Origin of the sequence: Legionella bononiensis (assembly GCF_016786215.1) — a bacterium.
GTDB lineage: Bacteria > Pseudomonadota > Gammaproteobacteria > Legionellales > Legionellaceae > Legionella > Legionella bononiensis.
The window spans coordinates 1-115,343 of record NZ_JADOBG010000011.1 but is presented as its reverse complement, the minus strand read 5'-3'; the positions used below and the strand labels follow the sequence as shown (position 1 = coordinate 115,343).

Here is a 115,343-nt window from a genome sequence, read left to right as displayed (position 1 = left end):
CTGGGAAGCTGGTGGGCCTACCGAGAGTTAGGTTGGGGCGGTTGGTGGTTCTGGGATCCTGTTGAGAATGCTTCATTCATGCCCTGGCTAGTCGGTACTGCATTGCTTCATTCTCTTGCCGTGACCGAACAACGTCAACAATTTAAAGCCTGGACCATGCTATTGGCAATTGCTGCGTTCTCTTTAAGCCTCATTGGAACTTTTCTTGTTCGTTCTGGAGTATTAACCTCAGTGCATGCTTTTGCTGTGGACCCACAGCGTGGCTTGTTTATTTTGGGTTTTCTGCTGATTGTAATTGGTGGTTCATTACTCCTGTTTTTGTTTCGCGCACAAACACTGCAGACTGGCAACAGTCCCAGTCCTTTGTCTCGGGAGAGTGCATTACTCCTAAACAACGTTTTTCTGGTTGTCATTATGCTCACCGTACTAATGGGTACAGTATATCCCTTATTGGTTGAAGGTTTGGGACTGGGTAAACTTTCTGTAGGAGCTCCGTATTTTAATGCGGTATTCGTTCCGTTGATGATCCCGATGTTGTTGATCATGGGTATCGGGATTCATTTAAAGTGGAATAGTGATGGTTGGAGGGCAGTATACAGAAGACTAAACTGGACCGCTCTTGTTAGTCTGGTAGTACCTGTTGGTTTATTGTGGGTTACATCCAGCCATTTTGATGGATCAGCCTTAATGGGCTTGATGTTGGCCTTCTGGGTTTTATTGAGTACATTGAATGCCGTAATTCGGCGCATCAAGGAACGAGGTCTTGATGGAGTTGGTCAAGCCTATTGGGGCATGGTAGTGGCACATTGTGGCGTTGCCGCTTCCGTTATTGGTGTTGCGGTTTCCACTGCCTATGGAGTGCAGGACGATGTCCAGATGTCGCCTGGCACTAAAGTTTCTCTTGCTGGATATCAAATAGAATTTATTAATCAATCTGATTTGGTTGGACCCAACTATAAAGGAGCAAGAGCCGAGTTTAAAATCACCCTTAATGACAAAGCCAGTCTGATCTATCCTGAAAAAAGAGTGTACTCTATTGGACAGATGGCTATGACTGAGTCAGCCATAGACGTGACCCCATTTAGAGACATCTACGTCGCTTTGGGTGAGCCACTGACCGATAACTCCTGGTCTGTACGACTTTATTATAAACCTTTTGTACGCTGGATCTGGGGGGGAGGATTTATGATTCTTGCTGGCGGTTTTCTGGCCTTGACTGATAGAAGGTATTATAAAAGCAGAAAAGCAGTTGCTGTTCGCGCTCAGGAGTTAGAGGCATGAAAACTATTGGATGGAGAATAATTCCAGTTGTTCTGTTTTTATTATTGAGTTTCTTTCTTTGGCGTGGCCTATCTTTAGATCCGCATCAATTACCCTCGGTTCAGCTTGGAAAGACAGTCCCCGAATTTACTTTACCGCAACTCCAAAATCCTGAGGCGACATTCAGTTCAAGTCAATTGCGAAATCAGGTCGTCTTGCTTAATGTCTGGGCCAGTTGGTGTGAAGCCTGTGTTGAAGAACAGGTTTTTATGCTGCAATTGGCACGTGAAGGGGTGCCGGTTTACGGGTTAAATTATAAAGATAAATCGGCAGATGCACTGCGGTGGTTAGAGCAATGGGGTAATCCTTATAAACTGGTGGCTCAGGATACCGAAGGCAAGGTTGCAATTGATCTAGGCGTTTATGGAGCACCTGAGACTTTTGTTATTGATAAACAAGGTATTATTCGTTATCGACATGTTGGGATAATGAATCAAGAGGTATGGTCAAAAGATATAATGCCTCTAATGAAGAAATTGGAGCAGGTTTGATGAGAGCAGCTTATTTATTATGCTTCAGTTTAGTTATTTTATTGAACATGCCTGTCGGTTTTGCCAACAGCGCATACCCTCTGGATTCAGCTAGAAAGGAAGCTCAATTTAATCATTTATTAAAAGATTTGCGATGTTTGGTCTGTCAGAACCAGGATTTGGCAGATTCAAATGCCGAATTGGCTAAGGATTTACGTTTACAGGTCTATCACTTGGTTCAAGAAGGCAAAAGCGATAGTGAGATCAATGACTACCTGACTTCCCGGTACGGTGATTTTATTCTTTTTAAACCGCCAGTAAAGGCAGTTACATTATTACTATGGTTTGGCCCATTTGTCTTTTTATTGCTGGGCTTCCTGATTTTTTGGCGAACATGTTTTAAGCGAAGATCCTATGAATGAATGGTGGTTAATCAGTATTTTGGTTTTAATAACCATTGCTGCAAGTATTCTGATAATTTATCCCTTAAAGTGTAATTTATTGACCCGTATCGTGCTGGTGCCGATAATTTTTTTGATGGCTTCTACCAGTTATTATTTTTGGGGTGGTTTTGCAGAGTGGCAGGATTATATTCATCAAAATGAATCCCGGCAACGCGCTCAACAAGTGCTTAAATCAATTAAAAGCCCTCAGGAATTGATCGATAAATTGAGAGCAAAACTGGATGACAGTCCAAAGAGTGCCAAAGGGTGGTATTTATTGGGTAGGTTATATACCAGTCAAAATGAGACAAACAATGCGGCTCAAGCCTTTGCTAAAGCGCATCGTTTAAATCCAGAAGATGAACAGTATGCCGTGAATTATGCGCACAGTCTCTGGTTGATGAACAATCAACAATTTAGTGCTGAGATTATAGATGTATTTAAGAATCTATTGAACAAGAATCCTAATCAACCCGATGCGCTAGCCATGCTTGCCATGAACGCTTACATGAGTCATGATTACAAAGATGCGATAGCTTATTGGCAACGCCTGTTAGTTATGGCGCCAGAACAATCTGAAGAATCTCAATCTATTCGTAAAGCTATTGCAAAAGCACAGGATCAAATTAATTTAGGGAGTAAGTAAAATGACGGATAAAGTATATCGATTAATTGAATTAATTGGTACTTCGCAGGAAAGTATAGAGAAGGCCATTGATAATGCAATAATGGCGGCAAAATCTCATGGAAAACTGGAATGGTTTGAAGTGTTGGAAACCAGAGGCTTTATCGATAATAACAAAGTCAAATATTATCAGGTTCATGTGAAAATTGGTTATTACAGCTAGTGTAACGTTGTACTGGATATCAAGGTTTGGAAATAAACGCATTATCTTTTATATAAAACCTTAATAATTTATCAGTCCAATCTTTAGCATAGTGAACGCCTATTCTGGGTTTTTCCATTATCGTGAAGTTGGTTTGATCATTAGTGTCCGCTAGATAAAAAGTGTCGCCAGTTAAATCATGTCGATTCAAACTTTTATCAATATTCATGGCCCTGGATAATAATCCAGGCCCCTGAGTTCTTCCAATGGTATTTTGCACAGGTTCCAGTGCCCTTATTAATACCGCTGAACCAACACCTTCTTTCTCTGTAACCACGTTAGTGCAATAGTACATTCCATAGATCAGATAAATGTATGCAAATCCAGCAGGCCCATACATCACTTCAGTACGTTTGGTTATCCCTTTCGACGAATGCGACGCTAAATCCTGTTGTCCAACATAAGCCTCCACTTCTACTATTTTACCGATACGGATTACCCCTTCATCATGATGTACCAGAACTTTTCCTAATAGGTCTTTGGCAACCTGTACCGTGTCTCTTTGATAGAATTCTTTAGGAAGTTTCTGCATTGGTTTTCGTTTTTGTCTGGAATAAGTCATTAGTCTAATGGGGTTAGGATTGATAATAAAGAGTGATATCGGGCTACATGATTTTAAATTTAGCCATATAATTACAACAGGAGCATAGTCGTTACTTGGAATGTAGAGGGATAAAATGAACTCAGTTGCTATTTTTTTTAATGCCATAACCCCTTTTAAAAGTGATTTGAGTGTATTAAAGTGTTCTGAAACTCGCAGCATTTTATTCATTAATTCAACGATTTATGCCCAATTAAATGAAGAGCAAAAGATTTTTTTTGAAAAAATTCATGTGATTGATCCCATATCGTTCGAGACTACATTACCCTTAGTTGAACATTATTTAAATGAAATAAGTCGTAACCAATTAAGATTAGTGACCAACGACGAAGCATGCATCCTTGTTGTTGGAAAGCTTATTGATTATTTAGGATTAAACGGAGAAGGAGAACAAGTCTTAATTAAATTTATTGATAAAATTGTCATGAAAAATACATTAGATGCTCAAGGAATTCGTACTCCATATCACCAGGTGTTTAATAGAGAAGAATATATTACCGATAAAGTGCGTTACATCACTGAGCTGGAAAAAAAATTCAACTATCCTTTTGCTGTAAAACCGATTGCATTATACGGTAGCGCCAGTTTTAAGAAAATACATAATAGAAACGACTGGTTCGCTTATGTTGAGCAAATAGCACATTCAGAAATCTCCTTTCAAATTGAAGAGTTTATTGAGGGAACTTTATTTCATTGTGATGCGATTGTGGAAAATAAGGAAATTCGATTTGTTTCCATTTCAGAATACCTATGGCCTATGGCATTGTTTAAAGAGGGCTATCCAACGGGCAGTATCGTGCTTCCTGAACATGATTCGCGTTGGAACCAATTGAACGTAGTGCATCAACAGATCATTGCCTCGTTACAACCACCTGATGGAGTGACTCATTGTGAATTGTTTCTGACACAAAATAATGAAGTCGTTTTTTTGGAGATAGCCGCAAGGCCCTCTGGGGCCTTGGTTGTGACCATGATTGAACGCATGACAGGAGTTAATCTCGAATTGGCTCATTTTATGTTAAGACTGCAAAGACCCTTAACCATTCAAACCCAACCAATAACTGAGTTTGCTTTTTTTTGTTATGTTCCTAAAAAAAATGGAATCGTTTTGAGTCTTGAATTACCCAAACTGAATAGTGAGTTGAGTATTGAATGGAATGTAAAGCCTGGAGAATTAATTCAAATGCAGCCCAGTGGAGAATACGATATTTTAGTTAAACCCTCTAATATTGCGGCGACAATGATATTAAGCAACTCGCGCTTTGATCCTCTCTATCACGATTTTCTCAGCTTAAAAAATGCACCTCTGGTAAAAATACAATCAGAACCTTACAGTTCTTCATAAATCAGTTCATTTTGTTTTGCCAGATGATGCAGAACAGACTCATTAATCTCTATTCCTAAACCAGGCTTTTCGAAGGGTATTCTCATACCCTGAATGTAGGGTAATTGAGTAAAAACAGGATTCTTTAAATCTTTAAATAAAAATAAGTCACTATCTAAATCAGTAAATGCGATATTAGGCATTGATGCTGCAAAATGAATGCCTGCTGCCACACCCAAAGGGCTTTCCATCATACATCCAACCATTACCTTTAATCCTGCTTCATGAGCTCTTTGCGCCATAAGACGTGCTTTCCAAATTCCGCCTGCTTTTTGGATTTTGATATTAATTCCATTGACCGCCTTCAAACGAATAAGCTCTTCCAGATCATCCATGCCCACGATGCTCTCATCAGCATAAATCTGAATGCCACCAAGCTGATTTTTTATCTCCAATAATCCTTGATAATCGTATTTTGCTACAGGTTGTTCAACCGCAATTACCGATTTTAAAATCGATTGCATTTCTTTTAATACTTCAATTGCTTGTTGTGCATCTTTAAAACTTTGATTGGGATCAATCACATAAGATACGTCTTTAGCAAATATACGTTTAATTAATTCCGTTGTTTTGAGATTAATCGTATTAAGATCCATTTTAATCTTTATGAGTTGAACCTGGGGATGATTATTAAGAATAGACAACGCAAAATCTTGGGTTTCTTCTAAATCTAAAATAGGTATAGTTAAACTATTGGGGGTGCGCTTCGTCTCATTGCCAAAAAGCCTGTATACAGGTTTATTGTTTATTTTTCCTACTAAGTCATGAAAAGCACTATCTAAAGCAGCAGAAGCATGAGAACTCTTAACCTGATCCTTGAGAAATTGATAAAAAACGTGAGGTGCGGCATTCGGATCAATAGGGTGATCTTTAACCTTCTGTAGTTGCGAAACAACATCATCGAATGATTCACCTGTCATCAGGACAAAGGGAGCCGCTTCACCAATGCCAATCAAATCATGATAATGAAGTTGGACTATAATGTTTTCTAAGTGAGTCCAGGTATAAGTAGCAATACAAAGAGGTTGTGGTAATTTATAGTTTAGTCTATATATTTTTAATGATGCGACATCCATAGATAAAGTTCCTCATAATTAATAGAGTAGATAAATTGTACTAACTTTTATTTGGAGTTAATTGGAGTCTACCTAGTCAATTATAGGATCTTTAAAGAGAATTCGATGAATGTACTTTTTCTTATAGGCAGCGATTTATATTCTTATAATATGGCAAATGAGATATGCATTAAATGGGCAAAAACTCATTTAAAAGCATCTTTTTTGGTATTTAAGAACGAATTGGCATTTAAGCCCGAAAAAATACAAGAAGATATAAACCAATTAATTTTCTATGAGCGAACCTTATTTAGTGAGGTTCTAATTCCGTTCCTTAAAAATCATCGGAATGAGGGTAAATATGCAGGATTAGATGCCTTGGTTCAAAAATATGCTATCAATTATGCATTTTGTCCCTCTATTGATAATAAAAAAGCGTCCCAATTTATTTTAGAACAAGCAAAGAATTGGAAGATTGATGTGGTTATTTCTATAAGATGTATTGTCAAACTTGATGCACAGCTTATCGATTACTTTACTCGTTCAAACGAACATTATTTATGGAATGTTCATCCTGGTTTGTTGCCACAATACAGAGGAATTATGCCTCTGTTTGCAGCCATGTTGAATCAGGAACAACACTATGGCATCACCTTGCTTCGAGTATCCGAACAATTGGATGAAGGCTCTATTATCGATTCACGAACCTGCTCTATTGATTATACACGATCCATGATGCACAACGTCCTCGCTCTGATTCCCATTGGAGTTGAACTCGTCACGACTAATTTACTTAAACTATCAAGAAATGAATCACTATCGGTTTTGGTTCAAAATGCAACCGATAAAGGATTTTATTCATTTCCTACAGTAGAGGAGTTGGAACTTTTCAAAGCCAGAGGATTGCGTCTTTATTCAAAAGAAGAACTCATTAACGTAATGAAGAGTTGTTATTTGACTGACAATCAAAAAGATACAGTAGAACAATTACTTCATTACAGTCGGTCATAGTTTATTATGAAATCAATGGGATCAATTCTAAATCGATGCTCTTGTCCAATTAATTAAGACAGTCTGCGATAAACACTGAGCCCATGGTTGAATACATCAGCAATATTAGCCGCGCTTGGGATAGTCGAATTCCCTGAAAAAAATGCCAAGCCTGCTTGTATTCCTCTGGTAAAATTTGCCGTTATTGCCAAATTGTTTAATGAATTAGGGGCTATTGCTTCAAATGCATGAACAGCAACATCAGGAAGATATTCAATTGCTGCTGCTTCAGGGTTATTGATGTATTCAAGCATAACAAGACCTGCGATTAATGCATTGTAACCTCGGTATGCAGTACTCCAATTTAAAAGATGGTACCAGCTCACAGATTGTTTGGTTGTCTCTTTCTTATCCATTGTAATAACTCCTTTACGACTTGTTAATTCCAGTGAGTGTTGACAAATTATCAAATACTCCCAACTTCCCCTGAGTTGTTCCTGATTGAACCTCACTGATTATCGAAATCAAACTTACAATATAATTAGTAACGAATCAATGGGGATAGCTCCTCAACGCTCCTTACTTTTTATACGTCATCCCCGCTTTCGCGAGGATGACAAGCTTATAAAATATGCAAATTGGGGTTAATTAGTATGCATTTTAAAAAAAGTGAGAATTTCTGGAGTAGTCCCTGAAGTATTAACATCTATATCGTGTTATTCATCTGCAAGTCATCGGGTGAGTTATTCTCTATTTGAAGTTCAGTTTCATCAGTTTGTACCGAATAAATAGTTGTATAAACAGGGTCTATATCAATTCTATTACTCGGTTCTGGATTCGAATTCGCAGATAAACCCGCCAATAATTTACTAGTGGAGCATAAATTAATCGCATCATTGGATAATGCCTGCGCGTTCGAGGCACTTCTTTTCCCATCTATAATAGCGCCTACACCAAAGCCAATCAGTCCACCTATTGCTGTAGACAGAGCCCGGACAGTTGTTGATGGGAGTGAGGCCAGTTTCTCAGCAAGAAATGGTGGTGCCGCAATAGATGAAACTAGGGCGGAACTTATAATCCCAAGTGCAGTTCCAGCCGATTTTCCTAGATGTTGATTAAGAAAGGATGGAGAGTCATGACTCACCTGTTCGGGTATTGTTTCTGTTTCAGAACTGTTTTCTACCGGGGGTATTGTTACAAGTACTTCATGCTCAACTGTATTAATGGTTTCATTAAAACTGCTTTCGGGTATCCCTGATTGCTGTGAATCAGTTTGTTCTTTTTGTATCTTTTCTCTGAAAAAAAGCAATACGGGTTCAATAGTTTCTTGGGAAAATGATAAATCACTGGAATGCGCCATTTGAATTTCAGCTAAAATATGTTCCAAAATATGCAGCTCATTCAATGATAAATTTCCTCCTGGAAGAAGCTTTAATAGCTCAAAAAATACAGTACAAAATTCCTGGTATGTATATTGAAAAAAACTGTTGTCGTATGTTCCTTCAGAAAAAACATCATTCTTGATTTTATTCACGATAAGTGAAAAAAGCTCCGGACTTAATTTGAACTGACCTATTGGGGAATAAGCAGTAATAATGCATGTTATTCTGGACAGTTGCTCAAAGGATAGTTTTTTTGGAGCCAATGCACGATAATAGTGTAAAAAGGTTCTCTGATTTTCATTTATTGGTATCTCATGAAGAATCTCATTTAATTTATCATAATAGTAAAATCTGTTTTCAGTAATAATATACTGTGATTCAGTAGACGTCCTTTGACTCTCATTTGTGGGTTCTTCAGACATGAAGATCAGGCTGCATTGCCCATAAACCAGATGAAAAATATCTTCCTTATCCAGTTTACTCTCAGCATTAATTCGCGGATACAAGCATACATTCATATCCAGGTTCAGAGTACGAATCAGTTTTATTTGTTTATCAAGGCTGATGCACACGTTTGGAATGACAGGAGTACCATAGTATGGGTCTTTGCTAGTCCTTCCATGTCTGAGTATATTTTTTGAAGCTCCAATCATAGGATTGTATGCATATGCATCCGATTTATTAGTGGGAATCACCGGGATATTATTAAATAGTTGTTCCAATACGCCACGGGTATTTTTTAATTTATCTTGCAGACGGGTGCTTTGCATAATTAGAGCGTAGCTATGTTCTGAAAGAATGGAGTGTTGTTCTGACAATAGATCATCATATAATCTGTCTTCCATTTCCTTTGCAATGGTTTGCCGCTCCTGCTCAATCGCGAGATTAATTCGTTCTCTTAAATGAACTGGGTAATTTGAATCTGCCGGCAGAATTCTGTTTCCATGGATGTACCTTTTGTTAAAAAGATAATAATCTGTCTGATGAAGGAGTTTTTGAAGTTCTTCATCTGAATAATTGCGATCAGGTTGATATTCATGGATGAAATACATGCTCTTAACTTTGATAGCTTCCAAATTATCTTCAAGTACATCTGCGTGTCCATGAGATACTTGTGTTCTGATGTAGCGTGAACAGATAGCCGTCCATCGTTGGATTAATAGTTCATCATCCAATTCCTGTTCAGCAGTAAGGTGAATTTGGTTGTGCCTAGAAGAATATTCAATAATTGGAAGTTTCTTTTTTTCGCCAAACTCAGTGATGAATTCGCGTTCACCTTGTTCTGGTCCATAGGTTAAAATATAGGCTGCTTTGGCTTTGTTATAAGCAGTTTCATATTCATTTCGTAAATAAACTGCCTGTAATAGGCCAAAATATGGCGGAAGGCATGGATTGTTTGGTGTCTGATCCTGAGTGAAGTAAATTGCATCTATTTTTTTGCAGTGATATAAAAGTTCAGAGTGCGTTGTAAACTCCCCATTATGCATCCTCCGATATTGCCCACCCAGCTTTAATGATTGATGCAGGTCAGCATACTGTTGATTGATTACATCAATATCTTGTGTCACGTTATTGTTCCAAATGGATTTTTTTTGATAGCCTGTGTCTGCATCAACGCTGCTGATCAATTGAATGTCAGCAGGATTAGGGTTGATCATTAAAAATCCAACATTAGACCATAATCCCGCACCGTACCCCAGCAGTGAGACAGAGCGGTATGGATTTCCATGTTTAATAAATCGATCAGGTTTAGAGCTGGGTGTAGCGACACCAGGTCTACGCATGGATTTTTCAATTTCGATTTGTGCTTTGTTTCCTTTGATTCCAGAGGTAGAATTAAACGCAACCTCTTCTGATACATAGATGATTGATCTGGCAAGAATCTTTCCGTCTCGGAGTGCGGCCTCAAGGTTTTCCTGGGTTAATTCCTTTTGAGGGTCATAAGGAGTTAATTCAACCAGTGGCATTGTAGAAAGCTGCTCAATAGGGAGTAATTCCTTACTTAATGCTTTCAGAACAGGATAATTGTAGCGTTTTATATCTTGAGCTATTGCTTGAAATCCATTTTCCTGTTCGTAGTTGATTTTGATCGAGGGCTCAATCGTTCCGTAAGAATCCCCATGATAGGTAATTAAGCTTCTTGCTTCACAAATTAATTGCGCCATCTCCTCCAGAGCCAAAGGATTATCCTTAGCTGCAATCTGATAAAAATCAAGATATTTGGCATCAAAAGCAGGTCTGGCTCTGATAATATCGAGACAGTCCACATCATGAATCAATTGATGATAAATGCTTTTTTGGTAATTATCCTTAGTGATGCTTGAATCAAATTGCCAGCTTATCTGGCCATCTTCCCCTTCGTTAATTCTAAAATATCCTGTTTTATGGAGGTCTTTATTAGCAGTTGCCTCGGCAATCAAACAAGCCTTTTCTTTGTTAACGCGTAATACCTGTCTTAAATAATGATAAAGCAATAAGGCGCTCTCATGATCCCATTGATCTTCATTTTCATCTTCTCGAGCAGAATCATGGAATAATGCGGCAATTTGTAATAATTTAATGTCTTCTTCGGTGAGTGTATCTGAGTCCTTAACACGATGTTTGCGATATAGATTAGCAAATACAGGTATATAATGAGCCGCACGCGAAACGTGAGTTAATCCATGTGCATATCTGGAAAATCCAGGAACAACAACCTCCTGTTTTGCAACGGGATAAGGTATTTTATAGATGTTATTAAATAGCCATTTAGCATGCTCATTAATATCACTATCAAAACTTAGATGTTGTGTATTATCTTTATGAAAAAGCTCCAGCGACAGATTTTTATGCTCAAGTATCTTTAACAGGCCTGTATTCCATACGTTGTTTGTACTGGATTTAGCTGAAACGGTTTGAGAACTAACTACCGCCTCATTAATAAAAGATGAATCATTACCCATTTCTATTGTCCAATATAGTTTAATATTGTTTTATTTTATTTCAATGTGGTTAATGATTTATTAAATCCCCGACTTAAATATTCATAATACTTATATAAATAATTGATGATTCAAATTACGGAAATCCGTAACTCCCCACGTATTTTATTGAGCTCACTGAGTATTCCCCTCTCCACCGCGCGCAGCGTGGGGGAGAGGGATCAAGGGTGAGGGAGAATACTCAGTGAGCTCAATTAAGTGTGGGGAGTTAAGGAAATCCTCTGAATTGTATAGTTCCTACGCTCCGTGGGTTTTTTCAGCGCTGTTATAAATTTTTCTACTCATGGTCTTGTGATATTTTTGCAGATTGGTAATAGTGATCTAAACTGCTAAAAGAGAGTTTTCTAGGAAAAGGAGTTTGCTTCATGAAAACACTGAGTTCTTTATCAGGAAAATCAGTAGTTGAGCTGATAAAAAAAAAGGAAGTATCCTGTGTGGAGGTAATGCAAGCACATCTGGATCAAGTTGCAAAGGTAAATCCTTCAATTAACGCGATGATTCAGCATTTATCTCCAGAGGACGCTTTAAAACAAGCACATAACGCAGATAAAGAACTTGCTAAAAATAGAGAAGCAGGTCTCTTGCATGGACTACCTGTTTCAATAAAAGACGCGCGAGAAGTCCGTGGTTTTTTATGTTCTTATGGAAATCAAAGTCCATTTAATTATCGTGCTACAAAAGATTGCACGGTCGCTGCGCGTTTAAGAAAAGCAGGAGCGATAATCACCGGGATTACTAATATTCCTGATTTCTCAATGTCCTATGATACCGATAATAGTTTATATGGTCGAACATGTAATCCCTATGATTTGCAACGCTCACCTGGAGGAAGCAGTGGTGGTGAGGCTGCACTTATTGCTGCCTGCGGTTCTTATCTGGGTATTGGAGCTGATAGCGGTGGAAGCATCAGGCAACCAGCACATAACTGTGGAATCACGGGTTTAAAGCCAACGCTTGGTTTAATACCTGATACCGGTGTTTTTCCCGGAAACGGTTCTTATGGTATTTTTAAAAACATTTTGACTCAAGGACCTATGGCGCGCTATGTAGAAGATTTAATCCATGTTTTACCCATTCTGAGTGGCCCTGATGGAGTAGATCCCAATACAATACCGATTGCCGTAAAAGATCCGAATCAAGTTGATTTAAGTCAATTACGTATAGCTATCTATACAGAGAACAACATTACCGTTCCAAGAGACGATATCGTAAGGGTTGTGAACAAGGCGGGAAATCTGCTTAAGTCTGAGGTTCACAGTATCGAAGAACATGCTCCACCCAATACCAAAGAAACCTCCTCTATGTTCGAGGAGCTGTTTTTCTATGGTGGTGACGGCGGGCAGTGGTTAATTGATCACATGAACATCATGAATGTTTCTAAAGTAGAAAAGCCTTTTCAGGCCATTTTAGACAGAGCGGCCGTTTGCCATTTTTCAGTTACCGAGTTACGTCGTCGGCTGGAATTAGTTGAAGAATTTAAATATTCAATGATGGAGTTCATGCGAGATTACGATGTGATTATTTGTCCAGCTGCCACTACACCTGCCAATTTATATGAGCAAAAGATTGAGGAAAAGGACGGTTTTGATTTGGCTTATGATTTAACGTATAACCTGCCCTACAATATTACTGGTTGGCCTGCAGTTGTGGTGCGTTGTGGCACTTCAGATGAAGGGCTTCCGATTGGGGTGCAAGTCGTTGCAAAAGCCTGGCGGGATGATGTGGCACTCGCAGTGGCCAAACGTTTGGAAGAATTACTGGGAGGTTGGCAAGCTCCAACGGGAGCTTGCTGACAACTCGCTGGTTGATCTAACCGGAATCAATTGAGACTGACGCTCTGATCTTGAATCTATATAATTAATACTTTGGTTCCCGGGTTGGATTTTACCCAATCAGCAACATAATCGATATAGTTATTTTTGCCCACTGCAATGCATCCACGTGTTGAGTAGGGCAGGCTGTTCATCCAGTTAAACCCTTTGGAGGACTGCGTAGGGCCATGAATGCCTACGTCTCTGCCTGAATACCCAGCTGCTCTTTGTTTTGGTGTTGGATAAAGAATTGGAATAAAAACTTTAAATTGATTGGATTTTCTTGGATAAGCTAACCCATATAAACCAATTGGTGTTTTATTATCACCTGCTTTCTTTTTACCAATGCCTTTATATCCAAGAGCTACCTTAAAGGTCTTTACTACTGAGCCGTGTTTACAAATATTTAAGGTTCGCTTTGAAGTATGTACATTGATTCCGGTGGATAAAGGACAGGTTGAAGTACTGGCCAATAAAGCAACAGGAAAAAAAAGAGCGATGATTAATGAAATTGCTTTTATTTTCATACAAATAGACAAAATTTACTGAAGTTGGTTGATAATTATTCCATAATATTTGCTTTATTCATAGAGTTTGCCGACTAATTTTTTCATTAATAGCTATAGAAAAAGAGTGGGAATGAAAATAACTCTTTGATTTAAAAAAGTATTCTCTCTAGGGGGCGCGATCGATCTTTTGAGTAAATAATAATAGGGAGTCGGTGTTGGCCACTGCCATTTAATTAAGCCCTGGTAGCCTGTATTAGCGAAGCGTAATACAGGATCGAAGGGGCATTAAAACTCCAAAGTTTCCCCGTATTTCGCTTCGCTAATACGGGCTACAAAAAATAGTCAATTTCCTTACTGCCATTCCCTGCTCAGGATTCGCTAAATTCTTTTAACGCTTTAAGAAAATGGTGGCCATAGTGAGTTAGTTTGTGTTGGCCTACTCCTGAGACATCAAGTAGCTGCTCGGTATTTTGGGGTTTTAGCTGCGTCATTTCGTGTAAGGTCGCATCACTGAAAATCATAAATGGAGGTTTGTTTTCTTCATCTGCCAGTTTACGTCTTAAACTACGCAGTACTTCAAATAAAGGACTATTTTCAGGCTTAACAGAACTGCGTTCCTTACTTTTCTTTTTAGTGCCTTTGAGGTCATTATTGGGGATGGTCAGGGATATCTTTTCTTCACCCTTTAAAAGGGGTATCGCTTTGGGAGTCAGACGCAACACATTAAAATGACTGATGTCCTGTAAACAATAATCCTTATGAATAAGTTGCCAGGCCAGCTGTTTCCAGTAATTGGCTGATTTCTCTTTACCAATACCGTAGGTGCTGAGTTGGTCATGTCCAAATTGTTTGATTTTGTCCGTTACGGCACCTCTGAGTACTTCTATGGTATGGGTTAATCCGTAATTCTGTTTTAATCGGTAGATACACGATAATAATTTCTGAGCATCTTCTGTTGCGTCAGCCATTTCAGGCGGATTGTCACAAACATCACAATACTTGCATTCGGTATCACTGGGCTCGTCAAAATAACGCAAGAGAATTTGGCGACGGCAATGTGAGGCTTCAGCAAAAGCCAGCATGTGATTTAATTTATTGGTTTCCACCCGTCTTTGCTCGTCAAGTGGCGTATTGATTATCCAGGAACGTAGCCTTGCGCTGTCTGCCGCATCATAAAGCAGAAGGGCTCTTGCCGGTAAGCCATCACGACCCGCGCGACCGGTTTCTTGATAGTACCCCTCGATATTTTTGGGTAAATCATGATGCACTACGAAGCGGACATTGGGTTTATCAATACCCATTCCAAAGGCAATCGTTGCGACAACAATATCAATACGATCATGGCGGAACAAAGTTTGTACCTCGCGACGCTCGTTATGCGGAAGGCCGGCATGATAAGCGCGTGCCTTAAACCCCATATCCTGCAGTTTTTCCGCAAGTCGTTCAACGCTGTTCCGTGTTCCGCAATAGATAATCCCGGATTGTTGCACCTCAGATTGCAAAAATTGATTCAATTGTTTTGCTGGATTAATTTTAGGGACTACTTTGTAATGAATATTAGGTCTGTTAAACGAAGTCACGTATCTTTTGGGATTGTAATTTAATTTTACAACAATATCTTCGCGAGTTTGTTTATCGGCAGTCGCGGTTAACGCGATCATGGGAACATTGGGAAAATGGGTTTTTAATAGTCCGAGCGCAGCATATTCAGGTCTGAAATCATGCCCCCATTGAGAAACACAATGTGCCTCATCAATTGCGAACAGAGCGATATGACATTCTTCAAGACGCTCTAAAAAGGAAGCACTGATAAGTCGTTCCGGTGCAATATATAACAGGTCCAATTCGTCATTATGCAATTGTGCTAATACTCTTCTGGCCTCTTCACTTGATAGGGACGAGTTATAATAGGCTGCGTTAATGCCTTGTAATTTAAGCGATGCTACCTGATCTTCCATTAATGCGATTAAGGGAGATACAACGATACCAACTCCAGATCGAACTATTGAAGGGATTTGATAGCACAGAGATTTTCCGCCGCCAGTCGGCATGAGAACGAGTACGTCTACTCCAGAAATAACATCATTAATTATTTCTTCTTGAGGCGATCTAAAAGAATCAAAGCCGAAATAGTCTTTTAAAACGGTCAGGGCATTTTTATTTGTTAATGTAGGTTGCGCTAATGTTTCCATGTGATTATTCTTGTTGTATTTCACAGGCGCTAAAAATTCGCAATAATAACATCTTTTAACCTGTAAACAGAGCAGTTTAATTGGAACCTGAAAATTTATGTGCTAAGTCCAGGATTTTTTACAAAATTTAGTGCCGTAATCGATTCAGTAGATTAAACTCTTTCAGGTTTATACCTATGTCCGATGGGTATATAGGGTGTTAAAAACAAACTTTCTAAGGATGGTCTATGAATTTTGAATTCACCGCTGAACATCAGGCATTTCGTCAGATGGCATCAGATTTTGCCCAAAATAAATTGGCTCCCATGGCCGATAGTTGGGATGAGCACAGTCACTTTCCAACCGATATTTTACGTGAAGCCGCAGCATTAGGTATGGCTGGTATGGTGGCTCGAGAGGATATTGGCGGAGCGCAACTCACTCGTTTGGATGCGTCCTTGATATTTGAACAACTAGCTACCGGTTGTATTACTACCAGTGCTTATCTTTCAATTCATAATATGGTCACTTCATTGGTTGATCGTTATGCTAATGACGAATTGCGTTCCTTTTGGGGACCTAAATTAACTGCGATGGAAGTCATATCCAGTTATTGTCTTACAGAACCGGAATCGGGATCTGATGCGGCTTCATTAAAAACCAGAGCTGTACGAGACGGTGATTATTATATTCTTAATGGTGCCAAGGCATTTATTTCAGGCGGAAGCGTCAGTGATGTCTATTTATGTATGGTTCGCACTGGAGATGAATCGCATCACGGGATCAGTTGTCTGTTAATCGAGAAGAATACACCTGGTTTTACTTTTGGAAAACTGGAAAAGAAAATGGGGTGGCGTAGTCAACCTACCTGTATGATCTATTTTGAAAATTGTCGAGTCCCAGTATCCAACCGGGTTGGCGAAGAAGGGATGGGGTTCAAAATTGCTCTTAATGCATTAAATGGCGGACGGGTTAATATCGCATCATGTTCACTGGGCGGTGCACTTGCCTGTTTGAGATTAACTCAAGCCTATCTTCATGAGCGTAAGCAGTTCGGTAAATCATTAACTAAAATGCAGGCACTACGCTTTTATTTTGCCGATATGCTAACCGATTATGAAGCAGCACGATTAATGGTCTATAGAGCTGCAACGGCTATGGATAATAATGACGTCAATGCGCCTATGTATTGTGCGATGGCCAAACGACTCGCGACTGACGTGGCATTTCGGATAAGTGATAAGGCCATGCAATTGCATGGTGGATATGGCTATTTACGCGATTATCAAATAGAGCGAATATTCAGAGATTTAAGAGTGCACCAAATTCTTGAAGGCACTAACGAGATCATGAGAGAAATTGTTGCAAAAGCGAGTTTGGATGAAGAATTTTTTATTGATTAGGAATATACCAGGAGTTTATTAATGAATTTAATTGAACATGAGTTGGATGGAAATGGAATTTTAACTTTAACGTTAAATCGACCAGAAAAACTGAATGCACTGAGTACCGAGGTTTTAGATGCTCTGGCTGAATTATTCCGCTCTGCAAAAGCAAATCCAAAAGTTAAGGCATTAATAATAACTGGCAATGGTAAAGCCTTTTGTGCTGGAGCTGATATCAATCGACTCGCTGAATGTACCGCTCAGACCGGATACGAGTTTGCCTGTCATGGTCAGGAAGTGTTCCGTTTGCTGGAAAACATGGGTAAGCCGTCTCTGGCGGCGATTAATGGATTTGCTTTTGGTGGCGGTTGTGAACTGGCAATTTCCGCAACGCTGAGAATTGCTTCAACCAAAGCGATGTTTGGACAACCAGAAGTCAAACTGGGCGTTATACCTGGATATGGCGGTACACAGAGATTAGCCCGCCTTGTCGGTAAAGGACGCGCTATGGATTTGTGCCTGACCGGGCGATTTATTAATGCTGAAACGGCTTTAAATTGGGGTTTGGTCTCAGAGGTCACAGAACCTGAGCTTTTATTAGAGCAGGGCAAAACTATCTTAAAGGGTATTTTAAGTATGGCTCCTCTGGCTATTGCCGGAGTGATGGAAGTTATTGACCATGGTTATGATATATCCCTTCAGGAAGCCTTGCATCTGGAAGCGATTCATTTTGCCAAAGTATGTGCTACTGAGGATAAAAAAGAAGGAGTAGAGGCGTTTCTGGGTAAGCGTACCGCCGTCTTTAAGGGAGAATAATGATGATCGAAGAGATACTTTTTGCTCAGAAAGGTCAAATAGGGTTAATTACTTTAAACAGAGCCAGTGCATTAAATGCGCTCTCATTACCCATGATTCTAGCCATGCAAAAACAATTGGAGCTTTGGAAAGAAGACAATTCCATTAAGGCAATAGTGGTTCGAGCCGTTCCAGGTAATGCCTTTTGTGCTGGGGGGGATGTGCGTTGGCTCTACAATTCAGGAAGAAGTACTGAGTCAGAGCAAATGCAGTTCTTCTGGCATGAATACAGGCTTAATCATTATATTCACCATTATGGTAAGCCTTATATCGCTTTAATGGATGGTATCACTATGGGAGGCGGAGTAGGAATTTCCCTGCATGGTAGCCATCCGGTTGCCAGCGAGCAATTTGTATTTGCCATGCCAGAGACCGGGATAGGTTTTTTCCCGGATATAGGTGCCAGTCATTTATTAAATCGTTGTCCCGGATCTCTGGGGATTTATTTAGGATTAACAGGTAATCGATTAGGTTCTCAGGATGCTTTAAAGGCTGGATTGATTAAATATCGTGTACCTTCCATGAAAATGAACGCTTTAACCGAAGCCTTAATGTCTACTGATCTATCAGAAGACGCTTATGCCCGAGTTGATCAGTGCATTCAAACCTTTACTGAATCAGATTCGGACAATGAGGTCAGTCAGATTAAGCCTTTAATCGATGTATGTTTTTCTCAGCCGACAGTGGAACTGATCAGAGAAGCTCTGCGTGATTGTGACGGAATATGGGCAGAAGGCGTTTATAATGCTCTTGGGCAAAAATCTCCATTAAGTCTTAAAGTGACTCTCGCTCAGTTACATAAGGCAAAAGATCTATCCCTGGCTGAATGTTTGAAAATGGATTTTGATTTGGTCGCGCATTTTATGAGTGACAGCGATTTTTATGAAGGCGTACGTTGCTTGTTAATCATTAAGGATAAAAAACCAAACTGGAAACCAGCCAGCCTGGATTTGGTAACAGACAGTATGGTTGTGAATTATTTTGAGCGGTTTCATTCCGGTTTGGAGTTGATAGTCGTCTAGTACATATTTATGTTGGAGAATGGCTCGTCTTTATAAGGCGAGCCACAGTGATCTAAATAGTTAAACTCCCTGTACCAGGCAGCGATGATTTTCATATGTAGTGCAATTATGAGCAAAATGGTATTTTAGGCCAGAGACAAATATCTTTTCACCATTTTCCATGAGGAAAATTTGTTCCGGTTGCAGTTCCGCGTAGTTAGAGTCTCTTAATACTGCTTTATAAATAGTCCCTGCATATGGAAATAACCATCTTTCGAGGAATGGCAGGATTTTTTCCGGATCATTGGAATAAAAATTCTGTTTAATATCAGTAAACAATTTTTTATTCATTTCATAATTGTTTTTGAAATAGAAGTTGCTGCGATCCTGTCTGTATTCTACAAAAGGAGGATTTTTGGGGTTTTTCTTCATTCCTGCTGAAAAATTAAGCGCAACCACGAGACCTTTGGCTGATTCTATATTTAATTGGGTTCCAAGAAATTCAGAGCCATTATTCGCTGACAGATAGGATTTTAAGTAGCTAACCGCTTCATCATTAATCGGATCGAAATAACTGTTGATCTGGAAGTTAATTGCATAATTAGTGTCCGGATTGAAGGTGCAACTGAAATAAGTCTGATATGAAAATTTATCTGAAGTAATATAATCCACTATTTTTTTTTCAATGGCTTCATTGACTTGATCACAGGTGAGTTGTTGGTTTTCCATTGTTCCCGACATGCGAATAACTTGCGTTGGGTAATCCGCACTGCGGGTAAATGATTGGAGTTGATTCAGGCCCTCTGAAGTATTGGAGTATGTTTTTTGTATGGAGTTTTTCGATAGAGGATTGTGCGTAAATATCATCGAATCGGTCGGAAATTCTGATTGACTGAATGCACACAGTGGAATTAAAACAAGAGGAGCAATAAAGTAGTTACGTCTCATGGCAAACTCCTTATTTTTTTTTAAATTAAATCCTTTAATTTAAGGTACCTATTGAACACGGAACAAATTCGATAAAATTCTCAGGACTAACTAATAACACCCAATCTCTTCGTTAAAAGGAATTTTTAATTCAGTCATTTAGTCTATCTAAACTCCCTCATTAAAAAATCTTTTTTGCCTCGGCCTCGGGGGTATTTGTAAGTCCTAAATTAATCAATTTTGGTCGTATTATTGAAAGGCCCTGTTTCGAGTATACATGATTGAATTTAATTCGCTACAGCTAGTCCAGGTTTGAATTCAAGATGATTTTCATGATTTATGTCACAATTTGGGTATAAATCGACGAAAAAATTGTTAGTTTGATGCATTTCCCTTAGAATTCACCTCATTATTAAATTATTTATTTAGAGAGATTTATGTCTGATTTTTATCAAGACTTTAATAAGAGAAGAACCTTTGCCATTATTTCTCACCCTGACGCGGGTAAAACCACCGTTACTGAAAAACTCCTGTTATTTGGGGGTGCTATACAGATGGCTGGTACAGTAAAAGGACGAAAAGCAGACCGACATGCAACTTCCGACTGGATGGAAATGGAAAAGGAGCGTGGTATTTCCATTACTACTTCTGTGATGCAGTTTGTTCATAATGAACATGTTATGAACTTGCTGGATACTCCTGGACATGAAGACTTTTCGGAAGATACTTATCGTACATTGACCGCTGTAGATTCTGCTTTAATGGTGATAGACGTTGCCAAAGGGGTAGAGGACAGAACGGTTAAACTGATGGAAGTATGTCGTCTTCGTGATACTCCCATTATGACTTTTATTAATAAATTAGACCGTGAAGGACGTGAGCCCATTGATTTGCTTGATGAAGTCGAATCGGTATTAGGGATTCAGTGTGCTCCTATCACCTGGCCTGTAGGTATGGGGAAACGTTTTAAAGGAATTTATCATCGCTATGAAGATACAGTATATCTCTATCAGCACGGTAAAAATGCTCAAAAGCAGGAAGCGGTCCGAATTAAAGGACTGGATAACCCTCAATTGGATGAATTGCTTGGTGACAGTGCACAGGAACTTCGTGATGAGATTGAATTAGTAAAAGGGGCATCACATGAGTTTAATCTGGATGCTTACCTGGCAGGTAAAATGACCCCGGTTTATTTTGGTTCTGCAATTAATAATTTTGGCATTAAGGAATTGTTAGACGATTTTGTTCAATACGCTCCAGGCCCTCAACCCAGAGCAACGACGGAACGAATAGTAAATCCTCAGGAAGAAGCCTTTACCGGGTTTGTATTTAAAATTCAAGCCAATATGGATCCCAAACATCGAGATAGAATCGCTTTTGTACGCATTTGTTCCGGCGCATATAAAAAAGGGATGAAGCTGAGTCATTTACGTATTGGTAAAGAAGTGCAAATCGCCAATGCTTTAACCTTTATGGCAGGCGACAGATCGCATACTGAAATTGCTTTGGCAGGGGATATTATAGGTTTGCATAATCACGGCACCATACGTATAGGTGATACGTTTACTCAGGGCGAACAACTGAAGTTCACTGGGATTCCTAATTTTGCACCCGAATTATTTCGTCTGGTTCGCTTAAAAGATCCTCTGAAAAGCAAAGCCTTACTGAAAGGGTTAATTGAATTATCTGAAGAGGGCGCAACCCAGGTATTCAGACCTTTAAATAGTAATCAACTTATTCTTGGCGCTGTAGGGATTCTCCAGTTCGATGTAGTAGCTCACAGATTAAAGCATGAATATAAGGTGGATTGCATTTATGAATCAGTCAGCGTGACTTGTGCTCGTTGGGTGTACGCTGACGATGACAAAGCCTTGAGTGAGTTCCGTGATAAAGCCTATGATTATTTAGCCCTGGATGGCAGTGATACCTTAATGTATCTCGCACCTACACGAGTGAATTTAACAATGGCGGAAGAGCGTTATCCTAAGATTAAGTTCCGAGCGACAAGAGAGCATTAACTGGGGATAGACAGGCTTATAACCTGTATCCACCTTTGGTAGATGCAGGTCATTTGACTTAATGGGTTTTTTCTTTAAAACTAGGTTGTACAGCTCGCTTTAACGGTATGCTGTCCAAGATTTGTAATTCTAACTTTTGCACCTGATTCGGCACTTATTTTTAATGTATCGCCTTGATGTACAGTAACCTGCATGGAACTTCCCTTGGTTATAGTTACATCATTTACTTTACCTTGCTTGGCTAATGCTTCAGCAAACAGCACATTGCTTTCATCTTTGGTAATAATTTTACATTTAGCTTCAATATCCCAATACAGGTAATTAATAAATACTTGAGGTTCATTTGGTACTAATTCATAGTCAACTGTCATACTCGGTTGAAGGGTATTAGTCACTATTGAATGAACATTCGTACTGAATGCTGTGGCTGCGCATAGTAAGGAAAAGCCGATTTTTCGTAGCATAGATATCTCCAGTGTGAAAAATTAACAGGCTAAGATACAATTATTTTGTTTCCTTGGCAAATTAAAAGGCATTTGCGCAGAGCAAATGGGATACCACCCCAAGTATTTGAATAAATTATAAAATTATTGGGTTATATTTCTCCTAAGGCTTTGGATATAGATTCAGTCATTGTTTTGGCATCTCCAAACAACATATAAGTATTGTCATGAAAAAATAAACTGTTCTCGACCCCCGCATACCCTGGGGACATTCCACGTTTTACAAATAAAACGGTTTTAGCCTTTTCAACTTCTAATACAGGCATGCCGTAAATTGGGGAGCTGGAGTCTGTTTTAGCAGCCGGATTCGTAATATCATTTGCCCCTATAACAAAAGCAACATCGCAGGATGCAAAATCCCTGTTAATTTCGCTTTGCTCAAAAACGCGATCATAGGGAATATTGGCTTCCGCAAGTAAAACGTTCATATGGCCTGGCATACGTCCTGCAACAGGGTGAATAGCAAAACGTACTTTGATAGAGCGAGCTTCCAGGGCATCAACCAATTCTTTAACTGCATGTTGTGCATGCGCAACAGCCATGCCATAACCGGGTACGATAATCACGTCTCTGGCATTACTTAACAGAAAAGCTGCATCTTCCCCATTCGCTTGCCTCACCGATCTGGATTCGTCACCTGCATGAGCTTGCTGGGTATTTCCCGCGGAGTTAATTCCTCCAAAAATCACATTGAAAATGGAACGATTCATTCCAACACACATGATGTAACTTAGGATGGCTCCACTGGCTCCGACTAATGCCCCAGTGATTACCAGCAGATCATTACTCAGGGTGAATCCTATACCTGCTGCAGCCCACCCGGAATAGGAGTTGAGCATGGAAATTACCACGGGCATATCAGCACCGCCTATAGGGATGATCAGCAATACACCAATGAGAAATGCTAACCCAGCTAATATACCAAAGAGCAATAAACTTTGATTTAGTAAAAATACAACAAAAAATCCTAGAATTGATAAAGCGATAACCAGGTTTACTATGCTTTGTCCCATAAATCGTACCGGTACTCCGGACATGATCCCTTGCAGTTTTAGAAAGGCAATTACTGAGCCTGAAAAGGTAATTGCACCAATAATTAACCCTAAACTCATTTCAATCAGACTGGCTTTTTCTATGTCGCCAGTGCTGCCAATATGAAATGATTCAGGAGATAAAAAGGCACAGAACGCTACCAGAACAGCAGCCATACCTACCAATGAGTGGAATGCTGCTACAAGTTGCGGTATGGCAGTCATATTAATTTTTAGTGCGATGAAGGTACCAATGATTCCACCGGCTACGATTAAACCAATCAGAATGTAGTGATGGAAAATGGTGGGCATCATCAACGTAGAGCCGACTGCAAGTGTCATACCTAAAATTCCCAGGAGATTTCCTCTTCTGGACGTGGCTGGACTGGCCAAACCCTTTAAAGCAAGAATAAAACAGACAGCGGCTAATAAATAGAATAGGGGAACAATTGAATTCATTACTGATTCCATCCTTTAAGTCATTATTTTTTATACATGCGAAGCATGCGTTGAGTTACAACAAATCCACCAAATATATTTATAGAAGTAATGAATATTGCCAAGCCCCCTAACCAGGTGATGGCTCCAACCATTTCGCTTCCCGCTGCGATTAACGCGCCTAAAACGATGATGCTTGAAATCGCATTGGTAACAGACATTAAGGGGGTATGAAGTGCCGGTGTGACTTTCCATACGACGTAATAGCCTACAAAACAGGCCAGGACAAAAATGGTCAGAATAGTTATATAAGGATTACCTATAGAGTGAACTTCATGCATTTTGTTGCTCCTTGGCTGCCTGAAAAGGTAAGTATGTTCCGTCACAACAAAGAACTGCTTGCTGAATAATCTCATCTTCAGGGTTAAATTTAATTTCAGGAGGCGCTGCAGCCAATAAATTAATTAAATGCACCAGATTATTAGCGTAGAGATCACTGGCTGTTGCTGGTACGAGACCTGCCATATTACTTATTCCGATTACAGTGATTGTTCCGTGTTTTATAATCTCATCGGGTACACTCACTTCACAGTTTCCACCACGCGAGGTAGCCAGATCTACTATGATAGACCCCGGTTTCATCTGTTCAACGGTTGTTTTATAGAGCAAAACAGGAGCTTTACGTCCTGGTATTAATGCAGTAGAGATGACAATGTCGGAAATTTTAGCGTACTGATCGATCAACTCGGCCTGTAATTTTTTATATTCATCGCTGGTTTCCGAGGCATACCCACCTTTGGTTTCGCCATCCAGTTCCTGGCTTACTTCTATAAACTCAGCCCCTAAACTTTCAACCTGTTCTTTGGCGGCTCTTCTTACGTCGAAAGCATAAACAACCGCACCCAATCGTTTGGCGGTAGCTATAGCTTGTAATCCTGCTACGCCTGCGCCCAGTATCAATATTTTAGAGGGTTGAATCATGCCAGCAGCTGTCATCATCATCGGTATGGCACGGTGGAATTGAGTTACTGCTTCCAGAACCGCTCTATAACCTGCAAGATTTGCTTGGGATGACAGACTGTCCATGCTTTGTGCCCGGCTGATTCGAGGGATCAAGTTCATGGAAAATAGATTAATGTGTTCTTTTTGACACCATTGAATCAGTTTACTTTGTGGATCATTGTCGATGTGACCTATTATCAATGCATTTCTAGCCAATCCATTCAAATCATCGGGATTGGGTTCATTGATGCACAGAAGAATATTCGTCTCTTTGAGCAATGTTTTTTTATTATCAATGAGTTGAACACCAACACGCTGGTATTCTTCATTAGAGAAATCGGAAGACAATCCCGCATTCTTTTCAATGGCGACTTCAAAGCCTAATTTGATAAGTTGTTTTGCTGAATGAGGAGTTATTGCTACGCGGGTTTCCCGACCTGATTCAAGTAAGGTTGCTATTTTCATGGGGTAATCCTTTTACCGTTCTATAAACTATCCTAGTGTAGATTAGAATAATTTGCTACTGAATAAAATGTCAAATGCAAGAATACGTGTTGGCATTACTGTGAATTCTTTATATGATGTAAATTAACCTGAATTTTCAATAGGATAGAATGGATGTATCATATTAAACGGAATTTATCCACTGTAATGCTGTCGTTATTTGTCGTTGTATCAAGCACGGATGTTGTTTCTGGCACAATGGGTACTCATCCAATCGCTCCCTGGAATTATATCGCTACATTGAGTGCGGGCCCTGTATGGCAAGATGGTGGTGAAACTCAGACATTCTTTTTAACACCTGATATAGAAAAAACTTATGCGGCAAATAAATCCAGTCATACTTTAGCTGATGGTGAGTTTTTTCTAGGGATACAAAAAAAATTATATAATTCCTTTAGCGGTCAATTAGGTATTGCATTCGCTACGACTGGCAAGGCCAGACTCAATGGTGGTATCTGGGATGACGCAGATCCAGAATTTAACAATTTTGTATACAGCTATAAAGTGCAACACAGTCACATTGCGCTAAAAGGGAAATTATTATCCGATTTAGGGTTTATTGTTACTCCCTGGATAAGTGCCAGTGTGGGAGCAGGATTTAATCGAGCATCTGATTTTTTCAATCGTCCTGTTATTTTTGAAGCATTGCCTACTCCAGATTTCGATTCTCATAATAAGACAACATTGACTTATACTCTTGGGGCTGGAGTGCAAAAAGCACTAAATCAAAATTGGCAAATGGGTATTGGTTATGAGTTCGCCGATTGGAGGAAAAGTCAATTGGGTAGAGCTTTCGGACAAACGTTGGGTACTGGTTTAAGTTTAAATCACTTTTATACTCATGGTGTTATGCTCAATATCACAGTAGTTGCAGGGTAATGAACGATGCAAGCAAATAATATACTGTTCAGAGTGTTGTTGGGATTTTTATCCTTATTTATGTTGACAGCAGTGCATGCGGGGATCCCGTTATGGACATTTAGCCCTTTGACGGCTACGCAAGTCGCAGTTCCTGAAAACAGTACAGTGACAATTCAATATCGGGTGACCAGTCAAACAAATAGGCCTCATACTCTGGTAATGACTCCCATTCCGGGCGTGACCCAGGTTACTACTGGACCGGATATTTGCGGAAGCGTTTTTGTTTTATCCACGAAAGGCCGTTCTTGCATTCTGTCCTTACGAATCAAGGGCAGTCAATTAACCCAACCCATTAATGATGGGCCAGTTGTCTGCCAGCAGGGCTTAATTAATGAATGTTATAGACCTGGTCAATTTAATATATTGCATATCAGCAAGGCGCCTGCTTTGGTTCCTGTATTAACCGCGATCAATCCTGCCGCTGGAACACAACTGGGTGGAACCTCAGTTACTCTGACGGGTGTTAATTTAATGGATACCACACGAGTTACTTTTGGCGGCATAGAGGCTACTGGGTTAAACGTGGTTAATTCTACAACAGTGATCGCTGTCACACCGGCTCATCCTCAAGGTTCTGTAGATGTCAGTATTACGACTTCAGGTGGCAGTGATACTTTGAATGATGGTTTTACATATGAAGGGATACCTTCTCTCTCTGGAATTTCTCCTGCTTCGGGACCTTTGATAGGGGGAACAGGAGTGACTTTGACTGGAACTAATTTATCTTCAACGCAAAACATTACATTTGGGGGGATAGCAGCTTCGTTTGTTCATGTTGTCAATTCAAACACGGTCACCGCGGTAACGCCACCAAGAGCGGGAGTGGGTCTGGTTGATGTGGTGCTCACCGCGACTCAGGGAAGTACTTCATTGGTTAACGGTTTCACGTATTTGGCTACAGCTGTAGGGCAACCATCAGGTGGCGGAGAGATTGCCTGTTTGAATGTTGGGGCGGTACAGCAACTTATAATGACTACGGTAGATAATAGTTCCGGGATCCAGTGGGGAGGAACAAGTACCGTAATAGGAGCCAGCGCACAGCATAATCTTGATGGAGCGACTAACACTGCAGCGATAGTGCTCGCACTGGGCAGTCCAACTAATTATGCTGCCGGTCTTTGCAAGACGTTTTCAGTGGACTCGCAAGGAAATTCTCCCTGTCAAACGGGGAATGCATGTTATAGTGATTGGTTTTTACCGGCTAAAGACCAGCTTAATTGTATCTATAGTAATAACTTAATTGCATCGGGAATTTATTGGTCGTCTACAGAAGACCCACCTAATGCCTTGCACCCGGTTCAAGCATGGGCTCAGAACTTTACATTAGCAGGAACCAGATTTTCAATCAGTAAAGCCAATACTTATGCTGTACGTTGTGTTCGGGGAATTGTACCTTGATAAAATAAAAAGGGCGTATAATATACGCCCTGTTTTTTTAAAGTGGATATAGACAGCAAGATTGATTACAGTCCTAGTTCACTAGGTGGACTCCTCCGGAATGTTTTTGGCTTCTTAGTCTGGCTAAGCATGCTCACCACATTCTCAATCTGGCTTCCAATGTTGTGATGTTGGCTGAACAATGTGTACCGCCTATGATTCTATAATAGGCTACTATTTTTATTAAATCCACTGACTAAAATGGGTTTATTGCAAAGATTTCGTTAAGTGCCTCGATGCTCATGGTGAACACTGGTTGAACACAATTGTTGAACCAGTGATTCATTAATCTTAAGCTGTTCTTTTGAATAGTGAATTATTGAATAAATGAGTAAAGGGCTTTCTAGCAGCATATTTACTGTTCGTTCCTGTTTTTAGAAAAATTTGAGTAAAGTATATTTTTCCATTTTTATCACGAGCAATTCCGATACCAGTAAGATTATAATTTCCATCTATGTTTTGTTTGTGTCCTGGGCTGCGTAACCAGTTCTTTACTACATCCTGTGCATCTTTATAATTAAACGCTACGTTTTCAGCGCCAGCGTTGGAATCTTTGATTTGACTATGTAAACGGTCGATGCGACTTTTAAAATATTTATGGCCAAATGGCATTTTATGATTTGCCATATCTAAAGAGTGTTGCTTTGCTTCTTTAACAATTCGGTTGTCCATTTTGAGAGGGCTTAATCCATGCTGGTGTCTGTACTCATTAATGTAATACAAAATGGCATTTTGAATGGCTGTATCGTTACTAGCTTTCTCTATAGATTTTCCTGCAAAAGCCAATTGAAATAAGTTTAAAATTATGGAAGTGAGAATTACTGTTATTTTAGTTTTGTTTAAGTACATCATTGTGCCTCTTCAAGATTAGAAAGAATAATGAGCTGAATGGTTACTAATAATCGTGCATTTGTCTAGAGATTTGAGGATCTAAAAAAGAACAATTCAAATTCATTTTGAACTTTTAGATTTAATTGACCTTAATAATTTCAATAATTGTACAATTGGTTTCTTCGAGAGCGTAGTATTGCATCTTGCTAATTGATGAAGATTAAGTCCTTCATGATCGGATTTTCGGTTTTGAAGAGTGATGAGCACACGCTCTTATTGAAGTTCTCTATGTTGTGCCTCAAATCCTCAAAGCAAGCTAAAACAACTTTGTGAGTACAGAAAAAAACAATGGTATTGCGCTCTCATTGGATAACGCTCATCAATGAGTCAATTTTTTTATGGCATCTTTCAATTGTTCTACTTCTCCAGAGTAGTGGTAGTATATTCTGTTATGCGTACAATCGATAATACTCAAAGGTTCTTTCGGAAGATCACCAAACTGCTTAAATATCCAGAATATACCTTCTGTATGATCATTCTGAATTTCAATTAAGAGGTCCAGCATTTTATCTTCTTCAATTTCAGCATGACTACAAACCAGATCTGCAGGGGATTGAGTTATCTTATAGGCATAATGTTTTTCTTTCATGGTACTACTCCATTGAAGTCATCATTGCAAATTGGATACTACACTCGATCTCTATAGTGGTTTTATTACTATCTGATGACTAAATTATAGTCTTATATATTGATTTAAGTGCAATTTATAGAAAATAAAGATAATCAGCAATGAATTCATTTTTCTTTTAATTCAATACAAATCCAGCACTTTGTTTGTTTTGAATTTAGAGGTTTGTTGTTTTGAATTTAGAGGTTTACAGTAAGGCCTAATAATACAGCATGCAAGATGGGTATATTAGAGATACTTGCAGTTTTAGTTGAATTATAAATTCTCAGTTTCGGGTCGTTACCGTATACACCCTGATACAACACATTTAAACTGGCCAAGGCAGTGATTGGATAACCAAAACCAGCTTGGAGTTCACCTGCAAGTTGTGAGATCTCTTTAATCGGCCGATGTTCCACTTGCCAGTATCGGTACGCAACACCACCTTTCAACTGAGCAAAGAAGGAACTGCCAAATAAAGGGTCGCTCTTAGCTGTAATTAATAAATCAAGCATGGGGCCAAGAGTCGTTTTAACAGGAAGCCATTCCAGAACAGCTAATGTTTCATTAGGAATCTTTAGACGCATCTGATGGCCATTTTGCACCCCTAACTCCAGTCCGAGGGCAAAATCTCCAGACAGCATCAGTTCATTTCCTAGAGCCAGGCGTCCAATAACTGATTTTCCATCATTAGAATATATATCTTGAAATCTCCCATTGCCTACACTTGCTATGACTGTCCAGGGCTGATCTTGTGATGTTAATTCGGGGTAGTATCCGTCTGCGAATACGTTGACTGATAATAAAATTCCTAATGTGAATAATTGTAATTTCATTTTCATCTGTCATATCCCTAATTAAATTAGTTCATTCAGAAAGCGAAGCTTATTTTATAGTGTATGGGCGTGAGATTTATTTTGGCGGAGAGAGAGGGATTCGAACCCTCGATACGTTGCCGTATACACACTTTCCAGGCGTGCGCCTTCAACCACTCGGCCACCTCTCCAACCGGCCAAGCTTATACTTGTCAGAAAATAAATGCAAGACTATGCATGAAATGAACTGAAAATTAGGGTAAGTAACTTGGTCATTTATCACTTCAGTATGACAAAACTTCCGAGTTTATAGAACAGTTACATCACTCTTTTTGCCTCGATTTTGGAGTTTTTCATACATCTTCTTAATGCTGATATAAAAAATATATGATTAAAATTTATTGATTATGGTTTAAATATGATGTATTTTGCATTTTTTTTTACTGGAGAAGGAATTAATTATGTCTTTAGAGAATACCATGCAAAAGGGAGTTGCTGATTTTAGTTTAATCATAGGAAAAGGCTTAATGTATGGTGGTGGAGCTGGTTTATTGATTATGGCTGCAATCGGTACGGTTTCAATTGATATCGTCCTTCTTGCCTATGCTGAAAAACATCATAATAGTTTTTTAACCGGTTATATTTTGGGAACCATGTTTTGGGGACCAAAATTTGATCCGCTTCCTTTGCTTATTGCCTCTCCAATTACTTCAATAATTGCGGTAGGTTTATCCGTCGCTTTAGGAGTGCCTGCGGTGGGGGCGGCGATACTGGCAGGTTGGGCTTTAGCCGCCACAGTACTGGCTTTGGGATTTGGTTTGATGGCGCTGGGACAGACAATTAATCCAGGAATCGAAGCTGAGTCTGAAAGAGATGAAGATTATGAAGACAACTGTTGTTTTTGCCCCTGATTTATGGAATGGCATTTAAAATGATCGCGAGTTGAAAGGGAATTCAACTTATTCTTTCTTGCAGTACCTCTCACCTCTTTTCGTGTTAAATAACGAACACGATACAATTTTATCAAGAATTGTATATACTCAACATATTATTATTTGATCTGGTTAATACACAGCCTTATTATGAAAATGCGTCTTTCAATTCTTTTCTGGATGATTTTTTTTAGTGGCCCAATCTGGTCTTTCACGTGTTTCTATACATTAGCTAAAGACAATTGTTGGACTAATTATGATGTAACTGTAGACGTCATTGACGCATCCAATCTAAATAAAGTATTCAGCCTTACTGTTCCAAAAGGAAAATCCTGGGGACGGGCGGAGTTTAGTTGTACCCCGGCTCAAAGTTTACTTTATTATTCTCGATATTCTCCCGTTTTTTGGCAAAGTGAACAAGGCAAAACATATCCTGCCTTAAGGAACTGGACGTTACCGGGTAAAATAAATCCAGGTGATTTAGCCTGGACTATCCCCGTTTGTTTCCCAGCTGATTTTTCACAAGTTCCTTTACCACCTGATGCGAAAGGGAATTGTAAGTGTGATTTTAGTAACATTCCTGAACCAAAACCTAAACAGTAGTGGCATAGCACTGAATTTTCGTGAAATAGATTTCCTCCATCTTGCCTATGCTGGATTACCACAACACAACATTTCTATTAAGAATTGTATATACTTAAATCAATATTAGTACATCTGGTTAAACAAGGGCTTATTATGATGATGCGTCTATTAGTTCTTTCTTTGATGATTTTTTTTACTAGTCCAAGCTGGTCTTTTAGCTGTTACTATACTTTGGCTAAAGATAATTGTTGGACTAATTACGATGTATCTGTAGATGTTTTTGATGCGACCACTCATGATAAATTATTCAGCCTCACTGTACCAAAAGGAAAAACCTGGGGACGGACGGAGTTTACTTGTACCTCTGGCCAACGTTTACTTTATTATGCTCGATATGCGCCTGTTTTTTGGCAAAGTGAAGAAGGTAAAACTTATTCTGCTCTTAAAAGCTGGACTTTGCCTAGAACGAGTGATCCAAAGCATATAGCCTGGACTATTCCCGTTTGTTTTACAGCTGATTTTTCACAGGTTCCGTTACCTCCGGATGCGAAAGGAAATTGTACCTGTGATTTTAGTACCATTCCTGAACCCAAACCCGGACAGTAGTGACATCGCAAGCGTTTTTTGTAGGTTCTGCGATTAACACATAGCCTTACTTCATATCTTTGTGTATTATTTCGTGCATAAGTCAGGATGGGGCGAGCAAATGGTTACTCTTAGAAATAAAATTGGACAAATGTTGATTATGGGGTTTAGTGGTGCTGAACTACACGAACATAGCCCTATAGCTCACTGGTTATCCAATGATGGACTTGGAGGTGTTTTATTATTTGATAAAGACCTGTCTACTGATATGTACGGTAAAAATCTAAAAAACCAGGCTCAAATCAAACATTTGACCCATCAGCTCAATCATTACTCTGCCAAGTTATTCTCTGGCAATGAAGAACTTCCACTATTAATCGCATTAGATTATGAAGGTGGTGCTGTTGATCGATTATCTAAAATCGATGGATGTATGACCACAATGAGACCTTGCGATCTTGCTAAATTGTCAACACTTGATTTTAACGAAGAAGCAAGACAAATGGCATCCACATTAAAATCCTTGGGTTTTAATCTTAATTTTGCTCCAGTGGTGGATTTAAATTTAAATGATCAACAAGGTATCATTGGCAAATTGGGTCGGAGTTTTTCAAATAATCCTGAACTCGTAGCTCAGGTTGCCAGACAATTTGTTGCGATATTCAGCAGTTATGGAATAGGGTGCTGCTATAAGCATTTTCCGGGACATGGAAGTGCTGTTGGTGATACGCATGAAGGATTTGTCGATGTTACAGATACCTTTCAATTTGATGAATTAGTTCCTTATCGTAATTTATTAAGAGATAGTGATAAACCGGTGATGGTGATGACTGCTCATGTTGTTAATAAAAAATTGGACAATGACGGACTTCCAGCCACACTTTCTCATGAAATTTTAACCGGGCTTTTAAGAGAGACCATGGGATATGATGGCGTTATCATCAGTGATGATTTGCAAATGCAGGCAATTGCAAAACATTATTCACTGGATGAGTCACTTGCTCTTACAATTAATGCAGGTGCAGATATGATGATATTTGCGAATCAATTAGACAGTATTTCAGCGACTCAAGTGATTGATTGCGTTGAACAACTAGTGATGAACAATCAGATCGATATTAAACGAATAGATGATGCGTATAGACGCATCATGCGTTTCAAGCAACAAATCAACAGTATTGAACTGGTGGATTATTAGGAATTCATTTGGGGTTGAATCAGTTATGGTAGTGAAGCGTAACTGTCCAATAACCCCAGTTATCGATAAACCTGAGAATTTATCCTTATCCCGAACACAGTGAGGGACCTCCCGAAACCGGCATAGTGCCTGCATTTGGAGGTCCTTCACTTCGTTCAGGATGACGGAACCGGGAAATGTTATCCCGAACACAGTGAGGGACCTCCCGAAACAGGCATAGTGCCTGTATTTGGAGATCCTTCACTTCGTTCAGGATGACGGAACCGGGAACGTCATCCCGAACACAGTGAGGGATCTCCCGAAACCGGCATGATGCCTGCATTTGGAGGTCCTTAGCTGCGTTCAGGATGACGGAACTGGGACTTAGATACGTTTTAGTGACACAATGAATCGGTGTCTTTTTTTTATAACATTGATTATTTTGCATATTATTGTTGAAGAGTATTGACCTAAACCCATAATGTGTTAGAATATATCCGATATGTTCAAATTTTTACCAAGGTAATGGTGTTTATGTCAATTCAACCCCTACATTTTACCCGCCTTTTATCTAACTCTAACACTAAATTATTGTATTGTTGTTGCTGTTAAATCCCTGATATTTCTTGTTTTTTATTATCTAAATTAAGGATTTAAACATGTGTGCAGCACATCACCAAAGCAAAAAAATTATTTTAACTACTCCTGTAATCTATTTTCTCATGATTGGCTTGGGAATTATAAGCGGTATGTCTGATATTGTTTTTTTAAAAGGACTGGGACTGCTTATTTCTGAATTGTTCATAAAAATATTTAAATGCATCAGTTTACCCATTATTTCTCTTTCAATAATTGTTACTCTGGCAAATTATAAAACGGATGGGGTGATGAAACGGATTTGGCAACGAACCATTAAATATACCTTTTTAACCACCCTGGTTGCAGCAACGATCAGCTGCTTGCTTTATATAATCATTAACCCCAATACGGTCCAGGTAAATTTGCAGGCAACAGCTTCAAATTCAATGAATAATCTGGGCTATCTGAGTTATTTAGCTAATATTATTCCAACTAACTTATTATCTCCCTTCCTTGAGCAGCAGGTAATGGGCGTATTATTGTTGAGTATTGTTATTGGATTTGCCATACGTCAAATTCCCGAAGAGGATTCAAGAGAAACTCTTACTCAATTGTTCCGCGGTGCTCATGGAATGTTTTTAGTCATGACCCGTTGGATTATTACCTTAATCCCTTTAGGTTTGTTTGGATTCATCACTTCCACAGTAGTTCAGTTGCGTTCAGGGATGGATATTAAGGGTATAGGTCAGTATTTATTGATTATCGTATTAGCTAATCTGATTCAAGGATTTATTATTTTACCTTTGTGGCTGAGATTGAATGGCATTAAACCATTTGCCACGATGCGTGCAATGATACCAGCATTATCAGTAGCTTTTTTCTCAAAATCCTCTGTAGGCACCTTACCGGTAACGATGAATACAGTAGAAACCAATTTGCAGGTCAAACCGAAGATCAGCCGTTTTGTATTGCCATTATGCACCAGCATTAATATGAATGGATGTGCCGCATTTATATTTGCGACTGTGATTTATTTGATGCAAAGTCATGGTATGCCAATATCTTATTCTGCCATGGGCTTGTGGATTTTGGTATCAACGATTGCGGCCATAGGAAATGCCGGGGTACCAATGGGCTGTTTTTTCCTTAGCATCAGTTTATTATCCAGTATGAATGTTCCAATCACCTTAATGGGCGTTATTTTACCTTTCTATGCCTTGATTGATATGTTGGAAACAGCATTAAATGTCTGGTCGGATGCTTGTGTCACTAAAGTAGTTAATGACAAAGCAGTATCAGAAGAAGGCTTAAAAATAAAGCCCAAAAAACACTCTGCTTTAGAGCTTGAACTGGGATAGTTATTGTCATTCTCAGAGGGTGAGTGTGTTTTTACAGAACCCTTTCCCTGAATTTGCTTAACCCGTATTAGCAGAATCTAATACGGGTTCATCATGACACCCTCATACACAACGCAGCGGTAATTCGTAAGTCCTGACTTTAATTAAGTAATAATTGTTCACAAATCGAGAAATACATAGCCTCCAATAATTGAAGATCCTTTAGTGAAACACATTCATTCACCTGGTGTATTGTCGCATTGCTTGGACCGAGCTCGACTACTTCAACCCCATAAGGAGCAATGAACCGACCATCTGAAGTACCACCGCTGGTCGATAACTCTGGGGTTAATCCTGTAATTTTGGTTACTGCCTGTTTACAACTTTCAAGAAGGTCTCCTTTATCCGTCAGGAACGGCTCTCCATTGAGCCGCCATTCTATAATGGGAACCAAATGATGATGATTGAACGTACTCATTACTTTTTCGATTAGCGTGCTTTCTGTTTGTTCAGTAGAGTATCTGAAATTAAGATGCAGATTCAATTCACCAGGTATGATGTTACTGGCTTGTCCACCCGAGTGAATATGGGTAATTTGCATGGAAGTCGGAGGAAAAAAAGCATTGCCATTATCCCACTGAATGGCGGTTAATTCTGCGAGTACCGGGCTAATTCTATGGATGGGATTATCAGCCAAATGAGGGTAGGCTACATGACCCTGTTTGCCGTGCAGGGTGATTTTGGCACTCAAGGAACCTCTTCTGCCGATTTTTATTACATCACCGGCTTGAGCGGTGCTTGATGGTTCACCTACAACACAATAGTCGATATGGGTATCCTGCTTTTGTAATTGCTCCATAACATAAGGGGTTCCAAAATCAAAATCATCACCTTCTTCACCACTGGTGATCAAAAATCCCAATCTTCCCAAAAATGAAGGATGCGTTTTGATAAAACGTTCAGCCATAACCAGCATACTCGCCAAGCTGCCTTTCATGTCGGCAACTCCGCGCCCGTAAAGCGTATCGCCCTTGGCCTGGAGTACAAAAGGATCGGAATTCCATTTCGTAATCTCGCCAACCGGAACTACATCTGTATGCCCCGCAAAGACTAACAAGGGTCCAATAGAACCGTAAGAGGCAAAAAAGTTAGATACAGGGCCTTGATTCATTATTTGGCAAGAAAATCCCAAGTTCTTCAGGAATTGGATCATAAAGTCCTGACAACCAGCATCCTCGGGAGTTATGGAACGGAAGCTAACGAGTTTAGCCAGGATACTTTCAATATCATTCATTTTAATTAGCTCTTAGTAATTCATTGATGCTTACTTTGGCGCGAGTTTTTTCATCAACTTGCTTTACAATAACGGCACAATATAAACTGTGACTGCCATCTTCACTGGGCAGGTTACCTGCTACGACTACTGATCCTGCAGGGATTCTGCCATAGGTAATGCTTCCCGTCAGGCGATTGTATATTTTTGTACTTTGACCTAGAAACACGCCCATAGATATGACTGAATCTCGTTCTACAATGACACCCTCAACAACTTCCGAACGTGCCCCTATAAAACAATTGTCTTCAATAATAGTCGGATTGGCTTGGAGCGGTTCCAGAACCCCACCTATGCCGGCTCCTCCAGATAAATGAACGTTTTTGCCAATTTGGGCGCAGGAACCGACCGTGGCCCAGGTATCTACCATAACACCTTCATCAATATAAGCTCCTACGTTAACATAGGAAGGCATTAATACCGTATTTTTTGCAATGTAGGCTCCTCGTCGAACCATGGCATGAGGTACAACACGAACTCCTGATTGTTGGAATTGCTCATTGGTATAACCAGTATATTTTAGAGGAACCTTGTCATAGAACTGACAAAATCCTGAGTCAATCACTTGATTAGGAAAGAGCTTAAATGATAAAAGCACTGCCTTTTTTATCCATTGATGAACCGTCCATTCACCATTTATTTGTTCTGCAACACGATACTGTCCATTATCAAGACAGGACAGAACTTCGTCTATAGCGGCAATCAGTTCTGGTGAGGCGGTATTCATGGACAGACTTTGACGTTGTTCAAATGCTTGTTCAATAATCGTTTGTAGTGAGTTCATTTTTTATTCCTGTAATGAGGCTATTAGAGTATCTTTTTCAGCCCATTGTTTGTTTAACCAATCTTTAAATTCATTTTGTGTTGCGTGGTCATTAATGAGACTTAATGAGGTAAATTGGGCTGGTATGGGAATTTGTCGGATATTTATTTTAATCGATTTTACTCGTTTGCATAGAAAATCCCAAAGTGAATGATTCTTTTCTGAATAAACTATGGTTACATCCAACAGGCTGCTGATTTGTGAGCCCATAGAACTGATAATAAAACTGATGCCCCCGGCTTTGGGTTTGAGCAAATGATTGTATGGTGATTGCTGTTGTTCTTTTTTAGATAAGGTAAAGCGGGTCCCTTCAACAAAATTCATGATTGATGCCGGAGTTCTTTTAAATGTTTCTATGGCTTTGAATGTGGAAATCAGGTCTTTACCTTGTTTATGGGGCTTTTTAGCCAGATATTCTTTGCTGTATCTTTTCATAAAAGGACAGCCCATAGCCCACCAGGAAAATCCAAGCAACGGAACCCATTTTAATTGATCTTTTATAAAAAATTTTAATACAGGAATTTTTCTGTTAAATATTCGTTGAAGAATCACAATATCAAGCCAGCTTTGATGATTGGCAACAACAAGATACCAGTTTTTGGGATTTAGGTTATTCAAACCAGTAACTTCCCACTTAATTTTTTGTACGTTATCTATATAGTAATTGTTAATGCCGCACCAGAACGTGGCAATCGCATCCACACATCGAGTACAGAGCGCCTGCCACGATTTATTGGGAAACAATTTAAATAACCCAATAAACAGGATGGGTATAAAGCAAAGGGTAGTCGAAAAGATAAGAAGCAGGGTAGCAATTACGGCATGAATTTGCCCCCGATATTTATTTGGTGTTTGCATGAATTACTACTCCCGATATTAAATGATATTTTTAGCTTAAGGCATATTCCAGATCGGCACGTAAATCATCTATATGTTCAATTCCAACAGATAATCTGATTAAACCGTCATCTATACCTAAGGCTTGTCGTTGTTTGGCTGGCACAGAAGCATGAGTCATAATTGCAGGATGCTCAATCAGACTCTCAACTCCTCCGAGACTTTCTGCCAGCGTAAACAGTTCACAACGGGCTAAAAATCTCTTAGCCTGCTCCAGGTCGCCATCGATTACCATAGAAATCATACCGCCAAAATCATGCATTTGCTCTTTGGCTAATGAATGCTGCGGATGGCTTGTTAATCCAGGATAAATAACTTTTTTAATTTTGGGATGGCTGCTTAACCACGTTGCGAGCTGATTGGCATTTTGGCAGTGTCGTTCCATGCGAATGGATAAGGTTTTCAGACTTCGTAAAACCAGAAAACTGTCAAAGGGACCTGCAATTCCACCACATGAGTTTTGCAGATAAGCCAATCGTTCCGCTAATTCAGAATTATCTCCAACAACGACAACACCACTGACAACATCTGAATGTCCATTAAGGTATTTGGTCGCGGAATGGAGCACTATATCAAATCCCAGTTCTATGGGGCGTTGAATCCAGGGCGTTGCAAAAGTATTGTCTGCAACAGTGATGAGGCCATGTTTTTTAGCAATGACCGCTATTTCACGTAAATTGGCTAATTTTAGCATGGGATTTGAAGGAGTTTCTAACCATAACAATTTTGTTTTTGGAGTAATGGCAGCTTCAAGAGTCGCTGGATTAGACATATCAATGAAGGAAAATGATAAATGAGATGTACGCGTTTTTACTTTGTCGAACAATCTAAAGGTGCCGCCATATAGATCATCCATGGCTATTACGTGATCTCCAGCATCCAGTAGATCGATCACGGTATTGATTGCAGCCATACCTGATGCAAAGGCAAATCCATGTTGACCCGATTCCAGACTGGCGACACAGGCTTCATAAGCTGATCGGGTAGGATTTTTTGTTCGGGAATATTCATAACCAAGATGTTCACCTGGAGCAATTTGTTTGTAGGTAGACGTAGCATATATAGGAGTCATTACAGCACCGGTGCTCGGACAAGGTTCTTGACCTGCGTGAATTGCACGTGTATCAAAGTGAGTTTTTTTCATTTTATTGTAATCCTTTTTCAAAATTCAAACTCAGTATTGTTCCTGAGTCATTAGATCCTCGGTTGTTCATTAACTGTACTTTAAGTGCTTTATTTGCTAAAGTAAATATAGAAAATGCCGCTAATTATCATGAAGGACATTCTAGTGAGGGATGCATGCGTAGGCAAGAAATCAATTACGAAAAAGTTGCCGCTGCCGCTGAAAAAATAAAAAAAAGGGGCAAAGAGCCATCTGTAACAGATATTAGTGACGAATTGGGAATAGTAGGTAATCATCCCGGCTTATCCGATCTGTTGGAGCAGTGGTATCACACTCAACCTGAGTTTCAACGCTCAAGTAAATCACCCTTGACTGAGAATATATCTATTAAAACGGATGAAATTGTTGAAAAAAACCTCGAACTCGAGAAATCCTTGTCCTTACTTAGAGCCACTTTAGAATCCACTGCGGATGGAATCATGATGGTAAATGGTCATGGAGCTGTAGTTGACTGGAACCAAAAGTTTGTTGAAATGTGGCGCATTCCTTCTTATATGTTGGAGTCAGGGAAGGAAAGCATGAGTTTTGAGTACATATTGGAGCAGTTGATTGATCCTCAATCGTTAATTTCCGATGTCCAATACTTATATCAAAATTCTGAGTGGCAAGGGGAATTACCCGAATTGATTTTTAAGGATGGTCGAATCTATGAGCGTTTCACTCAACCACAACGGGTGGGATCACAGATTGTTGGGCGGGTTTACAGTTTTAGAGATGTTACTCAAAAACGTCTTGCCCAGGATGAGTTACGAATACGTGAACGAGCCATTGAAGCAAGTACTCATGGAATAGCGATTATCGATATTTCAAAAAATGAAAATAAAGTGATTTATGTTAATCGGGCATTTGAACGGACGACGGGATATTCCGAGCAACAGGCTCTGGGAAAAAGCTTGATCAGCCTATTAGGTTCAAATTCTGAAGAGGTGAATAACAAAAGGATAGAGCTGGCGATAAGAGAACTACGCGAAGAAACAGTTGAGATGGAAAGCATTAAAAGAAATGGAGAGGTATTCTGGTGTGAGATAAGCGTTGCGCCAGTGAAAGATTCTTTTGGTCATGTGAAACATTATATTTGCATTCTTAATGATATTACGCAGCGCAGGGATATGGAAAATCAATTGGTCATGCAGGCTACCTATGATTCATTGACTCATTTACCCAATCGAGTGTTATTAATGGATAGGGTTGATCAAGCAATTCTTCTGGCCAAAAAGAAAAAATCCATTTTAGCTTTTCTGTTTTTAGATTTGGATCGATTCAAGATGACTAATGATACCTTGGGTCATACTATGGGTGATAAATTATTGCAGGCTATATCGAACAGACTTTTAATTGCAACAGATGATTTTGATACGGTAGCCAGGCTTGGTGGCGATGAGTTTGTAATCTTACTTTCAGAAATTGACTCTTATCAACAGGCTGAGGTTTTGGCACAGGAGATTTTACATTCAATAGAAAAACCAATACAGATAGATCAACACAGTTTAAAAATTACAGCGAGTCTGGGTATTAGTTATTATCCTCGAGATGGAGGTGATTATGAGACCTTGATGAAGAGTGCTGATTTGTCCATGTATCATGCGAAAGATAGCGGGCGGAATACCTATCGAGTTTATGAACCGGAAATGAATAGACGAGTTATTAATTATATGCAATTAGACTCTGCGTTAAGAGATGCTCTAAAAAATAAGGAGTTGTTTTTAGTTTATCAACCCTTAATTGATTTGAAGCAATCGAAGGTGGTTGGTTTTGAAGCCTTAATGCGGTGGCATAGCAGCGTTTTGGGCTTGGTAAGTCCTGTTGATTTTATCCCTATGGCTGAAGAAAATGGTCTAATTCTTGAGATGGGTGAATGGGCCATGAATGAAGCGTGCAGACAAATGAAAACATGGCAGAAACAAGGACTAAAGAACTTAAGCATTGCAGTGAATATATCTGGAAGACAATTCCGTCAAACTAATTTGCCTGAAATGATTTCAAGAGCATTAACATCCAGCGGATTGCAGGCAAAATATCTAGAACTTGAATTAACTGAAAGTTTATTGATTGAAGATATAGATCATGTCGTTGAAACCATGTATGCCTTAAAAGATATGGGAACCAAGCTGGTTATCGATGATTTTGGTACCGGTTATTCAAGTCTTTCCTATCTAAAGCAATTCCCGGTAGATAAGTTGAAGATTGATCGTTCCTTTATTAGTGAAATGGCATCCAATGCTAATGATGCAGCTATTGCAAAAGCGATTATTAACTTAGGTCATAGTCTGAATATTCAGGTATTGGCTGAAGGAATAGAAAATGAGTTTCAACGAGATTTTGTAGTGTCTCATGGATGTGATTTTGCACAAGGATATTTTTACAAAGCACCGGATCTCCCTGATAAAATATATGAGTTTCTAATCAGTCTGCCTCAAACCAAAATCAAGAACTCTTGAGTCTTACTGTTTATCTCCATACAGTACAGCATGTCGATTCACTTAAGCACTATGAGTACAGGTTATAAATATGACAACCTTATGCTCCTAATGCTTTCGCCAGAGTGATGAAGCTATCGACATATAAATCAAACCAAGGTTCAGGAGTAAGGTCAGGTTTGCCGTGTGGGCCAAATTCTAGAGGACGAGTTACAAAAGCAGTACGCATTCCAAAGGACCGCGCAGCGTTCAAATCATATTTATGACAAGCCACCATTAATAGTTCATCGGGTCTATAACCCAGATAATCTACCGCAAGCTGATACACAGCGGGGGAGGGTTTGTAGTCATGTGCCAGTTCAGCGGTTAACAATGCATCGAACGGCAGCCTGGCATGTTTAACGACAGAAACCATTGTCGCCATACCCGCATTGGATAATGTTGAAGTAACGAACTTTTGGCGCAATCGGCCAAGTCCTTCTCTACTGTCTGGCCAAGGTTCCAGATGACTCCAAATCATGTTGAGCTCATCGCGTTCAGAGATGGAGAAATAGGGTGACAGTTTGTTGTTTTCCAACAAGGTATCTAAAGTTTGACGGTAGATGTGATCAACCCTCATCCATATTCGTTGTCCAGAAATTACTTCATCAAGCATGTTGCGGTATAATTCCCGCCACTCAAATGATAAAGTAGCCCAATCGATATTCATGTTCTTTCGATGATTGAATTCCTCTCCAACGCGCATAAGAGGTTGAACAAAATCAACACAGGTTCCCTGTACATCAAAAGTTATTGCTTTAATCGTTTGTAAGACACGCGCTTTATTTTCTTCTTTACCCATCTGTTTTTTATTCATAAGGATTATATTTTTAGAGGAAATGTTAATTTAAATTATAGATTACCCGGTATAACTCCAGGCTTTATTACACAAAATAATAACGCAAACTAAGTTAGTGCATTGGTCAGGTATCTTATCGATGTTTGATGCTAACCCGATCAGAATGTTCAATTTTGCTTTTTTCTAATGGAGAATCTGGTAATTTGGATATTTTTTCCTTGGGTAGATAGGTAGATAAAATATCGTATACCAGTTGACCACGTAGATACATGGCTGCTAGTCCTGCGCCTATGGCCAGTACGACACCGAATAGAATATAGCTATAGGCAAGAATATACAGATAGAAATAAATCATATTCTTAATCTGTGCAATAGGTAGTAAATTTGAGTTTTCTTTTATCATGAACAATAAAAGTCCTAAATCAAAAATGGGTAAAGAGGCTATAACCATGGAAAACCCAATCAGAAATGTTTTAGCTTTGTATGGTGTTGGGCAGTGAATAATTTTCTCTCCCATTAATGCGCCAGTGCATGAAGCGATAACCATTCCCAAAATCACTGCTTCAAAAAGCGGAATGATTTCTTTTATTCCAATAGAAGTAAGAAAAGCATTAATAAGAATAGTGCCTACAACGGATAATAATCCAAAGTAAATAGCTGAGATTAACCGTGGATTAGAACAGGTAACTGCAGGATCCTGGTTATTCATGATGCACCTGATAGATTGGGTTTATATAGATAATTTTAGTACATTATGGGAGGGACTGGTAATTATTTAAACGCCTTCAAAGGTCCATGAGTACCTCTATTTTCACCTTTGTTTAAGCGGGTGCTTTTTATTCTGATCAATTTCTTTAACTCGATGCACGGAACTGCTGCAAATCCGGATATAATACTGTATACTATGTCACTATTTTTATTCCATTTAAATTTATAAGAGCGCTATGACTGACTTAAACCTTTATAGAAACATTGGTATCTTCGCCCACGTAGATGCCGGAAAAACCACCACTACCGAACGAATTCTTAAGCTCACCGGTAGAATCCACAAAATGGGTGAAGTTCACGAAGGTGAATCAACAACCGATTTCATGGAACAGGAAGCGGAACGCGGTATTACCATCCAGTCAGCAGCTGTAAGTTGTTTCTGGAAAGGTACTCGTTTCAACGTTATCGATACCCCAGGACACGTAGACTTCACTGTCGAAGTATATCGTTCACTGAAAGTTCTCGATGGCGGTATCGGGGTATTCTGTGGTTCCGGTGGTGTTGAGCCTCAGTCAGAAACCAACTGGCGTTATGCGAACAATTCGAAAGTATCTCGTTTGATTTTCGTAAACAAACTGGATCGTATCGGCGCAGACTTCTTGAAAGTCACAGAGCAAGTGAAAAAAGTATTGGGCGCACACCCATTAATTATGACCTTGCCAATTGGCATTGAAGATGACTTCGTAGGTGTTGTTGATTTATTAACTCGAAAAGCGTACGTTTGGGATGAAACTGGTCAGCCTGAAAATTACACCGTTACTGACGTTCCTGCCAATATGCATGACGACGTTGAAATGTACCGCGCTCAATTAATTGAAACGGCACTTGAAATGGATGATGATTTGCTGATGGCTTACCTTGATGGTGAAGAGCCTTCAATTGAAGACATCAAGCGTTGTATCCGTAAAGGTACTCTCGAATTAGCCTTCTTCCCGACTTATTGCGGTTCAGCATTTAAAAACAAAGGGATGCAATTATTACTGGATGCGGTCGTTGATTATTTGCCTGCTCCACATGAAGTTAATCCACAGCCGTTGACCAATGCTGAAGGTGAGCCCAATGGCCAATTCGCTATCGTTTCTCCTGATGAGCCATTCCGAGCATTGGCATTTAAAATTATGGATGACCGTTTTGGTGCTTTGACTTTCGTACGTATTTATTCAGGAAAATTGAATAAAGGCGATACTATTCTGAACTCCTTTACTGGTAAAACGGAACGTGTCGGACGTATGGTTGAGATGCAGGCGAATGAGCGTAATGAGTTGCAACATGCAGAAGCAGGCGACATCATCGCTATCGTAGGTATGAAAAACGTTCGAACCGGTCATACTCTTTGTGATCCTAATCATGAGTGTACCCTTGAAGCGATGGTATTCCCAGAACCAGTAATCTCTATTGCGGTCACGCCAAAAGATAAAGGCTCTACCGAAAAAATGGGTATTGCGATTGGTAAGATGGTTGCGGAAGATCCAACATTCAGAGTTGAAACGGATGAAGATTCAGGTGAAACCATTCTTCGTGGTATGGGTGAATTACACCTTGATATTAAAGTGGATATTCTGAAGCGTACTTATGATGTTGAATTAATAGTAGGTCAACCTCAGGTTGCTTATCGCGAAACCATCACAAAAGAGATTCAGGACAGTTATACTCACAAGAAACAATCCGGTGGTTCTGGTCAATACGGTAAAATTGATTACACTATTTCACCAGGGGAACCAAACTCTGGATTCACTTTTGTGACCTCTGTTGTGGGCGGTAACGTTCCTAAAGAATTCTTCCCTGCGATTGAGAAAGGGTTCCGTTCAATGATGGGCTCAGGTACTTTAGCAGGTTTCCCTGTTTTAGATGTGTCTGTTAACCTCACTGACGGTGCTTACCATCCTGTTGACTCTTCCGCAATTGCATTTGAAATTGCTGCAAAAGGCGCTTTCCGTCAATCAATACCAAAAGCAGCTCCACAATTGCTTGAACCCATCATGAAAGTTGATGTTTACAGCACAGAAGATGATGTCGGTAATGTTATTGGTGATTTGAACCGTCGTCGCGGTATGATCTCCGGACAAGAACCTTGCGCATCTGGCGTACGCATTAAAGCCGATGTTCCTCTTTCAGAAATGTTTGGTTACATCAGTACCTTGCGCACACTTACATCGGGTCGTGGTCAATTCTCTATGGAATTCTCTCACTACGCTCCATGTCCAACCAGTGTTGCTGAAGCAGTGATTGCAAAAGAGAAAGAAAAGAAAGCTGCAGCTGCCAAGTAAGGCAGTTACTCAGAGTAGGCTGAGCTTTACAGCTCAGTCTACACTTGCTGCATTCGAGCAGAACTTTTATTATGAAACCCGATAAACCACTAAAAATCATACTAGCCAGCGCGTCACCAAGACGTCTGCGAATCTTGCAAGAACACGGATTGAATGCAGATGCTATTCCCGCCAATATTGCAGAAACTCAGCAAAAAGGGGAGGATGCTAAAGCATATGTAACTCGACTTGCCAAAGAAAAAGCTCAAACTATTTTATCTCAGGTTGCTGTCGACGGTGTTGATTTAATTCTTGCCGCAGATACTACCGTTGCACTTCAGGATCATATTTTAGAAAAACCCAGCGACCACAAGGATGCATATAGAATGTTAAGCATGCTGAGTGGCAAGTCACATGAAGTTTATACCGGCTATGCTCTGATTTTTTTACCAGAGCAACGATGGCAGATTGATTATGTGACAACGAAAATTACTTTTCACACGCTTACAGAAGAGCAAATTCAAGATTATATTGATACAGGTGATCCTTTTGATAAGGCAGGAGCATATGGTATCCAGAACGTATATGATACCTTTGTGAAAGACATAAAAGGCTCCTATTACAATGTTATGGGTTTGCCCATAGAGGAAATTACCAGACAAATTTCTCTTGAGTATTCTGAATAAAGCAATTCAATACTAACCTATTGGTGCACTAGGCATATATGGCGCTAATCCATAGCGTGATGGTAATTTCGCGCAAGCCAGTCTGGATGCTATTGAAGAAGATTTATAAAAGCATTTATTTTGATTAACTATATCAAATCAGTAAATTATAAGTACTCTCGTTTTATTATTTGATTTAACATGATCATCTGTTTAAAACTAATAACTGATTTATATGTCAAAGAAGCCAATTCAAGAACAGGAAATCATCCAGCTCTTGAAGATTTATTATGGAATTAATGCCCAGTCAGCGCAGTTAATCTCAGGTGGTGCTGATTTCAACGCGTTTGCGTATAAATCAGATGCAAAAGACAACTCCAACTCTTATTTCGTAAAATTTAAATATGGCGATCATGATGATATAGGTTTATCGATTATCTCTATCCTTCATGATTCTGGAATAAAAGAACTGATTGTTCCTATCAATACACTTGAAGGAAAATCATCTCAGCTGTCAGATCGTTTTAGAATTATTGTTTATCCTTTTATCCATGCTCCCAATGGGTTCACTCAAAATTTAACAGAAAAACAATGGAAACAGCTCGGAACAGCATTAAGATCAACTCACGAGATAACTGTTCCTGCATTGATTCAAAACCAATTAAGAAAGGAATCGTACTCAACACAATGGAGGGAAATGGTACGATCGTTTTATAGCCGGATTGAACCTGACAGTTCAGATGATAAAATTACTGCGGACTTCAAAGCCTTTTTTAAACAAAATAGTGCTCAAATTCATCGATTAGTTGACTCTACAGAAGAATTATCTAAAAAAATTCATCCAGATCCTGAACACTATGTTCTGTGTCATTCAGACGTACATGCAGGCAATATCTTAGTTGCCAATGATGACTCTATTTATATTATTGATTGGGATGAGCCAATGATGGGCCCTAAAGAACGAGATCTTATGTTTATAGGCGGTGGTGTTGGTCATGTCTGGAATAAACATCAAGAAATTGAATATTTTTATGAGGGTTATGGTACAACTGATATCGACAAAACCATGTTGTCTTACTATCGACATGAACGCATTGTTGAAGATTTAGCTTTATATGGAGCCGATTTGCTTGCACAGGATCAAAGTGATGAGTCCAGAATGGAAATGCTTCAGTATTTTATAGAAATGTTTAATCCCAATGACGTTATTGAAATTGCTTTTGCCACAAAGCCAATTTAAAAACAGTTATCGTGCCACCTGATATGAAACCCTCATCCCCAGCCCTTCTCCCTTAAAAAGGGAGAAGGGAGCTGCTGCTACTACATACTGTGTAGGCTGGTAGCTCGTTCATAAGTAAGTAAGTTGGGTCGCGATCCAACTTACGCTCGATGATCAGCAACCCTCATCCCCGGCCCTTCTCCCTTGAAAAGGGAGAAGGGAGCTGCTGGTTCATACTGTGTGGGTTGGTAATACATTCATAAGAGAAAAATGGTTTAGCTGGATTTGGACTATTTTTTTAGGCTGTCATCCTCGCGAAAGCGGGGATCCATCCTGACAATTCGCACAATGCCACATTGTTGTGTGGATCCCTGCTTTCGCGGGGATGAGGAATAAAATTGAAGCATCTGATAAGTAACTACCTGGCGTATAGTGAATATTGAGCCATTGACACCAAGGTTTGGTGCCAATGCGTTTCAACTTTTAGCTGTTAGCGTTTTGGCAGCGCGACAAATAATGAGCCTGTGTGATTGAGATTATTTGCTTCAATACCAGCCTGGTCACCCTCACCTTTATAGCAGTCAACATGAGCTCCCATAATGGCCCCACCCGTGTCTTGGGCCACGCACCATGAAGTCGCTTTTTGACAGGTGTAGATAAAATTCATACCAACTGGAATGACCTTGTGATCAGTTGCGCAAGAAGCATGTGGCGTCAGAGAAATATTTTCGGAACCATAAGGCCCGCCATCTTCTTTAGCAAAAAATACGAAGCTTTGATCTCGATTTCGCAAATCGGCGGCTTTATCGAAATTTAGAGAGTCCAGATATTGGCGAATTTGCTTTTCAGATGCAGCGCTTTGTCTGATTTCTTTAGAGACGTTACAGCGTAGTTTTGCTTCATCATGACACTTGGGATCTCTTGAGCAACGTTCAATTTCATCCAGATTGCCACCACAGGTTGGGTCTTGTGCGCATTGGACTATTCGGCCAAGCATGGTGCGAGGTCGGCCGTTGAAACCATCATAATTAAGATGGAATAATGTACCATCGAGAATTAATGACCCAGAACCTTCAACCATTAAAAAAGCAGGGTCATTCGGGTCTTTAACATAGCCAATGACGTATTTTTGATCTAATGCTCCATGATCGATTTCGTGTCGATCTGGTGCTACAGAGTAAGTACCATCAGCATTTTTCTGACAAAATCCACGTGGCATTTTGGTCAGTGGATCAACTCCGCAAAGAGGAGCTTTGCAATGAATTTTTTTGCATTCCAACGATGCATTCACAACACCGGGGTTACTGTAGATAGGATATAAAAATTTTCCACCACGTTTGGAGCGAGCCTCAATAGCTGCTGGCGCGTAATAAGCTGTAAATTGAAACTCTCCCTTTTTAAATCCTGCGTGATTTTCAGGCCAGCCATCACTTTTATACCAGTCAAATTGAGCTTTGATGTCGGATAAATATTTTTGAAAATCACCACGGGCAGCTTTTGCTAGAGCAAGCATTTTCATATTGGTTTGATGGCACCATTCCTGGCGCTTGTAATGATGACCAGCAATAGTTATGGTTTGAAATTCGCCACGGCTTTTAGTGCAGTTTTCAATCTGATTATTTAAAGCATTGATTACTTCTTCCATATTGCCCACCGGGTTATTTATCGGCAGCTCGGATGCTGAAATTTTATGGAATTTAAAACGCAGTACACCAGGTTCTTTGGCGGCCATTTTCTGCCTTGTGGTGAAATCAGCGTATCTTCTTACATCCAGACAACGCTGGATTGGATCCACAGGAAGGGTTGCCTGAGCGATGATGCTAAAGGTCATTAATGCAATTAGTAATGCTGATTGAAACATGGGTATCCTTTAGTCTATTTATGGTTGAGCCTTCGCCCAAACACGGTTATGAATTGGTAACAGGAATTATATAGGCTATTGATCATCCATCAAAATCAGGTGATCTCGAATCAACTAACTTATTATACATAATTCGCGTTGAATACCAATTGTTATTCATTTTTCGTATAAGCTAACATTCAATTTGATCCAGTAATTCAATCTGCTCATTGAGATTCATCACCTGGTTTTGCCAATATACAGGCGAATTAAACCATGGAAAACTCTGCGGGAATGCGGGGTCGGTCCAGCGTTTTGCAAGCCATCCTGAATAATGCAGCATGCGTAAAGTACGTAATACTTCGATCAAATGGCGTTCACGTAGATTAAAGTCATGAAATTCACTATACCCTTGTAAAATCTTCGTTAGCTGCACTTCCATTTGTTTCGGTTCACCTGAAAGCAACATCCAAATATCCTGTATCGCAGGACCCATGAGGCAATCGTCCAAGTCTACAATATGGGGACCTGATTCACTCCATAACACATTTCCAGCATGACAATCGCCATGTAAGCGTATTTGATCTATTGAGCCTACGCATTTTAATAGTTCATCAATTTTTTGTAAGACCGTTTCAACAGTTCTGCAAAAATTATCTACTAGATAGTCCGGAATAAAGTTGTTTTTCAGGAGAAATTCGTATGGCTCAATGCCATAAGTTTGGGTATTCAATTGGATGCGATGTTGGAATGACTTGCACGCACTGACCCCATGTAAACGTCCTATGAACCGTCCCATCCATTCAAGTTGTTCATTATTATCTAACTCCAGGGGGCGCCCGCCACGTCTGGGGAACAGGGCGAATCTGAAATCACGATGATGGTGTAGTGTTTCATTGTTTATATTCAGGGGGGCAATGATGGGAATTTCATGGTCTACTAATTCAAGTGCGAACTGATGTTCTTCTAGAATCGCTTTCGAACTCCAGCGATGAGGTCTATAAAATTTCGCAATGATGGGTTCTTCATTTTCTATCCCTATTTGATAAACACGATTTTCGTAACTATTGAGCGCCAGCAGGCTTCCTGTGCAAATAAAACCAGTGCTTTCAATCGCGTCCAGAATGACATTGGGATTGAGTTGCTCATAAGGTGTTTGATTCTCGTGATTCAAGTGTGTTTTCTCAATTGGGATATATGGGGATGTATTATACAGGTTGTTATCTTAATTCTTATGCGATCATCGAGAAATTCTTTAGTTTTATTTTGGATGCATTAATGTCTTGCATGACTACACCGATAATGAGTACCTGTTAGGAGATCTCATCCAATATATAAATCGGTATATTTCTTGCTTCATTAGTGTTGATTGAATTACAAAATAGCACAGTTTGAGCTATAGGCTCATTTTTTTGTTGATTTGAAGTTTTATTGAAGGAGTACGTTGCAATTGTCAACAGGCCTTAATGAAGATGGAATTTAATATGACGAGTTGATTCGGTACATTTTCAGATAATGTGTAGTTTCTTATTTTTCTCAAGAAGTTTGAGAATGTACTGTTTATTAATTTGCACAGGCAGTACGTGGATTAATTTCCATGCTGCCGTTTATTGGAGAATTATGGATAGTGATTCTGTTGATTGTTGAACTACGCACGAATAATGTATTCAGCAAGTGTATACAATACCTCCATCAGGGCTTGGCCCAAACACTGGACGTTGGATGGGGTTATGGGTTTATAGGGAGAAATGATGAAAGAGATTACCATTATTGGCGCTGGGCTGGCAGGAACACTTTGCTCATTATATTTGGCCAGGCGAGGCTATAAAGTTGAGTTGTTTGAGTCGCGTTCTGATATACGTAAGAGCCCAATTGATTACGGTCGTTCTATAAATCTTGCTTTATCATGCCGTGGAATTACAGGCCTGAAGGCAATGGATTTAATGGACGAAGTGAACAAAATCATGGTGCCAATGCGTGCACGAGCGATACATGAAGCAAATGGAGATATTCATTTTCAGCCCTTTGGTCGTCATGAAAATGAATACATTAATGCAATATCTCGCACGGATTTGAATGCATTACTCTTAAATAAAGCAGATCAATCTCCTAATATTCACCTGCACTTTGATATGAAGTTATTGCAATTGGATGTTCAGAATAAAAAACTTAAGTTTGAGACTAAAGAGGGGCGTCCTGTTGAATACAGTTATCAACGATTAATTGGGGCAGACGGAGCTCCTTCGCATGTTAGAGAGTCACTGAAAAATGAAGGAATTGTAACGGCAAGCCGTGAGTTTCTATCACACAGTTACAAGGAGTTGTCCATCAGTAGAACACATACTGTAGGAATGGCTCGGGAACATTTACATCTTTGGCCGCGTGATTCCTTTATGCTTTTAGGTAATCCAAATCCAGACGATTCAATAACCGGATCTTTGTTTTTGGCTAATGAAGGCAAAGACAGTTTTGCTGTTTTGGATAATGAAGAACGTTTATTTGCGTTTTTTCAGAAAGAATTTCCTGACGCCTTTAAAGCCATGCCCAACCTGGCCAGTGAATTTTTTGGAAATCCGACTGGATATATGAGCACCATAAAGTGCACTCCTTGGTATTATCGTGATGAATGTTTATTAATAGGTGATGCCGCTCATGGAATTATTCCTTTTTTTGGTCAAGGAATGAATAGTGCGTTTGAGGATTGCCGCATATTGGATGAGTTGCTCGAACAGCATCATGATGATTGGTCTCGAGTCATGCCTGTTTTTTATGAGCAAAGAAAAGTGAATACTGATGCTGTTGCGCTAATGTCTATGGATAACTACCATGAAATTCATTCCGATATTCGTAACCCTGAGTTTATTTTAAAAAAACAGGTAGAGCGGGAGTTAATGGCTCGATATCCTGAACGTTATGTCTCTAAACATGTCCTGGTTATGTTTACAAATACCCCTTATTCTCGTGCATTAGAGCTTGGGGAGATTCAAACTCGGCTTTTAGACCAAATTTGTTGTTCAATAACTGATGTTAAGGAGTTAAATTGGCATGAAGTGGATAATTTAATGCTTGATTATGACAAAAAATTGGCGAAATTATTTTAGTTAAAAATAGATCATTAATTTTAAAGAGATTTATTGGTCAAAATTTTGTCGTGCAGCCAAGATTCAGGGACATTATTTTGTCGCTACCTGAGGATTAATAGCGGAAATAATAAAATAACTGCATAAAACAGTGTTAATTTTGAGCATTTTGATTAAAAAGTTGGCACGATGGCTGCACTTGTAATTTTGTCGAAATTATTTTTACACGGAGTCAGTCATGAAAACTATTCAAGCATACATCGATTCAAAACAAAATGAATTTGTGAATCATCCCTTCTTTAATATATTAGAAGAGTTAAACAGTTTGGAAGAAATCAGTTATTTTGTACCAGAATTAACCTTTTGGGCAATGACCTTTCAAGATATATTACGTATTAATGAGGAACGAGTAAAAGATCCCTATCTAAAGAAAGTAGCGCGTCACCATCGTCTGGAAGATGCCGGTCACGAAAAATGGTTTTTGAGTGATAAAAAATACATGAGTGAATTTTGTAATGATAAATCCTGCGATCGGGATGATGTAGCCTGGTTATACAGTAAAGATTCACAATTAATCCGAGACGCAGCTTATGCCATCATGTCAGAAATTTATAAACTGGACGATGAACGGTTAAACGTTGCGTTACTCTTGACTTTGGAATCTTCTGGACATGTGTTTTTCGAAAAAGTAGTGAAACAAGTTAAAAAAACAGGACAAGATAGAAATCTGAAATATTTCTCAAGTTCACACCTGGAAGTGGAACTGGCTCATGCCTTGTTCGAAGAAGAAATGGAGAAAAGAATATACGAAGTGCAATTACCTATCAGTACCCGTCGTGAAGCATTAAAAATGATAGATCGCTGCTACGATGCGTTTAACAAGATGTTTGATGGATTGGTTCTTGCATGTAACAAACGATTAGGTCAAGCAAAAGAAAGGAATCAACATGTCATTAAACCAGTGGAATACAGAGAAAATCAAGCAGTATGAATATGAAACAGGACAAGCGTTGCTCAGTGATGAGCAAACGCTTGTTTCATTTAGTCAGGATTTTGGTAAATTAATTCAATCGCCTCCCGCCGCTGTTTTTATTCCTCAGACTACAGATGCATTACAAACAATGATTTTATTTGCAAATCAGCACAAATTACCAATTACTATTCGTGGGAATGGATTGAGTCAATGTGGGCAGTCTTTACCCGTTCCGGGTGGATTAACTCTTTCAATGCAACATTTTATGAATCCTCTGGAAATGACTGATGATTCCATCTGGGTTGAGGCAAATACCAGTTGGGCCAATTTGCTCCAAGTAACATTACAAAACAATAAGGCTCCTTTTGTATTACCCTATAATTGTAACTTATCCATAGCGGGCGTATTGTCGGCAGGTGGAGTAGGCGCTTCTTCTTTTAAATATGGGGCTATAAATGCTCATGTTCGGGCATTGGAGGTAGTTGATGGTTTGGGTGTGAAACACCTTGTTGAGAGTAATTCGCCATTATTTCAGGCCTGTCTCTCAGGGCAGGGACGCTTTGCGGTTATTACTAAAGCCTGTATTCAATTACGTCCAATAAAAGCACTGGTTAAAACTGTTTGTCTGGTTTATACCGATCAGGAGCAATGGTTTATCGATATAGAAAAAGCAAAAGGTACCGTAGATTATATGGAGATGTTTTGTTCTCCTTCTATCCAGGGCGCAAAATTAGCTGGAGATAAACGCGTTCCCCTAGTGGAGTGGCTTTATGGATTGCATCTTTCTGTTGAATATGAAAAAAACAGTCCCGAGCTGAGTGATGTAATTGCCAATCTGGATCCCTGGCGTGTTATCAATACTCAAGAGGAGTATAGCTCAGCATATCTTTTAAGGCATAATTCCCGATTTGAAGTCATGAAAATGTTAGGACAATGGGATTTATATCATCCCTGGTATGAGTGTTTTATCTCTACTGCCGTGTTAAAAGAGCATCTTCCTTCAATACTTCAGGAATTACCTGTACATTACGCCAGTCTCGTCCATGTAGTACCTATGGCTAAAAAGAAAGGGGGGTTTTTGATGCTCCCTGAAGATGATTCTATTTGTTCTTTTATGATTTTGAACCCAGGCGTACCTTCACCTCTTAAAGACAGTTGTTTACAGGCAATTCAAGATTTGGATAAACGTTTTATTCAGTTGGGTGGCAAACGTTATCTGTCGGGTTTTTTGGGGACTAGTTTGCCAGAACACTATTGGGAAAATCATTTTGGTGAGCGGCATACCTCCTGGATTGATTTAAAAAATCAATTTGATCCACAAGGTATTTTTCAATCGATGCTGCATCCTCATTAATTTTGGAACTCTATCAGGGTAAACATGCCCTCAGTCGGAGTGATTAATTTTAAGTTAAAACCAGTTGATTCTACTAATTCGCACCATTGGTTTACGGTTCTTTGTCTGCCTCCTACTAACACCATCATGATGATGTCCATGGTTTTGTTAGTATGAGGTACATGATTATTGGGAATGGCTTGTTCGGCAATAATAAGTGAACCCTTGCTTTTCATGGAATTGCGGATGTCTTTAAGCAGTTTAGCAATGATCTTGTCATTAAAATCATGCAGTATTCCTTTTAAAATATAGGCATCAGCTTTAGGAAGGTTTGAAAAAGAAGAGTCATGTTCTTTTTTAATTAACTCGGGAATAAATGGATTGATGTCTATCTGTACATCGGGGTGGTGTTTTTTAATTGCTTCAGCTAATCCTTTTCTGCCATAACCCAGCTCGATCAGCGTTGAAAATTGTCCAAAATCAAAGTGTTGGGCAATAAGGTCATCATCCCGTTTTGAAAGCTTTGCCATTCCTTTTTCATAGTCTGCTTTTTTTTCAGGATTATTATTCATAAATTCATAAAATTCAGTGCCGTGTTGGTATTTGAATGCAGGAATACCTGTTTTTAAACTGGTTTCCAATTGAGAAAAAGCTTGCCACCAAGATTCATCAAACATACCCAATATATCTTTTATAGAATTGGGGTTGTCCTGTCTTAGCGGGTAAGATAATGATGTAAGGGCATAGGCTTCGCCCTCTTTGATAAATAGTCCATAATCCGTGAGAAAAGTTAATAAACGATCTAAAAGATCAGGAATCGTTCCAGTTAATTGTGCAAGTTCTATAACTGATTTAGGTTGGTCGGACATATGGTCTGCTAATCCAAGGTGAGCAATAGCATGTATGGCTCTTGAAACAACATATTCACGTGACATTACAGCCAACTGTACATGAGGTGGGAGCAGCTCTTTATTCATTCATCATCCTTGAAATAATTCGGTTTTTATTGGCAGGTTTATACCCACTTTAGATAAAGATCCAATAATTTATGCTAGGATGGGTACATACCTAATTATCTTGGGTTTATAGTAATTTTTAGCATAGAATGAATGAGTTCGCATCTTTAAAAAATAACAGGGTTATGGGCATATGAAATTTGATATTCATTATTTACTGTCAGCCAGGTATGCAAAATGGATCATCATTAGTTTAATTTCACTTTTTTCAATATTAATTATTATAGAATTCGCCAGTATTTTAATTCCATACTCTAAAACCAGTGAAGCTTCTGAACAAGAAACTACACCTCCAGGAGGAGCAAAACAGGATTCATTTCGCGATATTTTGAACTCTTCCATGTTTGGTGTTTATGTTCCTAATGATTTAAATGAAGGCAATGTTAAAAAATCCATGTTGAATGTCAGTCTGGTCGGAATACTTCTAGCCGATAAAACAGACGAATCGCAGGTTATTATCCGTTCCTCCAGTGGTGAAGAAAAAACTTATAAAATCGGAGATAAAATTCCTGGTGGAGCAGTTATCAAACGAATTATGGCTGGAGGGGTCCTTGTCGAAAGGGATGGTAATCTGGAGAGTTTAAGTTTGCCTAAAAATGATTTAACCTTTGAGCCTGTAGCAAAGCCTTTAAAAGAGGAATAAAGAGCATGAGATCTATATCCAGGTTATTATTAATATTAATTTTTATTCCGCTGTTGGCTGCCTGTATTTCGAGCGCATATAATTTACATGAAGGGATACAGAGTTTTAAGGCTCAGGATTACAGAAGAGCATTCATTCGATTAAAGCCTGAAGCAGCAAAAGGTCAGCCTGATGCTCAATATGCAATAGGGTATATGTATTATTATGGCCAGGGTGTAGTCGAGGACCGAAAGAAAGCATGGTATTGGATTAATATGGCAGCTGAGGCTGGCCAACCGGATGCCGTGGTAGCAACTAAAATTCTTGAACGCGGTAGTCTGGAGAAGAAAAAGATATTCCAGAGTAAAAAACTTCAGAATTATCCAGTAGAAAAGATATTATTCTAGGGGCTGTTGAGCATTCATATTTTCAGTTAGCTGCAAACGACGACGTACCGAGGACATGCCGCGGTACGTCGAGCTTTATCTTTACCAAGTTTAATTTAAGGCTAATTGAAAGAGCGTAGTTCCATCCTAAAAACAAGCACAACCCCATATTGGGACATGGAACCCCGCTTTCGCGTTGAGGATAACGTACAAATAGAGGATTGATCAGGGACAAGCCGCTCTAGGCAGAGGTTAAAGAACCAAAGCCAAAAGTCCCTGGTATCTATGTGGAATAAAATGAAGATTGAAGGGAGGCCAATGAACGTTCAATCAAGTCAAATCAATTTTAAACGCGGGCTTTAAGAATTAAAGAAACAATGTAGCTACAATAAACCAAAACCAGTATCCCGCCATGCCACGGAGACAGTTTCTTCTTGTAATGATAATTTAAAAATACTAACAGAACAGTAAGAGCTATCAATACAGGCATATCTCGCCATAAAACAATGGTACTGATTTTTGCAGGGTTAATTAGTGCCGGGAAAGCTAATATCAATAAAAGATTGTAGATATTGGATCCTAGAATTGTACCTATAGCGATATCCTCTTCACCTTTTAAGGCTGCCGTGATTGATGTTGCTAATTCAGGAAGGGTTGTTCCAAAAGCAATAATTGTTAATCCTATGGTAACTTCATTTACACCACACCATTGAGCAATAGTGGTAGAGCTCACAATAATGTATTTTGCACTTACAGGCAGAATGATTAAGCCTAGAATTGTACTTAACAGATTGGAGCCAATGGAGCGATTTAAATTGACAGCTGCTTTAAATTCATTGAAGAAGGGATCTCTTTTTGGGGCGTGATTCGCCAGATAGATAAAAAAAGAAATAACTGCAATACACGCAATAAGCAATAAACAGCCATCAGTTTTACCCAGAAATCCATCAAGTATTAAGCTGTATGCGAAAAGCATGGTGATAATCAAGATGGGATAGGCTTTTTTTAGGGCGGTGTAATTCATTGTACTTGGTTTAATCAGTATGGTAATCCCCAAAACCAAACCGATATTAGCAATGTTAGATCCAATGGCGTCTCCTATCGCTAGATCATTTTTATCCTTAAGAGCGGAAAGAATGGAAATGGCAATTTCAGGTGCTGACGTCCCTATGGCAACAATTGTTAATCCAGTGATCAATGGTGACAGGTTATATCGAATTGCTAATCCTGAAACACCGCTTACTAAATGATTAGCTGCCCATAGGAGAGCAATAAAACTAATGATTAATATCAGGATAGTATTCATTGAGGAACTCAAAATTAAGATTTATTTGATGATAATACGAGATTGAGTAATAGGATATAGATCAACTCAAATTAGCCTTACTGAAATTCATGAAGATCGAATAGTTGTGCCAGGATAAGACTGGTCGGTTTGGCTAAACCGAGGGAAGCCAGTTGTTCTTTGGGAAACCACAAACCTGTAGTTTCTGCGATGTGTTGATTCGTAGTTTGAGTTTTAATACTCAGTGCTTTAATTTCCAGATGAAAATGACTAAATCGGTGCTTAAAGGTCATCAGTTGTCTTGGAGTAGCTCCCTTTAATGCATAATGGCGCTGGATGTATTCCAGGGGACAATCATCAATGTTCAGGCTGGGGAAACACCATAAACCACCCCATAATCCCGTAGGAGGTCTTCTTTCCAGGTATATCCGTTTATATTGGTCATGGAGAACAAGAAATTGCTGGTACTGGACCGGTGTTGGTTTTTTAACTTTTTTTTCAGGGTAATGGCTTTGTTCTTCGTTTTTATAAGCAAGACATGTTGAGTTTAGAGGACAGCGAATACAATCTGGTTTTCTGGACGTACAACAGGTTGCCCCCAAGTCCATTATTGCCTGAGTGTAATCAGCACAGCGTTCTGTTGGCATGCATAAATTCGCGTACTCCCACAAAGTTTTCTTTACCTGCGCCTGTTCTGGCCAGCCTTTAATTAAAAAATACCGTGCTAAAACCCGCTTTACATTACCATCTAAAATTGCTGCTGGTTCATTAAATGCTTGCGATATTATCGCCGCTGCTGTTGAAGGGCCAATGCCTGGGAAGGTGATCAACGTGTTCAGATCCCTTGGAAATATCCCTTGATAGCGCTCTTTGATTATTTTTGCAGTGGCATGCAGATTTCTTGCCCGGCTATAGTATCCAAGCCCTGACCATAATGAGAGCACCTCATCTTCTGCAGATTGAGCCAGCTCATCAACAGTAGGGAATCGTTGCATAAAGCGATTAAAATAGGGAATAACTGTTTGCACCTGAGTCTGCTGTAACATTATTTCAGAAATCCATACGCGGTATGGATGCCGTGGAGATTGCCAGGGTAAATCTTTACGGCCGTTTACGTCATACCATGCAAGCAGGGGACGGCTAAATTGTTCCTGAATTACTTGATTGGTCAACGTATAAACTCTTTTAATGTGCCTTCAATTTTCTTCAGGGGTTGTTCCAATGTGGTTTTAATCAACAAATGACTTAGCAGAGGATTGATTATTTTAATATCAGGAAGCACTAATGGATGCTCAATGGTTCCTGATACATTTAAAGGAAAATAACCTCCGAGAGCCTGTTGAACCTTCTGCATGGAACTGTCTGTTGAGTTACTGTTTAAAACAGCTTTTAGTTTGGCATTTAATTCATGGGTTGATAAATTGATATTCCCTTCACCATTGACTTGTAATTTATCGGTTTGCAAGAGCAAGGATTCGCTCGTAATGTGTTCATTGTGTATTAGATACTGGATATTCGCTAATTTAAAGGGAGTATTGCCTGATCCGGATTTTTCCCACCCTGACAATTGTAATGTTTTGGGAAGCTTTGATGGAGCTCCTTTCATCAGGTTATCTAATTGCTCTTTTATATTGCTGATCATTTGATTCAGGTTGATGTTATATAGTTCACCATCTTTGATCGTAATCGTTCCTTTACCGTTAATATTATCAAGTCCTTGTTTATTCAACGGGACCGTTGCATGAATGGAGTAATCAAGATTACCACTGATTGCTTCATGACCTATTAGGGCAGTCATTAATTGTTTGCCATCAAGATTGGTGGCTGTTTGATTCAGTGAACATTCTTGGTTGGCTAGTGTATAATCCATATCACCAATAGATTCCCCACCATAAAGAGAAAGAGTGAGTGGGTTAAATGATATGCCGGTTTTATGTGTTTTAAGGGTAGTATTGAGCTTACTGATTGCAAATTGATTGAGTAAAATATTTTGAATAAAAAGTTGACCTTCAATTGATGAGTTATCAATTCCATTGTGTAATTCATTTAAAAATGAGGGTGCAAGACTTAATCTTCCTTTAAAATTAATGTTCGCTTTAGCTATTGAAACAGGTGCTGCTTCGGTAAGTCTGGCTTTGATTTGAACTGGAAACGGAGATTTTTGAATATTAAACTGTTCAATACCAATTTGAATGTTTTTAAATACAGTGGAGCGTCCGTTATTATTTATAATCAATTGACCATGATTGACTGATAAACTTTGAATTGCAAATTGATGGCTGGACAATTCTTTTTTATTTGGAGTTATTGCAGTAGGGGATTGAGTTGCCTGGGGTATATCCTGGTTGATTTGTAATTTTAACCCATCCACATTAATTTCACTAAAAACAAAATTTCCCTTTAACAATGGGGTAATTTGTAAATTCAACAGCATGGTATCCGCAGATAAAAAATAGTTCTCCCTGCTTTTTTCATCACCAATTTGAATTTTGCTGAATTTTAATCCGGGTCTTGGGAAGACTTGCCAATAAATATCACCATTAATTTGGCTTTTCTTATGTGTAAGGGCTGTGATTTGATTGCTGACTAATTGCTTGATGGTTTCGGGTTTAATATTTTTAGCGAGTATCCAGAGGGTTATAAACGCAAGTAATATTAAGACAATAGCAGCAAGTATAGTTTTTCCCAGTAGTTTCATAGGACAGAACCTGGAGTTAAAAAATGAAGCATATAGATATAGAGATGTCTGTCAAGCTGAACTTAAAAAAATTGGATTATTTTTTCTGGAATCAGTCTATTGTGTCTTCAGGTTAGTATAAACAGATGAAGTAATTGTTTGTAACGCTCTGTTATAATAAAAAACTCTGCTTTGCTCTTGAAAGAATCTTGATGGCAATTTAGACTGAAGAAGAGGGTTCTATTGTTCAGCATTATAAATTGGAATAATAGATTATTTCACTCGTGATTTGATAACAGTATCTAACCAACTCAAAGATAAGATGTAGATTTCTTTTCAGGATGTACTCAGGATGAGTTTACTAAATCAGGGAGATCGTCATGCATCAAAGACAATCGGAGATAGTGGTATTAAAGCCTACCACAGTCTTTTTATCGTTTCTTGCTTCACAATTACCAGAACATGATTTGCCCAGTTTAAAAACATTACACACGGACAGCACCGCTTATGTTATTGCAAAGCAAAATTCTGACGAAGCAACGCTAAATGAAATTGAAAAGCATTTTTCAACCATGTTCCGGCATGAAATTTGTCGTTGGTTAGGAGCAAATGCACGAAATGAAATTGAGGCCAGTTTTTTGGATTTTTTATGTTGTTTCAAGTTTGAGTTGCACTCCCATATTATTTTGATGGAACCAGCAATAACTGATGGTCATCAGTTATTGAATATCAAGCCTCGTACCATGCTTTTAAAATGGATTAAGTCTGCCGTAGAAGATCAAGATGAGTTAGCGACAGTAATGGAGCGGGTTAATCTATCTCAGCTGGTTGAAAACTCAACAGTTATGGTAAAGAATTTTTCAAGCTTAAAAGAAATTAAACCTTTTTTGAAAAAATACTATAAGCCAATATTTGAAACGGCAATGAGCCGGATGTCCAATCAACCAAATGAATGGCCCAAGGTTAATTCATTTCAATCATTCAATCAGTATTTTGCTGTTGAAATACATACTCAATTGATTCATTTGCACCAATAAGGAGTCGACTATGGAACCAGTGACTATAGCCCTCATATGTGCGGCGGCGTTTGGAGCAGTAGTAGCCTTATCTGTATTTGTCAGACAGCTATTGCTCAGTAGAGATAAGAACTTAAATGATGAAGCACAAAGAAAAGCAATATCTCAGGAAGCGGGTGAACTTGAAAAGATGCGCGAGCAAATGCAAAGTAATAAACGCTTCGATTCTCATTATAAGGTTCTGGGCGCCAATAAAGACGCTATTATGTACTTGGATACTAAAATAGAAGATGTTCTTCATAAAAAAACGCAATTGATTGAACGTTATGCTCAGGTTTCATTAAAAGAATCGGGTGCAATTGTGGATGGTGAAATTTCTGAAGAACGTAAAACAGCCTGCGATAGATTAAAAAAAGAAATCGATGAAGAAATTAAATTTTACGATAGTGAGCTGGAGCATTTGCAGAAACGAAGAACGTCCTTATGGGATACTCGCACGGATTTGCAAGAATATTTATTAGGTCAGGAAAAGTCACGTAATGAAAGCCTCGACTATATTTATAAACAACATTCAGGACTTCTTGAAAAGATATATATACGCCATACAGATGATAGTGAACATATTGCAAAACAAACTATTGAAGCCGGTACTTCATCTTTTAAAATGATGATTCTGGCGCCAATTCAATTTCTATTGCAGTATTTTAATATTTCAACAGGCATTTCCTTTGATCAATCTAAAATTGAGAAAGCAGCCAGAGATGATGTTGATAAAACTGAAAGTGATGTTAATGATTCAGAAAATAGCGATGATGATGTTAAAAGCGATGATGAAGTCAACAGTGATGATGATGCCGATCCTACAAATAGTGATGATTCCAATGTAGACTCTGATGAGGATGCTGATTCTGAAAAAGACTCAAGATTAATGTTTGTTTAAAAATTATTCTTTTGAGTTATTTGATGACATTTATGCTGTTGTATATTACAATATGGCACCCATGTAGACTTGTTATCCGCATGGGTTTTATAAGGGTCTGAATTTTAATTTAGCTTAATGCTTAAAATTTGAAGACTTTTATCCCTTGGTTGCTTAAGGAAATACTCGTGGTCTATATAAAGCGTGATAAGGATGGTCAGATTTGTGCCATATATAATCAAGAGAGCGCAGATACTAAAGAAGAAATTGATATTAATGATCCAGAAGTAGTCCAATTTTTAATAAATTGTGACAAGGATTTTCAATTAAAATTTATTCAATCAGATTTGCAATTAATTCGTGTGCTTGAAGACGTAATTGACATTTTAATGGATAAAAATATCATTACTATTACGGATTTTCCGCAACCAGTAATCGATAAGTTATTAGCACGCCAGGCCTTTCGCAAGAGATATGCTGGTGCTGCTGGTATGGAGTATAACGAAGATGAAGAAGATAAGTAATTTTATTTTTATAGCTTGTGTTTTAAGTTTTACCCTTGTAAGTCCCGGATTCAGTTTAAATTTAGATACACTTCTGCCTGATGAACGAAATACCGTAGATATATTTCAAAAATCTGCCCCTAAAGTGGTATATGTTCATCGTCTGACTACAATAGCAAAGAATCATTCCCTGCAGAAAATGCATGTTCCCGATGGGGCTGGTTCAGGTATTATTTGGGATGATAAAGGACATATAGTAACCAATTATCATGTGATTAAAGGCGCAGATGATTTGGCTATAACTCTGGGTAATATGACAGTACCAGCCAAGGTGATTGGCACAGAACCCCGTAAGGATATTGCTGTTCTGGAAATTAAAAATCCTCAAGCATTATCTTATTTGAAAGCGTATAAGCCTTTTGAAATTGTCCATGTAAATGATCTGATCGTCGGTCAGAAAGCAATTGCCATAGGAAATCCATTTGGACTCGACCATAGTTTGTCTAAAGGGGTGATTTCAGCATTAGGCCGTAAAGTCCCTGGAATTGGTGGTGTGACCATCCATAATATGATTCAAACGGATACTCCTATTAATCCAGGTAATTCAGGTGGTCCTCTATTGAATAGTGCGGGTCAGTTAATTGGTCTGAATACCATGATTTATTCGCGTTCAGGAACTTCAGCTGGAATTGGTTTTGCAGTTCCTGCAGATGACATTGATCGAATCGTTACTCAGATAATCAAGCATGGCCGGGTAGTATTGTCCGGTATTGGTATCCAGCGGGTTGAACCTAACGTTGCTCAGAGATTGGGTGTTAAAAAAGGAATATTAATCGCTGATGTTCTGCCGAATACTCCAGCAGCTCATGTCAAATTGCATGGAACCCATAGAGATCCCTGGGGGCATATAGTAATGGGAGATATTATCGTCGCTCTGAATGCTCATCCAGTACCCAACTATGATGTGTTATATAATTTACTGACTGAAATTAAAGTGGGTGAAGAAGTGACGTTATCAATTCAAAGAGGCAACAAGCAGATGGATGTGAAAATGAAAACCATAGACATCGCAGCGCTATAATGTGGTTGATGAGATATAATCTTTAAAGTTCAATGGCCGGAGTTTTACTCCGGCTTTTTTTATACAGAAAATACGTTACTCAATAGCCAGGCGTCAACTCGAAGATTCAGCATTGATGAATATCTAGTCCCCCTTTCATCTAGCATTTACAGATAGCGTTAAACAAAACGAGTGTGTGTATATCCGAGCCGCGCGCGTTAGCAAGCGGATTCTCGTTTAAATTTCCGCTCCCTGACGGTCACGGCTCGGAACAAGTACTTAAAACACAACGGAAATGGCATCAGGTCATTCAAATGCCTAATCAGAATGGCAGTAGATTCATTTGCACTACTTAGGATAAGATGATGATTCATTTCTAATAACCTTTTTATTAATTCTAAGGATAAAAGGATGTTACTTAACAAAAATGACTCTCTCCTGGTTCTGGTCGATGTACAACAAAAATTACTCCCCTCTATTTCAAATAATAAAGCCTTGGTTGCACGCTGTGAATGGCTATTAAAACTGGCAAAGAAATTGGATGTGCCTATTCTGTCCAGTGAGCAATACCCCAAAGGTCTGGGTTCAACCATAGAACCGCTCAATCGCTATATAGTTTCAGAAGATTGTATTGAGAAGGTACATTTCTCTTGCATGCAGCAATCAGATTATGTTCAGCGATTAAGTTCATTTAAGAAAACACAATTAATTCTGATTGGCATTGAAGCTCATGTTTGTGTGTTACAGACTGCTATGGAAATGAAAGACGCAGGCTATGAAGTATACGTAGTAGTTGATGCAGTAAGCAGTCGTAATGAATTTGATATGAAATATGCATTAAAACGGATGAAACAAGAAAGCATCCATTTGATAACTTCCGAAATGGTATTTTTTGAATGGATTAGGGTGGCAGGTAGCCCAGAGTTTAAAGCGTTGAGTAAAGAGTTTTTACAGTAGGCAAATAAGATGGAGCATAATGGTGAATTTTGATAATCAAATTGCATTAGTAACTGGCGGTGCCTCAGGAATGGGTAAAGCATGTGCCGAGTATCTACAAAAACATGGTATGAAGGTGGTCATCTGGGACAAACAGGAAGATAGTGATACTACTGCCAATTTATATGTGAGCTGTGATGTAACCAGCGATGAATCAGTAGAAAAGGCAATGAAAGAAACTATTGCGCAGCTAGGTATTCCCAGAGTTTGCATTAATTGTGCAGGAATTGCTCCCGCCAAACGAATAGTGGGAAAAGAAGGGCCAATGCCCTTGGCTGCATTTAAACAGGTAATCGATGTGAATCTCATTGGTACATTTAATGTAATGAGAGTAGCCGCACATGCCATGACCGGTCTCGATATCGATAATAAATCTCAGGAACGAGGCGTAATCATCAATACCGCTTCCATAGCAGCATTTGAAGGCCAGATTGGTCAGGCAGCATATAGTGCATCAAAAGGTGGGGTAGTAGCAATGACCTTACCCGCAGCACGTGAATTAGCGCAATTTGCCATCAGAGTAAATACAATAGCTCCCGGTTTAATAGCAACCCCAATGTTATTAAATATGCCTCAGGAGGTGCAGGATAATCTGGCCGCCTCAGTTACTTTTCCCAAACGACTGGGTCGACCTGAAGAGTTTGCTTCGTTAGTAGGGCATATTATTGGGAATGGGATGATAAATGGGGAAGTGATTCGGCTCGACGGCGCCCTTCGTATGCGCTGAACGGCTGTCTTTGGCGCATCTTGCACGATCTCTTGAATAAAAAAATGCTCATGTACCTTATGTACATTCCGCTTTTTGTATTCAAGACATCGTACAACCTGCACTCAAATCCAACCGTTCAGTTTATGGCGTGCTTTGGCACATGGAGTCTAACATGTAGCCCGTATTAGGCGAAGCCGTAATACGGGAGTTTCGATGACTCCTTATTCCCGTATTACGGCTACGCCTAATACGGGCTACGGCCTAGGATCACGAACTGCTGGCTTTGGTATTTGTTGGGCAAAAAATGCTCATCTACCTTGTTTGTCTGTCTTTGTTTTTCTTAAGAGATCATGTGGAATTTAAATTAAGATTGTAATGACATGGTAACAATAATGAATGATAATAAAAGATGGATTTAAAATAAAATCAAGCAGTTCGAAAGTTGAAATAGAAATAATGATTGACTGAATAGTACTTGATTCAAGGATGAATTAATACCCGCTCAATTTTAATGAGTCTCCTTTAAATACTTATTCCAAATTGTATGAACTACGAGTAAGAGCTTAAATTACTATAGAACGTCTCTTCAAATATGTAGTTTTAATCTTGAAAGGGATCCGATGTTCATTTAAGGGGACTGGATGAAAATCAAATTAGGAATTCACTTTCCTATTATTTTATTAGCTATATTCGGAATATGTAGCCCAACGGTATTTGCAGGGCAAGGGCTTTCTTTTGATTTAGCTCCTGTAGTTTTAAAAAAAATATGGGGTAAACCCTCTCCAACTCAATTGATCTTTTTGCCAATCGGTTTTCATTTTTTTAATCAAAGTAATACCATGAATAATGAACAATGGCTTATAGCACTTAATTATCAGGGATTTATTGGCGGTACATTTGTTAATTCCGCAAATCGTCGTGTTTATTTTGGTGGAGTAGAACGTCAGATATACAAACACGGACGTCTTTCAATCGATTATCTTTTAGGAATTATGCAAGGTTATAAAGGAGAGGGATTGAGTCATCTGGGACGAGTATTAAGCCATGACCCAGGTCCTCTTGTTTCTTTTACAGCAACCTGGTTATTAACAGAACATTTGGCGATTAACCTGGCAACCTATGGTGTTGGTGGATTAGGTGGAATTAGTTACTATTTTTAAATTCCACGTCCATCCACACCGCGAGGTTTTTAATATTATGCTTTTTGATGATGATTTGTAGTGCTAGATGAGGTCAAATCACCGTTAGAAGTATAAACACTCATGGCATCTACTTTATTCCCTGACAAGGCATTGACAATTTGTTGACGCGTATGAATATTATTAGCGATTACCTGGCCATTGATCGTATTTAGATCACGACAGATGGTTAGTTGTTCTATAAGTTTAGTGTTTAATCTATTTATTTCATTTGCATCATTCACTGAGCAGTTTTTTAAAAACCCTTGCAAAGCTAAACTGGGTGAAGTTTCAGGATGAGTGCTATTGATTAGGTTTATGCGCTGCTTGGCACTTTCTTCCAGTTTGGCGGAAAGGTCTTGTTTTTTTTCTGCCAGTTCCTCCAGTCGGTCAAATTGTCTGGAACTAAGAACATTTTTTTCTTCTGACAACAGTACATTCAAAACTTCAATCCAGTTAATTTCCTGTTCTAAATGGCCGATCAATTGTGCTGCATTGTTATTATTATTCATTAAATCATCCTAATATTTAAGCCATTTCTACCGTGTTAAACATGTTTTTTGCAATTTTGTTGCTGTTGATTTGATAGCTTCCAGAATTGATCTCTGCTTTAAAATATAAAACACGAGCTTCATTAATTTCAGGTACATCCTGGAGAGAAGCTTTTAGTGCTTCTAATTGTCTGGAAGTATCACTCAAATTGACGTTATCGATAGACACTGCATTATTATCGGGTGCAAAATGTTGTGCCTCCTGAGACTTGGCTTTCAGACGACTATCAGACTCAATAGGTTTCATATTGGCCGAATCATTGATATGGTTAACCATACAGATATCCTCAATCACGTTTAACATAGTTATCGGCTCCTTTTACAATTTCTTTAGTAATTTTCGGTTAATTTTTAATCTTTTTAATCACTTAAGTCTTTTAAATCTAATTATTCAATAAGTTTAGGAGTCTTGTCATCATGAACCTGGTGAAGAATCTCCCAATGTAATCACCATGCTGGTTTCAGAATATCTCTCAATACACTCGAGATAGATTATTTATCCTACGAAACCAATACCTTTATAGTGTGGTTTTTATACTACAATACTACTTTTACTTTTTTATCTCCCGTTACCTGTGCATCTATAATTCGTTTGGAGGATAGATTTTTTACTTTAACAGAATCACCCAGTACTCCTTCACTTAATGCAATACCATCCATACTCACAGTTAAATAATCATTTGTTGCTACTATGGTCACTTGATCGCCTCTATGAACCAGTTTTGCTAATTCAATATTAAAAGGGTTAAGGGGACTATCAGGGGAAATATCATGTTTGCAGATAAGCCCAATTAATTCACTAGTATCAGTAAAATAACCCTGTTTCAACTTTTGTGCATCCATTTCTAATGGATAAATATCGTTGCTAGTAATACGACTTCCTTTCATCAATGCTCGTTTTGCTACTAATATGGTTTTCAAAACACTTATTTTGACAGGGACGTATAGAGTCCAATGATTTTCTTCTTCCAAACATTTAATGCCCATAGTATTGGTATTAAGCAAGGGCGTTTGATACGGGTTAAAAATTTCAAGTTTATCCTCAGCACATGCTTTGAGGTTTAAGCGAGGATCCAATTGATCAGCCTGAACTTGAATTTTTCCTTCTGTATAGGTTGTTAGTTCATTTATAACATGTGATTCAATTTTATTTTTTATTAAATCGAGCGATTGGCTCGGAGCTGCATATAAACAGAAGCTTGCAAAAAATGTTAAAACACTTAGTATGCTCTTTTTCACAACACGAATCCTTTTTCTATTTATTTACTCATTAACTATGAGCATTGAATCCCTAGCAATAATTACGCCAATTTTCAGGAGTATAACATGAGAGACTATTTCACTGTCTACCCGCTGATTTTATTCATGTTTCTTGGGACGGCTTATTCTGAAAGCCATCATCCACAAGATTTTTTAAAATCAATTGACGGTGCAAAAGATGAAGGTGAACAAATTTACAATCATTATTGCGTCAATTGTCATGCTCAAAAACCATTGATTTCCCTTGGAGCGCCAAGAATTGGTGAGGAAGGGGATTGGAAATTACGCTTGAAACAAGGATTTGATGTTCTATTTTTACACACTGATGAAGGATTTAATGCAATGCCTCCACGAGGTGGATGCTTTGAGTGTTCGGATAGGCAGTTGGCTCTGGCAATGATCAGTATGGTGCCAAAAGAGGCACAAAAAAGCCTATTAAGTGAGCTTCGAGATCACAAAAAATACAAATAGTTAAAAATTTTTATAAAAAAAGCTAAACCTATTTTGAAATCTCCCGATACAGTAAAAAAAAAGAGGGAGATATAAAGTGAAAAAACAACTACTGTTAGTTCCTGTTTGTGCTTTGGCGGCCTCTTGTGCATCCATGGATAGATCAACCGCTGTTGTCGATGATGCAGGGTATACTCATTACACTATGAGTATGGAATCAGATCATAAGGGCGCTAATTATTTTCCTGAGAAAAGAGAACCTACCGGGAAAAAAGTGTTTGTGTTTGATCCTAAAGCTACTGCCTGGGCAGCCTATGATGCGCAGGGTAATAGGGTGAAGACGGGTAGTGCATCTGGAGGAAAAGATTTCTGTGAAGACGTTGGTAGACCTTGCCGAACAGTAACCGGTAACTTTAGAGTCTATTCGAAAAAAGGCGAAGATTGTACATCGAGCATCTATCCTGTAGAAACAGGTGGTGGCGCGAAAATGCCGTATTGCATGCACTTTAGCGGTGGATATTCGATACATGCTGCGTATGAAGTACCTAATTATAACGCCAGTCATGGATGCATCCGAGTGTTACCTAGCGCTGCAAAATGGTTAAATCAGAATTTTATAGATATTGGTACTTCTGTAATAGTTAAGCCATACTAATAATAGATTTAATAAAAACGCTTCTCCACTACTGCCCTGTGATTTACAGGGCTTTTTTTTTGTAACTTTTCATCAAGAATCTGAAAAGAAATGATATTCTTCTGGTGCCCGACTAATCTGTTACTCTGATTACTTATTGAGATGTATTTAGACTTGATAATAATAGAACCAGATCATACTATCGTGTTTTTTTATTTAGAGTAGAACTATATAATGATTTTATGTATAGATGTTGGCAATTCTCATATATATGGTGGAGTTTTTGATGGGGATGAGATAAAACTTCGTTTTCGTCACACGTCCAAAGTGAGTACTTCCGATGAGCTGGGTATTTTTTTAAAAAGTGTTTTACGCGAAAATAACTGTTCACCTGATGGAATTAAACAAATTGGTATTTGTTCTGTAGTTCCTCAATTAGATTATTCATTGCGATCAGCTTGTGTCAAATATTTTTCTTCCGATCCATTTTTCTTACAGGCAGGGGTTAAAACTGGATTGAATATCAAGTATCGGAATCCCATTGAGGTTGGCGCTGACCGGATTGCCAATGCTATTTCAGCAACCCATATTTATCCAAATCAAAATATTATCGTTATTGATTTTGGGACCGCGACTACTTTTTGTGTGATAACTGCTCAAAAGGCTTATCTGGGGGGGGCAATATTGCCCGGGGTTCGGTTATCTGTTGATGCGTTATCAAAAAATACTGCTAAATTACCTTCTGTAGAAATCATCAAAACGGAAAGTGTAGTAGGGCGTTCAACTATAGAAAGTATACAGTCTGGGGTGTATTACGGCGTGCTGGGAGCCTGCAGGGAGTTAATAAACAGAATAAATCAGGAATCTTTTGCAGGAAAAAATGCTTTAGTATTAGCTACAGGCGGTTTTGCCTCATTATTTGATAAACAGGGGTTGTATGATCACCTGGTGCCCGATCTGGTACTTCAGGGGATACGGTTGGCAGCTTTGATGAATGTATAATCGATCTGGTTGTCAGTGGGGATCGCCTCTCGGTTGAAGCAGTGATTCCGGCGACTCCTGAGGTCGCTTCCACCATAGTAGCCCGTATTAGCGAAGCGTAATACGGGGAAACGATGGAGTTTATTGCCGCTCTGACCCCGTATTACGCTTCGCTAATACGGGCTACGAAAATAACCAAACTACACTATATAAGTTCTTAACTTAATGTTTTGAGATGAACATCACATTTCCTTAGTTCTGTTTCAGACCGAAATTATATTTGTACCTTTCGTAAGTCCTGTTCTTATCCAATGATAGATTCACTATAAAGTCATTTTTAGTCTGTGCTTGCATTATCGCTTATCAGATTAGTTTTTAATCATCTCCGGCTTGTGTCTATTAAAAAATCAGAAAATTTATCAAAAAAGTGGGTTTTCAGCTTGACTGGTGAAGAAATGTGTTTCTATAGTGTATAAAAGTGGGGTAAAATAATAAAAAAGTGGAAAATTGTGGAGGAGTTGTATTCCACCACCTGGGACTAAAATATGTTTCGTGGAATAAATAGCATCACCATAGACACTAAAGGACGGTTGGCCATCCCAACTCGTTATCGAAGTGCTTTGGGTGCAGAGGAGAAAATTCCTTTGGTGGTGACTATTGATACTGAAGAAACCTGTTTGCTTCTGTACACTGCGGCTCAATGGCAGGTTATTGAAGATAATTTGCAAAAATTGCCAAGTTTTAATGCAGCAGCTCGACGAATACAGCGTTTGTTAATTGGGCATGCTACTGATGTTGAAGTTGATGCTAATGGCCGCGTGCTTTTGCCGACAGTTTTGAGAAATTATGCAAAGTTAGAAAAAGACGTAGTGATGATAGGCCAGGGTAATAAATTTGAAGTATGGAATAAAGAACTTTGGGAATCCAAACGTGAACAATGGTTGGCTGATGAAGCCTCCGGAACGGATGGATTACCTGATGAAATGAAAACGTTTTCTTTGTAGTGGAAGCTTAAATGGCGACGCATCAATCAGTATTGCTACACGAATCAATTAAAGGCTTGGCTATCAAACCAGGTGGAACCTATTTTGATGGAACCTTTGGTCGTGGGGGGCATAGTCAGGAAATTTTGAATCATTTAAATGATAGTGGACGGTTGTTTGCCATAGATAAAGATCCTGATGCGATTCAATATGCGAAAGATCATTTTGGACTGGATAAACGCTTTCAGATATTCCATGGTTCGTTTGCAAAAATAAAGGATTTTGCAGTAGAAGCTGGCGTTCTTGGCGAAGTAGATGGAATTTTACTTGACCTGGGGGTGTCTTCTCCACAACTCGATAATCCTGAGAGAGGCTTCAGTTTTATGCAACAGGGTCCTTTGGATATGCGTATGGACATCACGCAGGCCATAAGTGCAGCTAAATTTATTAACGAAGCTGAAGTGGATGAGATGGCTTCAATATTCAGAACCTATGGTGAGGAACGATTTGCGGGAAGAATTGCCAAAGCTATTCTTGAGGCGAGAAAAATTCAACCCATTACTACAACTCTGCAATTAGCAGAGATAGTAAAAGAGGCTAATCCCAAATGGGAAAAGCATAAACATCCTGCAACTCGAGTATTTCAAGCGATTCGTATCCATGTGAATCAGGAATTGACCGACTTAAGCAGTTGTTTGGCTCAATGTCTGGATGTTTTAGCTCCGGGTGGTCGATTAGCCGTGATTAGTTTTCACTCCCTTGAAGACCGAATTGTAAAACAATTTATGAGAGATAAAGAACAAGGACATAGGCCTCCGCCTGAAGTGCCTGTGAAATATGAGCAGCTTAAAACAGGGTTTAAACGCATAGGTAAAGCCATAATGCCACAAGAAAATGAAATTAAAGACAATGTCAGATCCAGAAGTGCGGTGCTTAGGATAGGGGAGAAACTAGCATGAATGCTGCAGCGAAAGTAATAAATCAAGGTAATTTATTCAATGGTCAATTGGCAGATATGCACATGTCTAAATCAATCTATATGTTGATAGTATTGTTAGCTGCCGTATTAGTGAGTGCCTTTGCAGTGATTTATAGTACAAATTCATATAGGTCAACACTAAGTCAGGTGGAACAGGAAGAACAACAAACTCATTATTTCCAATTGCAATGGGGGCAATTGTTGTTAGAACAATCCAGTTTGGCTACTCCTGCTCGAGTAGAGGAATTGGCAAGGGAAAAATTGGGCATGATTTTGCCAAATTCTAAAAATACTTATTTTTTACATGCGCAATGAACAAAGTTCTTCACAGTGAAGAAGAGCAGAGTACGTACATGAGCTTAAGTTTAAGAGAAAAATCACCTCGAAAAATTTTAATGCTTCATGTACACTCCCTACTCAATAACAATAAGCGCAAAATGGATGTATTTGTGCTTCAAAACACTATTTTTGAGTAGTCATTTATGAAAAAAACACATCATTTAGCTCGACTTATTACTGTTGCTGTTTTTTTTTCCTTACTATTGATTATCCTGATTTGGCGAATGGTCGATCTGACTGTTTTACATAGGCAATTTTTACAAGGGCAGGGGAATGCTCGAAGTTTACGGGTAATTGATATTCCAGCGTACCGGGGAATGATTACTGACAGAAACGGTACGCCTTTGGCTGTAAGTACACCTGTTGAATCTGTATGGGTTAATCCTAAAGAGTTTTCTCCTGACAAGGAACAGTTCATGCAGTTGGCAAAATATTTGAACCTTTCTCCTAAAGCGTTAAGTAGAAAAGTAGTAGATGCTCAAAATCGCGAATTTCTTTATTTACAAAGACAATTACCGCCACCTCTTTCAAAAAAAATTGAAGCACTAAAAATTCCTGGTGTGAATTTCCAAAAAGAATTTAAACGCTATTATCCTGATTCCGATAGTATGTCTCAGTTGTTAGGGTTTACTAATGTAGATGATCAGGGATTGGAAGGAATAGAACTCGCTTATCAGGATTGGTTGATGGGCGTTGTGGGCAAGAAACGCGTAATTAAAGATCGTCTGGGTCGAGTTATAGAAGAGTTGGGAGTGATAAAAGAACCACGCCCAGGACATGAGTTGTCCTTGAGTATTGATAGACGATTGCAATATCTGGCATACAGTGAATTAAGCAAAACCGTTGAGGAATTTGCAGCCAAATCAGGATCTGTAGTGGTACTTGATACTGAGAATGGTGAGATTCTCGCTATGGCCAATGTCCCATCCTATAATCCTAATTCTCGTGGTCGCTATGATAAAGACACATACAGAAACAGAGCGTTAACCGATACTTTTGAGCCAGGTTCGGTCATTAAACCCTTCAGTATTGCCAGTGCCCTGGAAACGGGTCTGTTTACTCCTGATACCATTATAGATACCAATCCAAGCTGGATGATTGTGCATGGCCGTACGGTTCGTGATATACATAATTATGGTGTATTGGATGTGACCGGAGTATTGCAGCATTCCAGTAATGTGGGAGTAACCAAAATGGTCTTGGCAAGCCCTCCTGAGCAGCTTATTGGGTTATTACAGCGAAGTGGATTTGGGCAAAGAACTGAAAGTGCTTACCCAGGTGAAAGTGAAGGCGGAATCGTAAAAGCTAAAGATGCTAATCCCTTCGTTTTGGCAACTTTAGGTTTTGGATACGGTCTCTCTGTTACTGCGCTGCAGTTGGCTAAAGCGAGCTTAATCTTTGCTAACAAGGGACAATTAATTCCAGTAACTTTAATCCATAATGATACCCCAACACCTGGAGTACAGGTGATACAACCTAAGACAGCAGAACAGGTGTTATTAATGATGGAAGCGGTTTTAGGCAAAGGCGGGACAGGAAAGGATGCTCGAGTACCTGGTTACAGGGTGGCAGGAAAAACAGGAACTGCTCGGGTTGCCGGAAAAAATGGTTATAAAGATAGAAAATATACAGCCAGTTTTATGGGTATCGCTCCGGTATCCAAGCCCAAATTTGTCGTAGTAGTTATTATTCATGAGCCTACGCGAAAAGGCTATTACGCCGCTGCAGTTGCGGCTCCTTTGTTTGCTAAAGTGATGTCAGGGGCATTACGTTTATTTAATGTACCCACTGATGATCCGGTTGGGTAATGTACTGTGTGTTTTCACTCGAAATGATGTTTGGACAGCCTGAGATGATAATTCGGGATCATATATAAAAGCTTTGCTTTGACTCAGGTTATTCTATATAAGAATATTTATCATAATGAGGCATAGGCTCATGGAACTTACTCAATTATTAAAACCCTGGTTGAATCAGGATGTAACCAATTGTGATCTGAACGATATTAAGAATGACAGTCGATTGATTCAAAAGGGGGATTTGTTTATCGCATACCCTGGGGCTGCATCCGATGGTCGACTGTATATTGAGAAAGCAGTTCAATCAGGTGCTGTTGCGGTTGTTTATGATCCGGATAATGTACCCGCTTCCTTTAAATTGCCTGTCTCGGTGCCTTGTGTACCTGTACCGCATTTAGCAGAGAAATTAGCGCAAATTGCCAAACGATTTTATCAGGAACCCGGTAAATCACTAACCGTTACTGGCGTTACTGGCACCAATGGTAAAACTACAATAGCTTATCAACTGGCGCAAGCACATGATTTGCTCGGACAAAAATCTGCTTATATAGGTACTATAGGCCAAGGGAATGTACAACTGCTCAAACCTTTAGACAATACAACACCAGATGCTTTGTGTTTACAAAAGTTGCTATCTCAGTATCAAAAACAGGGCGTAAAACAAGTCTGCATGGAAGTATCATCACATGCTTTAAGTCAGCATCGTGTTGACAGTATTGATTTTAATCAGGCACTGTTTACTAATTTGACTCTGGATCATTTGGATTATCACCACACTATGCAGGCTTATGGTGAGGCAAAGGCCATGCTGTTTACCAGAGAGGAATTACAATGGGCAATCATTAATCAGGATGACGAGTATCAGCATTTAATCAGCCGTTCCATCAAGCCACATGTCAAAATAATTACCTACGGTATGGGGCCTTCCTGTGATGTAAAAGCAGTGACATGGCATAGTGATCTTAACGGTACTGAAATTGAAGTTCATTCTCCTTGGGGAATACATCAATTAAACATTAAAGCCCTTGGACAGTTTAATATCTATAACAGTTTAGCGGTGTTTAGTAGTTTAATGATTAGCGGGTATGCAGCGGACACAGTCATTCAGGTTATGTCCCGCCTAAAAGCGGCACCTGGACGCATGGAAATAGTGGCGAACTCTCCATACGTTCTGGTGGATTATGCCCATACTCCTGATGCTTTGGAAAATGTATTAATGACATTAAATGAATTAAAAAAAGGTCATTTGTGGGTGATTTTTGGTTGTGGTGGTGATAGAGATAAAACAAAACGTCCAGTGATGGGTAAAGCAGCCAGTCGTTATGCGGATAAGATTGTAATAACCAGTGATAATCCAAGAAGTGAAGATCCTTCGTTAATCGTTGACGAGATTGCTCAGGGAATTCCTTCGTCTACCCCGGTTACCAAATTAATTAATCGTGAAGAAGCCATTGCGCATGCTCTAAAGGGCGCGGAGAAGGACGATATTATTCTGATTGCTGGCAAAGGTCATGAAGCCTATCAACAGATTGGTTCTGAAAAACTGGCTTTTTCTGACCAGGAAGTGGTCAGGCGATTAATCAAGGAATAATAGTCTAAATGCCTCAGTGTGATTTTTGCACTGAGGCTGATGAATTGTCAATCCGTCCTGTTCAAAACCCTATTTATTCAAAAACTACATCTCGTTCATATCCTGTTTCAGTGTATGTCGCTGCTTCATTGCCTCAAGAAAAATTAACCAGCAGCTTTATTATTCGATTGATTAAGAATTCATATATTCATTATTGAAAATAAGAGGAAGAAATTAAGATTGGCTTAATCTTTATGCTCTATTTTACCGCATTGCTTAATTTTTGAGAATCAATCGGATGTCTACTGAAATATTTTATTGGGATGGTTTAATCATGGATGAGGCCATAGCGGATAAATACGTAGAGGTTATTAATCAATTAAAAAATGGAGCACTCCAGGGGGCAGGTTTATCTCTGAAAAAAATGCGTAGTCATCGCGTTTTTAGTCTGAGTACCAGCTATAGCGGCCGATTATTGTTTACATCTCGAGTCATTAACCAAAAGAAATGCCTGATATTTTTAGAAGAACTTCCCAATCATGATTATAAAAATTCAAAATTTTTAAATAATCCAGCAACGTTAAATCAATTTATTGAAAAAAATAATAATGATTTCATGGAGATAGTTGATTTTGAAGAAGAGTTTATGGACATTGATGATTTTCCTGTTCCAATGGACATAGATGAGAAAGAAAAGCGACTGTATACCCCGGTTGAATATTATGACCAGGAATTTATCGTTTTAAACAATTCTCAAAAGGAAGCTAAATTTGCAAGAGGGCCAGCAGTGATTGAAGGTCCTCCTGGATCAGGGAAATCATGTGCCGCGCTTTCATTAATAGCCAATTCTAGACCAGAATTGAATAAAATACTGTACTTAACATCATCTCCTGCTTTGGTTTCTCATATGGAGGAGTTATATAAAAGCCTGCCTGCTTCTATGGAAAGTCCTCCTGGCCGGGTAGTTTTTAAGTCCTATGTACAATTAGTACATGAAACGGATCCCGCTACGAAGGATAAAAAAATTGTTGGACAAAAGAACTTTGCCAAATGGTTTGCAGATTATTGCGATAGAAAAGAACAACTGCTAAAAACTCAAAAATCAGAGTTAAAAAATTCAAAAAAAAAGAGACCTCAAAAGAGGATTCAACATCTGCCTCAAGAACTGCTGGATGCAGGGAATGTTTATCAGGAGTTTAGAACAACAGCAGCTTACTCAGAGTATGTTGATACCCAATTTGGTACTAGTAAAGAATATACAAAGCTAAAATATGAGGCATTGGGTGAGAAGCATCAATCCTTATTCAAAAAGGAACATCGTTCCTGGCTTTATCAAGCATATCAAGACTATGCCACATACTTGAGACATACCAATCGCCTTGATCTCTCTTTTTATCGTCTGAAATCAGATGAATTATTCGATATGGTTGTTGTCGATGAAGGACAGGATTTTTCAAAAGCCCAAATTCAGGATATAACCGCACTGACCAGTCCAGCTTTGCAAATTTATTTTTGTCGGGATTCTCATCAAAGCTTGGAAGACAGTCAATCCTCAGGTCCATTTATCCATGAGCATTTGTTCAGGTTAGGTAAAAACATGGGTATTAAAGCCCAACACATTGAACTTCCCTGTTCCTACAGAGTGTTTCCCAATGCACAACCTTTAGTTGATAGAATATTGGATTTGCGTATGAAATTGATTGGTGGGCGCGCCGATAATCTTGAATACGTCCAACTACCCATGACTGTGGAGCAGAACAGTACTTTAGGATCCGTTCATTGGTTTGATAAAGTACCTGAGGCTGTACATAGTGCTTTGCAAGAGGCAACTCAAAGCAGTGATTTAATCATTATCACCTTGCCCGAGTTTATAGAAGAAGCTAAAAAATTCTTCAAAACTGATTTAGTCTATACAGTAGATCAAGTTAAAGGCTTACAATTTCCCGTTGTTGTCCTTTATAGAATGGCTGAAGATAAAGCTTTGGAAGACGCAAATAAATTGCTTGGAAATCCAGAGCACTCTTATTTAGGAAGTAGTTCTACCACGAATCGTCCTGCTGAGGGAGTAGGCAATCCCAAGTTTGGTCCTCCATTAAATCGCTTTTTTACCGCGGCAACACGCGCACAACAGCAAATCATAGTAATTCAACCCCCGCAACATAAATTCAGTCATGTAATCAATGCCATGAGATCAGTTGAGCAATCTAATGAAGAGTTTAAAATTGAGCTGAACAAACAAAGTTACTCTGAAGAAAAGTGGTTGGATTTGGTCAAAAAACTTATCCGCAAAAATGAAATACCTCTTGCTAAGAAAATTTATATTCAGCATTTAAAGAAAGCACCGATTGAATTTAAAGAATTTCTAAAGGAAATGACGAGTCCTTATTCAACCTCTAACCCAAAATCTGTTGTGAAGAACAAAAGTACCCTAAATACGCAACAACACGCTGCGTCGAGTTCATTTAGTTCCAATGATTTCAGTACGGTAGCTTCAGTCAGTACATTGGGTATTTTTTCTGACAGAATGACTCACAAAGAGATCTCTGCATTTAAGAAAAAGAGAAGGGGTAGACATCAATCTATTATCAGCTCAGGTACTTCAAATAGTTCCAGGGCTCCGAAACCTCTCTCCTTAATCGCTCAAGGTACAGATAAACGTAATCAACAGGATAATAAACATCCGGAAATCAAGAAGTCTATACCTTTGCAGCAGCAGAATTTGTCAAAACTTCCGGTGGGCAGGCGTTACACCCTGGGAACCTCAATGGATGAGTACTTGAAAGGAATACAAAACAGCTCAAATCCCGGATTGCATTTATCCATAGAGTTATCCAATGGAACTCTCGATACTCAAAAATTGAATATCTTATTTCTCAATGTTCCGGAGTTAACTGAATTAATTACCGTCGATCAATTATGTCAAGTTGGAGAGCAAGCCCACACGTCACTTTTAAGCCAGCTTTGCTCGCCGTATATTGAATCCAGACATACTCTGCTTAATTTTTTGTTTGAAAAAGATCCTGAATTAATTCAGATATTTGCAGGCGGTTTACAGTGTTATTTACTTTCATTTCAAGAGATTCAAGAGGGACTTACTAATGAAACAAGTGCAGCGCTACTGGATATTTTTCAGAAAAAATCAGTGGATTTCCGTGATATTCAATACTTAAACACAACAGGTACTGGCAAAAAAATCTTGTTAAAATTGGCAAATGAACTGAATTGGAGTACTGAGCGATTACAAAAAGAATTACAAAGCATTTCAAACAACCAGCCTGAGCCAAATTTTTCTGTACCCTTCCAACGGCAACATATTATGACAACTATTCAACAATATCATTTGTTTGCCTCTCAGCTTAACGAGCTTAATGAAGCATCATGGCCGCAAATTATTGCCAGAAATAATACAGACGATATTTCAAGAAAAATAGTAAGGCTTATGATACAAGGCAATTGTATTGGTGCTGAATTATGGAATAGTGCTTCCTCTGTTTGCTTGTTGGATTTCTTTAATCATGTATGCAGAGAGTCAGCGGTTCGCGAAAAGCTTAGTGAAAATGAAATTGAGTTAGCTATGCGAGTGATAACGAATCTTGAAAGCAATCCTGGCTGGAGCATTATAGAGCAATTAAATTATATTGATCTCGAATTATGTGCTCCTGATCTTGATAGCACCTGCATTTTTTCAGGAATTTTGCGTACAGTTCGTACTCACTTGATTCTTGAAAACAGATTGCTCAACAAACTTTATACTCTGAATATAAAATTTTGGGGTAATACTGTCGGACAATTTAAGGACGTTTTAGTTAATCCCCATCGTACTCAAGCCATATTAGACCGGCTTTCTGTTAATGATGCTGTAGCAATAAAGGCATGGAATTCTCTAAATGAAATGGAGTTTAAAAATAATCCTTCAATGTGTTCGCTACAGTTTTTCATAACCTGCAAAAATGCAATGAGTCCAGCAGAGTATGAGAAATGCACTTTGCTTCAGGATATTATAGTGTGGTTAGAGGCTGATAAACCTTGGGAACTAGAGACTTATTTTAACTACATCACTCAATGTCTGAAATCCGGGGAATTGGGGCGATTTAGTCTGTTAGCCGGGTATTTGAGATTTGCACATGATTATCTTGCTAAACAGTTATTGCAGGAACGGCTCAATCAAAGACAAGTGATTACTCATCCTGAACAGGTATCAGTACCAGAACATAGTGAACAGCGTACTACGCACTTGATGCATGAAGCTTCAATTACTGAAGACGAGGCAGACGAAGAGCATTCTGTACCCGGAATGAGGGCTTGTTCCTAGGATGAATTTACAACTCTTCAATTCAAGCTTAATGTCCCGCCTGCGCGGCGCATTCTATCAGCCTTAAATTATTCTGGACAAAATGCTTAATGTTCCATTTCAAAAGTAATTGAGATCTCGCTAAAATGGCCTTCTCCGGGAGGGAGAAGGCCATTTTAGCGAGATCTCGATTGGAACATTGAGCATTTTATCAATAAAAACTTAAGGCTAATTGGACGTCCCAGCCTTCTCGAGGATGACTTATAAAAAATGATGAACTCTCAGGAACAAGTAGCGGGACCTCGAAATCGGAACTGTCAACGCGTCTTAGATGGATCTTTTACTTGGTAGAATAAATCATTAAATCATATTCTCCATGCAACAAAGCATCCTTGCTTTTCTACAGTCATTATAGGATATTGCTCAGTGTAATGTTCGCAATGTGAGGTTGGTTTACACTGGAGTTAGTATTATTTATCTGATTATCAGCAGGAGGAAAGAAGGATAATTGAGGAGCTAGTTTCATCGCACTGTTTAAGGTTTTTTGTTTTTGAATAACTGCATCCAAATTGGGATTACAATGAACCAAAAGATTCAGGAATTGTTCTCCATCTGAGGATTGTAAAAGCATTTCTAAAGGCGATGATTTATGGAGTTCCTGAGTTAATAAATTACATTTTAGACAAAGAAGATCTTCAGTAATCTCTTTTGCCATCTCTGGATTTTTATCCAGGATTATCTTCAGTATTTTATGCCCCTCAGTTGTCGATGATAACCAGAAAAAAGCGGAAGTATTGGCGAATTTGCCAATATCAGGGCCTCTTTTGTTGCATAATGCGGATGCAGTAATTCCTTGAGCAAGTTCGGAGTTATTGTCTAATAGTTTGAGTAATGTGTGTCGTCCACATGAAGTGGATGAAAACCAATGGAATGCGGAAATAGCGCTGGTACTATTATCTTCAATATCAGTGAGCAGACATAATGTTTCGGCTGTGACAGATTGTGCCAATGCCGGATTTTTAGTCAACATCTGATAAAAGAGCATTTGTCCCCTTGTATTTTCTGCAAATAAGCACAAGGAAGAAATATTGGTGTATCCAGTCGAGTTTTTTGGACGAGCTGTACACAGCGTTTCCTTAGTAACACTGTGTACCAGAGAGGGCTGTGTTTTGTAGATCTTGGTCAGGACATCTATGCCTTTTGGATCTGTCAGTAACCAGAATAAAGTTGAGGTACCTGGTAGAGTTATAGCATTTAAAGGGCTTATAAGATATAAAGCTTTGCTGCTAATTGTTTTGGCTAGTTCTGGATTAAGATCCAATAATTGATTCAGTAATTCTCGACCATCAGGATTAGCGGCAAGCCAGAAAAGCGGTGAAGAATGACATTCTGGGTCATTTGGCAAGCTAATAATGTGGCATAGAGCATCAGCAGTCATGCGCTTCGCTATTTCTGGATTGAACTCAATTAATCGCTTTAAAATGTCTCTGCCGTCTTTTTGTCCACAAAGCCAAAATAGGGGCGATGCATCCACATACATCTGATTCGGTGAAGTACAAATTCGGCTTAACTCTTCAGCAGTAATTTCTTTGGCCAGGTTTGGGTTAGAATCCAATAACTTACTGAGCAGAATACGGCCAGCAGCACTCCCTGTGAGCCAGAATATTGGTGATGTATTGGGATCAGAATGAGCTTTTGAGCTGAGCGTCATATATAGATTCTTGCCAGTTAGTTTCTTTGCTAAATCAGGATTGGCATCAACTAACCGGATGAGTAATTCGCGACCCTCTGCTGTTCCTGCAAGGACAAAGAAAATGGATGTATTGGAGTGATCATCCTCTCTTTGTTGAAAAGCGTAATAAATACTATCCGCATTAATATTTTTAGCTATCTCAGGATTAAGGTCTAATAATCTATTGATTAACGCGATACCTTCAAGTGTGTTGGCTGCATAGGATAATGGTGAATGATGGGCGTTTTTACCCATTGCGACAGTACGTCGTCGACATAAAGCTTCCGCGGTGATTCCTTTGGCAAGATTCGGATTGAGGGTCAATAATTTGTTCAGGAGTGCACGACCATCACCAGTTGAAAGTAACCAGAACAATCCTGATACATTGGAAAATATTTGCGCATTGTATGAAAGCGGCCGACATAATGCTTTGGCGGTTAATTGTTGAGCTAATTCCGGGTTGAGATCCAATAATAAATTTAAAATGGCTCGTCCTTGAGCAGATGACGTAAGCCAATAGAATGCTGATGAACTGGTTTCGTCACTATTAGTTTGTTTTCGTACTATGCATAAAGTCTTACCAGTAATCGTCTTACCCAGATTTGGATTTTGAGCTATTAATTGAGCTAACAAAGTCAGCCCGGTGGTTGAACTTGAAATCCAATACATTGGCGGAACTAGTTCTAAAGTTTCTGTAGGTTTGGGCTCAGGTGAATAATTCAGGAATTGATCGTCAAGTTCCTTTCCTAACTCCGGGTTCAGTTCTAGAAGTCTGTTTACAAATTTTCGACCTTCAATATAAGCAAGTAGCCAATATAATGCTGATAAATTGTGATGTGCAATCGTGTTCGATATAGGAATATAGGTTAAGGACGATAGTTTGATGTCTTTTGCTAGAGTACTATGACAGTTTAGTATCATTTTCAGGATTAATCGACCCTCATTATGTAATGCAAGTATGAGGATGGAAGGGATGTCTTGTGGTGGATCACATTGACAAAGAATATCTGGAGTGAACGCCTTGGATAAGACACTCCAATGTTTATTTACCTGTTGAATGATAAAATCGCTGAACTGAGCGTTATTTATGAGCTTCGTGAACAAACAGGTTCCATCATTCAGTCGATGTTGAAAAAGAAGTTTGGCCGCTGATTTGTGTTTGAACAGGTTAATAATGGATTGTTCATTGAGTTTAATTAATAATAAAGAAATATAGGTATCATACGGGGATATGTTAGATGGTTTCACAGCAGCAATACTGGGTTTATGTACTGGGCTGATATCTATGCTTACGCTGTTTTTTTCATTATCTTCCGGTTTACCTCTGTAATCAGACTGTTCGACTTTAGGTTGTATGTTCTTTTTCTTATTTTTTTTTCTACTCGAAGACGTTACGCTTGTTCCGGCAGTGTTTTTTTCTTTTGGAACGACTACGTTAGGCTGCTCCTTTTTTTGAGGTAAAATGTCAGCCTGAGCAGGAGCAGGAGCAGGAGCAGGGTGATCAGTTTGGGTATGAATACTTGATCGCGCATTTATTTTTTCGTCAATGGCAGTCGAATCCAGTTTTAGATGAAATTGCATCAGTTCTCTGGCGACTGATATTCTCCCTTCAGCCAAATGATGTTCAATGACTTGTTCCCATTTTAATAGTTCATTTTCAGGTTTACTTTCTTTTAATGATGTACTCACTTCATTATGGGGCAGTTTCCCTAAAAAGTGTTCTCCCAACTCAATCCAACGAGTGCTAATTTCATGGACAAATACATCGGATTGAGAGCGAGTGATAGATACATACAGGGCATTTAATGTATTCCATTGTTCTAAAGTTAATTCGGTATTGTCAGGTTTTTTAATTTTTTGCAGTAAACTATTGAAACACTTATTGCTTGAGAAAGGTCTCCATAAAATCACGCGATCAAAATCCAGTCCAATAGCCTCTCTGGCGGTCAGGATATTATTAGTATTTAAATTTTTGTTAATAATCGCTCGTTCACCAGGATCCAGATGCTCGGCAATAACAACAGTACTTGTTAATGCGCCAAATTCACGTATTTGTTCCATACTTGGGGTATTAATCCAGCTTACCAAGCCTCCGCTGGCATGCATGGATTCAATAGCATGGTAGTTACGTCGTTTACTACCTCCATCTAACGTATATTTAACCTGCATCAGTGTATTGGCCACTTCTGCTACTTTGGGTCGGCATCGCCATGTTTTTGGCAAAGGCTGTTCTGAGTAAGCCCCATAATATTGATGCATGAGCTCTTTGAGGCAACTGAGAATATAAGGAGAGGAAATAAGGCATTGTTCATTGTCAAGACAGGCCACAAAATGTTGATCTTCTGCGAATACTATTAAATCACACAGCGCTACTGGTGGCAGATTTTGTGCTTCATCACAAAAAACACTGAGGAATTTTAGATTTTTTGAACTATTTAATCGCGTTACCATCGGATCGAGAAGCTGATGTTTGTTTAGGTGCAATTGCCACAGATCAAGTAAATTAATTAATTTATTTTGCATTTCCGGATTTTTGGAGTAATAACACTGACGATTACCCAGATTCAAATATTTATTAATTCCAAGCGCAACAATCAAACTGAATTCATAATGAATAACATCGCTGGATACTTTTGGCATTTTGTCTTTTAACCAAAGGGAGAACTCGTGATCCGGGATTAATTTTAAATCAGGATGATGTTGTGTCAGTAATCCCTGCCAGGTTGAAAATAAGACGTTCGGGCTATTTCCTAATTGGTCTGATTTATATTGCTCTTTCAAAGCGGTTATCAAATTGTCGGACTGAGAGATAAACAATACTGGAGATACAACTGATTGTTCCGCTGTAGTGTTTTCCCAATTTGAACTTAAAATTAAAGAATAATAATTAAGGATTTTCAGCATCAGATTATACAAAATTACCGTTTTACCGGCACCAGGTGGTCCATTCAGTATTAATGGTGTTTTTTGCAGCATGGCGTTTTGTTGGGAGTCATCCAATGCCAGAGTTAGTTTATTGTAGGATACAGCAGGGAGCAGTGACAGATTGCCTGATGTGGGTTCCGGCGCTTCTTTATACGGATCATCATCAATAGTGATTGCTTCAATATTGCCCGAATTTTTACTGCGTAATTGCCGTTTAACCTGTCCGTAATTATGATCATTTAGGGCCAATACCAATAAAGTTTTTTTTTCATTATGGAGTAGGTAGGTATAAATCAAACGATTTTTTTTATCTGTTTTTGCTCGAAAGACATCTTCGTTGTTGTATTTTGCTCCCTTTAATTTTTTTACATTAGGATAACGAAGGGTTCTGGACAGAATATTATTAATTAAATCAGAATGTTGGAGTAGTTCTGTCGAGTCAATGCGCGTTTGATCAAAGAGTATTTGGGGCATATAAAAATACCTGTAGTGTTATCTTTCCTTTGCTTAAGAAATTATGGTTCTAAATGTGAGCGCATTGTAACTAATTAGTGATCGATGTGTCAAAATATTAACAAAGTGGTTTTAATTTTTAATTGCAGTTATGTATCGATAACGGTCAATAAATCAAAGAGGAAGATGAAGTTTTTATCATGGGCAGTATTCAGGATTCTGTAATCGCATTATAAACAGATGGGAAGTTCTGATGCATTAAATCGATATACAGTGAAAAATTATGGCGATGTTGATGTTGTTTGCGCAATCTTAGAAAGGCCAGTTCTTTGTTTGGCGCATCTTTGAGTATTCTGGTCTCAATCACTGGATTGTATAGTGAAAGGACTAGTTCATGCCATGATTGGTGTTCATCGCATGTTATTTCAGTAGACAGGTCAGGTTGGGCATAGACGGGTTCAGGTATGTTCATGATCTTGTGTATTTGCTGACTGATTAAAGCGACAGCCCCGTATTTGGCTTCCATACTATGGCCCGCTATATGAGGGGTACATAATGTGGCTTTTTTAATGATTCGGTGATCGATTTTTGGTTCATTAAGATAGACATCGGTACAGTAAATCAGCTCATTCTGACTGCTCGCCAAGGCTTCTTCGTTGACTATTCCACCTCGAGAAGCATTGATGAGAATACAACCCGATTTTAGTTGATTCAGGAAGTTTTGATCAATTAGATTGTTACTGGGATGAGGCTTTGTACTGTGTAATTCTGCATGAATGCACAAGAGATCACAGTCAAACAAATCCTCAAGCTCACAACTTTGAAATGCGGTATCATCGTCAGCTTTAAGTGGATCATAAGTATGGATTTGAAAATTTAAAGCGTTCAGACGACGGTATACTTTACTGCCTACAGCTCCCATTCCGATGATTCCTGCTTTTTTGCCGTTCAACAGGTGTTTTTGTTCGAGATAAGCCAGGGTCGATACAACATAATCAGCTACCGAGGTTGCATTAGAGCCTTTGGCATCAATAAGCTTAATGTTGTTGTTTTTTAAATAGGCATGATCGATATGATCAGTTCCACTACTGGCCGTAGCAACATATTTTAATTGATGATCTTTCAGCAGATGATGATTTACTTTCAATGTTGATCTGCACAGCAGGATGTCTTGTTTATCCAATAAAAAGGGAATTTCTTCTGGCTTATTATAAAGCGTCAGAATAAATGGCAAGGGAAATGCTGCTTCCAAACCGGGGAGAGTGGCATCGGCAAGAATGTTCATAAATTAAATATAAGACTCAGTAGATAGAGTCCACCGTTTATCAGAGGCAGTAATATATATCCCAGGACATTAGTGAATATTAAGATGACCAGAATCAAAAATCCATAAGGTTCAATTTTTTCATAGACCATGGCCTGTCTGGGAGGTAACAAACTGCTGACTACTCTACTGCCGTCTAGTGGTGGTATGGGAATAAGATTTAAAAAAGCCAATACCAGGTTTATTATCATCCCGGCTCTGGAGGTAACCAATAAAAACAGTCCGGCCATTGAGGTTTCAGGATGTAAAAAAGTAGCTATTTTAAAACATCCCGCCCATAAAAAAGCCATAAGAAAATTAGCAAACGGTCCTGCTAAAGTGACCAGTATCATATCTCTTCTAGGATGGCGTAATTGATTCCAGTTTATAGGTACTGGTTTCGCATAACCGATGACAAAATTAAAATGGGTGAGTACTCCGGCCAGTATAGGTAACAGGATGGTTCCTATGGGATCAATGTGTTTGACTGGATTTAAACTTAATCGACCAAACATTTTTGCTGTAGTATCACCACATTTAAATGCTACGTAGGCGTGAGCAGCCTCATGTAAGGTAATGGCTAATAATACAGGGAGAGCCCAAATACAGACTTGTTGGATTAAGGTAAATTCTTGCATTAATCATTCTATTATGAAAATCAGGATTTGATTCTATCCAATTCTTGATGCGATTAACAAGAAATATGTTGATAAATAATGATGAATATAAATTGACCATTAAAATGAAGGCAAAGAACTTCACAGCTGATTTTAAGCATTGGTCTTGGCTAAAACAGCTCCATCTTATATGATGCTGTATAGCGTATTATTTATAAAGGATTTGGTAGATGACTCAATTTGAACGAACTTTTAATCTGATGAAGAAACCCTGGGCAATCTTTCTTTATGCAGCTCTGGTTGTTTTGATCTATTTTTATGTAGACATACCAACGGCTGTTTATTTTCATCAGCTAGACGTCCGCAAAAATCTTCCTGCCCTTAATGTATTAACTGCTTTCGGACAATGGAAAGCCTATATTATCTTATTTATATTCCTGGGGTTTCATTCGCGATTCATTCAAAAAAACGATCGTTTTGAAGCAAAAATCTGGTATCTGTTAGGTTGTGTTTTCATCCCAAATCTCATTGGTTTTATTCTGAAAGTTTGTGTGAGTCGGGCACGTCCGGATTTATTATTTTCTAATAATTTGTTTGGTTTCTACTGGTTTCAAACTAAAGATTTATACTGGTCTTTTCCCTCTGGCCATTCTCTTACTGTAGTAGGCCTGGCTTCTGGATTAGGCGTTTTGTTTCCAAAATATTTCTTTGCATTTCTTGGTCTGGCCATGCTTGTAGTACTTTCCCGAGTATTCCTATACCATCATTACTTAAGTGATGTAATGACCGGATTTTATTTGAGTATTTTGGTAGTTGGCTTTTTTACTGAATTTTTAAAAAGGAAACATTATCTTATTAAAATGAGATGAGCCTGGGAGTCAGTCTGATTAAAGGAGTAATTATGACTATAGAAGCGGAATTGGAACGACTGGTAGAGGTCTATGCGACATTTGATTCTGAGCACAATTGCTATGTTGGGAAAAAAGAGAAACTAAATTTGTTATCTTTAGAGAGTGATTTTGTTAAACTGGTTAATCAACAACTCCTGGAACATGGACCATCAAAAGAGGCAATAACCAGTCAATACAGAAAAATCAGTGTAAAATTTCATCCTGATCGAAAGTCGACGTATTCTCCTGAAATCAGTTGGCTTGAACACAATTTGTCGGAAGGAAGAAATGATGGTGCCTGTTTCAAGGTATTGAACTTTTGCAATGACAAATTTATCAATCCGGAACAATTTAAAGACTCTAAATTTGCTGATATTAAAACCAAAGAGGATTGTAAAAAATGGCTGGACGGTTTAAAAAATCAGGCGAACACTTATACGGGGCGAAGCTTGTATGATAGTTTGCAGGACTTGCTTGATCAATCGAGTAACTTTTTCGATGATGCTGGAAAGATTAAACCCACTGGCTTAAGAGTCTTGATAAAATCCATCCCGGTAATTTTTTCTACTTATGGAACCTTTATCTTTGCGGAAGAATTATTTGCCGTTTATGCGCTCTATTTTATTATGTTAAAGAGCGGTCAATATCTTGAGACCTGTAAATCATCTGAATTAAAGAGTATAGGCAAAACCCTTCAGGAAATAAGTACTATTACAGCCACTGCGACCACAACGTTTATGGTGCGTTTGCTTGAGATGATATTCTGGGCTTCACACCAGTGTCTGGATGTGAGCTTACAAATTGGCTCTTCTATTTTAACACCATTACTTCCTGTTCCCTCTTCAAGTCAGGAAAGCATGCCTGAGGAGGATTCGAGCAAGTGTATGGATCTCATTCTCGCAAGTCAGAATATGCAAGAAGGTATGCAATTTCGGACACCTGAATTAAAGGTAATTTCAGCCCCACTTGAGTCTTATCTGGGATTGAATGCTCAGCAATTTTTTCGTGGCTTCCGGTTAGGCCAGGAGAAGTTTCATGCAATAGAAGCGTTTTTATTCCGCATGAGAGTATTGGATAACAGTCCTGGTTCTATTGAATCTAAATTGACACAGGCTGAAGATGAACTGCGTAAAATTAAAGATAATCCAAAAGTTTATAACAGCACCACGGCTGCTGCAGTAGATCGGGCAAGGCGAATAATTGATCTATTAACTGAGTCCGATGTTTCCGACCGCCAGTTAGTGGTATATACACCAAGATAGTATCGGATACCCAGTGATTTTTGTACAAAACTCAATATTTTACTGAACTATTTAAGAGGGATATTTAATGTGTACAGGGAGGTCAGCGGGTTAACTCCAGATAAATCCGGAATCCGTCATCTCGAACGAAGTGAGAGATCTCCTGAAACCGGCATGGTGCCTGTATTTGGAGATCCTTCACTGCGTTTCGGATGACGAAATTTCCGGGGTTATTAAGAAGTTACATAAAATGCTGATCTTGAATTGATTTAAATAGTTTTTCTATATTAATCAATTTCATAAATAAGTGACTGCACTCAAATTAAAATTAACCTCTTGAATTTACACCCGTATCTCTGGCAAGATGCGGACTGTTTTGATATTCCAGTGAGGAACCATGAAAATACTCGTGGCAGTGAAACGTGTGATAGACCCTTATGTAAAAATTCGTGTCAAATCGGATAATTCAGGAGTCGAAACGCAAAATATAAAAATGGCAATGAATCCCTTCGATGAAATAGCTATTGAGGAGGCTTTACGTCTTCGCGAAAAAAACTGGGCAACTGAAGTTGTTGCAGTGAGCATAGGAGACGACAGTTCGCAGGAAACCTTGCGTCATGCGCTGGCTTTAGGCGCTGACAGAGCAATTCTGGTTCGAAGCGGTCAGGTATTGGAAAGCTTGAATATCGCTAAAATTCTGAAAAAAATTGCCGAAGAGGAACAGCCAGATTTAATCTTGATGGGCAAACAGGCCATAGATGGTGATAACAATCAAACTCCACAAATGCTAGCGGCTATTTTAGGCTGGCCTCAGGCAACTTATGCTTCCAACTTAAATGCTCATACCGATGGTCTCGAAGTCACTCGGGAAATTGATGGTGGCCTGGAAACCATAAAAGTGCAATTACCTGCGGTGGTGAGCACTGATTTGCGTCTTAACGAACCCAGATACGCAAGCCTGCCCAATATAATGAAAGCAAAGCGCAAACCTTTGGATGTGCGTGAACTTGATTCTTTAGGGCTTTCTTTGAAAAAGCATATTGAAATTTTAAAGGTCAATGCACCTGCTGTTCGCAGTGGTGGAATCAAAGTTGAGTCAGTGGCGGCATTGTTGGATAAATTACAACATGAAGCCAAAGTGCTTTGATAAGGAGAAGAGATGAGCACTTTAGTACTTGTGGAACATAATAATCAAACAATACACCCATCAATACGAAATGTATTGGCTGCAGCATTGGAAGTGGATAATAAACCAACCCTTCTTGTCGTTGGGCATCAATGTAAGGCAGTTGCAGAGCAAGCCGCTCAGTTAGCAGGAGTACAAGCAGTCTGGCATGTTGATAATCCCTGTTATGAACATCAACTTGCTGAACAGATCAGTGATTTGGTCGTTTCATTTGCCAGTTCATTTGATGTAATCCTGGCGCCTGCCAGTACTTATGGCAAAAATATATCTCCCCGGATTGCCGCTTTGTTGGATGTGGCTCAAGTGTCCGATGTGACTCGAATAATTGACGCGAATACCTTTGAACATCCTGTTTATGCAGGTAATGCGATTGAAACGGTTCGAGTTCTGGATGCAAAAAAAGTAATGACCATAAGGTCAACAGCGTTTAATCCTGTAACAGGCAGTCAAGAGGCCTGTTGTATCGAAACAATGAATCAGGAATTTCAGCCACAAAACAGTCAGTTTATCCGACATGAACTGAGCAAGTCAGAACGACCAGAACTGGGTAGCGCCAAAATCGTTGTTTCTGGCGGAAGAGGGTTACAAAGTGCTGAAAAATTTAAGCTAATTGAAGATTTGGCTGATTGCCTTGGTGCTGCTGTTGGCGCTTCTCGAGCTGCGGTTGACGCGGGTTTTGTACCGAACGATTATCAAGTGGGACAAACCGGAAAGGTCGTCGCACCTACACTCTATATCGCCGTAGGCATTTCCGGAGCCGTGCAGCACCTGGCTGGTATGAAAGACTCTAAAGTAATTGTCGCAATCAATAAGGATGAAGATGCACCTATTTTCCAAATTGCTAATTACGGATTGGTGGGTGATTTGTTTGAATTGGTTCCTCAATTAATAGAACAATTAAAGAACCGTTAGAGGGAGTTGTTATGTTAGTAGGTGTTCCAAAAGAAATAAAATCTCAAGAAAATCGCGTAGGTCTTGTTCCTTCAAGCGTAAGGGAGATTATTCGTGTAGGCAGCTCTGTATTAGTAGAGCGGGGCGCAGGTCTTGGTATCGGTATTTCGGATGATGACTATCGTAATGCTGGCGCAGAGGTTGTGGACAGTGCTGATGAAGTTTTTGCCAACGCTGAGCTGATTGTTAAAGTAAAAGAACCTCAACCCATCGAATGTAAAAGACTTCGTGAAGGCCAAACATTATTCACCTATTTGCACTTGGCTCCAGATCCTCAGCAAACTCGTTTGCTTAAAGAATCGGGTGTCACTGCTATTGCTTACGAAACAGTAACTCAGGATGACGGAGGCTTGCCTTTACTTACTCCTATGTCTCAAGTCGCAGGCCGTATGTCCATACAGGCTGGAGCGCATTGCCTCGAAATGGCACAAGGAGGCAGCGGGGTCTTGTTAGGTGGCGTACCTGGAGTGGCAGCAGCTAACGTAGTTGTTATCGGTGGTGGTGTTGTCGGCTCAAATGCGGTTCGTATGGCTATGGGTATGGAAGCACGAGTAATTGTTCTTGATCGTTCATTACAACGATTGAATGATTTGGATTTTCAATTCGGTTCCAAGCTTAATACCGTTTATTCTACAGCGGATGCCATAGAGAAGTATGTATCCAGTGCGGACTTGGTAATTGGTGCTGTTCTGGTTCCTGGCGCGGCAGCTCCCAAGCTGGTTACCCGTGCTATGTTGAAGTCCATGCGTCCTGGTTCAGTTCTTGTCGATGTGGCTATAGATCAAGGTGGATGTTTCGAAACCAGTCGCGCTACGACACATCAAGAGCCTACTTATGTAGTTGATAATGTAGTGCATTATTGTGTGGCCAACATGCCAGGAGCTGTACCCAGAACATCAACATTTGCATTGAATAATGCAACCTTGCCTTTTGTTTTAAGCATTGTAACTAAAGGCACCAAACTGGCTTTACTAAGTGATCATCATCTTTTGAACGGGTTAAATGTTCATCAAGGTAAAATTACCTATGAAGCGGTGGCTCGTGATTTAGGTTTTGATTATGTTCCTGCCAATATTGCTTTGGCTGGAAAGTAGGGTCTGTTGACAATTCACTGTTCAATTATTCAAAAATGCCTACGTACCGCGGCTTGTCCGCGGTATCCAGAGATCTCCTCGATAGTGCGGACAAGATTTGCCACGTAGGGGGGTATAGAGCAATTATCAACAGACTCAAGTTGACTCAAAAGTTTTTATGGAATCTGTATAGATAAACATTGTCTGCGTGAACCCCAAGAAACGTCATCCGGGATCTCCTAATATGGCGTTGTGCCCGTGTAATTGGAGATTTCTCATTTCGTTCAGGATGACAAAATCACAGAATTTATTGAGAGGTTACAAAAGCAGGAGTTAACCTCCTGCTTTTTATATAGAATAATTTAGTGAATACAAACTAATCTGTAGTTTTTATATAATCGTAAATGAGTTTACATCATCATTTTCATAGTCACCCTCTTCTTTGTCATTTAAAACTGTATTTTCAGGTGACAGATCACGAGGAGGAAGAGCTGGAGGTATTCTAACAGCTGGTTCCGCTGATGGAATTTGAACTACGGGCGTATCACTATAGCTGGAACTCACTAGAACTGGTGAGCCAACTTCTACATCAGGAGCAGGAGCCCAGAATGAATAGGCTTTACTGAAAGCGCCACGAGTGAAATCACCAAATTTGTAGCCTGATGCTTGAGCATTAGTAGCTGCAGGAACTGCTGCTGGGGTGGATTTTGCTGCGAAAAGAAGCTCGCTTCCTTTACGCAATAATCCTCTGGATATATCACCAAATCGATATCCAGGTGTTTCTTCACGTTTGGTTGCTTCAACTAAATAAGATTTTGTGGTTGTTAGAAGAAGCTCCAACTGTTCTCTTGCTGCGGGGATTAATTTATTGGGTGCGTCCACAGAAAGATCGTCATCTCGTTTTAATACATCCCTGATTAATAATTCATAGCGAGGGCCACGCTGGAGTGGCTGAATCAATAGTGAATCAGAGTTATTTTGTGAAATTGTCTTAAGAAATTCGTCCAGTTGTGTAAACGGTACTTTATTGGCAGATAAATCTGGATTGTATTTTGTTTTGAGAAATTCTTCATATAGAGACATATAAGATTTAAATTCAGTAAAAAATTGACCTATTAATTTCATCCGTTCTGTGCGAAGGTCGTTAAGATCAGAAGGATCTAATTCCTGGGTCATTTCTACACTGGCATTAAAGTGAAGCGATTCTGACAGTTGTGCAAATGTATTCATAGAAGTTGCTAATCTTTGGAAGATCTCAGGACCTTCTGAATAAAATGGTTGCTGTGTTGCTTCGTTAAATTGAGATAAAGAATTCTGATAAGCCTTTTCTGTATCTAACATTTCTTGAATTACGCGATTATTGATCATTGAAACTCCCATTATTAATTAGTTGTCGACCTAAAAAATGCCAATATGTTTTTAGTGAGAGCAATTCTATCAGGATATAATTAAGATAAAGTTAAGAGAACATTAAGGAAAAATTAACAAGGTGTTTATTTTTTTGTGTTTAATTTCAGCAGTATCAGTAATTAATGATGATTTCATTTGAAATTTTTCTTGATTAGTAACTTTGCATCAAAGTGCAGTGATTCATTATTTTTTATTTTTTCAATGCCCACGTGAATCGTCATCCCGAATGGAATGAGGGTCCTCCTGAATGTGGCACTGTGTCAGCATGTGGAGATCCTTCACTACGTTCAGGATGACGCAACAGAGAAGCGTCATTCCGAATGGAATGAGGGATCTCCTTAAAATGGCACTGTGCCTGCATGTGGAGATCCTTCACTGCGTTCAGGATGACGCAACAGAGACACGTCATCCCGAATGGAATGAGGGATCTCCTTAATGTGGCACTGTGCCAGCATGTGGAGATCCTTTACTGCGTACAGGATGACGAAACAGAGACACGTCATCCCGAATGGAACGAGGGATCTCCTTAATGTGGCACTGTGCCAGCATGTGGAGAATCTTCACTGCATTCATGATGACGAAACAGAGAAGCGCCATTCCGAATGTAATAAGGGATCTCCTGAATGTTGTGCTGTGCCAGCATGTGGAGATCCTTCACTGCGTTCAGGATGACGAAACAGAGAAACGTCCTCCCGAATGAAATGATTTCAATGAGCCTGAAGTTATTCCCGACATAATGCTAATTGACTTATGTAATGAGTAATCTCCTGAGCGATACAGGAGATCACATGACTTACTCTAAAATAGATTTTCTTCTACTGGAGCCAGATGTTCATCATTATTGCTGTTGTTGGCATTATAAACCGGAGTAGGGTCTTCCTCTGCCGGTACTTCCTTATCACGGAAATATTCAATAATGCCATTGTCCTGATTGGGCTTGGCTAGCAGGCCACTAACGGGATCAATACGTACAGCGACTACATTTTCAGGTTGTTTCAATTCACTTTCGGGTTTGCCTTTTAATGCTTCTCGCATGAAGTCTATCCACATGGGCAGGGCAAGATTTGCAGCATATTCATGTAATGATTTAGGATTATCAAAGCCTATCCATGCGGTGACTACCAAATCAGAATTAAATCCGGCAAACCAGGCATCTACCTGATCATTGGTTGTTCCGGTTTTACCGGCAATATCCTGACGATTGAGCACACGAGCAGCTCTTGCCGTACCATGCTGGATTACATCCTTAAGAGCTGAATTCATTAAAAACGCGATGTCTTCAGGTATTACTCGTGGTGCCAGAGTTGAGGTATCTACTTTCTCATTATCGCAAGGATTACACACTACAGTCGGTTTTGCCTGCAGTAAAATTTTACCGTCCGCATCAGTAATATGATCGATAAGATAAGGTTCTACTTTATAACCGCCATTGGCAAATACAGCATAAGCCGTAGTCAGCTCCATAGGGCTAATCGATAAGCTTCCTAAGGCCAATGATAAGGCTTTTGGTAAGGATTTTTTACTAAAGCCAAATCGGGTCAGGAAGTCGATTGTATAATCTATTCCAATATCATCAAGGATTCTAATGGATACCAGATTCTTCGATTGAACCAGAGCTTGTTTCAGGCGAGTTGGTCCATTAAATTTAAGATTCACATTATGTGGTCGCCACAGATTGGGCTGGCTTGGATCATCAACGACTATGGGGGCGTCATTAATTAAAGTCGCCAGATTATAGCCGTTATTCAAAGCTGCAGCATAAACAAAAGGTTTGAAACTGGATCCAGGTTGTCTACTGGATTGAGTTGCTCTATTGAATTTGCTTTTCTGGAAATTAAAGCCACCAACCAGAACTTCTATAGCTCCATTTTTAGGATTAAGGGCAACCATAGCTGACTCAGCTTCAGGGATTTGAGCCAGTTCCCAGTATTTTTCAGTCGAATGAACATAAACTATATCACCAACTGCAACGACTTGCTGTGCCTTGACAGGCGATTTGCCTACCCAGCCTTTTTTAAGCGCGGGTCGTGCCCAGGATAAGCCTTCCCAAGGAATAATGAATGTTTGTCCATTTTGCAGGGCAGCGGTGGCTTCTTTTTCACCCACTTCAGTAATAACCGCGGGTACCAGAGTGTTCAGCTCAGGGTACTGTCTTAAGTATTTTTGTCTTATCTGGGGTGATTGACTGTCCTTCTCACCTATGGTGGCTACCGGGCCTCGATAACCATGCCGGTGATCATAAGCAATCAAATTCTTTTCAACGACTTCATTGGCAGTATTTTGTAATTTGCCATCAATGGTTGTGTATACTTTGTACCCTTTCGTATAAGCATCAGGACCAAAATTGTCATATAAAGACTGGCGGATCATTTCCGCGACATAGGGGGCACTTACTTCAATATTGGTACCATGATATTTTGCAGTAATGGGTTGATTTATTGCATTTTGATATTGTTCTTCATTGATGTAATGCTCTTCCAGTAATCGTTCCAATACATGGTCTCGCCGCTTTTTGGCTGCCAAAGGATTAGCGATAGGATTTTGGGTTGAAGGAGCCTGGGGAAGACCGGCTATCATTGCCAGTTCTGCCAGATTAAGTTCTTTCAGTGGTTTGCCAAAATACACCATGGCAGCAGCGCCTACACCATAAGCACGATTACCCAGGTAAATTCTGTTAAGATAAAGCTCTAAAATCTTTTCTTTACTGAGTTCTCTATCGATTTTAATCGCCAACATGATTTCATTGAACTTACGTAAAAAGGTTTTTTTACGGCTCAAAAAGAAATTACGTGCTACCTGCATGGTGATGGTACTACCACCTTGGGATTTTGTACCTGTTTTCAGCATACGTACTGCGGCGCGACCCAGTCCCATCACATCGACACCGGGATGTTCAAAAAATCGTTGATCTTCTGTTGCAATCAGGGCATGAACCAGGGTTTGGGGGATTTCTTCATAGGTTAATGGAATACGCTTTTTTTCACCGTATTCTTGAATTAATAAGCCTTCTTTACTGAAAATTTGTAAAGGAACTTGTAATTGAACTGTTTTGAGCGAATCTACATTAGGGAGCTGGCTTTCCAGATAAAGATATAAAAGACTGCCTGCTACTAATAAAAGAAAAAACAGGCTCATCAGCGCCCAAAGACCTTTACGCCAGAAGTATGCCATTTTTTTCATAGAATTATGTTATCGTTGAATGTGAATAGTCATGCATTATACAGCGAATCTATATCATATTGCGAGTTTTGTTGGAAAAAGGCTGGAATGTTTCATGAATACATGCCATGAAGCGTCGAAAATACAATTATTTTGTTAATCAGTATTTTTATGATGCAGAAATATCAATGCGTTCGTATACAATGGAGAACTTTGGGGGAAAGGGAACAGGATTTGCGATTCATTGGCCATGGATTAAAGCCAATGAATCAATAGAGGATTACTCATTTATTCCCAAGCTTGCAAGGCCAATACCTGGTGCCTCTGTACCTTCAGCAACTCTCGGAAACCTTCCTAATGCAAACAATGCCGGATTATACGCTAATCCACCGAAGAACGTTCTGGGTCTTTGAATTTGTTCGTTAAGTAGCTTGGTTTGTTCACTAAGTAGTGTGGTTTGCTCGCTTATCTTTTCTTCTTGTTGTTTCAGCTGTTCAGCTTGTTGTGCCATTGTTTCTTTCAGCTGTCGAATGGTTTCCTCGTATTGTTTGAGTAGGTCTGTTTGTTGCGCTGAACTGGATTGTGCTTCCTCTAGTTTTGGGGCGAACGATTCAAGGGTTTGCTTTTGGTTTGAGTTCTCTTCTTCCAACATCACTATTTTCGCTTGTTGTTCAGGTACTAATAAAGCATTTTGATGTTCCATACAAATACGATCAGCGAACTCTTCAAATCGCTCTTCAGAAAAGCCATAGGAAATATTCAGAGTTTCTAAAACTTCTTGATTTAAAAAAATGCCTGAATTACAAAAATAATCACCAACATAACGCTCATTAATGCAACCCGATAAAGCAATATCGCCTTTCGGACCTATATCGGATTGGTGACGTGTGACTTCATATCGACCACTTTTTTTCGTAGATAAGAGTCCTTTAATATCGATTAGTAATTTGTAAATTTGGGCCTTATACTCTGTAAACTCTTCAGCGGTAAACGATGTTTTTCTGTTGAGAAATGAGTTAATCAACACGGCTTCATTTAAAATATAATAAAGGAACGGTTGTCGATCAGCGTAACCAACCGTGCAATTTACAATTATATTTTCTAATTTTTTTGAGAAATCAAGACCATTATCTTTATTTTGGATTATTGCTATTGCTAATTCTCTTGATTTTAATCGAGCTTCAGGAATATCTTTGGCAGTAATCAGTTTTTTTCCCATAAGATTGTCGTGATAGCGAATAATTACGGTTGTTAAAGAATAAAGCAACTCTTCTAATCTAATCATTTAAAACTCCTTTTAAAACGTAAATCTATACTCTAAATGTGAAAATCAATAACAGCTTGGTTTTTCACTATATTAAATGTTTTGGTAGAGCGCAAGTGTTTGTTTACTCGTACATTAAAAGTAAAAATCATACAAAAAGAATGGTAATTTTACTCGCGTCAAGTACATTTTGTATGCAGTTCAAACAACTACGTACAGATTATTTTTAATGACTATTAACAGTCAGTATGAGGTCTGGTAATTTCTCAACAAAATCGGGTATTTTGTTCTCTTGAATTCGCAAAGGATTTCTGATGCTGACACCGCACCACGTTCAAGAGATCACTCATTGCATTCAGGATGAGGTTTTCCGATGTTATTAAAAAGTTCCGAGGTCTGATTTATGAGTAAAATAAAGGTGTTCCTCGAATCGAACCCTCATAAATTCAGTCTAAAAAATCCAAAACCGGGTGTTATTGAGCCATTGCTATCGGTTTCAGCTAAAGACGATAATTCATTAACTTTCTGAGTCAGATCCTCAATGGTTTCTTCATGCCGTTCTATTGTTTTTTGTAGACGTGTTTCGTTATATTTACTCCTTGTGTATTGGTGATAGAGTAAACAAAGAACTAATTGTTGTTTAGACAGGATCGAATTTAATTTTTTTTGAGCCTCTTTGAGTTCTTCTAGTTGCAATTCCAGTTCGTGCTGATAACTATCGGTACTACCACTATGTGAGTCATTTTTAGCAGTTAACTCGGGTATTAATAAGGCATTTTGATGTTCCTGACACAGTTGCTGCGCAAATTCATTTATCTCCAGTTCAGAAGAATCGATAGTCAGATTATACCGGTCCAGAATTTCTTCTTTTAAAAAAAGACCAGAGTTACATAATTGACCTCTGTTTAAATAACTGTCGTCAATTAAACCCTCCAAAGATGTTCTACCTCCAGAGCTTGTTGCCGTTTTATGTTGGGTGATCATGGGCGTTGTGCCTTTGGAATTCGATAATAACTGTTTAAAATCGATCAACAGTTGAGCGATCTGCTTTTTATATTCTTCATACTGGATAGGGCTGAATGATGTTTTTTGGTCAGTAATCGATTTTAAAGAAATGATTTCATTTAAAAGATATGAGAGAAAGGGGCGTCGATCTGCATGACTTTCTGTACACTCTTTGATTAGATATTCTAAGCGAGTTTTAAAATCAGTTTTATTGTCATTGATTATTCTTTTCGCTAAAGAACGTGATTTTTTTCTTACAACAGATTCGTCGCTTTCAGCAACCAGGATTTTTACACCTGATTGTTTGTCATGGTACCTTATAATTACCGTGGTTAGTGAGTAGAGTAAATCTTCAGATCGCGTCATTTAAAACTCCCTTTAAATGCAAAAAACAAGGTATTTGTGGTAATCCCATACACATTGATTTTTCACTATATTTAATGATTTGCCTCAGTGCAAGTTTTTAGTCATTATCAGGGCTGATGACATTACTTGGATTTTAGTAAAATCGAATAGTCCATAATGGTGACTATTAGGCAGAAGATTTCTCTACGATGCACTAGGTGGATGTGTTATAATTAACCTTTTTTGCGAGTAATTGAGCAACAAGAAGTACACTTTCGACTTTAGAGATAATTGAAAACCCGTAGTTGTTTTCTGGTTGCACACAAACGGGCTGACTTGCTGAATTATGTAAAGAATATTTTTGAAGAAATTAAGCTGCGGTATTGGTTTTGGATAGCCAAAACCCATAATTTAAGGAGCTATTGTGTTAACATTTTATGAAGAATTAACTCATTCTGATGTTTCCATAAATTGGACTGACTGGAAAGACTATATCCCATTTTACGATGCTTTCGCGCTTTGGCAAAACGGAAGCGACTACATTTTAAGTGAGGGGTATCAGCGTTCAAAAAATACAGGAGTGGGTGTTATTGATCCCTTACCCTATGGTGGGGTATTAAGACAACTGCCCATAGTGTCCCGTGTAGCCAGTTTAATTCCCAGTATTTATGTTTTTTCTGGAACGAAGTCTAATTTGGAAGCCATAGCGGAATATGGTGAACATGTTAACGATACAGAAGCACGTGAACCGCATGAGCGGGTAAAACAAGCCACCGATGCCACCACGATTGTGAATCTGTTAGGTGCTGATGCGAAGGCTGAAAAACAAAAAATCAGGAATAACCTGTCAAGTGACAATGCATTTCAATGCGCGAAAGAATTTGGGGCTAATGTCTCAGCTATCTGGGATAACCAATTATCCTTGCAGGATAATATCACTTATATGGGCGCTACAATCATTGGACGATGTTTTTTGGGTATTCAGGAGTTTCCCAGACAATATGTGCCATTAATCAGACAGGCGAATGATTTGATCGTGGATGGGAATGCAAAATCCGAGGAATTTGCAAAGATGAAAGCTCAAATGGTTGCCATGAGTGATGCTGTTTTGGGTGCAAACGCTCAACAGATCATCGAGTCAAACGGATACGTATGCAGTCAGTTTCAACTGGATGGTACCGAGACACAAAAAGGAATCACTGAGAAATTAATCTCATCACATGGTGGGGCAGGATTTATCGTTGAGAGTAATTTATCGTTCTTAATCATGGTAGCACTTGCACATATCAGTACATCGCCTCTTATCCTTGAACAATTGCGTGAGGAAATACTATCTCATGGTGAAATTACTGAGAACTCTTTCAATGAGTTGGTATATCTGGATTGTATCTATAGGGAAACACTACGATTTGCCTCGCCTACCGCCGTGGTACCCCGAAAAGCATCCATAAGTTCCACTATGGATATAGAAGACAATAATAAAGAAAAAACCTCCTGTACTATTTATCCTAATTCCTTTTTATTCTTTGCAATCCGATCAACTCATCACGATCCGGAGCTATGGCACGATCCGCAGGTTTTCGATCCCTTACGTTTTATGTCAGCGGCTAAAGAACGAAAAATGCATTTTATTGGGGACCATTATTTTCCATTTTCTGGTGGAAAACGCGGGTGTCCTGCAGGAACGACTTTTGTAGAAAAAGCGTTTAAAGGATTTGTCTTTGAATTTTTTAAAAATCACAGTTTGGTTTTAGATAAACCATTGGAAGATATACCTGCTTTTGCTGTCCATCCTCGTTGGAAACAGGAGTACTTTGCACAATTAACACCTTATTCGGAACCAGTTCAAAATAATGAAGTAGTTTATTGTAATAATATGTCTTGTTGATCAGGGTGTTTTTTTTATTTGGACGCTAAAGCCAAAATGCTTTGGCTTGACTCTGATAGAACTTCATTTTGTCTATGTCATTCGAACGCAAGGGGTACTACCATTAAGTGACGAATTTCGTCTCGAATCCTGGGTTTGTAGGTTTCGAGACAGTGTAAACGTATCTTCAGCCTTCAGCCTGAACTGATTTTAGTTATATTGGAAACACAATCCTTAACTTAATGACGGTTGGGTTTGCCCGTAGCATTCAGGATACCCTCTGAATTGAGTCTCGGGTCGATTTGTATTATGTTGAAATGCTGTTCTTATTGCTAATGATTATATGAATCCTTTCTTTATTATATTGTTATTAAGTATTTTTACCCATCAATCAGGAGCAGGAACAAATAATCAACAAGCATTATTGTCACAAAAACAACCTGGTATTCAATGCACTATTAAAATCCAAAAAGAATTCACTACGATTGATGAAGGCTTAAATTATGCCAACGCCTGTCGCGATTTATTAAATGAGACGATTAGTTCTGGAAATACTGTTGAAGCAATAAAACTGAGGGATTATCTGCAACACGTATTTCAAAACCTGATTCACTCGAATTTATCTAAAACAGAGCAGTTACAACTCATCAACTGGCTTAATGAAACCGCAAAACCGTTAAACAACCGTTGGTTCACTTTATCTTCAAATCAAACGAATCAGAATGCTTTAATTACAGGTCAAAAGTGGATTGATGAGATGCATACCCGGATTATTTTAAATTCTAAAAATGACAGCTTTGCAAATGTACAATTTTTATATGAGCAAGCACGAATCAAATTGAATCAGGGGGTCATTGATCAGGCACAAGCACTTCGTCAAAAAGCCAATCAGATGTTGACAGCAGGTATTGATAAGAAACAAAGTGAATTTGTTTCCGATGAAGCCATAGCGTACCTAAGGGATAAATTGATTCGATTAAATGATGGTTATTTAGTTCTGAATATTGAACAACCACCTAGAAACTCAGCACAAATTCAAGATAAAAAGAATTCCATTACGTTTATTCTTATGGCATTGAATAAAATCTTCATGCTAAGAGGCAAGGCTGCTGATGCAAATAAGTTAAGCACGGTAGAACAAATTAATGCGTTAATTGTAGAGGAACACCATCTATATGATGAAGCAATAGCGTACCTGACTCAAAAAAATCTTAACCAGGCTGCTGCTAAAGAACTATCGGGTGATAGAATTAAAGCGCAAGCCAAAGCAATGATTGTTATTTTTATAGGTTCACCTCAAGAAAAGCAAAAATTAATACAGTTATTAAAAGATCGAATTGAATGGCTCAATGGACGAATAGAGAAGATATCTAATGAGCAACCCAATGATTTAAATTTAGTAATTGGCTGTTATAAAGAAATTGTATTTTCGCTAATTGCGATACAAAATCTGAAGGTCGTTGATCGTTGATATTCTTATACCGATTAACTGCGTTTAGCCCTGAGCTATCCCTTTATTTTGTACGTCATCCTCGCGAAAGTGGGGATCCATGAAGAAAACATAATCAGGTGCTAATTTGATGCATTGATTCCCCCCTTCGCGGGAATGACGCACATTTTAAATAGATCGTTTTTATATCAATCAGTTGATTGATTAAAATTCAAGATTACTCAGCGCTTTCGCGAGGATGACCTATAAAAAGTGCCAATTAAGATGAATCAATGTGTATTTTAAAAGAAAGGATCTCTCAGAAGCTTATTTCGAAAGCCCCACATAAAGTGATGTATTATCTCCACAAGGGATGTTAATTAAATGGAGCGTTATTTTAGATTAGTGGACGTCAGAGTAAAATTCTGACATCCACCAGGTTTCAGGTCTAAGTGTTAAATAATAAAGTAACATTATTTGTTCTTTATGGTTTGGATGGTTTAATCAACTCCTGCAGTATTTCCTGGCCTTTGTACAACAAAGCTCCGGCAATAGTAGTAGTCAATGTTCGAGGTAAAGCCCCTTTAAAGAAAAATCCAAGTCGTTGAACAGTACCTCCGTTACCCGGTTGATTCCAAATGTCTTTAGCATGCTGCAGATAACTTTTCCCAACAACCGGCTCAGTAAGTCCCTGTTGTTTTCTGAAACGCAATTGATATAAGGGCGTACTGAAAAAGCCATAGGAACCTGCAGTTAATACCAATGCAAGGCCTTCAGCCTGTTCTTTCTTCATGCCTGTTGATTTGAAATAACGGGCAAGAGTAGGTATTGCTGTCAAATATACTGTAGACCAAAGACCTTCTCGCAGCATAATACTGAATCCTCCCTGAAACAGAGCATTATAACCATGATGCATGATCATTCTGTGTCGTGTTTCTTGTGAAGTCGTCAGTTTGGACAGTTGTTTATTCTGGGCGATTCCTTCAAAGGGTGTGCTTGCCAATCCTGAAAATGCCCCTGCTGTAAAGGACGTGGCAAATTCATACAGGGGCGATACCTGCTGGTTTTCAGGTTGCATCAATTTTTTAAGTACAAAGACAACAGCATAAGATGGGATTGCTGAACTCGCATATTCAAATGATCCTGACATGGCAAATCGCCATTGCATCGTTTTTCCATTCAGAACATGGTTTGTCCAGTTCAATCCAGGGGTGACCAATGTCATTACTCCTGCACCCAATAAGGGGCCCTGGATGAAGGGATATTGCAGGTATTTTTTCCAGGTAGGCAATTCAGTTCGGTCTGTTCGGGAGTGCATAATCGTACCTCACAAATAATTTAAAAATATAAGCTATTTTGTTTCTGCAGGTGATCCACGCCCAGCAGGCGCAGAAATGAACCCCACTAGGCGATAGACTCGCAGAGGATGACGATTACTAAAGATAAAAGAAGACCGATTACCAGAGTAGGCAACATAAAAAACGTGTTGTAAGTGGCAATAGTGGTCATTTAATTTGTGTTGTGTGTATTAATTATTCTTTCAAGCTAGCATTGATTAATCAGCTTTACAATAGGATGAGTAAAAAAATGTTGATTTAGAATTACGTACATCAAAGTAAAATTGAAAGTGAAATAACAGTTCAATCAGGTTATTGAAACGAAACAAAAATAACTGATTCTAAACGATTCCAATTTTTAGTCGCTTACGTTAACATCTTAGTAAGTAAAGTGGCGGTAAAAGGTTGTTAAATAAGAGCGCTTTTGGGGCTACACGGGAGATACAGGGAGATAAAACTGGTGCTCAAACTGTTTAAACCTAAACATCGTTCGATTCTTGGCATAGATATCAGTTCTGCAGCGGTGAAAATACTGGAAATTTCAGGTTCTGGGGATCAGCTTTGTGTCGAAGGATATGGACGACAATCATTACCTCCCAATGCTCTGGATGGAAACGTAATCAAGGATGTTGAAGCCGTTGCCAACACTATTAAAAAATTGATTAGTAGTGCGAGGTTGAATTGCAAGCAAGTTGCTCTGGCTGTTCCTGACTCTGCCGTGATCAGTAAAGTAGTTCAAATTAATGATGGCTTGACTGATATGGAAATGGAGGAGTTGGTCGTTATAGAGGCGGATAAATACATCCCATATCCTATAGATGAAATTAATCTTGATTTTGAAATTTTAGGTCACTCTGCAAAAAATTCAGCAATGTTGGACGTATTGATTGTTGCTTCACGGGCAGAAAATGTAAACAGCCGAGTCGAGGCAATAACCCGAGCAGGTCTGGAAGCCAAAATTGTAGACGTAGAGTCTTATGCTGTAGAGCGGGCAGCTCAACAACTGTCATCAGAATTACCCGCAGGGGGGCAGGATAAGATAGTAGCAATTATAGATATAGGTGCTAATTACACCCATCTGTTCGTATTGCATGGGATGCGATTGATCTTCTCAAGGGAGGAAAAATTTGGTGGTATGCAATTAATTGAAGCCATTGCGGAGCACTACAATATGTCATCTGAACAAGCTTTAATTGCAAAAGAAGAGGGTAAATTACCGCCAGATTTCGAGTCAGAGGTTCTCGAACCATTTAAAGAGATGGTTTTGTTACAGATTAAGCGAACTCTCCAGTTTTTTTATTCTACAAGTCAACATGGTTTTGTCGACCATATCTTGTTGGCTGGTGGTTTGGCACGTCAGGCAGGATTAGCCAATTTGATTCAAGAACAACTGGGAGTATCCACAACCGTGGCGAATCCCTTATCACATATGTCTTTTGGTAAAATGGTAAATTTGGAATCTATAAATAATGATGCTCCTGCTTTAATGGTTGCCTGCGGGTTAGCACTTAGGCATATAGAGTGAATAATGACTGAAATTAATCTGCTGCCATGGCGTGAATACAAGCGAGAGCAAGAAAAAAAGCTCTTCACTACTATGGCATTAATAGGGATAGTTTTTGCAGCAGTTGTAGTTTTTTTAATTAACTCTTATGCTGTTCATTTGGTAAACAATCAAACAACGCGTAATCAAATATTACAAAAAGAAATTGCCAGTTTAGATGAACAAATAAAGGAAATAAAAGCATTAAAACAAATCAGGGAAGGATTAATTTCCAGGATGTCAATTGTTCAGAATTTGCAATCCACACGAACTCTGATGGTTCATTTATTTGATGAATTGATTAAAGTGATGCCTCCAGGAATTTATGTTACTAAATTGGAACGTCAAAATGATATCGTATCGGTATGGGGGTATTCTGAATCAAATACCAATATTTCAATACTCATGCGAAGTATAGAAAATAATGCCTGGATTCAATCTCCAGTACTGACCGAGATTAAGAAAATGGATGAAACGAAACAAGCTGCAGATAATGAATTTAAATTAAGCTTTGTACTTAAACCTAAATACTAGACTGGTAACCCTATTATGAATACAGTCAATTTAAGCGAACTCACTCTGGAAAATGTAGGCCAGTGGCCTATTGCTGTAAAAGCTGGGGTAATTGCCGGATTGAGTTTTTTAATCATCGCATTGGGCTATTGGTTAATAATTAAAGCTAATTTTGAACAGTATGACATTCTGCAAACTCAGGAGGCTACTTTAAAAGAGGAGTTTGAAAAGAAACAGCATCAAGCTTCCAATTTACAAGCTTACAGAAATCAACTGCAACTCATGAACGAGCGTTTTGGTACCATGCTAAGGCAGTTACCTGCTAAGAATGAAATGCCTGGATTATTGGAGGAAATTTCAAAAACCGGCGTCGCTTCTGGATTAAAATTTGAGTTGTTTGCTCCTCAACCTGAAGTGGTTCATGATTTCTATATTGAATTACCTATTAAAATTACAGTGGTTGGTACGTATATGCAGTTGGCTGTTTTTTTAAGCCGCGTAGCAGAAATGAACAGAATTGTGACTTTACACGAGTTTAGTATCCAAGGGGAATCTTCTAAGGACAGTAAAACCGTTTCAGAGGATGAATTAGTGATGAATATCACGGCTAAAATATATCGATATCGCGCGCAATGATAAAATACAAACAGCAATTACATGCAGTGCTATTAGGAGCCCTTTCCTTGTTGCTCAGTGCTTGTTCAGGTGATAATAGCGACCTGATGAAGTATATTAATGATATTAAAACTCGGCCTACTAAACCTATTGAGCCTATTCCCAAATTCGCCCCATTACCCATTTTTAAATTTCCTGAAAATGATCAACGACGCAATCCATTTAAGCCCGTCGTTTTAAAGAAAAATACGGATTTATATGCTCCGGATCAAAAGAGATTAAAACAGCCACTGGAAGCTTATCCTCTGGATGCATTAAAATTTGTTGGTATATTAGAGCAAGGTTCGGTTATATGGGCTTTGATAAAACAACCTGACATGCAGATATCTCGAGTCAGGGTTGGGGATTATATGGGACAAAATTACGGACGAATAATTGTCATTACAAGAGAAGTAATTAAACTTGAAGAAACTGTAAAAGATACAGGGTCGTGGGAAAAGAAAATAACCACAATTAATTTAGATACTGGCAAGTAGGAGCGCAGGGTGCGAAAGATTATCGCTATTTTGATTTTATTAAGTGCTGGTTTCGGTGTGGCATTTTCCCAGGAAAATTCATTGACTTCGGTGAAGGTTATTCCATTACCAGAAGATAGGGTGCGCATTGATTTTCAATTTGCACATCCCTTAAAGCAGCTTCCCGCAAGCTTCATTACTCAGAAACCAGCGCGAATCGTACTGGATTTTATCAATACAGACATGCAATTACCTCCCGATCAAAAGATGAAAAAAATTGAGCTGGGTTCTTTAAAGACATACAACGTTGTTGCTGTGGCAGATAGAGTAAGAGCAATACTGGATCTGCAGCGGACGGTCTCTTATTCCGGAAGTTCTGCAGGGAATATTTATAGCCTTGTATTAAATGGTAAAAGTAATGAGATCTATCAGAATAATAAAGAAATATTCATTACCAATCAGGTGGTGAATGCAAAACATCAAATCAATCGAATTGATTTTCGCGGCATAGAGAAGCAGGGCGGTCGAGTACTTATAGACGTTTCGGACACCAGCATTCCTATTGACGTGACTCAGGTTGGAAAAGAGGTTGTTGTTAATTTTCTTAATACTAAAATTCCTGTTAATTTGATGAAGCGTTTTGATGTTGCCGACTTTCATAGTCCAGCTCAGGTGATAACGATGCAACAGGAAGGCAAAAATGTTCGCATGACCATTTTGAACAAAGGTGATTATGGACATTTTGTCTATCAGGTGAACAAACAATTCATGGTGGACATTTTCCCATTGACAGCTGAGGAAGTTCAACAGGCAAAACTCAAAAAACAAGTGTTTACAGGCAAGCGAATTTCTTTAAATTTCCAGAATATTAATATTCGTGCTGTGTTGCAGTTATTGGCTGATTTCACCGGGATAAATATGGTGGTTAGCGATAAAGTTCAGGGTGATATTACACTTCGATTGAATGATACTCCCTGGGATCAGGCTTTGGATATTATTTTGACTACTCAGGGATTGGATAAGCGTAAAACCGGTAATGTCATGTTGATAGATACCAAGGCCTCTTTGGATAAAATGGAAGAAGATGAGCTTAAAAGTCAACAGACTATCGAGAAACTGGAGCCGATACGATCTGATTTGATTCAAATTAATTATGCTAAGGCTTCAGATATTGCAATATTGATTAAAGACAAACAAAACTCACTGTTATCACCCAGAGGTAAAATCAGCGTTGATGCCAGAACCAATACCCTCTGGATTCAGGATACTGGACTTAAAATTGAAGAAGTAAGAGAGTTAATCAAGCAATTGGACGTAGCCGTGAAGCAGGTTCAAATTGAAGCTCGAATTGTTGAGGTTAATAAAGACTTCAGTCAGGATCTGGGTATTCGATGGGGTGTTTCCAAACCTACTCATTTAAGCGGTACTTTAGAAGGCGCAAATCAGCTGCAGCTGCCGCAGGGTATTGCCAATCCGGCAAACGTGCCAATAGCTCAACGGTTAAATTTGGATTTGGTTGCCGCTCCGAACACAGCCATTCCTGCATCGGTTGGTATTGCATTGGCAAAATTGGGAGATAACATATTATTGGATTTGGAATTATCAGCACTTGAAAGTCAAGGACAAGCAGAGTTGATTTCCAGTCCCAGTGTAATTACCACCAATCAACAGGCTGCCGTCATTGAATCAGGTAAAGAGATACCTTATCAGGAATCAACCTCAAGTGGAGCAACCGCGGTAGCATTTAAAAAAGCGGTGTTGAGTTTGAAAGTTACCCCCCAAATTACTCCAGATAACAAAATATTGATGGATTTGCAGATTAATCAGGATGCGGATTCTGGTGAACGAGTACTGGGAGTTCCTATTATTCTGACAAAACAGATACAGACCAATGTTTTGGTGAATAATGGACAGACGATAGTACTGGGTGGAATCTACAAACAAGATAAAAATAAAGCAATTAAAAGAATACCTTTCCTGGGCGAGCTTCCAGTTGTAGGGATATTATTCAGTAACAAACAGATAAGATTGGATAATGAGGAGTTGCTCATTTTCATCACTCCGAGGATAATAACGAACTCCTTATCGATTACAACGATTCAAGGACGTGAAAAAGAGGTGTATAAATAATCTCAATTAAGTCTATAGATCTGATAAACTATAATTATAGGGGATTTTAGTATCTATTCGTTGTAGAATAGGCCATATATATTCTTAGTCAGTAGGTATGAATACATATTCAAAATGAATATGCGTTGAATTTAAGGCATTCAAATGTTGTTTTATTGAATCTGGCCTATGGAATTTGTTTAATATAATAAAATCAACTAAGACGTGTATCTAATTTGTTGTTATAATGGTTTTGTTAATTATGACACTACAGTTAATGAGGTATGTAAGAAAAAATGAGCATAGTTAAAGTACGAAATATTTTTCTCATTGGCCCCATGGGTGCTGGAAAAAGCACAATAGGCCGTGCTTTGGCAAAGGAGCTCAAATTAGAATTCTTTGATTCGGATGAGGTCATTGAAGAGCGTGCTGGTGCCGATATATCATGGATTTTTGATATCGAAGGTGAGGAAGGATTCAGACGCCGAGAGCAAAAAGTTATTGATGAGTTAACTCAAAAAACCAATATAGTATTAGCAACCGGGGGTGGGGTAGTTATCACTCCGGAAAACAGGAATGCTCTGGCTGGCCGAGGCACTGTAATTTACTTAAAAACATCTTTGCAACAACAATTTGAACGAACCAAACGAGATACCAAACGTCCATTATTGCAAACTGAAGATCTTGAGGGCAGATTAGAGTCTTTAAGAGACGAACGTGAGCCATTTTATGATGAGTTAGCTGATGTTAGTTTTGAAACCGATAAATTAACTGTGAAGGCTGTAGCGAATAACATTATAAAATATATATATGGCGAAGTTTGAGGGTTATACTCAGGTTGATGTCTGTTTACCCGGATATCAATATCCTATAATAATTTGTCGCAAGGGTCTTAAAGACTCTTCGCTATTGCGTCATTGGATTCCTTCACAACAGGTACTGGTAGTAACCAATGCTACTGTCGCGCCACTTTATTTAGAGTTCATTCAATCCGCTTTTGCATCAATACAATGTGATGTCGTTATTTTAAAAGATGGTGAAGAGTTTAAAAATCAACAGAGTTTATTTACCATTTATGATGCATTAATCCAAAACAAGCATCATAGGGACACTACTGTAGTTGCTCTTGGTGGTGGGGTAGTGGGTGATGTCGCAGGTTTTGCCGCCTCAACATATCAACGAGGAGTGCGCTTAATTCAGATTCCCACTACTTTGCTAGCCCAGATTGATGCCTCTGTTGGTGGCAAAACAGCCATCAATCATTCTCTTGGTAAAAATTTGATAGGCAGTTTTTATCAACCCAATGCTGTATTAATCGATTTAAATACTCTGGAGACATTACCAGACAGAGAGTTTCGTTCCGGTTTGGCGGAGATGATAAAATATTCTTTATTGGAAGGCGGCGATTTTTTATACAGTCTCCTGGATGCACTGAAACGTGGATTAACTCCCAAAAGTCCAGAGCTTCCAGACTTGATTGCTCATTGTTGCCAAATCAAGGCAGATTATGTTGAGGGAGATGAAAAAGAAACAGGGCAACGCGCGCTTCTTAATCTTGGTCATACCTTTGGCCATGCTTTGGAGGCTCATACTCATTATCAACGATGGCTCCATGGTGAGGCTGTTGCAATAGGGTTATATTGTGCCTCCGTTTTATCTTATAACATGGGCTTGCTGGATGCTAAAATAGTTGAATTGGTTGAACAGATGCTGGAATATGCACATTTACCTCACAAGATACCTAAGTCTATTGATTTGAATCAATTAATGGATTTAATGAATCTTGATAAAAAAGTTAAAAATAATTGCTTACGTTTTGTAGTAATTAAAAAGCCTGGTGATTGTTATCTCGATGATAAAGTAACCGCTAACTGTTTGCATAATACGCTTATTACTGCTGTAGAAGGAGAATAAAAATGATAGATGGAAAGATTCAGCCAGATGTTGGAGCTGTAAATCAACCTAGAACGCTTTTTAAACCCGGGTCATGGTTAGCTAAGATCGACTTCATTAATCATTTGGTTCTTTTTAATAATGTTCTAATTACTTTGTTGTCAGAGAAAGAGGGTGGAAAAACATCCTTCAGTACGTTATTACAACATAATCTGGATCAACAGATAAAATCGGTTTTCATGACGATTAAACCTCCATGCAATGAACAACAAATCATTACTGACATTGCAGCACAATTGCATCTAAATGCAAGTTCAGACACCAATTTCGCATCTATAGTAGCGCAGATAAATGAGCGTAAGGCACATGTTTTATTAATAATTGATGACGCTCAAAATTTACCCGAGACTTTTATTAAAGAGGCAATGATTGCAATAAAAAACCAGGGGGATTTTGGTTACTTTCATCTGTGTCTGGTTTCAGATTATTCATTGGTCGCCGCCCTAAATAAATTAGCCGTTGATCAATTTAATAACTTAATTCATACCATAGAATTAGGTCCATTGAATGAGAATGAGACACGAACCTATGTTTTACAGCGGGCAATGACAGGTCGCTTGATTAATAAGCCGCTTACTGATGTGCAATTCAAGCAGTTTTTTCAGTTAACTAAAGGGAATTTGGCAAAAATAAACTCTAATCTGGAGCCATACATTTATAAGTGCTCAACCCAAAAGAATAGTAACAAGATGACGATTTTGAAACGCACCAGTATGGCTGTAAGTGCCGTTGCTGTAGCGGGTGTCTCTTATGTGTATTTCAGTGGCATCTATGATGAGTATCGATTCCCACAAATGGCACAATTGACGACTCCACCACCGATAACTACAATTGTGAGTGAAATAAAGGTTACTCAAAATGAAGCACCAGTGAGTTATATCGCGTCATGGCAGGATTCTTCAACCCGCCAACTGATGCATTATGCACTTCCCAAAAAACAGATTTTAGATGATTGGGATGGCGACGAACAAGAAATGAATACTGTAGCATTAGTAGATAAAGTTGTTGTGATTCCTACAGTAAAAGCAAGAGAAGCGTTGGTCGAAACGCAACTACCTGCAACTCAGATTGCCGCAGTACAAGAGTCTAAATTGGTTAAGTTTAAACAACCTGATCCAGAAACGCTGGCGAAAAAACCAGAGGCTCAAAAATCAGGCACTAATCTCTATACCATTCAATTAGCAGCGAGCCATAACGAAAGTGATATTCATCGCTTCAGAACAAGTAACAAATTGTTTGCAAATACAAAAGTAAGGCATTTTACCAATGCAAAAGGCAGCTGGTATATATTAACTTTAGGTGAATACGACAGTAGAACACTGGCTCAGCATACAACGAATAAATTACCGCCGGAATTGGCTAAATTAAAACCATGGATTAGGCCAGTAGCGGGGCTCTCCGACATCGGCTAACCCTGTAAGACGGCCATATTTGGTGCATCTTAAACGACAACAGCCCGGGAAAAATGCTCACATACTGATGTATGCTGCGCTTTTTCCCGGGCTGTTGTCGTTTAACCTGCACTCAAATCTGACCGTCTTGTTGGAATTGATATTTGGTCGAAAGTATTCTCCGTCATCCCGAGCGCAGCGAGGGATCTCCCGGCAGTGGCGCAATTTCTAAAGTATGGATTGATATAAATCTTTCCACTCAGAATTGAATGCATTAACAAGGTTATCCTTTTTTATTCTTGACCAACCTTTAATCTGCTTCTCTCGATCAATGGCTAAAACAATGGTGTCGAACGCTTCATAATATATTAGACGGTCCACATTATATTTTTGCGAGAACCCTTTTACCAATTTATGTTTATGTTCATAAATTCGACGTATCAAATCATTGGTGACGCCAACATATAGTACGTTGTTATGCGTATTAGCTACAAAGTAAACGTATGATTGCGTTTGCATAGGATATTCCTTTTTGGTATGGACTTTTTACCCTGTCATGGGCATGAAGGGAAGAATAGAATATCAGAAAAAATAGCATGAAGCTTAGTTACATCCTGCTGACTATTGTGCTGATAACTTAAAGAATATTGGCAAATTATTCGACCTTTCGATTATTTTAGATGTGTTTATTGATTTTTAAGAGTTTTTGAGAAGTTTAAATCGTGCCGCATTCAGGAGATCCCTCGTTTCACTCGGGATGACGGGTTAACACTTGGGATGACGGGTTAACACTTGGGATGACGGGTTAACACTTGGGGTGACGGGTTAACACTTGGGGTGACGGCTTAGCACTCGGGATGACGGTTTTTATACGTCATCCTGAACGCAGTGAAGGATCTCCTGAATGTGGCAGTATATTCGCTTTCCAACCACATTCAGGAGATCCCTCGTTTCACTCGGGATGACGGGTTAACACTTGGGGTGACGGCTTAGCACTCGGGATGACAGTTTTTATACGTCATCCTGAACGCAGTGAAGGATCTCCTGAATGTGGCACTATATTCGCTTTCCAACCACATTCGGGAGATCCCTCGTTTCACTCGGGATGACGGGTTAACACTTGGGGTGACGGCTTAGCACTCGGGATGACAGTTTTTATACGTA

Annotated in this window: 98 protein-coding genes, 1 tRNA gene and 1 other RNA gene (1 of these 100 running past the window's edge); 59 read left to right on the top strand and 41 right to left on the bottom strand. The window is 39.0% G+C overall.

What is annotated here, in order from left to right:
• The 5 genes in view from IZU94_RS08160 to IZU94_RS08140 are tightly spaced (at most 1 nt apart) and all read left to right on the top strand, a layout consistent with a single transcriptional unit that may run on beyond the window.
• Positions 1-1,281 carry the 3' portion of a heme lyase CcmF/NrfE family subunit gene (locus tag IZU94_RS08160; RefSeq protein WP_203109735.1) on the top strand. 672 nt of this gene lie to the left of the window's left edge, so the window shows 1,281 of its 1,953 coding nt (coding positions 673-1,953); its start codon lies off the left edge, out of view; it ends in the stop codon at positions 1,279-1,281.
• A complete protein-coding gene (locus IZU94_RS08155) occupies positions 1,278-1,811 on the top strand; it encodes a DsbE family thiol:disulfide interchange protein (protein ID WP_203109733.1) in 534 nt (177 codons plus the stop codon). The genes IZU94_RS08160 and IZU94_RS08155 overlap by 4 nt, the downstream gene beginning before the upstream one ends.
• Positions 1,811-2,212, top strand: coding sequence for a cytochrome c-type biogenesis protein (locus IZU94_RS08150; RefSeq protein ID WP_203109731.1), 402 nt, complete (start codon positions 1,811-1,813; stop codon positions 2,210-2,212). The genes IZU94_RS08155 and IZU94_RS08150 overlap by 1 nt, the downstream gene beginning before the upstream one ends.
• On the top strand, positions 2,205-2,879 hold the full coding sequence (locus IZU94_RS08145) for a tetratricopeptide repeat protein (RefSeq protein WP_203109729.1): 675 nt from the start codon (positions 2,205-2,207) through the stop codon (positions 2,877-2,879). The genes IZU94_RS08150 and IZU94_RS08145 overlap by 8 nt, the downstream gene beginning before the upstream one ends.
• A 1-nt stretch (position 2,880) precedes the next feature.
• Complete coding sequence (locus tag IZU94_RS08140) at positions 2,881-3,081, top strand: dodecin (RefSeq protein WP_203109727.1); 201 nt, start codon at positions 2,881-2,883, stop codon at positions 3,079-3,081.
• 19 nt (positions 3,082-3,100) lie between these two features.
• Here IZU94_RS08140 and IZU94_RS08135 read toward each other — a convergent pair whose 3' ends face one another.
• Entirely contained in the window at positions 3,101-3,652 is a 552-nt protein-coding gene (locus IZU94_RS08135; protein WP_203109801.1) for a DNA-3-methyladenine glycosylase, read from the bottom strand.
• A 145-nt stretch (positions 3,653-3,797) separates the two neighbouring features.
• Here IZU94_RS08135 and IZU94_RS08130 point away from each other — a divergent pair, with 145 nt between their 5' ends.
• Positions 3,798-5,066, top strand: coding sequence for an ATP-grasp domain-containing protein (locus tag IZU94_RS08130; RefSeq protein WP_203109725.1), 1,269 nt, complete (start codon positions 3,798-3,800; stop codon positions 5,064-5,066).
• Here IZU94_RS08130 and IZU94_RS08125 read toward each other — a convergent pair.
• Positions 5,051-6,181, bottom strand: a complete 1,131-nt coding sequence (locus IZU94_RS08125; RefSeq protein WP_203109723.1) for a mandelate racemase/muconate lactonizing enzyme family protein — start codon at positions 6,179-6,181, stop codon at positions 5,051-5,053. The genes IZU94_RS08130 and IZU94_RS08125 overlap by 16 nt on opposite strands.
• 105 nt (positions 6,182-6,286) lie before the next feature.
• Between IZU94_RS08125 and IZU94_RS08120 the strand changes: the two genes are divergently transcribed.
• Positions 6,287-7,171, top strand: coding sequence for a formyltransferase family protein (locus IZU94_RS08120; RefSeq protein ID WP_203109721.1), 885 nt, complete (start codon positions 6,287-6,289; stop codon positions 7,169-7,171).
• Between the two features lie 53 nt (positions 7,172-7,224).
• On the opposite strand, the gene IZU94_RS08115 is transcribed toward IZU94_RS08120, so the two are convergent.
• Both IZU94_RS08115 and IZU94_RS08110 read right to left on the bottom strand, forming a co-directional pair.
• Positions 7,225-7,566 (bottom strand): hypothetical protein, encoded by a 342-nt coding sequence (locus IZU94_RS08115; RefSeq protein ID WP_203109720.1) that lies wholly within the window; start codon positions 7,564-7,566, stop codon positions 7,225-7,227.
• A 290-nt stretch (positions 7,567-7,856) separates the two neighbouring features.
• The gene (locus tag IZU94_RS08110; RefSeq protein ID WP_203109719.1) at positions 7,857-11,474 is read right to left on the bottom strand and encodes a SidE phosphodiesterase domain-containing protein; all 3,618 of its coding nucleotides are present in this window, start codon (positions 11,472-11,474) and stop codon (positions 7,857-7,859) included.
• Positions 11,475-11,878: 404 nt separating this feature from the next.
• Here IZU94_RS08110 and IZU94_RS08105 point away from each other — a divergent pair, with 404 nt between their 5' ends.
• Positions 11,879-13,306, top strand: coding sequence for an amidase (locus IZU94_RS08105; protein ID WP_203109718.1), 1,428 nt, complete (start codon positions 11,879-11,881; stop codon positions 13,304-13,306).
• A gap of 56 nt (positions 13,307-13,362) precedes the next feature.
• Here IZU94_RS08105 and IZU94_RS08100 read toward each other — a convergent pair whose 3' ends face one another.
• Together IZU94_RS08100 and recQ are read right to left on the bottom strand one after the other, a co-directional pair.
• Entirely contained in the window at positions 13,363-13,851 is a 489-nt protein-coding gene (locus IZU94_RS08100; RefSeq protein ID WP_203109717.1) for a L,D-transpeptidase family protein, read from the bottom strand.
• A gap of 350 nt (positions 13,852-14,201) precedes the next feature.
• Positions 14,202-16,025, bottom strand: coding sequence for a DNA helicase RecQ (gene recQ, locus IZU94_RS08095; protein WP_203109716.1), 1,824 nt, complete (start codon positions 16,023-16,025; stop codon positions 14,202-14,204).
• A 227-nt stretch (positions 16,026-16,252) separates the two neighbouring features.
• Between recQ and IZU94_RS08090 the strand changes: the two genes are divergently transcribed.
• Genes IZU94_RS08090 through IZU94_RS08080 form a run of 3 tightly spaced genes read left to right on the top strand, consistent with a single transcriptional unit; the run spans position 16,253 to position 19,266 of the window.
• Positions 16,253-17,407 (top strand): acyl-CoA dehydrogenase family protein, encoded by a 1,155-nt coding sequence (locus IZU94_RS08090; RefSeq protein ID WP_203109714.1) that lies wholly within the window; start codon positions 16,253-16,255, stop codon positions 17,405-17,407.
• Between the two features lie 21 nt (positions 17,408-17,428).
• On the top strand, positions 17,429-18,205 hold the full coding sequence (locus IZU94_RS08085) for an enoyl-CoA hydratase/isomerase family protein (protein WP_203109713.1): 777 nt from the start codon (positions 17,429-17,431) through the stop codon (positions 18,203-18,205).
• A gap of 2 nt (positions 18,206-18,207) precedes the next feature.
• A complete protein-coding gene (locus tag IZU94_RS08080) occupies positions 18,208-19,266 on the top strand; it encodes an enoyl-CoA hydratase/isomerase family protein (protein WP_203109800.1) in 1,059 nt (352 codons plus the stop codon).
• Positions 19,267-19,326: 60 nt separating this feature from the next.
• Here IZU94_RS08080 and IZU94_RS08075 read toward each other — a convergent pair whose 3' ends face one another.
• A complete protein-coding gene (locus tag IZU94_RS08075) occupies positions 19,327-20,193 on the bottom strand; it encodes an Lpg0189 family type II secretion system effector (protein WP_203109711.1) in 867 nt (288 codons plus the stop codon).
• 416 nt (positions 20,194-20,609) lie between these two features.
• Between IZU94_RS08075 and IZU94_RS08070 the strand changes: the two genes are divergently transcribed.
• Positions 20,610-22,190, top strand: coding sequence for a peptide chain release factor 3 (locus IZU94_RS08070; protein ID WP_203109709.1), 1,581 nt, complete (start codon positions 20,610-20,612; stop codon positions 22,188-22,190).
• Between the two features lie 80 nt (positions 22,191-22,270).
• On the opposite strand, the gene IZU94_RS08065 is transcribed toward IZU94_RS08070, so the two are convergent.
• The 4 genes from IZU94_RS08065 to IZU94_RS08050 all read right to left on the bottom strand — a co-directional run bounded on the left by IZU94_RS08065 (position 22,271) and on the right by IZU94_RS08050 (position 25,629).
• On the bottom strand, positions 22,271-22,654 hold the full coding sequence (locus tag IZU94_RS08065) for a hypothetical protein (RefSeq protein WP_203109707.1): 384 nt from the start codon (positions 22,652-22,654) through the stop codon (positions 22,271-22,273).
• Positions 22,655-22,785: 131 nt separating this feature from the next.
• On the bottom strand, positions 22,786-24,183 hold the full coding sequence (locus IZU94_RS08060) for an NAD(P)(+) transhydrogenase (Re/Si-specific) subunit beta (RefSeq protein ID WP_203109705.1): 1,398 nt from the start codon (positions 24,181-24,183) through the stop codon (positions 22,786-22,788).
• A 23-nt stretch (positions 24,184-24,206) separates the two neighbouring features.
• On the bottom strand, positions 24,207-24,503 hold the full coding sequence (locus tag IZU94_RS08055; protein WP_203109703.1) for a proton-translocating transhydrogenase family protein: 297 nt from the start codon (positions 24,501-24,503) through the stop codon (positions 24,207-24,209).
• Complete coding sequence (locus IZU94_RS08050; protein ID WP_203109702.1) at positions 24,496-25,629, bottom strand: Re/Si-specific NAD(P)(+) transhydrogenase subunit alpha; 1,134 nt, start codon at positions 25,627-25,629, stop codon at positions 24,496-24,498. The genes IZU94_RS08055 and IZU94_RS08050 overlap by 8 nt, the downstream gene beginning before the upstream one ends.
• A gap of 153 nt (positions 25,630-25,782) precedes the next feature.
• On the opposite strand from IZU94_RS08050, the gene IZU94_RS08045 reads away from it, so the two are divergent.
• Positions 25,783-26,547, top strand: coding sequence for an outer membrane protein (locus IZU94_RS08045; RefSeq protein WP_238400693.1), 765 nt, complete (start codon positions 25,783-25,785; stop codon positions 26,545-26,547).
• Between the two features lie 6 nt (positions 26,548-26,553).
• A complete protein-coding gene (locus IZU94_RS08040; RefSeq protein ID WP_203109701.1) occupies positions 26,554-27,987 on the top strand; it encodes an IPT/TIG domain-containing protein in 1,434 nt (477 codons plus the stop codon).
• Positions 27,988-28,034: 47 nt separating this feature from the next.
• On the opposite strand, the gene ssrS is transcribed toward IZU94_RS08040, so the two are convergent.
• The 5 genes from ssrS to IZU94_RS08020 all read right to left on the bottom strand — a co-directional run bounded on the left by ssrS (position 28,035) and on the right by IZU94_RS08020 (position 30,530).
• Positions 28,035-28,183: non-coding RNA, 6S RNA (gene ssrS, locus IZU94_RS18520), on the bottom strand.
• A 134-nt stretch (positions 28,184-28,317) separates the two neighbouring features.
• Complete coding sequence (locus tag IZU94_RS08035) at positions 28,318-28,875, bottom strand: CAP domain-containing protein (protein WP_203109796.1); 558 nt, start codon at positions 28,873-28,875, stop codon at positions 28,318-28,320.
• Positions 28,876-29,236: 361 nt separating this feature from the next.
• Positions 29,237-29,506: a hypothetical protein gene (locus tag IZU94_RS08030; RefSeq protein ID WP_203109700.1), complete on the bottom strand. Its 270-nt coding sequence runs from the start codon at positions 29,504-29,506 to the stop codon at positions 29,237-29,239.
• Positions 29,507-29,724: 218 nt separating this feature from the next.
• Positions 29,725-30,366, bottom strand: coding sequence for a hypothetical protein (locus IZU94_RS08025; RefSeq protein WP_203109699.1), 642 nt, complete (start codon positions 30,364-30,366; stop codon positions 29,725-29,727).
• A 76-nt stretch (positions 30,367-30,442) separates the two neighbouring features.
• Positions 30,443-30,530 (bottom strand) — tRNA-Ser (locus IZU94_RS08020).
• 270 nt (positions 30,531-30,800) lie between these two features.
• Between IZU94_RS08020 and IZU94_RS08015 the strand changes: the two genes are divergently transcribed.
• The 4 genes from IZU94_RS08015 to IZU94_RS08000 all read left to right on the top strand — a co-directional run bounded on the left by IZU94_RS08015 (position 30,801) and on the right by IZU94_RS08000 (position 33,639).
• On the top strand, positions 30,801-31,250 hold the full coding sequence (locus tag IZU94_RS08015) for a hypothetical protein (RefSeq protein WP_238400333.1): 450 nt from the start codon (positions 30,801-30,803) through the stop codon (positions 31,248-31,250).
• Positions 31,251-31,421: 171 nt separating this feature from the next.
• On the top strand, positions 31,422-31,874 hold the full coding sequence (locus IZU94_RS08010) for a hypothetical protein (RefSeq protein WP_203109698.1): 453 nt from the start codon (positions 31,422-31,424) through the stop codon (positions 31,872-31,874).
• 135 nt (positions 31,875-32,009) lie between these two features.
• Positions 32,010-32,462: a hypothetical protein gene (locus IZU94_RS08005; protein ID WP_203109696.1), complete on the top strand. Its 453-nt coding sequence runs from the start codon at positions 32,010-32,012 to the stop codon at positions 32,460-32,462.
• Between the two features lie 100 nt (positions 32,463-32,562).
• Positions 32,563-33,639 carry a glycoside hydrolase family 3 protein gene (locus tag IZU94_RS08000; RefSeq protein ID WP_203109694.1) on the top strand — a complete coding sequence of 359 codons (1,077 nt, stop codon included), beginning with the start codon at positions 32,563-32,565 and terminating at the stop codon, positions 33,637-33,639.
• A gap of 85 nt (positions 33,640-33,724) precedes the next feature.
• Here IZU94_RS08000 and IZU94_RS07995 read toward each other — a convergent pair whose 3' ends face one another.
• Entirely contained in the window at positions 33,725-34,066 is a 342-nt protein-coding gene (locus IZU94_RS07995; RefSeq protein WP_203109692.1) for a hypothetical protein, read from the bottom strand.
• A 211-nt stretch (positions 34,067-34,277) separates the two neighbouring features.
• Here IZU94_RS07995 and IZU94_RS07990 point away from each other — a divergent pair, with 211 nt between their 5' ends.
• On the top strand, positions 34,278-35,555 hold the full coding sequence (locus IZU94_RS07990) for a dicarboxylate/amino acid:cation symporter (protein WP_203109690.1): 1,278 nt from the start codon (positions 34,278-34,280) through the stop codon (positions 35,553-35,555).
• A 139-nt stretch (positions 35,556-35,694) separates the two neighbouring features.
• Here the strand turns inward: IZU94_RS07990 and dapE are convergent, their stop codons facing one another.
• The 4 genes from dapE to IZU94_RS07970 are packed head-to-tail and all read right to left on the bottom strand — an operon-like array spanning position 35,695 to position 39,731.
• Positions 35,695-36,828: a succinyl-diaminopimelate desuccinylase gene (gene dapE / locus IZU94_RS07985; protein WP_203109688.1), complete on the bottom strand. Its 1,134-nt coding sequence runs from the start codon at positions 36,826-36,828 to the stop codon at positions 35,695-35,697.
• Between the two features lies 1 nt (position 36,829).
• Positions 36,830-37,651 carry a 2,3,4,5-tetrahydropyridine-2,6-dicarboxylate N-succinyltransferase gene (gene dapD, locus IZU94_RS07980; protein ID WP_203109686.1) on the bottom strand — a complete coding sequence of 274 codons (822 nt, stop codon included), beginning with the start codon at positions 37,649-37,651 and terminating at the stop codon, positions 36,830-36,832.
• Between the two features lie 3 nt (positions 37,652-37,654).
• Entirely contained in the window at positions 37,655-38,548 is an 894-nt protein-coding gene (gene yihG / locus IZU94_RS07975) for a 1-acylglycerol-3-phosphate O-acyltransferase, YihG family (protein WP_203109684.1), read from the bottom strand.
• A 31-nt stretch (positions 38,549-38,579) separates the two neighbouring features.
• Complete coding sequence (locus IZU94_RS07970) at positions 38,580-39,731, bottom strand: trans-sulfuration enzyme family protein (protein WP_203109682.1); 1,152 nt, start codon at positions 39,729-39,731, stop codon at positions 38,580-38,582.
• Positions 39,732-39,886: 155 nt separating this feature from the next.
• Here IZU94_RS07970 and IZU94_RS07965 point away from each other — a divergent pair, with 155 nt between their 5' ends.
• The gene (locus IZU94_RS07965) at positions 39,887-42,208 is read left to right on the top strand and encodes a bifunctional diguanylate cyclase/phosphodiesterase (RefSeq protein ID WP_203109794.1); all 2,322 of its coding nucleotides are present in this window, start codon (positions 39,887-39,889) and stop codon (positions 42,206-42,208) included.
• A 79-nt stretch (positions 42,209-42,287) separates the two neighbouring features.
• Here the strand turns inward: IZU94_RS07965 and IZU94_RS07960 are convergent, their stop codons facing one another.
• Both IZU94_RS07960 and IZU94_RS07955 read right to left on the bottom strand, forming a co-directional pair.
• Complete coding sequence (locus IZU94_RS07960) at positions 42,288-43,043, bottom strand: haloacid dehalogenase type II (protein ID WP_238400334.1); 756 nt, start codon at positions 43,041-43,043, stop codon at positions 42,288-42,290.
• Positions 43,044-43,158: 115 nt separating this feature from the next.
• A complete protein-coding gene (locus IZU94_RS07955) occupies positions 43,159-43,734 on the bottom strand; it encodes a hypothetical protein (protein ID WP_203109680.1) in 576 nt (191 codons plus the stop codon).
• A 235-nt stretch (positions 43,735-43,969) separates the two neighbouring features.
• On the opposite strand from IZU94_RS07955, the gene fusA reads away from it, so the two are divergent.
• The 3 genes from fusA (at position 43,970) to IZU94_RS07940 (ending at position 47,944) form a co-directional block, all read left to right on the top strand.
• Positions 43,970-46,060, top strand: a complete 2,091-nt coding sequence (gene fusA, locus IZU94_RS07950; protein ID WP_203109678.1) for an elongation factor G — start codon at positions 43,970-43,972, stop codon at positions 46,058-46,060.
• 71 nt (positions 46,061-46,131) lie between these two features.
• On the top strand, positions 46,132-46,725 hold the full coding sequence (locus IZU94_RS07945) for a Maf family protein (protein ID WP_203109676.1): 594 nt from the start codon (positions 46,132-46,134) through the stop codon (positions 46,723-46,725).
• A gap of 214 nt (positions 46,726-46,939) precedes the next feature.
• On the top strand, positions 46,940-47,944 hold the full coding sequence (locus IZU94_RS07940) for a phosphotransferase (protein ID WP_203109674.1): 1,005 nt from the start codon (positions 46,940-46,942) through the stop codon (positions 47,942-47,944).
• Positions 47,945-48,413: 469 nt separating this feature from the next.
• Here the strand turns inward: IZU94_RS07940 and IZU94_RS07935 are convergent, their stop codons facing one another.
• Positions 48,414-49,784 (bottom strand): MltA domain-containing protein, encoded by a 1,371-nt coding sequence (locus IZU94_RS07935; protein WP_203109673.1) that lies wholly within the window; start codon positions 49,782-49,784, stop codon positions 48,414-48,416.
• Between the two features lie 172 nt (positions 49,785-49,956).
• Positions 49,957-50,937, bottom strand: a complete 981-nt coding sequence (locus IZU94_RS07930; RefSeq protein WP_203109671.1) for a serine/threonine protein kinase — start codon at positions 50,935-50,937, stop codon at positions 49,957-49,959.
• 577 nt (positions 50,938-51,514) lie between these two features.
• Here IZU94_RS07930 and IZU94_RS07925 point away from each other — a divergent pair.
• The 3 genes from IZU94_RS07925 (at position 51,515) to IZU94_RS07915 (ending at position 55,170) form a co-directional block, all read left to right on the top strand.
• Positions 51,515-52,864 carry an FAD-dependent oxidoreductase gene (locus IZU94_RS07925; RefSeq protein WP_203109790.1) on the top strand — a complete coding sequence of 450 codons (1,350 nt, stop codon included), beginning with the start codon at positions 51,515-51,517 and terminating at the stop codon, positions 52,862-52,864.
• A 217-nt stretch (positions 52,865-53,081) separates the two neighbouring features.
• The gene (locus IZU94_RS07920) at positions 53,082-53,834 is read left to right on the top strand and encodes a hypothetical protein (protein WP_203109669.1); all 753 of its coding nucleotides are present in this window, start codon (positions 53,082-53,084) and stop codon (positions 53,832-53,834) included.
• Positions 53,791-55,170: an FAD-binding oxidoreductase gene (locus IZU94_RS07915; protein ID WP_203109667.1), complete on the top strand. Its 1,380-nt coding sequence runs from the start codon at positions 53,791-53,793 to the stop codon at positions 55,168-55,170. The genes IZU94_RS07920 and IZU94_RS07915 overlap by 44 nt, the downstream gene beginning before the upstream one ends.
• Here IZU94_RS07915 and IZU94_RS07910 read toward each other — a convergent pair.
• Positions 55,167-56,126, bottom strand: a complete 960-nt coding sequence (locus IZU94_RS07910; RefSeq protein ID WP_203109665.1) for a methyltransferase — start codon at positions 56,124-56,126, stop codon at positions 55,167-55,169. The two genes, IZU94_RS07915 and IZU94_RS07910, sit on opposite strands and share 4 nt — an antisense overlap.
• Positions 56,127-56,298: 172 nt before the next feature.
• Between IZU94_RS07910 and IZU94_RS07905 the strand changes: the two genes are divergently transcribed.
• Positions 56,299-56,808 (top strand): type II secretion system protein N, encoded by a 510-nt coding sequence (locus IZU94_RS07905; RefSeq protein WP_203109663.1) that lies wholly within the window; start codon positions 56,299-56,301, stop codon positions 56,806-56,808.
• A gap of 5 nt (positions 56,809-56,813) precedes the next feature.
• On the top strand, positions 56,814-57,194 hold the full coding sequence (locus IZU94_RS07900; RefSeq protein ID WP_058473094.1) for a tetratricopeptide repeat protein: 381 nt from the start codon (positions 56,814-56,816) through the stop codon (positions 57,192-57,194).
• Between the two features lie 325 nt (positions 57,195-57,519).
• Here IZU94_RS07900 and IZU94_RS07895 read toward each other — a convergent pair whose 3' ends face one another.
• From IZU94_RS07895 to IZU94_RS07885, 3 genes are all read right to left on the bottom strand, one after another.
• Positions 57,520-58,479 carry a calcium/sodium antiporter gene (locus IZU94_RS07895; protein WP_203109661.1) on the bottom strand — a complete coding sequence of 320 codons (960 nt, stop codon included), beginning with the start codon at positions 58,477-58,479 and terminating at the stop codon, positions 57,520-57,522.
• Between the two features lie 77 nt (positions 58,480-58,556).
• On the bottom strand, positions 58,557-59,630 hold the full coding sequence (mutY, locus tag IZU94_RS07890; protein ID WP_203109660.1) for an A/G-specific adenine glycosylase: 1,074 nt from the start codon (positions 59,628-59,630) through the stop codon (positions 58,557-58,559).
• Positions 59,627-61,156: an AsmA family protein gene (locus tag IZU94_RS07885; protein ID WP_203109659.1), complete on the bottom strand. Its 1,530-nt coding sequence runs from the start codon at positions 61,154-61,156 to the stop codon at positions 59,627-59,629. Before IZU94_RS07885 ends, mutY begins: the two co-directional genes overlap by 4 nt.
• A gap of 359 nt (positions 61,157-61,515) precedes the next feature.
• Here IZU94_RS07885 and IZU94_RS07880 point away from each other — a divergent pair, with 359 nt between their 5' ends.
• The 7 genes from IZU94_RS07880 to IZU94_RS07850 all read left to right on the top strand — a co-directional run bounded on the left by IZU94_RS07880 (position 61,516) and on the right by IZU94_RS07850 (position 67,498).
• Positions 61,516-62,172 (top strand): hypothetical protein, encoded by a 657-nt coding sequence (locus tag IZU94_RS07880; RefSeq protein ID WP_203109658.1) that lies wholly within the window; start codon positions 61,516-61,518, stop codon positions 62,170-62,172.
• Positions 62,173-62,182: 10 nt separating this feature from the next.
• On the top strand, positions 62,183-63,091 hold the full coding sequence (locus IZU94_RS07875; protein WP_203109656.1) for a hypothetical protein: 909 nt from the start codon (positions 62,183-62,185) through the stop codon (positions 63,089-63,091).
• Positions 63,092-63,258: 167 nt separating this feature from the next.
• Positions 63,259-63,594: a hypothetical protein gene (locus IZU94_RS07870; RefSeq protein WP_203109654.1), complete on the top strand. Its 336-nt coding sequence runs from the start codon at positions 63,259-63,261 to the stop codon at positions 63,592-63,594.
• Positions 63,578-64,654 carry a S1C family serine protease gene (locus tag IZU94_RS07865; RefSeq protein ID WP_203109652.1) on the top strand — a complete coding sequence of 359 codons (1,077 nt, stop codon included), beginning with the start codon at positions 63,578-63,580 and terminating at the stop codon, positions 64,652-64,654. Before IZU94_RS07870 ends, IZU94_RS07865 begins: the two co-directional genes overlap by 17 nt.
• Positions 64,655-65,044: 390 nt before the next feature.
• Positions 65,045-65,590 carry a hydrolase gene (locus IZU94_RS07860; RefSeq protein ID WP_203109650.1) on the top strand — a complete coding sequence of 182 codons (546 nt, stop codon included), beginning with the start codon at positions 65,045-65,047 and terminating at the stop codon, positions 65,588-65,590.
• 22 nt (positions 65,591-65,612) lie between these two features.
• Positions 65,613-66,356 (top strand): SDR family NAD(P)-dependent oxidoreductase, encoded by a 744-nt coding sequence (locus tag IZU94_RS07855; protein WP_203109788.1) that lies wholly within the window; start codon positions 65,613-65,615, stop codon positions 66,354-66,356.
• A gap of 623 nt (positions 66,357-66,979) precedes the next feature.
• Positions 66,980-67,498 (top strand): hypothetical protein, encoded by a 519-nt coding sequence (locus IZU94_RS07850; protein ID WP_203109648.1) that lies wholly within the window; start codon positions 66,980-66,982, stop codon positions 67,496-67,498.
• Positions 67,499-67,533: 35 nt separating this feature from the next.
• Here the strand turns inward: IZU94_RS07850 and IZU94_RS07845 are convergent, their stop codons facing one another.
• The 3 genes from IZU94_RS07845 to flgA form a co-directional block, all read right to left on the bottom strand.
• Positions 67,534-68,028, bottom strand: coding sequence for a flagella synthesis protein FlgN (locus IZU94_RS07845; RefSeq protein WP_203109646.1), 495 nt, complete (start codon positions 68,026-68,028; stop codon positions 67,534-67,536).
• A 16-nt stretch (positions 68,029-68,044) separates the two neighbouring features.
• The gene (flgM, locus tag IZU94_RS07840; protein WP_203109645.1) at positions 68,045-68,371 is read right to left on the bottom strand and encodes a flagellar biosynthesis anti-sigma factor FlgM; all 327 of its coding nucleotides are present in this window, start codon (positions 68,369-68,371) and stop codon (positions 68,045-68,047) included.
• 233 nt (positions 68,372-68,604) lie between these two features.
• Entirely contained in the window at positions 68,605-69,306 is a 702-nt protein-coding gene (gene flgA, locus IZU94_RS07835; RefSeq protein WP_203109643.1) for a flagellar basal body P-ring formation chaperone FlgA, read from the bottom strand.
• Between the two features lie 87 nt (positions 69,307-69,393).
• Between flgA and IZU94_RS07830 the strand changes: the two genes are divergently transcribed.
• From IZU94_RS07830 to IZU94_RS07790, 9 genes are all read left to right on the top strand, one after another.
• Complete coding sequence (locus IZU94_RS07830; RefSeq protein ID WP_203109641.1) at positions 69,394-69,798, top strand: c-type cytochrome; 405 nt, start codon at positions 69,394-69,396, stop codon at positions 69,796-69,798.
• Between the two features lie 76 nt (positions 69,799-69,874).
• Positions 69,875-70,432 (top strand): L,D-transpeptidase, encoded by a 558-nt coding sequence (locus IZU94_RS07825; RefSeq protein ID WP_203109639.1) that lies wholly within the window; start codon positions 69,875-69,877, stop codon positions 70,430-70,432.
• A gap of 213 nt (positions 70,433-70,645) precedes the next feature.
• On the top strand, positions 70,646-71,413 hold the full coding sequence (locus IZU94_RS07820; protein ID WP_203109637.1) for a type III pantothenate kinase: 768 nt from the start codon (positions 70,646-70,648) through the stop codon (positions 71,411-71,413).
• A 524-nt stretch (positions 71,414-71,937) separates the two neighbouring features.
• A complete protein-coding gene (mraZ, locus tag IZU94_RS07815) occupies positions 71,938-72,396 on the top strand; it encodes a division/cell wall cluster transcriptional repressor MraZ (protein WP_203109635.1) in 459 nt (152 codons plus the stop codon).
• An 11-nt stretch (positions 72,397-72,407) separates the two neighbouring features.
• Entirely contained in the window at positions 72,408-73,334 is a 927-nt protein-coding gene (gene rsmH / locus IZU94_RS07810; protein WP_203109633.1) for a 16S rRNA (cytosine(1402)-N(4))-methyltransferase RsmH, read from the top strand.
• A complete protein-coding gene (gene ftsL / locus IZU94_RS07805) occupies positions 73,331-73,669 on the top strand; it encodes a cell division protein FtsL (protein WP_203109631.1) in 339 nt (112 codons plus the stop codon). Before rsmH ends, ftsL begins: the two co-directional genes overlap by 4 nt.
• Positions 73,670-73,836: 167 nt before the next feature.
• Positions 73,837-75,501 carry a peptidoglycan D,D-transpeptidase FtsI family protein gene (locus IZU94_RS07800; RefSeq protein WP_203109629.1) on the top strand — a complete coding sequence of 555 codons (1,665 nt, stop codon included), beginning with the start codon at positions 73,837-73,839 and terminating at the stop codon, positions 75,499-75,501.
• A gap of 130 nt (positions 75,502-75,631) precedes the next feature.
• Positions 75,632-77,083, top strand: a complete 1,452-nt coding sequence (locus IZU94_RS07795) for a UDP-N-acetylmuramoyl-L-alanyl-D-glutamate--2,6-diaminopimelate ligase (RefSeq protein WP_203109627.1) — start codon at positions 75,632-75,634, stop codon at positions 77,081-77,083.
• A 277-nt stretch (positions 77,084-77,360) separates the two neighbouring features.
• A complete protein-coding gene (locus IZU94_RS07790; protein ID WP_203109625.1) occupies positions 77,361-81,374 on the top strand; it encodes a UvrD-helicase domain-containing protein in 4,014 nt (1,337 codons plus the stop codon).
• A gap of 388 nt (positions 81,375-81,762) precedes the next feature.
• On the opposite strand, the gene IZU94_RS07785 is transcribed toward IZU94_RS07790, so the two are convergent.
• From IZU94_RS07785 to IZU94_RS07775, 3 genes are all read right to left on the bottom strand, one after another.
• Positions 81,763-86,484 carry a hypothetical protein gene (locus IZU94_RS07785; RefSeq protein ID WP_203109623.1) on the bottom strand — a complete coding sequence of 1,574 codons (4,722 nt, stop codon included), beginning with the start codon at positions 86,482-86,484 and terminating at the stop codon, positions 81,763-81,765.
• Between the two features lie 190 nt (positions 86,485-86,674).
• Positions 86,675-87,748 (bottom strand): 4-phosphoerythronate dehydrogenase, encoded by a 1,074-nt coding sequence (locus IZU94_RS07780; protein WP_203109621.1) that lies wholly within the window; start codon positions 87,746-87,748, stop codon positions 86,675-86,677.
• On the bottom strand, positions 87,745-88,404 hold the full coding sequence (locus tag IZU94_RS07775; RefSeq protein ID WP_203109619.1) for a site-2 protease family protein: 660 nt from the start codon (positions 88,402-88,404) through the stop codon (positions 87,745-87,747). The genes IZU94_RS07780 and IZU94_RS07775 overlap by 4 nt, the downstream gene beginning before the upstream one ends.
• A 209-nt stretch (positions 88,405-88,613) precedes the next feature.
• Here IZU94_RS07775 and IZU94_RS07770 point away from each other — a divergent pair, with 209 nt between their 5' ends.
• From IZU94_RS07770 to ald, 5 genes are all read left to right on the top strand, one after another.
• Positions 88,614-89,252 (top strand): phosphatase PAP2 family protein, encoded by a 639-nt coding sequence (locus tag IZU94_RS07770; RefSeq protein WP_203109618.1) that lies wholly within the window; start codon positions 88,614-88,616, stop codon positions 89,250-89,252.
• A 32-nt stretch (positions 89,253-89,284) separates the two neighbouring features.
• Complete coding sequence (locus IZU94_RS07765; protein ID WP_203109617.1) at positions 89,285-90,535, top strand: J domain-containing protein; 1,251 nt, start codon at positions 89,285-89,287, stop codon at positions 90,533-90,535.
• Positions 90,536-90,911: 376 nt separating this feature from the next.
• The gene (locus IZU94_RS07760) at positions 90,912-91,661 is read left to right on the top strand and encodes an electron transfer flavoprotein subunit beta/FixA family protein (RefSeq protein ID WP_203109616.1); all 750 of its coding nucleotides are present in this window, start codon (positions 90,912-90,914) and stop codon (positions 91,659-91,661) included.
• Between the two features lie 12 nt (positions 91,662-91,673).
• The gene (locus IZU94_RS07755; protein ID WP_203109615.1) at positions 91,674-92,612 is read left to right on the top strand and encodes an electron transfer flavoprotein subunit alpha/FixB family protein; all 939 of its coding nucleotides are present in this window, start codon (positions 91,674-91,676) and stop codon (positions 92,610-92,612) included.
• 11 nt (positions 92,613-92,623) lie between these two features.
• Positions 92,624-93,745, top strand: a complete 1,122-nt coding sequence (gene ald, locus IZU94_RS07750; RefSeq protein WP_203109614.1) for an alanine dehydrogenase — start codon at positions 92,624-92,626, stop codon at positions 93,743-93,745.
• Between the two features lie 369 nt (positions 93,746-94,114).
• Here ald and IZU94_RS07745 read toward each other — a convergent pair whose 3' ends face one another.
• The 4 genes from IZU94_RS07745 to IZU94_RS07730 form a co-directional block, all read right to left on the bottom strand.
• Entirely contained in the window at positions 94,115-95,092 is a 978-nt protein-coding gene (locus IZU94_RS07745; RefSeq protein ID WP_203109613.1) for a RhoGEF domain-containing protein, read from the bottom strand.
• A gap of 840 nt (positions 95,093-95,932) precedes the next feature.
• Positions 95,933-98,314, bottom strand: coding sequence for a penicillin-binding protein 1A (locus tag IZU94_RS07740; RefSeq protein WP_203109612.1), 2,382 nt, complete (start codon positions 98,312-98,314; stop codon positions 95,933-95,935).
• A 259-nt stretch (positions 98,315-98,573) separates the two neighbouring features.
• The gene (locus tag IZU94_RS07735) at positions 98,574-99,578 is read right to left on the bottom strand and encodes a hypothetical protein (RefSeq protein WP_203109611.1); all 1,005 of its coding nucleotides are present in this window, start codon (positions 99,576-99,578) and stop codon (positions 98,574-98,576) included.
• Positions 99,579-99,995: 417 nt separating this feature from the next.
• Entirely contained in the window at positions 99,996-100,928 is a 933-nt protein-coding gene (locus IZU94_RS07730; RefSeq protein ID WP_203109610.1) for a hypothetical protein, read from the bottom strand.
• Between the two features lie 403 nt (positions 100,929-101,331).
• Between IZU94_RS07730 and IZU94_RS18435 the strand changes: the two genes are divergently transcribed.
• A complete protein-coding gene (locus tag IZU94_RS18435; protein ID WP_203109609.1) occupies positions 101,332-102,795 on the top strand; it encodes a cytochrome P450 in 1,464 nt (487 codons plus the stop codon).
• Between the two features lie 322 nt (positions 102,796-103,117).
• Positions 103,118-104,245, top strand: a complete 1,128-nt coding sequence (locus tag IZU94_RS07720) for a hypothetical protein (RefSeq protein WP_203109608.1) — start codon at positions 103,118-103,120, stop codon at positions 104,243-104,245.
• A 442-nt stretch (positions 104,246-104,687) separates the two neighbouring features.
• Here the strand turns inward: IZU94_RS07720 and IZU94_RS07715 are convergent, their stop codons facing one another.
• On the bottom strand, positions 104,688-105,521 hold the full coding sequence (locus tag IZU94_RS07715; RefSeq protein ID WP_203109606.1) for an MC/SLC25 family protein: 834 nt from the start codon (positions 105,519-105,521) through the stop codon (positions 104,688-104,690).
• A 479-nt stretch (positions 105,522-106,000) separates the two neighbouring features.
• On the opposite strand from IZU94_RS07715, the gene pilM reads away from it, so the two are divergent.
• The 8 genes from pilM to IZU94_RS07675 all read left to right on the top strand — a co-directional run bounded on the left by pilM (position 106,001) and on the right by IZU94_RS07675 (position 114,200).
• On the top strand, positions 106,001-107,065 hold the full coding sequence (gene pilM, locus IZU94_RS07710) for a type IV pilus assembly protein PilM (protein ID WP_203109604.1): 1,065 nt from the start codon (positions 106,001-106,003) through the stop codon (positions 107,063-107,065).
• Positions 107,066-107,068: 3 nt separating this feature from the next.
• Positions 107,069-107,617 carry a PilN domain-containing protein gene (locus IZU94_RS07705; RefSeq protein WP_203109602.1) on the top strand — a complete coding sequence of 183 codons (549 nt, stop codon included), beginning with the start codon at positions 107,069-107,071 and terminating at the stop codon, positions 107,615-107,617.
• A 15-nt stretch (positions 107,618-107,632) separates the two neighbouring features.
• On the top strand, positions 107,633-108,232 hold the full coding sequence (locus tag IZU94_RS07700) for a type IV pilus inner membrane component PilO (protein WP_203109600.1): 600 nt from the start codon (positions 107,633-107,635) through the stop codon (positions 108,230-108,232).
• Entirely contained in the window at positions 108,229-108,747 is a 519-nt protein-coding gene (locus IZU94_RS07695; protein ID WP_203109598.1) for a pilus assembly protein PilP, read from the top strand. The genes IZU94_RS07700 and IZU94_RS07695 overlap by 4 nt, the downstream gene beginning before the upstream one ends.
• Positions 108,748-108,756: 9 nt before the next feature.
• The gene (locus IZU94_RS07690; protein ID WP_203109596.1) at positions 108,757-110,856 is read left to right on the top strand and encodes a type IV pilus secretin PilQ; all 2,100 of its coding nucleotides are present in this window, start codon (positions 108,757-108,759) and stop codon (positions 110,854-110,856) included.
• 275 nt (positions 110,857-111,131) lie between these two features.
• Complete coding sequence (aroK, locus tag IZU94_RS07685) at positions 111,132-111,659, top strand: shikimate kinase AroK (protein ID WP_018576163.1); 528 nt, start codon at positions 111,132-111,134, stop codon at positions 111,657-111,659.
• Positions 111,646-112,749 (top strand): 3-dehydroquinate synthase, encoded by a 1,104-nt coding sequence (aroB, locus tag IZU94_RS07680; protein ID WP_203109594.1) that lies wholly within the window; start codon positions 111,646-111,648, stop codon positions 112,747-112,749. Before aroK ends, aroB begins: the two co-directional genes overlap by 14 nt.
• Positions 112,750-112,751: 2 nt before the next feature.
• Positions 112,752-114,200, top strand: a complete 1,449-nt coding sequence (locus IZU94_RS07675) for an SPOR domain-containing protein (RefSeq protein WP_203109592.1) — start codon at positions 112,752-112,754, stop codon at positions 114,198-114,200.
• 207 nt (positions 114,201-114,407) lie between these two features.
• Here IZU94_RS07675 and IZU94_RS07670 read toward each other — a convergent pair whose 3' ends face one another.
• Complete coding sequence (locus IZU94_RS07670) at positions 114,408-114,698, bottom strand: GIY-YIG nuclease family protein (RefSeq protein WP_203109590.1); 291 nt, start codon at positions 114,696-114,698, stop codon at positions 114,408-114,410.
• Positions 114,699-115,343 lie beyond the last annotated feature (645 nt).

Bases quoted from the DNA above. Each gene is read 5' to 3' on its own strand.
- IZU94_RS08155 (WP_203109733.1), top strand. From the start codon at position 1,278: ATGAAAACTATTGGATGGAGAATAATTCCAGTTGTTCTGTTTTTATTA.
- IZU94_RS08150 (WP_203109731.1), top strand. From the start codon at position 1,811: ATGAGAGCAGCTTATTTATTATGCTTCAGTTTAGTTATTTTATTGAAC.
- IZU94_RS08145 (WP_203109729.1), top strand. From the start codon at position 2,205: ATGAATGAATGGTGGTTAATCAGTATTTTGGTTTTAATAACCATTGCT.
- IZU94_RS08140 (WP_203109727.1), top strand. From the start codon at position 2,881: ATGACGGATAAAGTATATCGATTAATTGAATTAATTGGTACTTCGCAG.
- IZU94_RS08135 (WP_203109801.1), bottom strand. From the start codon at position 3,652: ATGCAGAAACTTCCTAAAGAATTCTATCAAAGAGACACGGTACAGGTT.
- IZU94_RS08130 (WP_203109725.1), top strand. From the start codon at position 3,798: ATGAACTCAGTTGCTATTTTTTTTAATGCCATAACCCCTTTTAAAAGT.
- IZU94_RS08125 (WP_203109723.1), bottom strand. From the start codon at position 6,181: ATGGATGTCGCATCATTAAAAATATATAGACTAAACTATAAATTACCA.
- IZU94_RS08120 (WP_203109721.1), top strand. From the start codon at position 6,287: ATGAATGTACTTTTTCTTATAGGCAGCGATTTATATTCTTATAATATG.
- IZU94_RS08115 (WP_203109720.1), bottom strand. From the start codon at position 7,566: ATGGATAAGAAAGAGACAACCAAACAATCTGTGAGCTGGTACCATCTT.
- IZU94_RS08110 (WP_203109719.1), bottom strand. From the start codon at position 11,474: ATGGGTAATGATTCATCTTTTATTAATGAGGCGGTAGTTAGTTCTCAA.
- IZU94_RS08105 (WP_203109718.1), top strand. From the start codon at position 11,879: ATGAAAACACTGAGTTCTTTATCAGGAAAATCAGTAGTTGAGCTGATA.
- IZU94_RS08100 (WP_203109717.1), bottom strand. From the start codon at position 13,851: ATGAAAATAAAAGCAATTTCATTAATCATCGCTCTTTTTTTTCCTGTT.
- recQ (WP_203109716.1), bottom strand. From the start codon at position 16,025: ATGGAAACATTAGCGCAACCTACATTAACAAATAAAAATGCCCTGACC.
- IZU94_RS08090 (WP_203109714.1), top strand. From the start codon at position 16,253: ATGAATTTTGAATTCACCGCTGAACATCAGGCATTTCGTCAGATGGCA.
- IZU94_RS08085 (WP_203109713.1), top strand. From the start codon at position 17,429: ATGAATTTAATTGAACATGAGTTGGATGGAAATGGAATTTTAACTTTA.
- IZU94_RS08080 (WP_203109800.1), top strand. From the start codon at position 18,208: ATGATCGAAGAGATACTTTTTGCTCAGAAAGGTCAAATAGGGTTAATT.
- IZU94_RS08075 (WP_203109711.1), bottom strand. From the start codon at position 20,193: ATGAGACGTAACTACTTTATTGCTCCTCTTGTTTTAATTCCACTGTGT.
- IZU94_RS08070 (WP_203109709.1), top strand. From the start codon at position 20,610: ATGTCTGATTTTTATCAAGACTTTAATAAGAGAAGAACCTTTGCCATT.
- IZU94_RS08065 (WP_203109707.1), bottom strand. From the start codon at position 22,654: ATGCTACGAAAAATCGGCTTTTCCTTACTATGCGCAGCCACAGCATTC.
- IZU94_RS08060 (WP_203109705.1), bottom strand. From the start codon at position 24,183: ATGAATTCAATTGTTCCCCTATTCTATTTATTAGCCGCTGTCTGTTTT.
- IZU94_RS08055 (WP_203109703.1), bottom strand. From the start codon at position 24,503: ATGCATGAAGTTCACTCTATAGGTAATCCTTATATAACTATTCTGACC.
- IZU94_RS08050 (WP_203109702.1), bottom strand. From the start codon at position 25,629: ATGAAAATAGCAACCTTACTTGAATCAGGTCGGGAAACCCGCGTAGCA.
- IZU94_RS08045 (WP_238400693.1), top strand. From the start codon at position 25,783: ATGTATCATATTAAACGGAATTTATCCACTGTAATGCTGTCGTTATTT.
- IZU94_RS08040 (WP_203109701.1), top strand. From the start codon at position 26,554: ATGCAAGCAAATAATATACTGTTCAGAGTGTTGTTGGGATTTTTATCC.
- IZU94_RS08035 (WP_203109796.1), bottom strand. From the start codon at position 28,875: ATGTACTTAAACAAAACTAAAATAACAGTAATTCTCACTTCCATAATT.
- IZU94_RS08030 (WP_203109700.1), bottom strand. From the start codon at position 29,506: ATGAAAGAAAAACATTATGCCTATAAGATAACTCAATCCCCTGCAGAT.
- IZU94_RS08025 (WP_203109699.1), bottom strand. From the start codon at position 30,366: ATGAAAATGAAATTACAATTATTCACATTAGGAATTTTATTATCAGTC.
- IZU94_RS08015 (WP_238400333.1), top strand. From the start codon at position 30,801: ATGTCTTTAGAGAATACCATGCAAAAGGGAGTTGCTGATTTTAGTTTA.
- IZU94_RS08010 (WP_203109698.1), top strand. From the start codon at position 31,422: ATGAAAATGCGTCTTTCAATTCTTTTCTGGATGATTTTTTTTAGTGGC.
- IZU94_RS08005 (WP_203109696.1), top strand. From the start codon at position 32,010: ATGATGATGCGTCTATTAGTTCTTTCTTTGATGATTTTTTTTACTAGT.
- IZU94_RS08000 (WP_203109694.1), top strand. From the start codon at position 32,563: ATGGTTACTCTTAGAAATAAAATTGGACAAATGTTGATTATGGGGTTT.
- IZU94_RS07995 (WP_203109692.1), bottom strand. From the start codon at position 34,066: ATGCAAAATAATCAATGTTATAAAAAAAAGACACCGATTCATTGTGTC.
- IZU94_RS07990 (WP_203109690.1), top strand. From the start codon at position 34,278: ATGTGTGCAGCACATCACCAAAGCAAAAAAATTATTTTAACTACTCCT.
- dapE (WP_203109688.1), bottom strand. From the start codon at position 36,828: ATGAATGATATTGAAAGTATCCTGGCTAAACTCGTTAGCTTCCGTTCC.
- dapD (WP_203109686.1), bottom strand. From the start codon at position 37,651: ATGAACTCACTACAAACGATTATTGAACAAGCATTTGAACAACGTCAA.
- yihG (WP_203109684.1), bottom strand. From the start codon at position 38,548: ATGCAAACACCAAATAAATATCGGGGGCAAATTCATGCCGTAATTGCT.
- IZU94_RS07970 (WP_203109682.1), bottom strand. From the start codon at position 39,731: ATGAAAAAAACTCACTTTGATACACGTGCAATTCACGCAGGTCAAGAA.
- IZU94_RS07965 (WP_203109794.1), top strand. From the start codon at position 39,887: ATGCGTAGGCAAGAAATCAATTACGAAAAAGTTGCCGCTGCCGCTGAA.
- IZU94_RS07960 (WP_238400334.1), bottom strand. From the start codon at position 43,043: ATGAATAAAAAACAGATGGGTAAAGAAGAAAATAAAGCGCGTGTCTTA.
- IZU94_RS07955 (WP_203109680.1), bottom strand. From the start codon at position 43,734: ATGAATAACCAGGATCCTGCAGTTACCTGTTCTAATCCACGGTTAATC.
- fusA (WP_203109678.1), top strand. From the start codon at position 43,970: ATGACTGACTTAAACCTTTATAGAAACATTGGTATCTTCGCCCACGTA.
- IZU94_RS07945 (WP_203109676.1), top strand. From the start codon at position 46,132: ATGAAACCCGATAAACCACTAAAAATCATACTAGCCAGCGCGTCACCA.
- IZU94_RS07940 (WP_203109674.1), top strand. From the start codon at position 46,940: ATGTCAAAGAAGCCAATTCAAGAACAGGAAATCATCCAGCTCTTGAAG.
- IZU94_RS07935 (WP_203109673.1), bottom strand. From the start codon at position 49,784: ATGTTTCAATCAGCATTACTAATTGCATTAATGACCTTTAGCATCATC.
- IZU94_RS07925 (WP_203109790.1), top strand. From the start codon at position 51,515: ATGAAAGAGATTACCATTATTGGCGCTGGGCTGGCAGGAACACTTTGC.
- IZU94_RS07920 (WP_203109669.1), top strand. From the start codon at position 53,082: ATGAAAACTATTCAAGCATACATCGATTCAAAACAAAATGAATTTGTG.
- IZU94_RS07915 (WP_203109667.1), top strand. From the start codon at position 53,791: ATGTCATTAAACCAGTGGAATACAGAGAAAATCAAGCAGTATGAATAT.
- IZU94_RS07910 (WP_203109665.1), bottom strand. From the start codon at position 56,126: ATGAATAAAGAGCTGCTCCCACCTCATGTACAGTTGGCTGTAATGTCA.
- IZU94_RS07905 (WP_203109663.1), top strand. From the start codon at position 56,299: ATGAAATTTGATATTCATTATTTACTGTCAGCCAGGTATGCAAAATGG.
- IZU94_RS07900 (WP_058473094.1), top strand. From the start codon at position 56,814: ATGAGATCTATATCCAGGTTATTATTAATATTAATTTTTATTCCGCTG.
- IZU94_RS07895 (WP_203109661.1), bottom strand. From the start codon at position 58,479: ATGAATACTATCCTGATATTAATCATTAGTTTTATTGCTCTCCTATGG.
- IZU94_RS07885 (WP_203109659.1), bottom strand. From the start codon at position 61,156: ATGAAACTACTGGGAAAAACTATACTTGCTGCTATTGTCTTAATATTA.
- IZU94_RS07880 (WP_203109658.1), top strand. From the start codon at position 61,516: ATGCATCAAAGACAATCGGAGATAGTGGTATTAAAGCCTACCACAGTC.
- IZU94_RS07875 (WP_203109656.1), top strand. From the start codon at position 62,183: ATGGAACCAGTGACTATAGCCCTCATATGTGCGGCGGCGTTTGGAGCA.
- IZU94_RS07865 (WP_203109652.1), top strand. From the start codon at position 63,578: ATGAAGAAGATAAGTAATTTTATTTTTATAGCTTGTGTTTTAAGTTTT.
- IZU94_RS07860 (WP_203109650.1), top strand. From the start codon at position 65,045: ATGTTACTTAACAAAAATGACTCTCTCCTGGTTCTGGTCGATGTACAA.
- IZU94_RS07850 (WP_203109648.1), top strand. From the start codon at position 66,980: ATGAAAATCAAATTAGGAATTCACTTTCCTATTATTTTATTAGCTATA.
- IZU94_RS07845 (WP_203109646.1), bottom strand. From the start codon at position 68,028: ATGAATAATAATAACAATGCAGCACAATTGATCGGCCATTTAGAACAG.
- flgM (WP_203109645.1), bottom strand. From the start codon at position 68,371: ATGTTAAACGTGATTGAGGATATCTGTATGGTTAACCATATCAATGAT.
- IZU94_RS07830 (WP_203109641.1), top strand. From the start codon at position 69,394: ATGAGAGACTATTTCACTGTCTACCCGCTGATTTTATTCATGTTTCTT.
- IZU94_RS07820 (WP_203109637.1), top strand. From the start codon at position 70,646: ATGATTTTATGTATAGATGTTGGCAATTCTCATATATATGGTGGAGTT.
- mraZ (WP_203109635.1), top strand. From the start codon at position 71,938: ATGTTTCGTGGAATAAATAGCATCACCATAGACACTAAAGGACGGTTG.
- rsmH (WP_203109633.1), top strand. From the start codon at position 72,408: ATGGCGACGCATCAATCAGTATTGCTACACGAATCAATTAAAGGCTTG.
- ftsL (WP_203109631.1), top strand. From the start codon at position 73,331: ATGAATGCTGCAGCGAAAGTAATAAATCAAGGTAATTTATTCAATGGT.
- IZU94_RS07800 (WP_203109629.1), top strand. From the start codon at position 73,837: ATGAAAAAAACACATCATTTAGCTCGACTTATTACTGTTGCTGTTTTT.
- IZU94_RS07795 (WP_203109627.1), top strand. From the start codon at position 75,632: ATGGAACTTACTCAATTATTAAAACCCTGGTTGAATCAGGATGTAACC.
- IZU94_RS07790 (WP_203109625.1), top strand. From the start codon at position 77,361: ATGTCTACTGAAATATTTTATTGGGATGGTTTAATCATGGATGAGGCC.
- IZU94_RS07785 (WP_203109623.1), bottom strand. From the start codon at position 86,484: ATGCCCCAAATACTCTTTGATCAAACGCGCATTGACTCGACAGAACTA.
- IZU94_RS07780 (WP_203109621.1), bottom strand. From the start codon at position 87,748: ATGAACATTCTTGCCGATGCCACTCTCCCCGGTTTGGAAGCAGCATTT.
- IZU94_RS07775 (WP_203109619.1), bottom strand. From the start codon at position 88,404: ATGCAAGAATTTACCTTAATCCAACAAGTCTGTATTTGGGCTCTCCCT.
- IZU94_RS07770 (WP_203109618.1), top strand. From the start codon at position 88,614: ATGACTCAATTTGAACGAACTTTTAATCTGATGAAGAAACCCTGGGCA.
- IZU94_RS07765 (WP_203109617.1), top strand. From the start codon at position 89,285: ATGACTATAGAAGCGGAATTGGAACGACTGGTAGAGGTCTATGCGACA.
- IZU94_RS07760 (WP_203109616.1), top strand. From the start codon at position 90,912: ATGAAAATACTCGTGGCAGTGAAACGTGTGATAGACCCTTATGTAAAA.
- IZU94_RS07755 (WP_203109615.1), top strand. From the start codon at position 91,674: ATGAGCACTTTAGTACTTGTGGAACATAATAATCAAACAATACACCCA.
- ald (WP_203109614.1), top strand. From the start codon at position 92,624: ATGTTAGTAGGTGTTCCAAAAGAAATAAAATCTCAAGAAAATCGCGTA.
- IZU94_RS07745 (WP_203109613.1), bottom strand. From the start codon at position 95,092: ATGATCAATAATCGCGTAATTCAAGAAATGTTAGATACAGAAAAGGCT.
- IZU94_RS07740 (WP_203109612.1), bottom strand. From the start codon at position 98,314: ATGAAAAAAATGGCATACTTCTGGCGTAAAGGTCTTTGGGCGCTGATG.
- IZU94_RS07735 (WP_203109611.1), bottom strand. From the start codon at position 99,578: ATGATTAGATTAGAAGAGTTGCTTTATTCTTTAACAACCGTAATTATT.
- IZU94_RS07730 (WP_203109610.1), bottom strand. From the start codon at position 100,928: ATGACGCGATCTGAAGATTTACTCTACTCACTAACCACGGTAATTATA.
- IZU94_RS07720 (WP_203109608.1), top strand. From the start codon at position 103,118: ATGAATCCTTTCTTTATTATATTGTTATTAAGTATTTTTACCCATCAA.
- IZU94_RS07715 (WP_203109606.1), bottom strand. From the start codon at position 105,521: ATGCACTCCCGAACAGACCGAACTGAATTGCCTACCTGGAAAAAATAC.
- IZU94_RS07705 (WP_203109602.1), top strand. From the start codon at position 107,069: ATGACTGAAATTAATCTGCTGCCATGGCGTGAATACAAGCGAGAGCAA.
- IZU94_RS07700 (WP_203109600.1), top strand. From the start codon at position 107,633: ATGAATACAGTCAATTTAAGCGAACTCACTCTGGAAAATGTAGGCCAG.
- IZU94_RS07695 (WP_203109598.1), top strand. From the start codon at position 108,229: ATGATAAAATACAAACAGCAATTACATGCAGTGCTATTAGGAGCCCTT.
- aroK (WP_018576163.1), top strand. From the start codon at position 111,132: ATGAGCATAGTTAAAGTACGAAATATTTTTCTCATTGGCCCCATGGGT.
- aroB (WP_203109594.1), top strand. From the start codon at position 111,646: ATGGCGAAGTTTGAGGGTTATACTCAGGTTGATGTCTGTTTACCCGGA.
- IZU94_RS07675 (WP_203109592.1), top strand. From the start codon at position 112,752: ATGATAGATGGAAAGATTCAGCCAGATGTTGGAGCTGTAAATCAACCT.
- IZU94_RS07670 (WP_203109590.1), bottom strand. From the start codon at position 114,698: ATGCAAACGCAATCATACGTTTACTTTGTAGCTAATACGCATAACAAC.